The sequence below is a fragment of the Novosphingobium sp. 550D genome (assembly GCF_057401885.1).
Genome location: NZ_CM171613.1, coordinates 1,231,222 through 1,346,564 on the forward strand (window position 1 = coordinate 1,231,222; position 115,343 = coordinate 1,346,564).

Genomic DNA, 115,343 nt, shown 5'->3' on the forward strand with positions numbered 1-115,343 from the left:
TGTTCCAGAGTGGCGATAAGCCGGCGCGATTGAACGAAATTATTAACATAGGAATTATGGAGTGAATTTCGCGATCCGGAGATATGCGTAATTAACTTTTGAAAAATTTCCTAAATCGAAAGTCAAATCACCCGGTTATTTACCAGTTCCGTGGATTTGGCCGTTAATTTATTGAGCCCATAAATGACTTCATCAAGTCAAAGGATGAAGAAAATGGGTAGCATCGTTTCAACTTATAATGCCGCCGGTGTTCTGTTGAAGGCCAGCTCAACTCCCACTAACGGTGTCAGCATTGGTACTGGTGTTACTTATGTAGAGGGTACTTTGAAGGCTGACCTTTTTCGTAGCAAGGGCATCGGAACCTCTATGGTTGGCGGCGCCGGTGATGACAGCTATTATGTCTATACTACCAAGGACAAGCCGATCGAAACGGCGGGCGATGGTGTCGACACGGTTTACTCGACGGTGAACTGGAAACTGGCCGATCATTTCGAAAACCTGCGCCTTGATGGCACCAACACTTGGGGCGTGGGCAACGCTCTCGACAACATCATCGCCTCCAGCAGTGGCACGCACTGGCTGGACGGTGGTCTGGGCAATGACGTCCTGATCGGCGGGACCGGCGCTGACACCTTCTTTCACAAGGCGGGTGAAGGCATGGACAAGATTGTCGACTTTACCACCGGCGTCGATACGCTGCGCCTTTCGGGATCGGGTCTGACCTCGTTCGAAAGCATCAAGGCCAAGATGGTGCAAGTCGGCAGCGATGTGGTCATCAAGCTGGGCACCAATGACTCAGTCACCCTGACCAACCATCTGATCAGCGACTTTACCGCCAATGATATCACCGGCAGCCTGAACACCAGCAAGCTGAAGCTGACCTTTGCCGATGAATTCAACAGCCTGAACCTGTACAATGGCACTTCGGGCACCTGGACCACGACCTATGGTTACGGCGGCGCGATGGCCAAGAGCAACCGCACGCTGAACGACGAGGCCCAGGTCTATACCGATGCCAATTGGCGCGGCACCGACGGCAAGATGACGCCGATCAATCCGTTCTCGATCACCAATGGCATCCTGAACATCACCGAAACCAAGCTGACGGCGGAACAGTCGGCATCAAACTGGGGGCTGCAATATTCGTCGGGCCTGCTGACCACCAAGTCGACCTTCTCGCAGCTCTATGGCTATTTCGAAGTCAACACAAAGCTGCCCGCCGGGCAGGGCATGTGGCCCGCCTTCTGGCTGCTGCCCGCCGATGGCACCTGGCCGCCTGAACTGGACGTGATGGAGCAATTGGGCAAGGACCCCGAAACGGTTTACATGACCGCCCATACCAGCGCGAACGGCAAGTTTAACGAATCGCTTCAGTCGGTTGTCCATGTCAGCGATGTGACCCAGAACTATCACACCTATGGCGTGCTTTGGACCGCGACCGACCTTGTATGGTATCTGGACGGGGCCGTCGTGGCCAAGGTCGCCACACCTGCCGATATGCATTCGCCGATGTACATGCTGCTCAACCTGGCGGTTGGCGGCGGTTGGGGCGGGGGCATCGTGGGGACGCCCGACAAGGCCACGATGCAGATCGACTATGTCCACGCCTATAGCATCAGCGAAACGGCCACCACGGCCGAGGTTCAGGCCGCGCTGGCGACATCGGGGACGATTGAGCAAACGGGTTTGACCAATATCGCCCAGACTCTGGCCGGCGGTTCGCTGACCAATGAGATCAAGGGTGGTCTGGGCGCGGATATCATCAAATCCACCGCGGAATCGAGCTTTTTGACCGGCGGCGCGGGCAATGACACCTTCATGCTGTCGAAGAGCGCGCTGGACGACACCATGGGCGGCAGCGGTGTTCAGAAAGTCATCACCGACTTTGAAGGCGCCAATTGCTGGGTTGCCGGTGGCAATGACGTGCTGGTCCTCAATGGTTTTGGTGCCGGTTCGACCATCACGTGGATGGCCGATGATCCGTCGAATTCCTCGCTGGGATATTATGACATCCATGACGGTGTGACGGGCATCGATTATGTGATCGGCATCCTGTCGAAGAATGGACAGCACCTGGCCATGACTGCGGACATCAAGTTCTATTGATCACTGGTTATGTCGGGGGCTGGAGCCGTCTCTGCCGATAAGGCGGGGCGGCTTCAGTCGTTTTGGGCATAAAGCCTTTGGGGGCCTTTGCATCGAAATAGTCGAAAAGAGAGCGAGGCGCGGCGGCTCCGATCAAAGTGGCCGCAGTTTTGGTTAATTGGAATGATATCCGATGCAATTGTAACGGCCAAGTTATTGACCTGACCTAGGAATGATACCTAACCTATACGGGTCAATCAGGAGCCATGCTGTGCCCAATATTGCTTCATCTATTCGTCATTCTGTTTCTTCGTCGACCTTGGGCTGGGCTTGCGCGTTGCTGGCGATGACCTCGGCGCCCGCCTTGGCGCAATCGACGGATCTTGAATGGCGCTCCATCGTGACGCAGGGGCAATCGAGCGAGGTGCGGATGCAAACGCTGACCGTTCCCAGCACGGCGACGGTCATGGGGCGCTATCGTCCGGAATTCTTTCCGATTGGCGGGCGCATCGGCTCCTTCTTTCTCTATCCCCGCCTGACCACGTCGGTGGAGGCGAGCGACAACCTCTTCGCCAACAACAATTACAAGGCCAGCGACGTGACCACTCGCATGAATGGTCAGATGATGCTGACCTCCAATTGGGGGCGCCACGCTTTCGATATTCAGGCGTTTGCCGGACATAACCTGCACGCGCGTTATGGGCGGGAGGATACGACCACCTTTGGCGGGGTGATCGACGGGCGGCTGGATTTCGGGCGGGCCGGGGCGGTGACCGCGGTGATCAGCAGCGAGCGCGGCACGTTGGACCGCAGCGATTTTACCAGTCCCAGCAATGCGTTGAAACCGGTGATGTATGACCGCCACTTTGCCGAGGGCAAGGTGCAACAAAGCTTTGGCCGGTTTCAGGTCAGCGCTGCGGTCAAGGCAACGCGGCTGGAATATCAGGATACGATTGCCCGCGACGGTTCGCTGATCGATCAGCAATTCCGCAACGGCGACTTCCTCGCCTATCAGGGCAGCGTCAGCTATCGCCTGTCCGAAGGGGTCAGGGTCATCACCAATGGCGCCTATACGGTGGCGCGATACAGCCTGCCGGTGGCCCAGGCGTTGCAGACGAACAATCTGCTGCGCAATTCGCACAAGAAGCGGGTGGAGGCGGGGCTACGCTTTGACTTTACCGATTCTCTGGTCGGCATGGTCAAGGCCGGTTGGATGGGCGTCGATTATGCCGATACGCGCCTGCGATCCTTCAACGGTTTGGCCTTCAGCGCCGATGTGGTTTGGACCCCGCGCCGTTCCACCAGTGTCCGTATCAAGGCCGACCGCCGGATTGATGAAAACACCTCGGTCAATGCCGCAGGGCAACGGGTGACCGAGGGCAGCCTGTCGGTCGAACATGAATTGTCACCCCGCCTGTTGATCGCGGGGCGGGGGAGCTATGCCGACCTGACCCCACTGGGCAATGATCCCAAGAGCAAAGTTGCCGCGGGTGGTGGACAGGTTCGCTATCTGGTCAGCCGACGCCTCAATCTGACGCTGGACGCGATGCACCAAAGCCGGACGTCGCAAAACCCGCAGTGGCAGTTTGATGAAAACCGGGTGATGATACAGGCGGTGCTGACGCTCTGACCGGGCGCTGAAGCGGCGTGTAAAAAAGGGGGCGGATCAGGCTGACTGATCCGCCCCCTTTTTTGTAGGCCATTTATGGGTTTGGCTCGGTAACGCTGGATTTCAGCGCCTCTCGGGCGCCCTCATCGCGGACCGGGCGCGCGCGGCTGATGCCGGGGTTAAAGCTGCGGTCGACATGCGACAGGATCTGGGTCAGGACGGGGATATTGCCCTGCCTCGACACCTTGTCATAGTGAACCGCCGGATCATACAGCTTCACATTCGGGTTCAGGAAACGCGTTTCCAATAGGCCCATCGCCCCAAGCAGGTTGAGCTTGGCCGAAGCCTCTGTGGCCACGGCATTATAGTAGTTGTTGCGCATGGACTGGAACGTGCTGGCCAAAACCAGCACGTCGAAGGTGCTTCGATCGCCGGCCTTTTGTTGACGCACGGCCCCGACATAGGCGCTCTTGGCGCGCTCCATCGCATTCTGGAAATGGACAATGCCAAGGCGCGCGGCGGCCAATTGGTCCCATGCCGTCCCCACCGCCTCACGCGTGTCGCGCAGGGCCGAATCGATCAGGCGCCAATCCGATTCATTGTTTTCCTTGGCCTCGTTCAATCGGCCCATGCGCAGACCGGAATCGAACAAAGGTTGCGTCAGCGCCAGTTGCACCACGACCTGCGTGTTGCGCAACAGGTTGTTATAGGGCGAATTGCTGGAATAGCCGACGCTGCCCTGCGCATCGATGCGGGGGCGGAATTCGGCGCGGGCGGCCTGTTCCTGCGCATGGGAAATGCGTTCCTTGGCCCGTGCGGAGGAGATCAGCGCGCTGTTCTGTTCGGCAAAGGAATAGGCATCGGCCAGATTGGTGAAGGGCACATCGGGCAAGGTAATATCGGCCAGTTCGCCCGGAGGCGCGCCGACATATTGCAGAAATTGCTTTTGCGAGACGCCCAATTGCCCCTGCGCCCGCAGCATGACCGCCTCGGCGGTTTCGCGTTCGGATTCGGTTTGGTCCAGATCGGTTTTGGTCAGGTCCTTATATTTGAACCTTGCCCGGTTGCCTTGCAATTGCAGGTCCAGAATCGCCACATTTTCGCGCGCGATGGTCAACAAGGCCGTGTCGCGCCGAACCGCGATATAGGCGGCCACGACATTGCCCAACACCTGCATTTCGGTCAGGCGCAGCGCCTCGCGCTGATATTCGACGGCGGCGATGGCGGCCTGTTCATTGGCGGCATTGCGACCAAATGTCAGGAGCGGCTGGCTCAAAACGGCGGAGGCCGTATAGGCCCAGCCGCGTGCGCCGACCCAAAGGCCGGCCAGCAATTCCTCCTTTGTGCGGGTGAACGTGTCGGCCATCGTCACCGTCAAGGCAGGCCCATAGGCGGAACGCGCCACCGGCACCCCATAATCGGCCGAGCGGGTCTGCGCGCGGGCGGACAGCAGCAGGGGATTGTTTTTATAGGCCAAGGCAATGGCATCGCCCAGATTGGTGACGGGGGGAGACACGTTCATTTCGCGCGGGCTGCGCGGGCGGGTCTTTTGGACCGGATCGGCCAGAGGGCAGTCCATGTCCGCACGGCACACCATCGGTTCGCCCGCGGTTGATACCGGATCAACCTTGGGCAGGGCGGCCTCATCGCCTTCTTGCGTGGGGGTGATGACGGGGGCGATCTGGACCTTTCGGGCCATATCTTGCGCGCCCGCGCCATGCGGAATGACCGCAACCGCCGCGATGCCCAGCATCAGCGATGTCTTCACCAAAGAGAGTTTAGCAATACGCATGACAAGACATCACCCGATCAAAAAGAATTACGGAAAGTGCATGTATTCATAGCTCTTTCCGTAAAACTCGGGCGAAGGATCGCATCCAAGACGAACCTAAATTAAGGTGACGATTTTGTGCGGGCGACGGGCCTTTCAATGGCCAGCGTTTGTATTGCTCAAGACAATGGCTGACGGCGCTCCACTATCGCCGGGCCGGGTCAGCACAAATTGCCAGAAGCCCATCGACCAGCCGAAATGCATGACGGCCAGTGCCAGACCCGATAGAAGCACGCAACCCGACCGCTCCTTGACCGCCAGCACCACGCCATAGGCGGCACAGGCCGACAACCATAGTAGCATCGGCACGGCCAACAGGGCGAGCCATGGCTCCACCATCGACAGCATCAGTGCCAGTGTGCCGATCATCCCCGCAGGCGCCAAGGGCACGGGAATAGCCTGTCGCAGGCGCAGCGGGGTGCGATGACGTGCCACATTCTGCGCTCTGCCATAGCCATATCCGCGATATTGCCGCAGCAAGGCCCGCGGCGTCCGGCGCGGAAAATAGGTCAGCGCGCAGGCCGGTTCCAGCCAAATGCGCCCGCCCAGCGCCGACAGCCTCTTGTCGAGTTCGGCATCCTCATTGTGCGAAAAGGCTTCGTCATATCCGCCCGCCTGACAATAGAGCGAGAGGTCAAACAGGGCGTGATGCCCGTGTTCGATCCATTGTCCATGCCCCATGTGGCGATGGGCCGCGCCGCCCGTCCCCAGCCGGGAATTTTGCGCCGCCGCCACCGCGCTTTGAAAACACGCCTTGCCATCGGTCACCATCGGCACCACGACGGAACTGGCCCCGGTCGCCTGCGCTCTGGCGATCAGAGTGGCGGCGTAGTGATCGGGATAGAGGCAATGTGCGTCGATCCGAACAAGCCAGCGATGCGCCGCGCCAAACCGCTGTACCGCCAGATTCATACCCGCGCTTTGGATCCGGCGCGGGTTGTCCAGCAGGATCAGGTTGGAATGCTGCGCCGCCAATTGCCGGACGATGGCACGGCTTTGATCCGTGCTGCCCCCGTCGGCTACGACGATGGTGGCTGCTCCGCTCTGTTTCAGCAATTGATCGAGAAGGCCCGGCAGATGGGCTTCTTCATTCAGGCAGGGAATGACGATCAGCGCCTGGGCCAATGCATCTTCGGCACGTGGTAACTGCGCCGTTGCGCTGGAACTTTCCAGAGTCATAGCGTTCATGCGGCACCTGTGATGATATGGAAATCGTTGAGGTTTTCGGCATCGGATTGACACACCGCCTCTACGGGCAGGGTGTTGACGGCCTGATGCAACGCGGCATAATCCCGCGTGGAAAGACCGCCGAGAAAGGCGGATAATTCGGTGGCCGGTTCGTCGAACGTGACGCCCACCCCATGTTCGTTCAGCCACTGCCCGGTCGCCACATTGTTCTGTGCCAGCGGGATCGCGCCATGGGCCAGCCCTTCATAAAGGCGGTTGGGCAGCAGCCACGCGGAATTGAGCCCTTCCTCGAAATAGTCGATGGCCCAGATGAAATGGATGCGGCGATAGAGGTCGGGCAGATCAGCGGCGCTGTAACGACCCAAGAATTCCACATACGGATCATCGGCCAATCTATCGGCAAAATCGGTGCCGAATTCCGCCTCGGACGGGATACCCGCGATCACCACTTTGATCCGCCCCTGCGCCTCTGCGGCCAGTTGGCGCAGGATCGCCAGGCTGCGTTGACAGCGCAACATGCCGAACCACCCGATGACCCATGGCGGCCCAGCCGGGGGCGGTGGAGGCACGGCATGGGGAACGGCCTGCGGCGGCACCTTGTTTTCGGACAGCAGATGCGGCCCCGTCCATCCGCGACGCTGTTTGAAATATTCGGACATAAAGAGCGGCGCGCTGACCAGAATCAAGGCGGTACGTGACAGCGCCCATTGTTCGATCCGGTGCAGCAACCTTGTCTTCCACCCATGACCCAGCAGCAGCCGATGTATGTCGAGGCATTCATAGACAAGCCTTTGCCCCGGATAGAGAATCCGGCGCCCGATCACCAAGGTTTCCAGATTGCGCGCGACGATGACATCGGCCTGCTCTGCGCACTGCCTTAACCGGCCGGGCGATAGGCAATGGCGCAAGACCAGCCACGCGCGCTGCATCAACCGGCCATCCGCCGTGACGCCCAGATCGATGATCGCGGCCGAACCGATCGGCTCCTTTTGGGCATCGTGGCGACAAAAACCCGCCAGAGTTACCTTGGCCCCATGCGTTTCAAACATGGTCAGGCGGCGGCGCACCGCCGCGTCATCGCGGTTATGCACCAGATAGAGCACTTTAGGCCGTACCGTCGGACCGGGCGGCGGCAAATCGAGATCGACAGAGGCGATATAGGGCGGGGCCATTATTTCTTCCCCTTGCCACGCGATTTGTCATGCGATTGCGCCAGCCATCGCGCATAGCGACGGTTCAGCCAGACACGAGCGGGCGTTTCGACCGCAAAATAGCTGACCAGCGCCACCGCGATTGCACAGCCCAACGCGCCCAGGCGCAGCGTCAGATCCCCATCGCGCGCATAGACGTAAAACGGCTGTTGCCAGAGATAGAGCGAGTAAGAGAGCAGGCCGATGGCCCCCAGCCCGCGCCACGACAGGGCGCGCACCATCCATGCCGGGCCCTTGTCGATCCAGACCACCGCAAAGGCGATGGACGCCGTGCCCAACGTGCCGGTCCAGAAGGGCGGATGATGCAGATCACCCACAAAGCAGGCCGCCCCCAAAATCAGCGCCGCCGGAACCATCCATGCGCGAACCGCCCAGAAATCGGGATGCCATTGGCGACTGAGAAACAGGACCGCAGGCGCCAGAATGGAGGCCACATGCACGTCCGAACGCCAATAGGCCTGATACCAGTCCTGTCCCAGAACCGCGGTGCTGATCACGCCATTGACCATGGCGAGCAAGCACAATGTCAGGATCAGCGCCCATGCGAGCCGGGGGCGATGCGCGCTGATCGCCGCGATCAGGCCCAGCGTGATATAGGCATGCTCTTCGACGCACAGCGACCAGATGTGATCCACCGCCCCGGCGTGATAGCCAAGGGCAGCGGCATAATTGTAAACCAGCAGGATGGCCGCCGCCGCATATTTTGGCCCAATCGCCAGATCGCTGCGCATCAGCGCCAGTGTGGCGACCAGCACCATGACCAGCAGCGCGGGATAGATACGCGCGATCCGCCGGGGATAGAATTGCCGCAGGGGCATCTGCTGGATAAAAAGGATTTCCGCCATCAGCCGCCCGCTGAGCACGAAGAACAATTCCACGCCCAGTTTGCCCGCCTCGAAAGACGATATGTTCAGGAAGTGTCCGGCAAGCACGAGCAGGATCGAGGCGCCACGCCATCCATCCAGAAAGGGCAGGCGGGCATGCGACGTCTTGGCCGAGGCGACGCCGTCCGACGCGGTGTTGGCGTTGAGGCGGGAGGGATGCAGCCGTATGGCGCCATCCCTGTCCGGCAGATTGCCAATTGGAGTGGTGGATAGATGAGGTGAGGGGGTCAAACTGCGTTTCGCCTCGGGCGCTCCCTTTTGGCTGACGCACGAGTTTTGCCACAGTTGAGGGCAGGGTTCATGCCGCGATGCCGCCGAATTGATCGCATTTCATTCGCGTCAATTACCAATATGGCACTATCGCGGAGGCGTGAACCTATTCATTTCGCAAGAATGATTTTCGGATTATTGCGCAATATCCATTTTTCGCGGCCAATTTGTGCGATTCAGGAGGGTGAATATCGCCCCGGAAAAACCATTACGGTTTTATCCAGATCGGATTGAATGCAAATACGGATGCTCATTGATCGCGTTATGTCTGGCAAGGCGGCTCCCTTTTTTCGACATTCGGCATCTCGCTCTCGCCCGATTCGGACGGCATGGAAAAATTCCATGCAAATGGCACACAAGATGACGGTTAATCGCGGGTGAATTTCCCAATATTGTTAACATAGGTCGATGGTCGGGCGCTGGGCTTTCAATGCCTGTTTAATATCGTGCCGCGACTCAACACATGGCGTGATCGCTTTGATCGATCACCTTCTCCGAACCAAAGCCGCTTTGGACTGGTCGTCTTCGTTTCGGACCCAACTTTGGTTGTGCTTGGCCAAGAGTTACCGGAATACCCTTACGGTAAGGAGAAAGCTAATGGCCACCGCATCAGCTGAGATTAGGTATGAAAGTCCACCACAGGAGAAAAGCGAGATCCTGCCCGATCCGCGTCATCTTCTGGCGATTTTTCTAAGACGAATCGTTGTTTTTGTTTGTGTGGCATTGGTGGTGATGAGCGCCGTTTTGGCGGCTTTGTTCATGACCAAGCCGATCTATTCTTCAACGGCCAGCATTCTTATTGAACCGCGCAAGCTCGATCCTATTGGTGGGACGCCGGTGATGTCGGGCCTGCCCGCCGATACTTATGTGGTCGATACGCAAACTCGCCTGATCGGTGCGCCCGAAGTGGCGCTGGCCACCGTGCGAGAGTTGAAACTGGCCGATAATCCGGAATTTCGCCGGGCGGATACGTCCAATTCGACCGCGCTGCCCGCGGTGAAGGACAGCGGCGGACAGGCCGTGCCGATGACGGCGGGTGAACGCAATGCCGTGGCCAGCCTGTTGGGCCGCCTGCGGATTCAGCGGTCGGGTCTGACCTATGTCATCGATGTGACGGCCACGGCGCAATCGCCCGACATGGCCGCCGCCATCGCCAACAGTATTGCGCGGCAATATCTGGCGACCCAGCGCGCGACCAAGCAGAATGAAACCGAACAGGCCGGCACCTTTGTTTCGGCCCATGCCGATGAATTGCGCCGCACGGCTTTGGAAGACGATGCCAAGCTGCAGGCCTATATCAATTCGCACAACCTGATGAGCGCACAGGGCGCAACGGTTGCCGAACAGCAGGTTTCGACTCTTAACGAGCAGATCGCCACTGCACGCGCCAATTACGCCCAGACCGTGGCCCGTTACGAGGCCGCGCGGTCGCAATTGTCGAGCGGCGGCAGCGGCGGTGTGGGCGCGGTGGTCCAGTCCGAAACGATCCGTTCCATGCGCATCCAGGAATCGCAACAGAGCGCGCAACTGGCCGAATTGCAGGCGCGTTATGGCGACCTGCATCCTGATGTGATCAAGGCCAAGCGCAATCTGGCCGATGTGCGTCAGCAGATCGCGGCGGAAACGGCACGAATTCTGGCCTCGCTGCGCGCCGATGTGTCGGCGGCCAGCTCGAACCTTGCCTCGCTTCAGGCCAGCCTTGGCGGTGCGCGCAGCTCGCTGGTGGCCAATGGCTCGGCGCAGGTCGGCCTGTCCGATCTTCAGCGCAAGGCAGAGGCCAGCAAGACCGTCTATGCCAATTTCCTTCAGCGTTCGAAGGAAGTTGAGGGGCAGGTCAAGGTTCCGCTGCCCGATGCCAGCATTGCCGCCATCGCGCGCCCCGGTGAAAAGCCGCTTTGGCCCAATTATCCGCTGGCCCTGATGCTGGGCGGAATTGTGGCGGTCATGCTCGGTCTGGTGGCCGTGGCGGTGGCCGAATATCTGGATGACAGCATCAGCACGCGTCAGGATATTGTGAAGAACCTGCATGTTGAGTATGCGGGCGGTCTGCCCGACATCAACAAGCTGCCCAAGGTTCAGGCCCAATGCGCGCCGGAGGATTACGTCCTCGACTACCCGTTCTCGGTCTATACCGAGGCCGTGCGCAACATTGGCGCTTTCCTCAAATTGAACCGGCCCGGCGCGTCCAAGGTCATTACGCTGGCTTCTTCGTTGCCGCGTGAAGGCAAGACGACGCTGGCGATCAGTCTCGCTCGCGTGCTGGCCGAAGGGCATGCGCGGGTGCTGCTGATCGATGGCGACTTGCGCCGTTGTTCGGCCAGCCAGTTGCTGGTTCCGGGCGCGCGTCATGGTCTGATCAACGTGCTCGATGGCAAGGTTTCGCTGGCCGATGCACTGGTCAAGGATGAGCGGAGCAACCTTGTCGTCCTGCCCGCTCTGGTCAAGGAAATGTCGTCCGGCGCGTTTCAGGCCGAAGCCATCGGTGCGCTGATGACCCAGTTGCGCCAACAGTTTGACGTCATCATCATCGATACGGCGCCTGTTCTGGCGGTGGCCGATACGCGCCTGCTGGGCTGGCTTTCGGACTCGACCCTGATGGTCTGCCGCTGGCGCAAATCCAGCATCAAGGCCGCGAAGGTTTCGGTCGATATCCTTAACCAATCCGGCGCTCGCGTGGTGGGTACGGCGCTGTCTTTGGTCGATACCCGCAAATATGCCTCAATCGGCGTGGGCGAGGCCTATGGCTATCATCGTAGCCTTGCGACCTATCATTCGTAAATTGGGCGAGAATATGATCCCCGCGGAATGGAGGATGCCGTGAATAAGGCGCGAATGCCCCAATCCGGGCGGGAGATGCAGATCCAGGAAGCGCTGAAAATGTGCCGCGTGTTCTTTGTGAACGCGGGAATTTTCAGCGCCTTCCTGAACATTCTCTATCTCGCACCCACGATTTATATGCTTCAGGTCTATGACCGTGTGGTTCCGACGCGTGGTTTTGCCACGCTCGGGCTGCTCACCCTGTTGTTTGTCGCTTCGGCGGCGACCATTGCGGTGCTGGACCTGATCCGCACCCGCTTGTTCGTGATCGCCAGCCAGCGGCTGGACGTGCAACTGTCGGGCAAGATTTTCGACGCCCTGATGCGGGCGGGGGCCAACAGCGGGACGGTCACCAATTCCACGCTGATGCGTGAATTTGACCAATTGCGCGGGGCTTTGACCGGGCAAGGCATGCTGGCCCTGTTCGACCTGCCATGGGCGCCGATCTACATCATCGTTTGTACGATATTGCACCCCTATCTGGGCATTTTTGCCACCGTGGGCGGGCTGATCCTTGGCTTGCTCAGTTGGGTAAACGAAAAGATTACCAAGGCGGCCATTCAAAAGGTCCATGGTGCAAACCAGTCGGTTTTTCAGGCCATGGACAGCGCGCTGAACAATGCCGGTGTCATTGGCGCTTTGGGCATGCGCCCGTCCTTTGTCCGGATCCAGATTGGAGAGAGGCTTTCGACCAATCTGATCACGGCGCGGGCCGGGTTGCAGACGGCGGTTATCACATCCTTTGTGAAGGCGATCCGGTTGATGCTGCAATCGCTGGCGCTGGGGCTGGGCGCCTATCTGGTGATCAGCCAGCAGATGTCGCCCGGCGCGATCTTTGCGGCCTCGCTGCTGGTTTCGCGCGCTTTGTCGCCGATCGAAATGGTCACGGCCGCGTGGAAAAGTCTGGCGCAGGCGCGTTCGGCCTATGAGCAGATCGGAAACCTGTTCGAAGGCGTCGGGCCGGTGCCGCAACGCACGTGGCTGCCCGAGGTTCAGGGGCGGCTTCAGGTCGAAGCCTTGAGCGTGGCATCTCCTGCGCGCGATCGCCTCCTGCTTCAGGGGATCAGCTTTGGCCTGCTGCCGGGCGATATGTTGGGCGTGATCGGGCCGAGCGGGGCGGGCAAATCGACTTTGGCGCGCGCGCTGGTCGGGATTGCGCCTTTGGTGAATGGCGCGGTGCGCATTGATGGCGCCGCTCTGGCCGATTGGCCCGAACGCCAATTGACCAGCGCCATCGGCTATGTCCCACAGGAACCGACGCTGTTTCGCGGGACAATCAAAGAGAATATCGCCCGCTTTCAGGAAACCTTCCCCGGCGAAGGCGGCCTCGACGCCGAGGTCGTGCGTGTGGCGCAATTGAGCGGCGTGCATGAATTCATCCTGCGCCTGCCCAAGGGGTATGACACCGAACTCAGCTATAATGGCAGCGGCCTTTCGGTCGGACAGGCACAGCGCGTGGCTTTGGCGCGGGCGCTGTTTGGCGGGCCGCGCCTGCTGGTGCTGGACGAGCCCAATTCGGCGCTGGACGCCGATGGTGAGATGCATCTGATCCGAACTTTGGCCGAATTGCGCAAAAGGCGGGTGACTATCGTCGTTGTCGCCCATCGCGCGGGCATTCTGGCCGATGTGGACAAGTTGTTGGTCATTCGTGACGGCCGCGCGGAAATGTTCGGCCCACGCAAGGATGTGATGGAGCGCCTGTCGGGCGGTCAAGCGGTCATGGCGCCGCAACCATCGGAAAAAGCGGCGGAGGATTGATCTATGTCGGACAGTAATATCGTTGCGATGGAGGTCGTCAGCACCGAAAAGATGATGATCTCTAGCGGGATCAGAACGATCGAGGAGGATAGCAAGCGCGATATCTGGGGCGGATGGGCTGTTATCCTGCTGTTCTTTCTGGGCTTAGGCATCTTCTCCTTCATGGTTCCGTTGGACAGCGCCGCCACGGCGGAAGGGGCCGTGACGGTCTATGGCAACCGCCAGACGGTCCAGCACCGCGATGGCGGCGTGGTCAGCGCGCTCTATGTTCAGGAAGGGCAGCAGGTTAAAGCGGGCCAAATCCTGCTCGAACTCAACGGCGGCGAAGTGGTCGCCAATGAACGCGCTCTGGCCAGTCAGGTGATCGGGCTTCAGGCGGAAAAGGCGCGTTTGATGGCCGAATTGGTCGGTCAACGCGCCATGTATGAACCGGTCAGCTTTGCTCACCTTGATCCGCAAGACCGCAAGCTGGCCGATGATGCCATGCGGCTTCAGCGGGCCGTGCTGGACGCGCATTACACCGCCATCGGGCAACAGCGTCGGATCCTGCAAAAACAGGCCGCCCAGTTGCAGGAACGCCGCAGCGGCTTGACCAAGCAACTGACCTCCGCCGAAAAGCAGGCGTCGCTGTTTGATGATGAATTGGCGGGCGTGCGGGCTCTGGCCGAACAAGGCTATGCCAGTATGAACCGCGTGCGCGAACTGGAACGCGCGCGGGCGCAATTGTCGGGGCAAAATGCCAGCCTGTCGGCCGATCACGCCTCGGTGGGGGCGCAATTGGGCGAAACGCAAATGCGGTCGATGTCTTTGGGCACCGATAATGACCGCGTGGCCGCCGATGAAATGCGCAAGGTGGATGAAAATCTGGCCGATATCCTGCCCAAATGGAATGCGGCGCGCCATCTGGTCGAAGCCACAAAGATCCGGGCGACGGCATCGGGTTCGGTGGTGGGCCTTTCGGTCTTTACCGTGGGCGGCGTCATCGGCGCGGGCCAGAAATTGATGGAAATCGTGCCCAAGGAGGCCAATCTGGTCGTCACGGCCAAGGTCAATCCCAATGAGGCCAATGACCTGCGTGTCGGCGATGTGGCCGAATTGCGCTTTCCTTCCCTGCACGAACGTCGTTTGCCGATGATTGAGGGCAAGGTGACGCGGGTTTCGGCCGATATCCTGTCGGATGAAAAGTCGAACACATCCTATTACACGATCGAGGTGACGGTCGATCCTGCCGATATTGAAAAGATCAACCAGCTCAAGGGGCGGACCTCCGCTTTGAAGCCGGGCCTGCCCGCACAGGTGCTGGTCAAGGCGAAGAAGCGCACTTTGATGGAATATCTGCTGGAACCCTTCCGTCAGGCCCTGTGGCGCAGCGGGCATGAGCTGTAATCAGGCATAGAAAAAGCCCCCTTGGCGGTTCCACACCGCCAAGGGGGCTTTTTCATATGGACCTTATTCAACGACGTTCAGATAGCCCACCTTGATCAACCACGCCGCATGGCGCAGCAAAATCGGCGGCGGCACATCGGGGATCGCGGTCATCAGGGCGCCGATCTGAACCTTCTGACCATTCATGATGGCCCCGATCCGGGCGATCAGCTGGGCGGGAGGCAGCAAGTTTTCGACCAGCCGCGTGGCGTCCAGATTGACCCCAGCATCGGCTCCCGGCCCCACCCAAACATTGGGCGTCAGGTGGCGCGTGGCAAATCCCGCAAAGATGGTGAAAGGATCGCTGGCCGCCGGATCGGGCGATTGGTGGCGCATCAGGGCGGGCGGAGCCTTTGCCCTGATCTCGGCCAATTCGGCCCACAGGTCCTGATACGCCCGGATCACCACGGGCCAGTCATAGAGGGCTTTGACGCGCGCCTTGCCCGCGGCCCCCATCTTGACCCGCAACGCAGGATCGGCGGCCAGTGTCGAGAGAGCCTTTGCCGCCGCATCAATATCCGCGCTGGTGAACTGGCTGACCGATCCGATATAGGCGTCGTAATTGATCCACCCTTCGGCGTAAAATCGCGCAATGTCACCGGCATGTCCCGGCGGCGGTTGAGTGGTGGGAATCAAAAAACCGGTTTCTCCATCCACGACACTGTCGCGAAAACCGTCCCAGTCGGACACCACCACCGGCAGCCCCGCCGCCATGCCCTCGACTGGGGCCAGTCCAAAGCTTTCCTGAACATTGTCGGCCAATTGATAGAAGATGTCGGCGGCCGCCCACGCTTCCCTACGTAGGTTTGCCTTGCGCCCGTCGACAAAGGAAACGCGGACCGACGGGGCCAATCGTGCCGCCGCCTGGCGAAAGGCGGCCTGTTGGTGGTCATTGGCGAACCAACCGACAAACAACATCGCCATTTTTCCGCCATGGGGCACATGGGCCGCTGCGCGCTCCAACGCCATCAGCATCGGCGCCGGATTGGCTTTCGCATGCATGGACAGGCGGCCAACATAGACACAGGCCACGTCATGCCGGTCGATACCCAGCTTTTGCCGCGCCTTGTTCCGCAATCCGTCCAACCCGTCAAAGTCATTCGCGGCCACGGCCAGCGGGATCACCGGCAATTGCGGCAAATCCAGCGCACGCGCGCCATAGCGCTCCACCGCGAAGGCCTGCTGCTGCTCAATCAGGCGCAGGGTCACATCGCGGATCGCCCGCGACGGGCAAATCAGCGCGTCCCACGCATGGAACGGCGCCGATACCAATTCGGTCACCGCGCGCATCGCCCGGTCGCTGGACAAAGTATGGGTCAAGCCACAGATGCTGTAGCGCGCCGCGCCAAAATAGCGCCTGCGCCATGCATGTTCGGTCAGGCTGGGATGATAGCAGAACAGAGTCCCGGCTTGTTCCAGCCCCGAAACGTCACGGGTGTTCATACAATGGGCGCGGGCCGACGGGGCCAATTGCTTGACCACCTGTTCAAAGCTGGCTCCGTCGGCGGCGGAACGCACGAGGGCGCCGAAATCATCGCCACCGGAATGTTTCAAATAGGCCCGTAAAAATCCTTCGCCCGCCGCCTGTCGCCCCATGGGGGTTTGATTTTGCATGGAAAAGGCTTCGGGCACATAATCAATCGTGGCCAAAGCCCGCACACGATCCATCAGCGGTTCGGCAATGGTCACGCCGCCACCAGCGCGCCCGCTTGTTCATCCCACGCCAGGCGCGTTTCGACCGGCTTGATCAGAAAGCTTTCCGCATCCGCCGCCTTGGGCGTATCGACCAGCACCGCCTCCAGGCTGGGATAGGCCGATTGCGCCACGATCAGCGGTTCAAACGAAGGGCCGGCCACTTTGACATAGCGGTCGCCGCGCCGCTCCCACCCGGCCATGGAGACTTGATCATAGCTGCCCAGATCAGCCGCAGGAAAGCTGTCCGGCGTTTGAGCGTCAGGGGCAAAGGGCAGGACCAGCCGGGGGCTGAGGCTCTTTTCCCGCAAGGCAAGGCCGATGGCGTCCAGACGGGCGCGGCCTTCATCATCCAGCACCCGCGAAGTCAGCACCGCCGCACATGCGCCGGGCAAATCGGCGGTCGCGCGTTGCCGCCGCATCCGGTCCACCCGCGCCTGAATTGGCAAGGCAAGCAGGGCCGCCGCCCCCGGATTACGGGCCATTTCGGCCAATGCGACGCCCCATTGCCTCCCCTTGATCGCGCCGACCAGCGTGTCAAAGGCCAGCGCCCGATCCAGTGACGCATGTCGTTCCAGTCTGGCGGCCTCAACCTCGGTCTGTCCCGCGATGCGCTGTGAAAATTCGATATCGGCCTGCTTCAGCGCCTCAATCTGGGCGCGCTTCAACTTGGCCGAATTGGAGCTGGAATGCTTGCGATAGAAATACCACGGTTCGGGCAGAAGGTAGAATTCCAGCCCATGTTCGAGCAGACGCAGCAGGAAATCATAATCCTGCGCCAACCGTAGGGCGGGGTCATACCAGACGCCGCTATCCCGCCATTTTTCGGCGCGCACCATCGGTTTGACATAACCGAGCGAACCATACCGGCCATACATCGGATTGCCGCGCACAAAATCGGCCAACGAGACATGATGCCCGCCGCGCGCATGTTTGCCCCCCAGCAGGCCGTGGGGCGCACGTTTGCCATCATCGTAAAAGGTCAAAAGATCATCGGCGATAATATCCGCGCCTTGTTCATCGGCGGCCTCGATCAGCTTGGCAAGGCGGTGTGGATACATCAGATCATCGCTGTCCAAAACGGCCAGCCAGCGCCCATTGGCGTGACGCAGCGCCATGTTGCGCGCGACCGCCGACCCGGAATTGCGTTCCAGCCGATGCACTTGGACAAGGCCGGGGAATTCATCGGCCATGGCCTGTGCCACCGCCACGCTGCCGTCGGATGAGGCGTCATCGACAAACACAACCTCGACCGAAACGCCGCATTGTTGCAGGGCCGAGCGGATCGATTGCGCGATATAGGGTTCGCAATTGAAATTCGGCATGATGATCGAAACGTCGAATGTCGGCATGGCACCGCCTTTATAAATAAGCTGTGCAGCCCGCCGGTCACCTTGCGCATCATGGCGTCAAAGGTTCAGCGCCTGCGCCGTCAAATCTATCAGCCTTGTCCGGCCATTGCTCATCCAAATGGCTCTTTTCTGGTGGGATTATAAGTAAGAACCCGCGTATTTGGATCGACTTTGTCCGGGCGCGCGGTATGATTCTTTATGATTTATGAAAAAAGGCGCCGACGTGTGCGAACACGCCGGCGCCTTTTTTTGAGTGACTGCATTCAGCGAATGCGTTCACATCAAATCAATACCACTTAATATCGCCCGAAGCCGACGACAGGGCCTGACCATTGAGGGACACGATGCCGATCGTATAGTCATGGCCGGTCGCGGCGTCATGCAGGTTGTAGTAATAGAGCACAGCGTCCGGGCTGGTCGTCGGGGCGGTATAATGCGTCGACGTACCCGTCACGGTCAGGGTCGAACCAGCGCCAAAGCCGGTCAGCAGCAGCAGGTCATTGTTGCCCGAAACCCAGGTCGCAGCGCCCTGAAAATCGGTGATCAGCTTCTGGGTCGTCGCGCCCGAGAGCGAGGCGTCCAGATCGGCGGCCTTGATCAGGAACGTGTCATTGCCCGCACCGCCCGACATGCGGTCGATGCCCGAACCGCCCCAAAGCGTGTCATTGCCCGCGCCGCCGTCGAGACGGTCGTTACCGGCGCCGCCGTACAGCTTGTCATCGCCTGCACCGCCCAGAAGATAATCGTTGCCGGTGCCACCGATGAACGTGTCGCCATAGGCCGAGCCGTAGACGGTGTTGCCGCTGTTATCGAGGGTCTGGGTCACTGCGCTGGTTGAATAGGTATAGTTATAGGTAGCCATAAAATCGCCTCCACTGGCACTGGCGGACCGAATCTAATCATTCCCCTCCAGTTCGCTTTGCATTCTAGCCCAAAGAAGAAAGTGGTAAATACGAAAAAAATACTTTTCAAACCACTATGAACCAAAATTTATCAAGTGAATATGCCGTGGCAAACAATGGCTTGGAGTAATTTTGGTTGCAAGAAAAGAGGTATTTTGGATTAAGTTTATTAAATTAAGGGTTAATACTTAAATATTGGTCCGCGAATTTGCCTTCGTGGTGGGCCGATCTGGGGTGATGGAGAAATCTTCGCGACAATCGTTCGGCGCAATCTTGCGCATGAAACCGTTATGGGACCGCGTCGATTCGTTCCTGCGGCTTCGCTGGTGTGAAATGCCGATGGGTGCGACTTGCGCCTGATCTCCTCCAAAGGCGATCCATCTGTCCTTTCCCCTATGCGGCCTTGCGGATTAGCGTTTAGGAAGAAGGGGCGGCATTCTGGCTGATCGTCTTCGAATCTATCCCATTTTTTACTGGGTGATCCATGGACCAATTCAGTCAGCCTCTGTTCTCGCCCATTCCCATGGGCCCGGTTGCCCCGGTGCGCCCCATTCATGGCGCGCTGCGCATGACGGGGGAAACGTGGATTTCGCTGGCGACCTTTGCGCTGCTCCTGTTCCTGCCCCAATCGCATGGGGCCTCGCCCTATCTGCTCATCGGCCTTTACACTGTGATCACAATCCTCCGCCCGGCGGAATCGACGCGCCGGATGCAGGGGCGGTGGATTTTGTTCGCCCCGGGATTTTTTGCCTTGCTTTCGGTTGCGTGGTCGATTGAACCGATCACCACGCTTCGGCTCAGTCTGGAGCTTATCTTTACGATCTATATCGGCCTGTGGCTGGCGGGTTCTCCGCGCCCCGGTGACGTGCTGGCCGGGCTTGCGCTGGCGGGCATGGTCTATCTGCTTCTGGCGCTGGTTTTGGGGCAAACGGTGGCGGTGGGGCTGACGCCGGGCCAAACGGCTTTCTCCGGCTTCAATTCGGGCAAGAATCTGTTTGGTGATATTGCCGCCATCGGCATTCTGGCCATGGTCGGGCTGCATTTCGAAATCTGGATGAAGCGTCCGATTGTCACCTTCCTGCTCTTGCTTGCTCTGTTGGCGGAGGTGAACGCCATTATCCTCTCGCAATCGGCGGGGGCGATTGTGGCCGGTTTCGGTGGCTGCGTGGTGATGGTGCTGATGGTGGTCATGGGGCGTGTGGGGCCGGTTGTTCGCGCGTGGCTGCTGATCCTGCTGGCGCTTTCGGCTTTGCTGGCGTTGACCGCCTATCTGGTGGCGGGCGATGCGTTGATGCAGGCCTTGCTGGCTATGTTCAACAAGGATCCGACGCTGACCGGGCGCCAATATCTCTGGGCCAGATCGGAAGATATTATTGCCGGTCATTCGGTTCTGGGGCTGGGCTACAGCGCGTTCTGGGTGCCGGGCAATATCGATGCCGAAGGACTGTGGACCTGGGCGCGTATTCCGGCGCGGTCCGGTTTCAATTTTCACAACACGATCATCGAAAACCTGGTCGAGGTTGGCTATGTCGGCGTGGCCGTGCTGGGTGTCACGGCCTTGGTGGGGACGGCGGGCCTGTTGCTCCGGTCTATGCGCCATGGTGAAACGGCCGCGGCCTGTTGGCTGGCGATCCTTGCGTATGAATGCACGCGCATTCCGATTGAGGCTTTGGGGCCGCTGCCTTTCTATCATACCACGGTGCTGGTCTGGGTCGCATGGGGCATGGCATGGCCGCATGCGGGGCATCGTAAAGCGGAAATGGCGCGCTATGATTAGGCGTGGCCGTGTTGGGCTCTGGGCCGTGGCTTGTACGGCTTTGCTCTCATGGGCGGGCGGATGCGCCGGGGCAAAGGAAAGCCCGCCGACGCCCTTGGCGGAACCCGCGCCCTCGGCCAGCCTGCCTTTTGCCGTGCATTTGACCTTTCAGGATGAATTCGACGACTTCTCACTCTTTGACGAAAACAGCTTTGCCGGACGTTGGCGCACTCAATTCGGCTATGGCGGCCCATCGGCGGTCGAAAGCCGCAGCTTGGTCAGCAATGGAGAGCGGCAGGCCTATGTTGATCGCGCTTTTCGCGGCGTGGGCGCCGCAACGATCAACGTCGATCCGTTCCGTGTCGCCAATGGCGTTTTGACCATCACCGCGGAAAAAGCGACGCCTTCGACCAAGGCGGCGATCTGGGGGCTGGATTACACCTCCGGCATGATCGCCTCACGCTTCAGCTTTGCCCAGCGTTATGGCTATTTCGAAATGCGCGCTGCTTTGCCGGTGGGAAAGGGATTATGGCCGGCCTTCTGGCTGTTGCCGATAGACAAAAGCTGGCCGCCGGAAATTGACATTGTTGAGGCGATTGGCGGGGACCATCTCTATTTCACCCCCCATTGCCCCGGCCAGCGGAGTCAGCCTGCGGGCGACAGGAAACTGCCCAATCCCACGGCGTTTCATACATTTGGCCTGTTATGGACGGCACAACGCCTGCACTGGTATGTTGACGGGCAACTGGTGGCCGAGGCGCCGACCTGCCCGGCGATGCGGCGGCCGATGTACATTTTGGCCAACCTGGCCGTGGGGGGCAAATGGCCGGGCAATCCCGACGCCAGCACGGCTTTCCCGGCGCAGATGAAGCTGGATTATATCCGCGTCTGGCAATTGCCCGACGCCATGGCGCGCGATTGATCGCCGCAAATTTCGTAAGGATTTAGGGGGCACTTATGTCTGGGTCGGCCGGTTATGGCAAAATGCATACGGCGATTTCGGCGGTCAATGCCGGGCTGGCGGTGTTGGCGCCGTTGGGCATGTTTGTCTATTTCAGCCGCCATTTGCCCCCGACCATCATGGGGGTGATGGCCTTTTGCCTTGCCTGGGTTGAGGTGTTGAAGGCCCTGTGTCCCAATGGCTTGTACGAGGCCATGCTGGTCGACCGCGAGGCGGATCGCGCGCGCGACGCGGCGGCGGGCGGATTGCTGATGGCCTGCGCTTTGGGGGCCAGTGCCATTTATATGGGCGTGGTGTTGTTGTCCTTGCCGCGCATGGGCGGTGCGGGGCTGACACTGGCGGCGGTCTGTGTCGGGGCGAAACTGACCTTTGACACGCTGGCCCAGCATCCCACCGCTTTGCTCGCCCGGAGGCAGGCCTATGGCGCCATGGCCTCGCGCGGGTTGTTGAGCAATGTGGGCGGTATTGTGGTGGGGCTGGCCATGTCGGATCGGGTGGGGCCGGTCTGGGGCATGGTGGGCTATTATCTGGGCCAATCCATGCTCAACTGGCTGGCAGTGATTGTTGCGGGCGGCGGGGCGGTGGTATCGCTCCACTGGCGCAAGGCCGCGCCCCTGATGCCGGTGGCATGGATGTCCAGCCAGGTGCGGGCGATCGGTACGCTCAACAATTTCCTCGATCAGGTGTTGATCGGTGCGATCCTGACGCCCGCCACCCTTGCCATGTATAATCTGGGCAAGAGGGTGGATATGGCCCAGATTGCCGCCTCGCAGGCCTTTGTGTCCACGCTCTATCAACCCCGGTTTGCCGCGCATCAGGGCGATGGTCTGAGCCGCGATTTCCGAAAGGCGATGGCGATGATGACCTTTCTGTTCGGTGTGCCCAGCGCGGTGCTGGTGGTCCATGCCGATACGGTGGTGTCGCTGATTTTCGGCGCGCAATGGATGATGGCCGCGCCCGTGGTGCAAGCGATGGCGATTGGCGGATATTCACGTGTAATCGCCAATGTTCAGGGGGCCTATTTTTCCACCCATGGACAAAACCGGCTGCTGCGCAATCGCACGTTGATTTCGACGGCGATGACCATTGGCCTTGTGGCTTTGGCGCGCTGGATCGGCATGGCGGAGGTGGCTTGGGCGATCACGCTCAAGAATGTCGCGGTGTGCTTGTGGTCGGCGCGATTGACCCGGCATTTGATGCCGCTGCGCGATTTCGGCGCGGTCGTGATTGGCCTGCCTGCGGTGGGCGTGGTGGGCGCCTTGGCGGTGGTGTTGGCCGGCGGGGCGCAGGCCGCCGCCTATGGCTGGATGGGGACAGTTGCGCTTTGGGCCATGTCGGGCTGCGCGGCCCTGTTGGTGGCGGGGGTGGTTCATCAGATCATGGCGGGCGGCGACTGGCGGCGGATGCTGCGCCCTGCGGTTCGCGCTTGATCGCGGCGGCGTGCGGGAGGTGGAGGTCAGTAGGTGATTGACGCGGAAGCTTTTGCGCCATGTGAGGCGGCGCTGGTCGATGCAAATCGACGGATTTTGAGGTTTTCCGTCTTGAAGCTAACGCTCCGGAGACGGTGCCAAAGCTTCGGCTGCCTGAATGACAGCAATCGCCCCACAGGCGGACGCTATTGATAGCGATGAATCGCGTTAATCTTGGGATGCTGGGCGTCCAAGAACATATACGCTCGGCCCAGAAGCGCCTGTTTTCCGAAGTCATCGAACTTATTTGAACCAAGCGGCGTTATCAGAACCTCAGACTCTGTGAGGCCTGCCAAATGCATTTTCTCAATTTCTGACCAGTGAGCCGTGGCCACCTCCTTCAACACGACATTGACGGCGGGGTGGTTGTAGCGAACGAGGATGTTCCCATCATCCATAGGCGTAGGGTTCATATCCGGATGGGAGCCAAGTATTTGGGCGAGCGTCTTTAAAGCGAAGGCCGTTGCAGCCGCGTCAGCCAGTCCATCTTCGAGTATGACGCAAGTGCCATGTGCGAAGACTACAAAATCCCGTCTGCCATTTGTATAGTAGCTCACGCGCCCAACGACTTCGTCAAGCGGCTGTTCGAATGAAGGATGCCATGTTGGAACCGGGGGGAAGCGCGTGACTGCCTCGCTCGCCTTCGCTGCGCCAAAAACGATTGCGCTGATAAGGCTCGCGATGAACGACCGTCTTACCATATCCCCACCCTTTCAAACCATCCGAATGCACCGCGTACCTAACAGGCAGATGCGTTGAGAGCTACGTCCGCTCACCACCAATCCCGGCCATAGCCAGCGCTATGCGCCCCAAAAAACTTTGCCGACATCCCCCCGCCGCGAAGCGGCTTTCAAAACCAGTCCGTCGGCGTCGGGGCGCGTCATTGCTTTTCGGGCGCAACAGGGACAGTAAAGGGATTGCAAAGGGCACCCGCCCTTTGCCCGCCGGAGGCATCCCCCTTTAATCGGCCTAAGCCGGGGCGGAATATTCGCGATAGGGTGCAAATCCCAGCGCCGAGGCAAAGACCCCGACGTGCAGCGCGGCGCGCAACACATGGCCGGCGGCCTTGGGCGGGCGGGGCAGGTTGAGCGCGGCCAGCAGCAGGAAAATGCCGGCCTTGACCATGGCCATGGCTGAACCTTTGATCATCTGCCCATCCTGACGCAGGACGATGAAATGGACCTGTCCGCTGCGGAACCGCCGCTTGATCAACCAGCCCAGCGTCATGCGTGACAGCGGCGTGGGTTCCTCGACCACTGCGCCGGGGGCATAGGCCAGTTTCCCGCCGCGCATGTACATTTCGCGAAAGAAGATCGTGTCCTCCCCCCCGATTTGCCCCAGTTCTTCGCGGAAGCGTAGTCCATGGCGGCGAACAAAATCCATGTCGATCAGGACATTGCACGTATACCCCTTCCACGGCGGGTCCTGCGGGGCCATCTGGTTGGAGTGGAAATCTTCCCCCGCGATCCACGATGGCGCGCCGCTTTCGGGATAGATCGCGCGGGCGATCCCGAACACCGCTTGCTGCCCTTGGCGATGGGCCAGAAGGTTGGCGACCCAATCGTCCATCGCCACTTCATCATCATCCATAAAGGCCAGCCAGCGCGTCGTGCAGGCGTCCAGCCCGGCATTGCGCGCCGTGGAAATGTTGAAGCGCGGCGCGTGGATATATTCCAGATCCAGCCCGTTTGCCCGTCCCATCGCAACGATGTCGGGACGGCGGCGATCATGGTCGTCATTGTCGATCACCAGTATGCGCAACTGTGTCTGATCGGGCATGATCTGTCGGCCCAGAGAGCGCAGCGCATCCTCGATCTGGGGGCGGCGCAGGGTGCAGATCGCGACCGTCACCTGTTCAGGCGCGTCGGTCGAAGCGGTCATCATTGTGTCAGCAAGGTTGTTCACCCGTCTGGCCCCTTTTCAGAGATGAAATTACAATTGCACGCCGCGACGTTGCGCCATCGAGGGGAAATAGGCCTCGACCGCCCGCATACTGCCTTCGCGTGAGAAATGGCCGTAATCGACGAAGTAATAGGCGGAACCGGACTTGTACTGACAAAGGCGGCCATCACAAAAGGCGCCCATCGGGTCGATGAAACTCGCGCCCTTGGTCAGAGCGACCATCCTTGCGTTGAAATCGGCGTCCACCGACGTCATCCACCGGCTTTTGTCCCCCTGCGTCATTTGACCCGAAAGATAGTCGATCCGCTGAACGTCCATCGCAAATTCGGGCGATTGGCCGATGATGATCACCCGCACCCCGGCACGGCGCAGAGTCTCAATCGTATCGGGCAATTCGAGCAGGGTGTGCCGGGGCACATCGGTCCATTTCGCGGCCATTACGACGGTGTCAATATGCTGCTGACGGATCAGATCGGGGATACGCTGGTTCGATTTCCGACATCCCGTGCGCGCCAGCGAATTATAGCTGAGCAGCGGAGGGCATCCGGCAAACGTATATTGCAACACGTCCGAGTTGATCAGCGCGCCATGGCGCAAAATGCCCGGCGTATATTGCGCGGCAAATGAATCGCCCCACAACAGAATGCGCCCCTTTTCTCCGTGGATGCGGGTGCATTTGGCCGCATCCCAATCGATGGGCGTGGTGGGGTCCTGATGGAAACATTGCGCGCCGCCCCAATCCTCCAGACCGGCGACCTTTTGCTGATGCCAAAGGGGATAGCGTCCGGCAAAGCCATCGCCCATTACCGGAACCAGTCCAAAAGCCACCCCGGCCAGCCCGGTGGCCACGCCGCCCACGATCACATGGCGCATATAGCGCGGATCGATATGGCGGGTGGGCTGTTCAATAAAGCGCCATGACAGCAGGCCCAGCATCAGGCTGATGGCGGCCATGATCAGGCCCTCAACCGGGGTGGGTGCGCGCAACATGCGATATTGGAACAGCGCGGCGATGGGCCAATGGACCAGATAGACCGAATAGGAAATCCACCCGATCCACACGGCGGGACGCCATGACAGAGCGCGGCCCACCATGCTCAATTCCGAACGACCACGGGCATTCGTCCCGGCCGCAATGCAGAATGCCGTGCCAAGGCAGGGGAGCAGCGCATACCAGCCGGGGAACGGGTCATCCTCATGCAGGAACAACATGCCCGCGCCGATCAAACCCGCGCCGATAAAACCAAGCGCTTCTCGCTGTGTTCGGGACAATGACAAATCGGGATCGCGCGTGGCCAGCCAGACCCCGATCAGCAATTCCCAAGCGCGCGAGGGCAGACCGAAAAAGCCGAATGTCGGCGCCAGAAAGATCGCGGCAACGCTGGCGCACAGGCTGATCAACATGATGACCGCCAGCGCCCACAGGCTTTTGCGCGTGGACAGGCGCGTCAGGGCATAGATCAGGATCGGCGCGAAAATATAGAATTGCTCTTCGACCGAGAGCGACCAAGTGTGCAGCAAAGGTTTGGTTTGCGCCGCGCTGGCGAAATAGCCCGAAGTTTTCCAGAAATAGAAATTGGAGGCAAAGCCGCTGGCCGCCGCCGCCGATTTGCCAAAATCGATCAGATCATCGGGCAGCAGCAGGAAATAGCACGCAACACTGGTCAACAGCAGCGTGGCGGCAAAGGCCGGCGTGATGCGGCGAAAGCGTTTGAAATAGAAATTGCCGATGCTGAAACGCTCTTTGGCAATATCGTGATGGATGCTCTTGGTGATGACATAGCCCGAAATCACAAAGAACACATCGACGCCGGTATAACCGCCGGGGATGAAGCTGAACCCGAAATGGAACAGCAGCACCGACAGAATGGCGACGCAACGCAGGCCGTCAATGTCATCGCGCCTGGCCGAAACAATCATCCCATGCTCCTGTTACCTGCCGCCAAAGGGTTGGAATGCGCTGCGGGTTTGGGAGGGCTTTGACCGCCTGGCGATTGCCCGTCCGCCCCGGATCAGAAGAAGCGCTCACCCACCTTGACCGTGTCGCCCGGTTGCAGTTGCAAGGGCGTGTTGGCGTCGGCCTTGACCGGGTGATAGCTGTCCTCGCTATTGTGCCGGACCATGATTTTCTTCTGGCTGGCGCGATAGGTGAAGCCGCCCGCCGTCGCGATGGCCTGTTCCAGCGAGAGGTTGGGGCGATAGGGATATTCGCCCGGCTTGTTCACTTCGCCCAGGACATAGAAATTGCGGAAATCGACGATTTCGACCGCCACACGCGGATCATGCAGATAGCCCGCGGCCAGTCGGTCGTGGATCGTCGTCTGAATCTCGCTGCGTGTCCGGTTTCCCGCCACCACATCCCCAATCAGTGGAAAGGAGATCAGGCCCCCGCTGGTCACCGCATATTCGCCGGTCAGCGAGGTTTCGCCGTAAACGGTGATGCGCAACCGGTCCCCTGCGCCAAAGCGATAGTCGCTGGGCACGGAAGAGGCGGCATCGGCCACATTGGCGGCGTTGATGCGGGGGGCGGGGGCGGTTTGGGCCACACCCTGTGACATTCCCAAGGGAATGGACAGGATAAGAGCAAGACCCAAGCCAAGAAAATGCCTGCCGGCTTGTGTTGAGCGCATGGACCAATCACTCCTGACAAATAACCTGTCGTCAACGCGATCAGGTGAAAGTTTGCGGACATGCATCAGCAAGCCGCATGAGGTGATTGTGCGTAGCATGAAATAATATGTATCAGGCCGTAACTGTGTTCGTTTTGAAGCAAACACCGGGTTTGCCGGTTAAGGTTTCGGGCGGATTTCTGGTGCTGATCTGGAAATAGGTTTGTGGCCCATGCATGCCACCACGGCAAATGCCCGGCATGACGGGCCATGGAGCCGATCGTGCCGGGGGCGTGCCGAACCAGATTGGAGCGAATGGCTTGCTAGGGCTGAGACAGTTTGCGTCGACAGCCCAAGGCGCAAGAGGGAGAGGCCGCATGGGCTGCGGCCGAATCGAAGCGGTAATGTGTTAATTAAGAAGCAGGTTGGCGAGACCAAAAACCGCGCCCCAAGTCAGTGCCGTGCCAGCAGCCAGAAGGCCAAGGCGGACTGCGGGAGAATATTTGCCGTCAAAGCGAACCGTTTCCGAAACAACCTTCTGCGGCACGATGCGATACTTGCTGGTGCGGCGAGAATGCTTTTCGAACATCACTTTGATAACTCGATTGTCCTGCGGATTGTGGTCCACGTTATTCGCGGTTGCCAAAGAAAGTCCGATCACACTGTTCAGTTTCATTTGACACATCCTTCTGCTGTGCCCCCCCTTCTACACAACTAGGACTTATTCTTCGTTAGCATCACTGGTTTATCATAAATTCCATTGGAGTACGGGTTGTTCCATATTTGGGCATGAGCGTCTTGTTTGCGGGTTTGAGCGCGGCGGTCGTTCGCCACGTCCAATAAGGCGCCCATGAAAAAAGCCCCACCAGATCGCACCGAACGCCGGTCTGATGGGGCCTGTTAAAATGTTATATTTCGGGAGGGAAATGGGATCGGGCGGGAGCAGTCGATTGAATTGATAAGCTCAACCGCCCGATAATAGCCTCAAGAGAGCTTAATAAGAGCCGCTTTGGCGCAGCACGGCCGGGATCGTGCCAAAGATGATCTTGCTGTACAGTATCGGGCTGCGCGTGCGGACATACAGGACATCCATGGCCACGCGGCGGCGATAGGACGTGTCGTTGCGGCCCGAGATCTGCCACAGGCCGGTGATGCCGGGGCGCACCTTGCAATAGGCGGTAAAGCGGTGGCCGTAACGGATCACCTCACCCGCGACGATGGGGCGCGGTCCAACCCAGCTCATCGTGCCGAACAGGACGTTGAAAATCTGCGGCAATTCATCAAGGCTGGCCTTGCGCAGGAAGCCGCCGATTGGGGTGATGCGCGGATCGTTGCGCAATTTGTGGTCCCGTTCCCATTCCGCGCGCGCCGCCGGGCTGTCGCGCAACAGTTCCGCCAGCCTTTTGTCGGCGTCGCAGACCATGGTGCGGAATTTGAAGCAATAGAATTCCTTGCCATCGCGCCCGATTCGGCGGTGGCGGAAAACGGCCGGTCCCTTGCTGGTCAATTTGACCGCCAGGCCCACCAGCACCAGCAAGGGCGCAAAGACAATAAGCGCCGCCAGCGAGAGGACGATATCAAGGACACGAAACCAATCGAGACCTTTGGCATCATCCAGAGAATCGTCCCATTCCTGCTCCGCCGAACAGTCATTGCGGTCGAAGAGCAATTGGGTGTTGACCGGGCGATCTTCGACTTTGACAGCGTGTGCTCTGGTCGAAGCGATGGATTGCGCAGGCATTGCAACCATAGAATGACTCCCCTTGTGTGCAGTGCAGCGTAGTATTTGTGACGTGTTCAGTTAAACGGTGACGCATCCGAAATGGTACGAAATGCTGGATAGAAGCAGGCCAAGTGTTGATTGTGGTTTTATTGCCAGTTCTGCATTTTCAGCGTTCCGGATAAAAAATATTCAAAATTTTTATGAATTTGCTTGCCTGTACGGCTCGAAATTTCGCCAGATCGCGAAAATTTTCAGCGCGGCGTGAGGCGCGAACAACAGACGATTACAACCAAGGTTTGGCGCGGTTTTTCGCGCTTTGCCCTGATCTCGGGGCATGAATTTTTGTGCGGTTGCGAAATCAAGCGTTGGCCCGGATGCGGGCGCGCCATGGCGGTTGGCCACAGCGTGCGGCATGCTCATAAAACCACGATTGAACGCATGCTTTGCCGCCGAACGCGCCGCGACAAATTCGCCCCGATGTGGGGCGTAATTTGCCAAATTGCGGGGGAATGGGCGGCTGAACATCGGGCAAGTTTACGCAAACGCCATGGCGTGCGCACATATCGACGCTACGGATTTGGTCCTATCTTGTCGGAAACGGGGCGCTGACATAGGTTTGCGCGATGGATGAGGACAAGAATTTCACCCCATTTCGCGGCCGAATCCGGCGTGAGAGCAGTCACCTGCGACGCGATCTGGTTCGTCGTCACCGATTCTCGACGCGAATTTGGCACTGGATCAATGCGCTGGTCATTCTGGTGATGGGGATGAGCGGGCTGATGATCTTTAATGCCCACCCGCGACTTTATTGGGGCGCCTATGGAGCCAATGACGATCCGGCATGGTTGGAATTGGGCGCATGGACCGATGATGCGGGGGTGAATCATGGGGGAATCACCTTTTTGAACCATACGGTGGAAACAACCGGCGTGTTCGGCCTGTCGCGCGGGGCCGATGGGGCGGAGCTGGCGCTGGCCTTTCTGGGGTGGATGACGCTGCCCTCGACCTATGATCTGGCCATGGCGCGCGGCTGGCATCTGGCCTTTGGGCTGGTGCTGGCCTTTGGGTTGGCGGCCTATTTGCTCTGGTCGTTGATCAATGGGCATATCAGGCGGGATTTGCACATCACGATTTCGGAGTGGTCGCCTCGGGTGATTGGGCGCGATGTGGTCGATCATTTGCGCTTTCGCTTTCACGATGGCGCCTATGGTGTGTTGCAAAAGCTGGCCTATGCGGGCGTGTTGTTTGGCCTGTTGCCGTTGATGATCGCGTCGGGTTTGGCCCTGTCGCCGGGGATGGATGCGGCGGCGCCTTGGCTGGTCGATGTTTTGGGCGGGCGACAATCGGCGCGTTCGCTGCATTTTCTGGGGCTTTGCGGGATAGTGGCCTTTGTTGTTGTGCATGTCGCAATGGTGCTGGCCTCCGGGCCGATCAATCAGATGCGAGGGATGATCACCGGCTGGCGGCAGGAGAAGGCGTCATGATTTCCAGACGGAGCCTGATTGCCGGCGGGGGCTTGCTGTTATCCGGTTGTGACCGAATCGTACGTCAGCCTGCGATAGAAGGCTGGGTCGAAGGTGCGGCTGGACTGCACATGCCGGCACAGCGCCTGCTGCTGGGCCGTGACGCCTTGGCGCGTGAATTTCGTGAGGCGGATTTGTCGCCAACCTTCCGCTCCAACGGCAATACACAGGGTGACGCGGATTGGGCCGCCCATGCGGCGCAAGGGTTTGCGCGATGGTCGCTGCGGGTCGATGGGTTGGTCAAACGCCCGCTCGATCTGCCGCTGACCGCGATCAAAGCCATGACCCAGCGCCGCCAGATCACCCGCCATGATTGCGTCGAAGGATGGTCCGCCATCGGCCAATGGCAAGGCCCGCAACTGGGTCAGATTTTGGCCATGGCGGGGCTGATGCCGTCGGCGCGCTTTGTTGTGTTCCATTGCGCCGACAAAACCGACGAAGATCCCTATTACGAAAGCATCGACCTGATCGACGCGTTCCACCCGCAGACGATCCTGGCCTGGGCGATGAACGGGCGCGAATTGCCGCTGGAACATGGCGCCCCGGTCCGTCTGCGCGTCGAGCGGCAGTTGGGGTACAAACAGGCCAAATATGTGATGCGGATCGAGGTGCGCGATACACTGGCCGGGCTGTATGGCGGCAAGGGGGGGTATTGGGAGGATGTGGCGGGGTATCAGTGGTATGGGGGGATTTGAGTTTTTTGGATTTCTGGGGGGGGGCCTCCGGCGGGTTAAGGGCGGGGGCCCTTAACAATCCCGGTACTGTCTATGTTGCGCCATGGCTTTGGCCTTTTGTGTCGGACGCCATGTTGAAATGATAAAGCCTGCGGCGCATTGGTCCCAAAGGGTGCCGCGTCGCAGGCTTTAAAATTCATTAGTCAGGCCCAAATCTGCAAATCCAGCGCCACCCCATTAATGGGATTGCAAAGGGACGAGTCCCTTTGCCCGCCGGAGGCAAACTCACCCCACCAACCGCAATCCTTCACTGACCTCAGCCCCACCCTTGGGCTGATCCGGCCAGATGCCGCGTGTGTCATAGACGATCTTGCCCGCGCGCTCGGCCAGAGGGACCTGACGGAAGGCGTCGTGATCCACCAGCACCAAAAGGATGTCGCATTCCTCCAGCGCCTCGTCGAGGTCGATCTGGGTCGCGCCGGTGCCTTCGAATTCGCGGGGCAGGGCGGTGGCATAGGGTTCCACGATGCTCATCCGCTCGCGATATTTGCGGGCGAGGGTGGCGGCGACAAGGCGCGCCGGGCTTTCGCGGAAATCGTCGATATTCGCTTTGAACGCCAGACCCAGCGCCGCAACGCGGGCATTGGGATAGCGGGCGATCAACTCGTCCGCCTTGGCGATGACATGGTGGATCTTGCCGTCATTCACGCCGCGCGCGGTGCGGATCAGCGGGGTTTCGGTGGGGGCGCTGGCCACGATGAACCACGGATCGACCGCGATGCAATGGCCGCCAACGCCAGGGCCGGGCGACAGGATGTTGACGCGAGGGTGGCGATTGGCCAGCTTGATGACCTCCCACACGTCCAGACCCATGCGGTCGGCCACGATGGACAGTTCGTTGGCAAAGGCGATGTTGACGTCGCGATAGGCGTTTTCGACCAGCTTGGTCATTTCCGCGCTGCGCGCGTCCGTGGCGATGCACTGGCCGCGCACAAAGATCTTGTAGAAGCCGACCGCCTTGCGCGCACAACGCGGGGTAATGCCGCCAATCGAGCGGTCATTTTCGGTCAACTCGTGCAGGATGCGCCCCGGCAACACGCGTTCCGGGCAATAGGCGATCGACACATCGGGCGTATCGCGGGTCAGGCCGGGGATCTTCAGATCGGGCCGCGCCTCGGCAAACAGATCGCGGATCTGTTCGGTGGTGCCAACGGGCGATGTCGATTCCAGGATCACGATGTCGCCCTGCTTCAACACCGGCGCGATCGAGCGCGCCGCCGTCAGCACATAGGACACGTCCGGTTCGTGGTTCGGCCCAAAGGGCGTCGGCACGGCGATGACAAACACATCGGCCGGCGCCACCTCCAACGAGGCGGTCAGCAGCCCGCGACCGACGACCGCATGGACCAGACCGTCCAGATCGACTTCCTCAATATGGATTTCGCCGCGGTTGATCGTGTCCACGACCTTCTGGCTGACATCGATGCCGCGCACACGGCACCCCGAACGGGCGACAATGGCGGCGGTGGGAAGGCCGATATACCCCAACCCGACTACACAAACGTCAGGCTTCTTGTCCGATTTCATGCGCCCCATACCTCCTGCGCCAATGCTTCGACGATGCGGCGCGAGGACTGCCCGTCTCCAAAGGGATTGTGGGCGCGCGCCATGGCTTCGTAGGCCGCCTTATCGTCAAGAAGGCTGAAGATTTCGGAAACAATGCGCGAAGAATCGGTGCCGACCAGTTTCGCAGTACCTGCAACAACGCCTTCTGGCCGCTCGGTGGTTTCGCGCATGACCAATACAGGTTTGCCAAGAGCGGGCGCTTCTTCCTGCACCCCGCCCGAATCGGTCAACATGATTTCGGCCATGGACAGCAAACGCGCAAAATGCGGATAATCGAGCGGCTCGATCATCGCGACATTATCAAGGCCCACCAGCCGCTCATTCATCACCGCGCGCACATTGGGGTTCAAATGTACCGGGAAGATGATCGCCGTATCGGGCCGCTCGGCAATCTGGCGGATGGCGCTGGCGATGTTTTCCATGCCTTCGCCAAAGTTTTCGCGGCGGTGGCTGGTGACGCCGATGATGCGCTTGCCTTTGAAACGCTGCGCCAATTCATCCAGTCCGCTGGCCAATTCCGGCTGGGTTTCGATTCGCGCCAGCACCCAATGCAGCGCGTCGATCACCGTGTTGCCGGTGACATGGACCCGATCCGCGCTGACGTTTTCACGCAGCAGCGCCGCCTCGCTGGTCGTGGTCGGTGCAAAATGTAAAGAGGCGATGCCCCCGATAATCTTGCGATTCACCTCTTCGGGCCATGGGTGATAGATATTGCCCGAACGCAGGCCCGCTTCGACATGATCGACGGGCAATTTGCGGTAATAGGCCGCCAAGGCGCCCGCCATGGCCGTGGCCGTATCACCCTGAACAATGACGCGGGCGGGCTGTACCCGATCCATCACCGCGCCCAGTTCCGTCAGCAGCGCGGCGGTCAGCCCGTCCAGCGTCTGGTTCGGGCGCATCAGGTTAAGGTCGTAATCCGGCGTAATACCTGCAATGTCCAGCACCTGATCCAGCATCGCGCGATGTTGCGCCGAAACGCATACGATGGGTTCGAATCGCGGATCCTGTTTCAGCGCCTCGACCACGGTGAACAGTTTGATCGCTTCGGGCCTTGTACCGAATATGACAAGAATCTTGGCCGCTGAATTCTGTGCAGGCGAATCGGTCATGCAAATACTCTGCTGTAATGGCGGCGCAGGGCCCCGGATTGCTTGACTTGTTTTAGCTTCGCAGGTGTTAACTGTGTTATAAGAGCCTTGGGTTTAAGCCTCCTGGCGGCAAATTCCATGCCGAGCCGCCAGAGGGGGTTCGCTTTGACGTATATGTATTCCAAGGTTGCGGTGGGTGATGCCGCGCCAGTATCGCTTGGCGCTGTGGACGCAGCGCAGCGCGCAACCCGCGTGGTGGTGGTCGGGCTTGGCTATGTCGGCCTGCCTCTAGCCGTGGCATTGGCGGGTAAATTTGACACGATCGGGCTGGATATTGACCAGCGCCGCATCGATGAATTGAACACCGGCCATGACCGCACCGGCGAAATCGACCGCGACCGGTTAACGGCCAGCACGCTGGCCTTGGCCGCCGATCCGCATGTGTGTCCGCCGGCCGATTATTACATTGTGACCGTGCCCACTCCCATCGACGGCGCGAATCGCCCCGACCTGCGCATGGTCGAGGCGGCAAGCCGGACCGTGGGCGCGATGCTGCCCGCCGCGGTTGCCGAAGGGCGCGTGCCGGTGGTGGTGTTCGAAAGCACCGTCTATCCCGGCGTGACCGAGGATATTTGCGCCCCCATCCTTGAGGCGCATTCGGGCCTTTTGTGCGGCAAGGACTTCTTTCTGGGTTACAGCCCCGAACGCATCAATCCGGGCGACCGGGAACATACGATCGACAAGATCACCAAGGTCGTTTCGGGCCAGACCCCCGAAATCCTTGACCGCGTGGCGCACCTTTATGGTTCCGTCACCAGCGGCGGCACGTTCCGCGCGGCCAGCATCAAGGCCGCCGAAGCCGCCAAGGTGATCGAAAACGCCCAGCGCGACATCAACATCGCCTTTATGAACGAGATCGCCCAGATCTTTAACAAGCTCGACATCTCGATCTGGGATGTGCTGGCGGCGGCGCGGACGAAGTGGAACTTCCTGCCCTTTTCGCCGGGCCTTGTGGGCGGGCACTGTATCGGGGTCGATCCATACTATCTGTCGCATCGGGCCGAACAGCTTGGCCTCGATCCGCGCGTGATCCTGTCGGGGCGCGGCATCAATGACGGCATGGCCGGTTGGGTGGCCAAGGAATTGCACAAGGCGCGCGGCGGCAAGACCGGCAGCGTGCTGATGCTGGGCCTGACCTTCAAGGAAAACATCCCCGATCTGCGTAATTCGAAAGTGGCGGATCTGGTCTCGGCGCTGGGGCGTTTGGGCCATGGCGTGGCCGTCCACGACCCCCATGCCGATGGCGACGAGGCGATGCATGAATATGGCATTCCGCTGGTCCATGATGCGCTGGAACGAACCTATGACATGGTCGTTCTGGCCGTGCCGCATCGTGAATATTACGAAATGGGCGGGGATGCTTTGCGCGGGCTTTTGAACGCGGGCGGTACGCTGGCTGACCTCAAGGGTGAACTGGGGGATGCGGCGGATTGGACTTTGTGATTTTCCGCAGGGTTTGATGCCTCCGGCGGGCAAAGGGACTTGGTCCCTTTGCAATCCCATTAATGGGGTGGCGGGAGGTGGGCAGGTTGGCTCCTAATGCCATGATTTGAAAAGCCTGCGGCGCGGAGAGGTTCTACCTTCAAGCGCCGCAGGCTTTATATTTGTGACGGCGCGTAAATCGGCCTTGGCAGAGGCAGGGCACGACACAGACAATACCGGGATTGTTAAGGGCCCCCGCCCTTAACCCGCCGGAGGCACCTTAAAAGCCTCAAAACTTCAATGACACCAATCCCGCCGATGCCCGGTCCATTTTTCGGCCAGACCTTCACTGACCAACACATCGCCAAGGCTTTTTCCGCCCCGGGTGATGTCGCGTAATTTGCGGCCATATTTGTCGGTGTCGCGGCTGCCTTCTGTCACCACGGAGAAGGAGCCGGCATTGAGCAGGCCCATCAACCGGTCGCGCGCCTTGTCGCCCAGTTCTTCTTCATAGTCGCATTGCGGGTGGCTGATTTCGGGGGCGTTGATGTCCGCGATGCGGATCTTGTCGCCTTTGTACCAGATCGTGTCGCCATCCACGACACAGGTGACGCGGACCTTGCCCTTGCACAGGGCGAAATGGGCGGCTTCCCTGTCGCTGCTGTCGGGTTTCAGGTCGGATGCGGTGATGCCGGTGGGCGCGGGCGTGGTCCATTGCTTCCACCGCGTGCTGACCACGCTGACACCCATCAGGACGACGACGCTGATGAACACCGTGCCGATGCCCGCTTTGCGCTTTGGCCGCGCGCGCGTGGGCATGGACGCGGCCCATTCTTCATCCCATTTTTTCGACATGGGGCGTTACAGCGACAGGAACATGCCGGCCAATGCCGCGCTCATCAGATTGGACAGCGCGCCTGCGACCAGAGCTTTCAGCCCCAGCTTGGCGATCAGCGGCCGCTGGTTGGGGGCAAGGCTGCCGGTCACGGCCATCTGGATCGCGATGGACGAGAAATTGGCGAAGCCGCAAAGCGCAAAGGTGACGATGGCCACGGTCTTGGCCGACAATTCCTTGGCCTGACCCAGATCGATGAAGGAGACGAATTCGTTGAGCACGATCTTGGTCCCGAACATCCCGCCCGCACGCATGGCCTCGGCCCATGTGGGGGCGCCCAGCAGGCTGAAAATCGGCGCGAAGAGATAGCCCAGCACCTTTTGGAACGAGAGGTCGGGAATGCCGAACCAATGGCCGATGCCCGCCACCATGCCATTGGCCAGCGCCACCAGCGCCACAAAGGCCAGAACCATCGCGCCCACCGCCACGGCCAGCTTCACGCCGGTCTGTGCGCCTTCGCTGGCGGCCATGATGATGTTGGCGGGGCGTTCTTCGTCATGGGGCAGGGGCACGGGCTCGTCCACATGGACGCCGGGCTGATGCGTCACATCGGCGCGGTTGAGCGCTGCGGCGGCAAGGCCCGCAGGCGGCACCATGTTTTCCGGCAGATCGCCATCGACCGGCGGCGGGGTGCGCGGATCGGGCATCATGATCTTGGCCATGCAGATGCCGCCCGGCGCCGACATAAATGCGGCCGCCACCAGATAGTCGATGCGGATGCCCATGCTGGCATAAGCGGCCAGAATCGTGCCTGCCACGCCCGCCATGCCCACTGTCATCACGCAGAACAATTGCGCCGGCGATAATGCTGCCAGATAGGGCCGGATCACCAGAGGTGCTTCGGACTGGCCGACAAAGATGTTGCTGGCCGCGCAGAGCGATTCGATGCGGCTGATCCCGGTGATCTTTTCAAGGCCGCCCCCGATCCAGCGGATCACCAGCGGCATGATTCGCAGATAATAGAGGATCGAAATCAGCGAGGCGAAGAAGATGATCACCGGCAGCGCCGAAATGGCAAAGCTGGCCCCGCCGATTTCAGGCTTGGCCAGAGGGCCGAACAGGAAATCCACCCCCGAATGCGCATAGGCCAAGAGCGAGGAAACGCCGCCCGCCACGACCTGCAACGCGGCATTGCCCGCCGGAACATACAGCACCAGCGCCGCCAGACCCGCCTGAAGCCCGAAAGCGGCCAGAACCACTCTGGGCTGCACCGCGCGCCGGTTGGAAGAGAGCGCAAAAGCGATCCCCAGAATGAGCAGCATTCCCAGCAGGCTATGAATAATCGGCATGAAAGAGGCGTTTCCCGTTTTGGCGCTTGCCTCTCATCGGTAAAGCACGGTGCGCCGCGCCGCAAGCGCGCGATCCACAGCCCATATCAATGCGCGTCGATCCGCCCCAGCATGCGGAAAAAGAACGATGTGGACCAACCCAGCAGCAGCATCCCCAAAATGCTCTCAAACGCGCCGATCAGACGCCATTGGTTGGTGATGTGAATGTCGCTGTATCCCACCGTCGAATAGGAGATGGTCGAGAAATAGAGCGAAGGCTCCAGCCCCTGAACCGCGCCAACGGCCACATAAACAACGGCAAAGGCCCATATTTCAACGCCATGCAGCGCAATGATGGCCATGACAATCGACAGGGTGAACATCGCCCCGCGTGGCGATAAAGGGCGGATATGGCGCAGACGCTCGACATTCGCCTCGCTGCGCAAGGCGCGGGTCAGGCCGAACAGGCCAAACCCATGCACGATCACGCACAGCACGACCATGACTGAGGATACCGCAAATTGCGCGAACAGATTGTTGCCCATCACGGATGGTGACATGACGGTTTGCGTGCGCCTTGTCCATCGGATGCGTCAATGGGGCTTGGCCGATGCCACCGGAATGGCGATTTCGAACATCACCGGCCATTCCTTGCCCGTGACATAGAGATGTTTGCCAACCGCGTCCCATGCGATGCCATTGGCCACCTGATCCGGCCCAGTGGCGGCTGCTTCACGCGCAAGGGCGGCCAGTTCGATCCACCCCTTGATCCGGCCCGTGGCGGGATCGATCCGGGCGATCCGGCTGGTCATCCACACATTGGCCAGAATTTCGCCGTTCACCCACTCCAATTCGTTGAGCATATCCACGCCCATGCCATCGGCGGTGACCGTCAACAGGCGGTTGGTGCGGAAAGTGGCGGGGTCGATGAAACGCAATGTGTTGCTGCCATCGGACATGATGATTTCGCCGCCATCGGGGCGCGTGGTCATGCCCCAGCCTTCGCCCATATAGGTAAAGCGGCCCAGCGGTTTGAAACCGGAGCGCGAAAAGCGGAAACCCACACCATTGCGCCATGTCAGCATCAGGATCTGATCACGCCACGGCGCAATCCCTTCGCCAAACAGCGGGCGGGGCAGATCCGTCTGTTCCAGCACCCGTCCGGTGTTCAGATCGACCTTACGCAGGCTTGATCGCCCTTCCATCCCGGTGCTTTCGAACATCGCGCCGCCATGGATGAACAGCCCTTCGGTATAGGCTTTGCGGTCATGGGGCAGGCGGCGCAAAACCTGCGCCGCCGCCACCGGAACCTTGGTCGCGCGCTCTGTCTGGGCGTCGGCCACCGCGCAGGACGCCAGCCCCAGCGGGGCCAGCACGGCGAGTAAAAGCGACGCCCAGCGCATGGGCTTAGTCGCGCAGCAGGTCGTTGATGCCGGTCTTGGCGCGGGTCTGCGCGTCGACGGTCTTGACGATCACGGCGCAATAGAGGCTCGGCCCCGGCGTGCCATCGGGCAGCGGCTTGCCGGGCATCGAGCCGGGGACGACCACCGAATAGGGCGGCACGCGACCGATGTGGACTTCGCCCGTGGCGCGGTCGACGATCTTGGTGCTGGCGCCGATGAACACGCCCATCGAAAGCACAGCGCCTTCGCCGATGATGACGCCTTCGACGACTTCGCTGCGCGCACCAATGAAGGCGCCGTCTTCGATGATGACCGGGCCAGCCTGAAGCGGTTCAAGCACGCCGCCGATGCCCACGCCACCCGACAGGTGAACGCCCTTGCCGATTTGCGCGCAAGAACCGACGGTGGCCCATGTGTCGACCATCGAACCTTCGCCCACATAGGCGCCGATGTTGACGAAAGAGGGCATCAGCACAACATTCTTGCCGATGAACGAACCGGCGCGGGCAACGGCGCCGGGGACGACACGGAAACCGCCTTCGCGGAACTTGGCATCGTCATAGCCGTCGAACTTGCTGGCCACCTTGTCAAAGGCCGGGGCGCCCGCTGCGCCGCCGGGGACGACGGCATTGTCATTCAGACGGAACGACAGCAGCACGGCCTTCTTCAGCCACTGATTGACGACCCATTCGCCGTCGATCTTTTCCGCCACGCGCGCCGCGCCCGATTCCAGCAGGCCAAAGGCTTCTTCGACATGGGCGCGAACGTCGGCGCTGGCGGGGGTGACGGTGTCGCGGGCTTCCCATGCGGCCTCGATGGCGGCGGCAAGGTTGGTAAAGTCGGTCATGTGCAGGGCCTCTTTGCGAAGGGGACTGGCGAAAGCCATATTTACCCACAGCGCCTATCGCCTGATGCGCCATAGAACAAGTCAGAAGGCGGATCGTTACCCGGTGTTTACCGCAAGGGGTGCAATATATCAGTATGGCGCGGGGGGCGCGGTCGGGGGGCACAGATGAAAAGGCATGGGTTGCAAAACGGGTTGGCATTGATCCGCCGCCTGCCATTGACGGCGGTGGTGGGGGTGGGGCTGGCCGGACTGGCGGCCTGTGGTGGTGGAGGCGGCGGCTCGGTCAATTCCACCCCCAGCGGCACCACCAGCGCAAGCGCCCCGCCCACAGCATCGCCCACAGCATCGCCCACCGCGACGGCTACGGCCACACCCACCGCGACACCGGCCCCCATCATCACGCCCACCCCATCGGCCAGTTTCCAGACCGCAGAATACAACCGCTCGACCGGCCCGTCGCAACATGGCGCGATCACCGCATGGGCCGCCGGCGCCAGCGGACAGGGCGTGACCATCGGCATTGTCGATTCCGGCATCGACACCACAAACCCCGAATTTGCCGGACGCATCTCCAGCGCCTCAACCGATCTGGTGGGCAGCCGGGGGCTGGCCAATGCGGACAGCGATCATGGCACGATCGCGGCGCTGGTCGCGGCGGGCGCGCGCAATGGCGTGGGGGTGATGGGCATGGCCTTTAACGCCACCATTGCCGCCATGCGCGCCGATTCGGTGGGCAGTTGCGCCACCACCGACGGTTGCAGCTTTTCCGACAATGCGATTGCGCGCGGCATCACCTCGGCCTTGGCCGCCGGGGCAAAGGTCATCAATATTTCACTGGGCGGATCGACCCCCAACACCAATGTCACCAATGCCATCGCCAGCGCGGCCAGCGCCGGGGTGGTCATCGTCGTGTCGGCGGGCAATGATTCCAGCGCCCAGGTCGACGCCTTTGCCGCAGGGTTGCGCGCGGCGGGCAATGGTAATGTCATCATCGCCGGATCGGTCGGATCGACCAACACGATCTCCAGCTTTTCCAACCGCGCCGGGACCGAGGCGGAATGGTATCTGACCGCGCGGGGCGAGCAGGTGTGCTGCCTTTACGAAAATGGAGTGATCAAAACCACGGTGTCGGGCGGGGCCACCTATACAACCGTCTATAATGGCACCAGTTTTTCCGCGCCCCAGATCGCGGGGGCGGTGGCGCTTTTGCGGCAAGCCTTTCCCAATCTGACCGCGACACAGGCGGTCTCGATCCTGCTCTCCACCGCCACCGATCTGGGCAGCAGCGGTCAGGATACGACCTATGGGCGGGGCATGTTGAACATTGCCGCGGCGTTTAATGCGCAAGGGACGACGGCGCTGGCCGGAACGATGACGCAATTGGTTCTGGGCGATACCAATGCGGTGACATCGCCCGCCATGGGGGATGCGGCGCAGGGGGCCTCGCTCGCCTCGGTGGTGCTGGATGGTTACGGGCGGGCCTTTGGGGTCAATCTGGCCAATGGGCTGCGCGGGGCGTCGCTGGTGCCTAAACTGGCCCCGGCGCTGGTCAATCAGAACCGCAGTTTTTCGGTCGGCGGCGGCGCGGTGGCCATGGCCTTCAGCGTGGATGCGACGGGGCGGACGCTGGCCCTGCCATGGTCGGGGGCGCTGCGGCTCTCTCAGGAGGATGCGGCCGCCGCGCGCGTTCTGGCTGGGCGGGTGATTGCGCGGGTGGCGCCGGGCCTGTCGATGGGTTTTGCCATGTCGCAAGGCGCCGATGGATTGGTGGCCTCGTTGCAGGGGCAGGACCGCCCCGCGTTCATGGTGGCGGGCAATCCGCTGGAGGATACAGGATTCTTTCGCAGCGGGGAAACTTCGCTGGCGATCAGGAGGGGTTTGGGCCAATGGGGCCTGACCATGATGGGCCAGCAGGGCTATGCATGGACCGGCGCGCCATGGCAGATGGTTGGTGCGGCAAGGCGCGCGGACAATCGCGATCTGGTGCAGCGTTTCGGTTTCGCCCTTGACCGGCGGCGCGGAGACATGGAGGCCAGCCTCGGCGCCAGTTGGATGAGCGAGCAGCGCGGCATTCTGGGCGCGCGGTTCAATCCGGCGCTGGGCGCGCATGGGGCGGATACTGTGTTTGTCGATGCGGCGTTGGGCTGGCGGCCCTATCCCGATTTCCATTTCGGCGCGGCATGGCGGCAGGGGTTTACCCAGGTGCGCGGATCGGGCTTTATTGGTGCGGGTTCGGCGTTGGTGTCCAATGGCTGGGTGGTGGATGGTTCCATCGCCAATTTCTTTAAATATGGCGATGTTCTGGCCCTGCGCGTGTCGCAGCCCTTGCGTGTGGCCGGGGGCGGTATGAATTTCCAGCTGCCCGTGGCCTATGACTATGACGCGGGCGCGGTGTGGGGCGTGCGGCGATTGTCTCTGGCCCCGACCGGGCGCGAAGTGGATGCCGAACTGGCGTGGCAATTTCCGTTAAAAGGCGGATCGGCGGGGCTGAACCTGTTCTGGCGCCGTGATCCGGGGCATTATGCGGCGCTGCCCGATGATGGCGGGGTCAGTATGACGTGGAGGAAGGGGTTTTAGGGAGTGTGCCGCCGGCGGGTTAAGGGCGGGGGCCCTTAACAATCCCGATATGGGGTGGTGTGTGGTTGGATGGATGGTTTTTGGCGCATGGGGTTGAAAGCCTGCGGCGCTTTTACCCCAGAGGATGCCGCGCCGCAGGCTTTAAAAATTCCAACCAAAGATAACCCCGCCATCACGCGCCACCCCAATCATGGGATTGCCAAGGGACCGAGTCCCTTGGCCCGCCGGAGGCAAAATCCCTTAAACCTTAAAACGTCGTCGGATTCTCGATCACCGGATCCGACTTATGCACCAGAGCATAGGCCTCTGCCGCTTTGAGAACCCGCAGGAAATTCCCGCTGGCGATCTTTTTCAGGTCTTCCTTGGTGTACCCCTTGCGGGCCAGTTCGACAAAGAGCGCGGGATAGGCGGAGGTATCGGGCAACCCTTGCAGCCCCACCGAACCGCCGTCAAAGTCCGAGCCGAGCGCGATATGGTCGATGCCGATGCGCTGTTTGATATGGTCGATATGGGCCACCACATCGGCCAGCGTGGCGACGGGCTTGGGGTTGGCCTTTTCCCAATCGGCAAGGGCGGCGGCGGCCACGTCGGGCCGGTCGGGGTGCAGCGCCTTTTGCGTGGCCATCACGCCTGCGCGCTGCGCGTTCCAGGTGTATTGGCCGGGGCTGATATAGCCGGGGAAGAAGTTGACCGCGACCACGCCGCCGTTCAGCTTGACCTTGTCCAGCACGGCGTCGGACACGTTGCGCGGGTGGCCGGAAATGGCCTGCGCGTTGGAGTGGGAGAAGATCACCGGCGCGCCCGAAACGTCCAGCGCGTCCATCATCGTCTTCTGGCTGACATGCGACAGGTCGACCAGAATGCCCAACCGGTTCATCTCGCGCACGACATCCTTGCCAAAGTCGGTCAGGCCGTTGTGCTGGGGGGCGTCGGTGCCGCTGTCGGCCCATGCAATCGTCTTGAAATGCGTCAACGTCATGTAACGCACGCCGATTTCATGCAACGTGCGCAGCGCGGCCAGCGAACCGCCGATCGAATGGCCACCTTCCGCGCCCAGCAGGCTGGCGACCTTGCCGGCTTTCCATGCCTTTTCGACGCAGGCGGCATCGGTGCAGAACTGCATTTCAGCCGGGTTGGCGGCGATGACGCGCTTCATCACATCGACCTGTTCCAGCGTGGCCTGCACCGCCTGCTGGTCATTGAGATTGGCCGAGACATAGACCGACCAGAACACGGCCTGAAGATGCCCCTGCTTCATGCGGGTCAGGTCGGTCTGCATCGGCATGACCTTGCGCTTGCCATCGGTGCTCCAGCGTTCATCGCCCAATTCCTGGGTGGTGTCGTGGAAATCAAAGCCTTTGAGCACATTGTGCCGACGGTCGCGCAATTGTTCGGGCACGTCGATATGGCCGTCCCACACCGGCGCCTCCTTCAACGCGGCGGCCGCGATCTGTTCGGGCGTCTGGGCCGGGGCGGCCAGCAGGCTGGTGGTGGAGAGCAGGAGGGCAAGGGCGCCGGTAATCGCGTGTCGCATGAAAGCTCCGCATGAGAAATGTTTGGCGCGCACCAAAGGCCATCCCCCCGCGCGGCGCAAGAGGGGCAAAGCGCGTATCAACATCAGTGTAAGGGAGTTTTAGGCGACCGCCATGTTTTCCGGCCCTTCGCCGCGCCTTGCGGTGGCGTAATCGGCGAAAAGTGCTTCGAAATGGCCCTGCGTGGACACGATCTTCACCTCTGGCGGGGCCTTGGGCAGATTGCGCAGCAGCCGCAGCGTGGCGCGCGCGGCGGCCATGGCGCTGCCCGCGCTATAGGTGACGCCTGCCCCCCCGCGTGCATGGTCGGCCGCGCCGCCACGGTCGGGCACGATCACCGGAACGCCGCTGGCTCGCGCCTCGGCGGCGGCCATGCAGAAGGTTTCGGCCTCGCACCCATGGATCAGCGCGTCGGCGCTGGCCAGAATAGTGGCGAATTTGGCGCGATCCTTTTCGGGTTTCAGCAGCTTGATATGCGGATTGCCCGCGATCTGCTTCAAAATCCGCGTCTTTTGATTGCCCGCGCCCAACAGGACCAGGCCGATTGGCATAGACTGGCTGGCCGCAGCGACGGCATCCACGATCATCGGCCAGCGCTTTTCGGGGCTGAGCCGCCCGACGCCGATCAGCAATTTCGCGCTTTCCGGCAATCCGCACATCTCCAGCAAACGGCGGCGCAAGGTGGCGCTGCGCCGCTTGGGGCTGAACAATCCCGCCTCGATCCCCATCGGGTGCAGCACGGTATGGGCCACGCCCCCTGCGGCCAGACGGTCGCGCAATTCGCCGCTGGCGCAGACCACGCGCTCGAACTGATGGCCAAGTTCGCGCAGGTGCTTCCAGAAAGGCTCAAAGCTGCGGTCGATCGCCTCGCGGCTCATGATCGGTTCGAACCAGCGATAGGCATAGGCCGAGAGCGGATCGGCATGCATGACCAGCGAACGCGGCGCATCGCCGGGCCATCGCGCGACCATGCTGGCGCTGCGCCATGGCGAGGAGACTTCGAGGAAATCGGGGTTAAGGGCGGTGATCGCCGCGTGCAGCGCATCCTCATCCTTGAAATACCAATATTTGCGGTCGAGAGGAAAGCGCGGCGCCGGGATCGTCACGATCCGGGCCATAGGGCCGCGCTCGATCACCTCATGCCGGTCACCAGGGGCCAGGATGATGATCTCATGGCCCAGCTCGGGACCAATACGCATCTTTTGCTCGACATAGGTTTTTACCCCGCCGCCATGGGGCGTGTAAAACGCGCAAACATCAACGATCCGCAACTGGCCCCTCCTGTCCGTGACAGGTCCGTATTCCCGATGGGCGGCATGTGGCGTTTGTGGCGGCAAAGCGCAAGGCCTTGCCGTCAACAGGTTTACGCCGCCGACAGGTATTACTTGATCGGCGACATGCCCAGACCGTTGCGGTAATTCAACGTGATGCTGACATGCGTCGGGCCATTGCCGGCAACGGCCTTGGTCGCGGCGGCCTTGGGCTTGTGCCAGCCCAGACGCGGGTTGGACGCAAAGCCGATGCCATCGACCCACCAGCCGAATTTGCGGTTATTGTCCCGGTCGTGCAGCAGCATGATCGAGTAAGGCCCGGCCGAAGGCACGCGGATACAGATCTGGACATTGCCGCTGGCCGGAGTTTCTTCCTCGAACCGGCGGAACGCCTTGCCCTGATAGACAAGCACATTGTCATCCATCAGAAAGTCGGTGTCATTGTTGGGATAGACTTCCAGCTTCAGCTTGCCGGTGCGGTCCTTTAATCCGACCACATCGACAAGGAACGCCGGGCCGCTCTCGCCGGGGCGGCATTTGCCCTCGGCCTTGCCCAATTCGGGCGTAGAGGCCAGCGGCACCACCGGCTTGGCCGGCGCTTCGGCGGCAAGGATCAGGGGCAACAACAAGGCCATGCTTTATCCTTCTTTGCGCGAGGTGATAAGGTCGACGGTTGCAAACACCGTGCCGATGATGATGTGGGCAATCGGGTAAAGGACCGCCATCATCGCCAGCAGGTAAGAAATCTGATCATCATGTCCCATCAGGAAGATGGCAAGCCCCGAAAAAGCCGCGTCTTTATAAGGGACAAGCGGCAGGCGCGAAATCAGCATGCGCAATGTCGCCAGCACCAGCCAGATGCCATAGGCCACCTCCGGCAGCACCAGATGCCACATCAGCGCGGTCAGGCCGACATAGCCGATGATGCGCAGAAAATGGACGCCGGTGATGATCCACAATTCCCGCCGGGGCAGCGAGAACAGCTTTTGCCGGAACAGCAGAATGACAAAGGACGTCACCAAAACCACGCCCAGCGAGGTGAAGACCGTGGTGGTATCCTTGCCCATCACGCCCGACTGGATGATCTTCCAGGCTGCGCCCAACATGATCAACGTGGCGATATTGCCCGTCAAAGCCGACAGGATCGCCATATCCTTGATCGCGCCAAACGGGGCCGTCACCATGCCCAAACGCGCCCGCGCCCAGGCATAGAATTGCACCTCGCCCAGATAGGACATCAGCAATTCATTCGACACCTGTTTGCGCAAAAGCGCCGGGATGCCCGAGGCCGGAATGCGCCACAAACGGCGATAGATCACCCATTCCGACAGCGGCGGCATCATGTAATTGATCGCAAACACGATCCAGAACGGGGCCGACCGGGGCACCATCTCGATCAATCCCTTGGGGTTGAGATCGAGCAGGCGCACCGCCACCACGACCAGAATGGCCAGAGAGATCAGCGAGCTGGCAAAACCGGCAATGCGCGAAAGGCGCTGTTTGCCTGCTTCCTCCAGCGCGATGTCGCGAACCGGTGCTGGTTCGGATGCTTCGCCATGGGCAAAGCCTTGGGTCAACATCTCTGGTGCATCCTGCTTTGCCACGGAAGAATCCGTGCCTGTCGGGTTCGTTTCATTCATAGTGGCGCCGCCTTGGCAGGCTTTGCCCCATATTGCCAGTGGGCAACTTAGGGCATTGTCCTAGGCCATTGGGTTGTAACCGTGGCTGAACACGCGATGGGGCTGGCGTTCAGTTTTGCAGCAATTCGCCATAGCGGGCCGGACGGCGACGCGCGGCAAAGCTGGTATAGGTCTTTCGGATTGAAGAAATCAGTTCAGGAACAGTGGTATCGCCCGGATGGACGGCAATGCGCGCCACATCCAGCCCATGCAGCCCCACTCGCGCGAGGCTGGCAAAGAAGCGCGAGGAAAGCTGTCGCCCCTTGCTCCGGCTGGCCCATGTCACAACCGGGCCGCGGGCCAGCGTTTCGCCGGTCTGCGGCCGCCAAACGCGCATGTGATCCTCGGCCAGAGGGAAGCCCGATTCGGCCAGAGCGGCCATTGCGCCCGGCCCATAAAGCCATGCCGGGGCGATAAAGCCCGCCGTCTCGCGCCCGATAATATCCTCGATCAGCTTGCGCCCATCGCTCATCCGGCGCGTGGCTTCGGCCTGGCTCAGGCCCAAAAACTCGCCCTCACTGGCCGTCATATGCTTGGCCTTGAAGGCCGCGACGCCGCTGTGCTGGGCCAGATCCTTGTGGAACCAGCCATGGACGAACATTTCCACCCCCAGTTCCGACCACCGGCGCAATTTGGCCTGATAGGCGGTATTGGTGGCCAGCGGCGCCTCGCTCCAATGATCGGGCACGACCAGCATGGCAAAATTCAACCCATGGAGCAGGTCGGTCAGCAGATCGGCCAGTTGATCGACCTGCGCCTCGGCCCGCGGGCCAACATCGTGGATCGAGGCCAAAAGGATCTTTTCGCGGCTCATGGTTTCACCTTCTTCGGGATCGGGCCAAGCAGCGCCGGTTCGAAAATCAAAGCGCAGATCAACGTCCAGACCAGCGAGAGCATCAGGATCAGCCCCATGCTGGCCGTGCCGGGATGGGCGCTGAACCACAGGGCGCCAAAGGCCGAGCCGGTGGCCAGCGCGCTGCACAAAACCGCGCGGGCCAGCGAGGTTTGCAGCAAATCACCCACGCCCGAACGCCACGCCATGACGAAATAGATGTGAAACGCCACGCCCACCCCGAACAGCAACGGAAAGGCGATGATATTGGCGAAATTGAGCGGTTGCCCAATCGCCACGCATGTCCCCAGCGTCAGGAACCCCGACAGCACCACCGGGGCCAGCGTAAAGGCCACCTCACGCACCGAACGCAGCACCAGCCACAACAGCCCCGACACCAGCGCCAGCGCCAGCAGGCCCGCGACGATGAACGCATGGCTGACGGTCCTGGCCGCCTCCTGCGTGGCAATGGGCAGGCCGGTGGCGCGGGGCGCTTCGGCGCGGACGGCGGCGGAAAAGCGCTCGATGGTGGCATTGTCGGTGCCATTGCCAGAGGGCGTGACCTGAACCAGGGCGCGGCCATCAGCGGCGAGCCAGTCGCGGCGGATATCTTCGGGCAGATTTTCGCGCGTCACCTCGCTGGCGGTCAGCGAGGCGCGGATCTTGTCCAGCGTCAGGCCCAGCGGGGGCACCAGCATCGCGCTCACCGCCTCGCGCTGCGCCGGCGTGGCGGCGGCCAGAGCGGTAAAGCTGTTGGCCAATTGCGCTGCGGGCACGGCGGTTGCGCCGGGCCGGGCCGACAAGGCCTTGAGCGAAGCAGCCGCTTTCGTCAGCGCGGCCACCGTTGTCGCATCATCGCTGGCGGGCGGGAAATCGAAGGGGTTGATCGTCGCGTCCAGCAACAGCGAAGCGTCCGAAATCAGCGCCAGCTTCACCCCCTGCGCTTCGGGCACGAAACTGTCGATGGTGATGGCGCGGGCCACTTCCTTGCGGCGGGAAAGGCGGTTTTCCAGCTCATCTGCCGCCTCGACATTGGGGGTCAGGATGGTGATCGTGTTGGGCGTGCGGTCGGCATCCTTCATCAGGATCGACAATTCACGCATCGCCGGGCTGTTGGGGTTGCGCAGATGCAGCGGGTTAAAGTCGAACTTGACCCAGACCAGCGTGACGACCGAGAGCAGCATAGCCCCGACAAAGGCGATCAGAATATCGCGGCGGTGACGGTGCAGGAAAGCATCGAGCGGCGCGGCCCCGGACCAACCCACTTCCTTGGCGGGCACGGCGGGGCGCAGCAGGATGAGCAGCGCGGGCAGCAGCGTGATGTTGAGCGCAAAGGCTATGACCATGCCCATGCCCGCAATCACGCCCAATTCGGCAATGCCGATATAATCGGTCGGCAAAAACGCGCCCAGCGCCAGAAAAATCGCCGCCGCCGCAAGGCTCAAAGGCTCACCAATCGCGGCGGCCATGCGTTCGAGCGCCTCGATCGGGGCGGCGCCCGCGCGGCGTTCATGGTTGAAACGCACCGCCACCTGTATCCCGAAATCGACGCCAAGGCCGACAAAGAGCGGAATAAACGCCACCGAGATCAGATTGAGCCGCCCGACCGTCAACAGGCCCAGCGCCAGCGTGATGACCAGACCCGCGATGATCGTCACCATGATCGCCGCCACCGTCTTGGCCGAACGCGTGGCCAGCCACAGGCAGGCCAGCATCGCGGCCAACATGCCCAGCCCGATCAGCCCCATCCCTTCACGGATCGATGCGAATTCCTCATCGGCCAGCGGCACTTCGCCGGTGATCCCGACCCGCACGCCATGGGCGGCATCCAGCCCCAATTGGGCGGCCTGTGCATGGATGGCCTTTACCGCCGCATCGCCCGGTTCCAGATCGCCATAATCCATGCGCGGCATCACGATCAGCAAACGGCGCGTGGGCGGCGCGAGCGAACCCTTGTCGGTCGAAAACAGACGCTGCCACGAGAAATACTGCACCTTGCCCGCCAGTTTTGCGTCAATCGCGGCGGACAATTTGGCCAAAGGTTCGGCCAGGCGCGAGGCATCCTGCGTCCCGCGCGATGCGCCATCGGCCACCGTGTCGATGGTTGTGGCAATGCCATGCAGGCTGGGATCACCCGCAAGCCCGCCCAGCAGGGGCTGCGCATCGATCAGGCGCTGCGTGGTCTGCTGCACCTCGGGCAAATCGGCAAAGAGCAGGCCGGAGCGGTCAAAAAACGCGCCGCCATCGGGGCGCCGCACCGAAATCACCGGCCCTTTTGGCCCCAGTTTGCCCAGCGCATCGCTCAGCCGGATCGCCCCATCCTCGGCCAGTTCGGGCGTTTGCCCGTCAACCACGACCAGGATCGAATCCTTCAATTGCGGAAAGGCCGCTTCGATGGCCGCGCCGTCCTGACGCCATGGCGTTTTCGCGCTGATCAATTCGCCCGTGTCGGTGGTCATGGCAAAATGCCCCGCCACATAGAACAAAGCCCCCACCACAAAGGCCAAAGCCACGGCCAGCGTGGCCGCAGGGCGACGGGATGCCGCGCGAATGGCGCGCAGAATGGCGGGGGTCAGACGGGCGGTGATCATCGCGGGTTGCTCTGACCGAAAACTGGGGCGCAAACAAGGCACAACCTTGCCCAATGAGGCGCATGCGCCTATCGCGCGCGGCCATGAGATATATGGCATGACGCAGACCAAGACCCAGACCGGGACCAAATCCGGCCGCCGTTGGGGCGCCATGTTGCCCTCGGTATTGCTGCTTGCCGGATTGCTGGGCATGGTGGCGGCCAACAAGGGCCTGCGCCAGATGTTTGCGCAGGCGGTGCAGACCATCGACCCATGGGCGGTGGTGGCGGTTTTGCCGGTGCAATTCGTCGCGATCCTGCTGTGTACGGCGGCGCAACAGGCGTTGAAGGTCGGCATTCCGTTCCGCTCCAGCCTGATTGCGCGACTGGTGCGCGATGCGGCCCATACGCTGCTATTGTTTCCACCCGGCCTTGGCGATGTGGTGGGGGCGCGGGCCGTGGTGCTGCTGGGCGGGCGAGGGCGCGCGGCGGTGGCCTTGCGCGCGCTGGATATCATTGCCGAATGTATTGCCGAACTGCCCTATATGGCGCTGGCGGGCTATGTTCTGTGGAACTGGCGGCGCGAGGGCGGGGCGGTGCCCACGGCATCGGGTGGCGGGCATGATTGGTGGGGCCTGCTGGCCGTGCCGGTGCTGGCCTATGTCGGGTGGCGGTTGTGGCGCAAAAGCGCGCATCATCGGCGCTTTATCCAGACCCGCACCGGGCGCCGCCTGCGCGCCGAAATCCACCTGATGCGCCGCGAATTGGCACGGCAGCGTACCGGCATGCCGCTGGCCATCATCCTCCATTTCTTTGCGTGGAGCATGGCCGGGCTTCAGGTCTATATCGCCGCCCATATCTTTGGCATGAACCTCTCGCTCTATGCCGCCTTTGCCATCGAAAGCGCGGCGACGGCGGCGCGCATGATCCTGTTTTTCGTGCCGGGCGGCCTTGTCATGCAGGAGGCGGGCGCGGTTCTGGCCGGCGCGGCCATGGGCGTTGCCGCGCCCCAGGCTCTGGCGCTTAGCCTGATCCTGCGCTTGCGCGAACTGGCGTTTGGCAGCGCGTTGTTGATGTGGCCGGTGCTGGAATATCGGGCGCGGCGGCGGGGGGAGTAGCGCAGGTTTTGCCTCCGGCGGGCAAAGGGCGGGGGCCCTTTGCAATCCCGTTATGGGGTCGTGGGAGGTGGGCAGCCTTGTGCGTGGCCGGTCTAATCAAAGCCTGCGGCGCGGATAGGGCAGTGGTTGATGCGCCGCAGGCTTTAAATTTCGGTCCCTATGCGGAAGGGTTGCGCCCACCAACACAATATCGGGATTGCAAAGGGACAAGTCCCTTTGCCCGCCGGAGGCACCTTTTAATTCCCTAAGGCCGAACCCCACCCGCTGCCGGTTTCACCGCCGGATCCTCCAGCGCATCGTCGAATTCGGGCACATCGGGCGCCTGCCCCGGCGGAACTTTGAGCGCGGCGATCTGGCCGGCGCGGTTCTGCAGGTAGGTTGAACGCAGCGCGGCATAGAAATCGACCGATTGACCTTTGAGCGCTTTGAGATCGGGTTCGGCCCGCGCGCGCGCGTCGATGCCGCTGGTCACCAGCGCGACCATGCCGGGGGTGGACACCGAGATGGCCGCCGTCACAAAGGAGCGCGTCCGACGGTTGGGCGCGACCGACACTTGCGGACGCGATACATAATCCAGCAGCAACGGCTGGGTGAACGCATCCCCCCCAAGGCCGATTAGATCGCGGATCGAGGTGGGGCCAAGGATCGGCAGATAGAGATAGGCCCCCGGCCCCGCGCCCGCCACGCCCAGCGTATTGGAAAAGCCGTTGCTGTGCGCGGGCGTGTTGAAGGGTTTACGCTTGGCCACATCGACCAGCCCGCCAATGCCAATCGTTGAATTGATGGCAAAGCGTTTGGCGGTTTGCCATGCGCGCTTGGGCTTCAACTGGATCATGTCATTGACCAGAGTCGATGGCATGAAGATGTTGGCCAGCGCATTATGCACCCCATCGCGCACAGGTTCGGGCATGACGGCGCGATAGACCATCGCCACCGGGCGCAGGATAAAGCGGTCGATTGGCTGGGTGATGGCAAAGAACACGCGGTTCATGCCTTCGAGCGGATCGGGATTGTCGGGATTGGCGATCTTGTCGGGGCCTTCGTCGGCCTCTTCAAAATTCTTGCCGTCGCGGGTCGCGGATTGGGCCATGCCCATCACGATGATGGGGGCGTTTTCCTCCGCGCTCTCGCCCGCCATCGCGGCGACGTCTGCGGCGGCATTGTTGGCGTCGGGTTCGGCAGGGGCCGGTTCGGGCGCGCTGACCACGGCGGCGATCGGCGCTAGCGCCAGCGGAAGGATAAGAGGCAGCGCCATCAGGCGACCTGTGAGCCGGCAAAACTGGCGAAATGGCCGATTTCCACCCCGCTGTCCCGCAAAGCCGCGATCACGCCCGGATCGGTCAGCGCGGCCAGTTCGGCGCGATATTGATAGCCCGGCGCAGAACCGGGATAGGCATCCACCGTGGCGGGATGGGTGTAAAGCTCGGTCAAACCTTCGGGCAATGCCTGCAACGCCTGCGCCATGCGGTCGGCGGTAAAGGCCCCGGTCTGGATCAGCCCCGCGACATTGTCATTGGTGGCCAGCCCCGCCTTGCGCCAGCGCCGCCCCAGAAAGCGCGCCCAGCCTTCCATCAACCCGGTCCCGGCTTGGGCAGGCATACGGATCGAGCGCAAGCCATGTCGCCGCCCTTCGGCCAGAATGACCGAGGCGATCATCGGGTGAAGGTGGAAATGCTTGTGTGCATTGACATGGTCGAGTTTCAGGCCCGTCGTGGCAAAGGCGGCAAATTGCGCCGCCACTTCGGCCCGCATTTGGGCATGAGCGGCGGGGGACAGGGCAATGGCAAAGGCCGTGCGCACCATCGAATCGTGAAACCGCCCGTCCGGCCCCACCAGCGCGGGCACCTGTTCGGGCGGCAAAACCGGAACGCCGTCGGCCAGCACCACATGCAGGCCCACGCCAAGGTCCGGCAGGCGGCGCGCACGTTCCACCGCATCCTCCACCGCCTCGCCCGAAACCATCAGGCTGGCGGCGGTCAGGATGCCGGTCGTATGCGCGCGCTCGACCGCTTCATTCACCGCCTGCGCGGCGCCGAAATCATCGGCTGTCACCACGAGACGGCGAATGCTCATCGGCTTATGCGGCTTCCTTGCGCTGACGCAGGAACTGGAAGAATTCCACGCCTTCGCGCAGGCGGCGCTTCATCATGTCCCAATCGCGCACCATTTCATTGACGATGGCGCCGATCTTGCGCGGGCGGAAATAGAAGCGCTTGTAGAATTCCTCGACCTTGGCGTGGATCACGCTGGCGGGCAGGTGGGGATAGGACAATTGCGCGATCTGATGGCCGCCATCGTCGGTCATCGGCTTGCCACCGGCAAACCAGCCGTTTTCCACCGCCTGATTATACAGGAACGTGCCCGGATAGGGCGCGGCCAGCGACACCTGAATGGTGTGCGGGTTGATTTCCTGGGCATAGCGGATGGTTTCCTCAATCGTTTCCAGCGTTTCGCCGGGCAGGCCGAGGATGAAGGTGCCGTGGATGGCGATGCCAAGCTCGTGGCAATTCTTGGTGAACTCACGCGCCACTTCGACGCGCAGGCCCTTCTTGATGTTATGCAGGATCTGCTGATTGCCGCTTTCATAGCCCACCAGAAGCAGGCGGCAGCCATTGGCCTTCATGATTTCCAGCGTCTTGCGGGGCACGTTTGCCTTGGCGTTGCAGCTCCACGTCAGCGGGAAGCCCGGCTTGCCAAAGCCCAGTTCGCCCATGGCGATGGCCAGCTTTTCGACGCGGTCGATGTCATCGGTCAGCGTGTCATCGTCAAAGAAGATCTCCTTGGTTTCGGGGATTTCGTTGATGATGTACTGGATTTCCTCGATCACCTTGCCGACCGAGCGCGAGCGATAGCGGTGGCCCGAAATCGTCTGGGGCCACAGACAGAAGGTGCAGCGGCTCTTGCACCCGCGGCCCGTGTAGAAGGACACATAGGGTGCCTTGAGATAACCGATGAAGTAATTGTCGATCTTCAGGTCGCGCTTGTACATGGGCGAAACCATGGGCAGCGCGTCCATATCCTCGATGATGGCGCGGTTTTTATTGTTGATGATCGTGCCGTCCGGCCCGCGATAGGAAATGCCGTCGATCTCGGCAAAGGGGCGCCCCTCGGCCAGTTCGACGCAGGTGTAATCATATTCCTCACGCGCGACGAAATCGATCGCGGTGCTGGCCTCAAGGCTTTGCTGCGTCTCGATCATTACCTTGGCGCCGACAAAGCCGACGAGGCAATTGGGGTTGCGGGCCTTGATCAGTTCGGCCGTCTTGATGTCCTGCATAAAGCTGGGCGTCGAGGTGTGGAGGATGACCAGTTCGGCCGTGTCAAATTCGTGGGCGATGTCTTCCCAGCTCAGATCATGAGCGGGCGCGTCGATCAGTTTCGATCCCGGCACCATCGCGGCGGGCTGGGCCAGCCACGTCGGATACCAGAAGCTCTTGATCTCACGCTTGGCCTGATAGCGGGCGCCGGCGCCCCCGTCGAAACCGTGGAAGGAGGGGGCTTGGAGAAAAATGGTGCGCTTCATCGGTCTCTCTTGGTGTGGGCGGCGATCCGGCCCTTGGCGGTCATTGTAAGGCTTGCGCCGCGCCAATCAATCGCAGTTGCGAACAGGCTGGCGCAAAAAATGCAAAAGCTGATGAGGTCGGCGGCAGGGATAAGCCATAGCGGGGGGGCAATAGGCGCATATTTATGAACCTTTGCTGCAAGCGCAAGGCGGGCGAGGATCATGGCGAGCAAAAGCGCGCCGCCAATTCCCGGCATCAACAGCGCGGCCAGCATGGCCAAAGGCAGGCCATGGGTGACAATCGAGCCGTAATGGCCCACCCCGGCCAGATCGCGCACCGTCACGGCCCAGCGCAAATGTTGCCGCCACAGCGCGCCAAAGGAGCGCTCCACCCCGGCATGGACAAGGATCATCGGCGGAATATCGACTCGCAGCCCTTGCGCGCGAACGCCAGCGCCGATGGCATGATCATCGGCCAAAACATCGGCCAGAGCTTCAAACCCGCCCATCGCATTCAACGTTTCGCGGCGCAGGGCAATGGTGGACCCCATGCATGGCTGGGCCATGCCGGTGATCAGGCTGACGACCATATTGGGCAAGGTCTGGGCCGAAATCATTACCGCGCCGATTCGGCTCCACAATCCCTCATCGCCCCGCCCGACATAGAGGCAGGAAACCGCCCCCACGCCCGGCTGGTCCAAGGCATTGTTGATGCAGGACAGGTAATCGGGTTCGACCACCATATCGCTGTCCGACAGGACCAGCACATCATGTTCGGCCAAGGGCATCATCGCGATCAGAGAGCCGACCTTGCCATTGGCGGCAGGCGCTCGCGGTCCGGGGTAAAAGGCGATATTGTCATGCGCGGCGACCATGGCGCGGGCCACCGGCGCGGCGCCGTCATCGGGGGCATTGGTGCCCATGACGATCTGGACGGGGGCGTCATAATCCTGCCGCGTAAACCCGGCCAGATTTTCCGCCAGACGTGGTTCGGCGCCATGGAGGGGTTTGAGAATGGTGATCGGCCGGACAGGCGCGTCCGGCGCTGGCGCCCCGGCGAAAAAACGGCCCACGGCGGCCATGGCAAAGAGTTGATAGAGCAAGGCAACGCCCGCCAATCCCACCACGCCATATGACAACCAGATATATCCCATGGTGCGAGCCCTACACCGCTTTGCAGTCGCAGCAAAAGGGTTTAGGGGCATCGGCCATGAGCGGACCCATCACGATCGTTACCGGCGTGGCCGGTTTTCTGGGCAGCGCGGTGGCGCGGGTGCTGGCGGCGCAGGGGCGGGCGGTGCGCGGGGTGGTGCGCGGTTCCTCCTCGCGGGTGAATCTGCTCGATTTTCCCGGAGAGATTGTCGAGGCCGACCTGCGCGACGAGGGTGCGGTGCGCGAGGCGATGCGCGGCGGGGCCGAATTGTACCACGTCGCGGCCGACTATCGCCTGTGGGCGCGCGATCCCGGCGAAATCCTGCGCAACAATGAGGTGATGACCCGCGCGGTCATGCGCGCCGCTCTGGCCGAGGGGGTGGGGCGGGTGGTTTACACCTCGTCCGTGGCGACCTTGAAGCCGCTGGACAATGGCGTGGCCGATGAAACCCGCCCGGCCAGCGTGGCCGAGGCGGTGGGCATTTACAAACAATCCAAGGTCGTGGCCGAACGCTTGGTCGAGGATATGGTGGCGCGCGAGGGATTGCCCGCGATTATTGTCCAGCCATCGACCCCCATCGGCCCGCGCGATGTCAAACCGACGCCTACGGGCCGCATCCTTGTCGAATGCGCGCATGGGCGGATGCCCGCCTATGTCGAAACCGGCCTCAACCTTGTCCATGTCGAGGATGTGGCGCGCGGGCACTTGCTGGCGGCGGAGCGGGGGCAGATCGGGCGGCGCTATATTCTGGGCGGTCAGGATGTGACGCTGGGCGCGATGTTGGCGGAAATCTGCGCGGCTGTGGGGCGGAAACCACCGCGGGTGAAATTGCCGGTCGCGCCACTGTTCCCCTTGGCGGTGGGCGCGGAATTGTGGGGGCGGATGACGGGGGTGGAACCCTTTGTCACCGTGGACGCGCTGAAAATGGCGCGCCACCACATGTATTTTTCCAGCGCGCGGGCGCAGGCTGAACTCGGCTATACCGCCCGCCCGTGGCAGGAAGCGGTGCGCGATGCGCTGAACTGGTTTGCGCAGGAAGGGATGATCCCATGATCTGGCCCCCCATGATCTGGCTCTCCGCGCTGGTGCTGGCGATCTGGCTGGGGCTGGTGGCCACGGGCTTCTGGACCTGCCGAGAGGCGGATGACAACGCCCCCTTTGCCGCGCCCGACGTCTGGCCTGATGTGGTCGCCGTCGTCCCGGCCCGCAATGAGGCCGATGTGATCACCCGCTCCATCGGCAGCCTTCTGCGTCAGGATTATGCCGGATCGTTCCGGGTCGTGCTGGTGGATGACAATTCCGAGGATGGCACCGGCGATCTGGCCCGCGCCTTGGGTTCTGATCGGCTGACCGTGGTTCAGGGCGCGCCGCTGGGCGCGGGCTGGACCGGAAAGCTCTGGGCCGTGCATCAGGGCATCGCGCAGGCCGGGGCGCCGCATTATCTGTGGCTGACCGATGCCGATATCGAACATGCGCCCGATACGTTGACGCGATTGGTCGGCATTGCCCATGGTGGCAATCGGCGTCTGGTGTCCTTCATGGCGCTGCTGTCATGCCGGACATGGGCGGAAAAGTGGCTGGTGCCCGCCTTCATCTGGTTTTTCATGATGCTCTATCCGTTCAACTGGATCAATCGCCGGGGGCCGGTCGCGGGCGCGGCGGGCGGATGCGTTTTGGTCGAGCGCGACGCGTTGGAGGCCGCAGGCGGCATTGGCGCGATGCGCGGGGCGCTGATCGATGATTGCACCTTGGGCGCGCTGATTAAAAAGCAAGGCCCGATCTGGCTGGGCCTGACGCGGCGCAGCGTGTCGATCCGGCCCTACAGCAATTGGCGCGAGATCGGCATGATGATCGCGCGCAGCGCTTACGCGCAATTGCGCTATAATCCGCTGATGCTGGTGGGTACGGTGCTGGGGCTGGGGCTGATGTTTGGGGCGCCGGTGTGGCTGGCGTTGATGGCGCGTGGCTCGGTTCAGGTGATGGGCCTGATCGCGCTGGGGCTGATGCTGGGTTCCTATCAGCCGATTTTGGGCTTTTACGGGCGGGCGCCGATGCGCGCGCTGGCCCTGCCTTTGGTCGCGCTGTTCTATGTTTCATGCACAATCTATTCAGCTTGGGCCTATTACCGGGGCAAGGGCGGCATGTGGAAAGGCCGCGCACAGGCATTAGACGTTTCTGGGGGCATTTCGGGGGCATGACAGACACTTTCCTGACCACCGCCGATCTGCAAAGCGGCAAGGATCACACGGGCGAGAATTTCCCCGTGGCCAGTTTTCTGGTGCGCCCCGATTGCCGCGCGCCGGTGATGGCCTATTACCGTTTTGCCCGTGCGGCGGACGATATTGCCGATCACCCCACCGCGCCGCCTGCGGAAAAGCTGCGCCTGCTGGGCCTGATGCGTGCCGGCCTTGAAGGCGGCGAGGCGGGCGTGGGCGATCCTCTGGCGCAGGCGCTGGGCACGGTTTGCCGCGAACGGGGGATCAGTCTGGCCCATGCCCATGACCTGTTGACCGCGTTTGAACGCGACTGCACGATTGATCGCTATGAAGATTGGGCCGGGCTGATCGACTATTGCCGCTATTCGGCCATGCCGGTGGGGCGCTTCGTCCTTGATTGCCATGGCGAGGATCGCGCGCTGTGGCCGATGAATGACGCGCTTTGCGCCGCGTTGCAGGTGATCAACCACCTTCAGGATTGCGCCAAGGATTATCGAACGATCAACCGGGTCTATATCCCGCTCGATTCGCTGCGCGCCGCAGGGATCGGGGTGGAGGCCTTGGGCGAGCCGCGTTCCAATCCGGCCCTGCGCGACATCATCACCGACCTGACTCTGCGCACGCAAGGGCTTTTGCGCGCCAGCGCGCCCTTTGCCAAGGCGATCCGCGACTGGCGGCTGGCCACCGAAGTCGCCGTGATCCACCGCCTTGCCGAGGATTTGTGCGAAGTCTTGCTGGCTCGCGATCCTTTGAGCGAAAAGGTCCACCACACCAAGCTGCGCGCCTTGACCCTTGCGCTTCGTGCTGCATTGCGGCAGGCGGGGCGGCGGATCCTGCCGGGCTGAGATTATGAATACTATGACCCTATCGCCCGAAACCCTTCCCGATGGCCTTCGCGCCAAGGTGGCCGGCAGCAGCTTTTATGCCGGCATGCGCATCCTGCCGCGTGCCGAGCGTGAGGCGATGTTCGCCATTTATGGCTTTTGCCGGATTGTCGATGACATTGCCGATGATCAACAGGCCCCGCGCGACCAACGCGGCGCGATGCTGGCCGACTGGCGGCGCTGGATCGGCGCGCTCTATCGCGGCGGCGATACCGGACAGGCGGGCTTTCTGGCCCAGGCGATCCGCGATTTCGCGCTGGAGGAAGCCGACTTTCTGGCCGTGATCGAAGGGATGCAGATGGATGTTGATGGCGATATCCAATGGCCGACCTTTGCCAGGCTCGACCATTATTGCGATTGCGTGGCCAGCGCGGTCGGGCGCCTGTCGGTCAATATCTTTGGCATGAACCGGGACGAGGGCGTCCATCTGGCGCATCACCTTGGCCGGGCGCTGCAATTCACCAATATCTTGCGCGATCTGGACGAGGATGCGGAAATTGCCCGCGTCTATCTGCCGATCGAGGCGCTGACCCATGCGGGCATCCGCCCGACAACGCCCGAAGCCCTGATGCAGGACCCCGGCATGGACAGCGCCGCGCGCTGGCTGGCCGCGCGGGCCGAGGCGCATTTCATCGAGGCGGGCGCCTGTCTTGCCGCAAGGCCCAAGGGCCGCCTGATCGCCCCGCGCCTGATGGAGGAAGCCTATGCGCTGGTCCTGCGCAAAATGCTGGCCCAAGGCTGGCAGGCCCCGCGCCGCCGGATCAGCACGTCCAAGCCGCGCCTGATCTTCTCGCTGATCCGCCATCTGGTGACGGGTTGAGCATGGGATTTGTCCGGGCCGAAGTGGTGGGCGCGGGTATGGCCGGTCTGGCCGCCGCGGTGGAATTGACCGTGGCCGGCGTGCCCGTTGCGCTGTCCGAGGCGGGGCCAAGGGCAGGCGGGCGTTGCCGGTCCTATTTCGACCCGTCGCTGGGCCTGACCATCGATAATGGCAACCATCTGGTTCTGGCGGGTAATCCGGCGGTGGCGCGGTTCCGCAACCTGATCGGCGCGAGCGAGCCTCTGGCCGGGCCGGACCATGCCGATTTCGCCTTTGCCGATCTGAAAACCGGCGAACGCTGGACGCTGCGGATCAATGACGGGCCGGTGCCGTGGTGGGTTTTTGTGCCATCACGCCGGGTGCCGGGGTCGCGTCTGGCCGATTATCTGCCGCTGGGCCGCTTGCTCAAGGGGCGGGCGGATCAGACCATCGGCGATCTGGTAAAACCAGAAGGGCCGGTGTGGGAACGGATGCTGCATCCCGTCCTGCTGGCCGCGCTCAACACCGATCCAGCGGTGTCGAGCGCGGGGCTTTGCGCCAATGTTCTGGCCGAAACGCTGGCCAAGGGCGGGCGGGCCAGCGCGCCGCGTGTGGCCGTCCCCAATTTGGCCGCCGCCTTTATCGACCCGGCTGTGACGTGGTTGGGCGAAAAGGGCGTTGCGTTTCGGACCGGGCGGCGATTGCGCGGCATTCGCTTTGACGGTGATGTCGTGTCGGCGCTGGAATGGGCCGATGGGGAACAGGCGATGGCGCCCGATGAGGCGGTCGTTCTGGCCGTGCCCGCATGGGTGGCGGCCTCGCTGGTGCCGGATCTGGTGGTGCCGGATGATCACCGCTCGATCCTCAACGCCCATTTCGCCTGTACCCCGCCGGAGGGGGCACCCGAAATGCTGGGCCTGACGAATGCCACCAGCGAATGGATTTTTACCCATCCGGACCGGATTTCGGTGACGATTTCGGGCGCGGATCGCCTGATCGACGATGACCGCGAGGCGCTGGCCACAATGATCTGGGCCGAAGTGGCGCAGGCTTTGGGCATCACGCACCCCATGCCATCGTGGCAGATCGTCAAGGAAAAGCGCGCCACATTCGCCGCCACGCCGCAGCAGGACGCCAAGCGGCCCCCAACGCGCACCCGCTGGCGCAATCTGTTTCTGGCGGGCGACTGGGTGCAAAATGGTTTGCCCGCGACGATCGAGGGCGCAATCCGCTCTGGCGACAGCGCGGCGCGGCTGGTTCTGGGCCAGCCTGTGACATATGGAAAAGGACGATGAGCGAAGCTGCCCCTGAACGCGCCCTGTTGGACGCCACCATCGCGCGCGCCTCGCAATCGCTGTTGGGTGAACAGCGCGAGGATGGCCACTGGGTCTATGAACTGGAAGCCGACGCCACCATTCCGTCGGAATATATCCTCCTGCGCCACTTCCTTGGCGAACCTGTGGATGACGTGCTTGAGGCCAAGATTGGCCGCTATCTGCGGCGGATCCAATCGGACGCGCATGATGGCTGGCCGCTCTATCACGAAGGCGGGTTTGATGTTTCGGCCAGTGTGAAGGCCTATTATGCTCTGAAAATGATCGGCGACGATGTGGACGCGCCCCATATGGCCCGCGCCCGCGCCGCGATCCACAAGGCGGGCGGGGCCGAAGCCGCCAATGTCTTTACCCGTATCCAATTGGCGCTGTTTGGCGCGGGGTCATGGGATGTGGTGCCAACGATCCCGCCCGAACTGATCCTCGCGCCGCGCTGGTTCCCGGTCCATCTGCTGAAAATGTCCTATTGGGCGCGGACGGTGGTGGTGCCTTTGCTGGTGCTGTGCGCGTTGAAGCCAGTGGCGCGCAATCCCCGGCAGGTGTTCGTTGATGAACTCTTCACCGGCGTCGCGCGCAAGCTGACCAGCCAGGCCGACCATGTTCATCCCGTGTGGAAAAACGGATTCGAGGCACTGGATTGGGGGCTGAAGAAGTTTGAGGGCCATTGGCCCAAGTCGATGCGCGCCCGCGCCATCAAATTGTGCGAAGAATGGGTGATCGAGCGGCTGAACGGCGTCGATGGCCTTGGCGCGATCTATCCGGCCATGGCCAACAGCGTGATGATGTTCGACGTTCTGGGCTATGCCCCGGATCACCCGCATCGTGCCATCGCGCGGGAATCGGTCGAACGGCTGTTGGTGATCAAGGATGACGAAGCCTATTGCCAACCCTGCGTTTCGCCGGTGTGGGACACGGCGCTTGCCGCCCACGCCATGCTGGAGGTCGGCAGCGAGCAGAGCATTGCGGCGGCCAATCGCGCGCTCGACTGGTTGGGGCCGCGCCAGATCATGGACACCGTGGGCGATTGGGCCGAACAGCGCGACGTCCGCCCCGGCGGCTGGGCGTTTCAGTATAATAATGACCATTATCCCGATCTGGACGACACCGCGGTTGTGGTGATGGCGATGGACCGCGCATCGGGCTTTCGCGGCGACAAAGACAAGCAGGCCATCGCGCGCGGCGTCGAATGGACTGTGGGGCTGCAATCAAAGGATGGCGGGTTTGCCGCATTCGATGCGGACAATGACAAGCTTTATCTCAACAACCTGCCCTTTGCCGATCATGGCGCCTTGCTGGACCCGCCGACGGCCGATGTTTCGGCGCGGGTCGTCTCGATGCTGGCCCAGATGGGCGAGCCGATCGACAGCCCGCGCATGAAGGCCGCGCTGGGTTGGCTGGAAAAGGAACAGGAAAAGGAAGGCAGTTGGTTTGGCCGTTGGGGTGTCAACCATGTCTATGGAACATGGTCTGTGCTTTGCGCGTTGGGTCGGGTAGGGATTGGGCGCGACCATCCGATGGTGGCCCGCGCGGTGGCATGGCTGAAAACAGTGCAGAATGAGGATGGTGGCTGGGGGGAAAGCTGCGATTCCTATGCGCTGGACCGCAAAGGGCATGAAACATTCCAATCCAACGCCAGCCAGACCGCATGGGCGTGTCTGGGCCTGATGGCGGTGGGTGAGGCAAAGAGTGATGCGGTTGCGCGCGGGATCGCGTGGCTGGTCGAAAATCAGGCCGATGACGGTCTCTGGGGGCAGGAGCATTATACGGGCGGGGGCTTCCCGCGAGTCTTTTACCTGCGTTATCATGGCTATCCGCGCTATTTCCCGCTTTGGGCTCTGGCACGGTATCGCAACATGGCGCAGGCCAATGTGGAGCAAGCCCAGTGGGGAATGTGAACGGCAAGCCGGTGATCGCGGTGACAGGCACGTTGCGTGAAGCAGCGGTGCTGAACAAACATGACGTCGTGGTGATGGCCGGGGGCAATGATCCCGAACGTTTGCGCGAAGAATTGATGGTGCGCGCCCAGAGCGCCAGCGCCTTGATCAGTTATGGCATGGCAGGCGCCATCGACCACACGCTGAAATTGGGCACGATGGTGATCGGCAAGCGATTGACCGGCACGTTTCACGCCAAATGCGATGAACGCTGGGTCGAGGTGTTACGCCAGTTGTTGCCCGGCGCGCGCGTCGGCACGATCCACGCAGACGGCCATCTGTTGACCGATTCGCATGACAAGGCCGAGCGCGCATGGGCCAGCGCCGCCGTGGCCGCCGATATGGAAAGCCATATCGTTGCCGAAGTGGCGGCGCATATGAACCTGCCCTTTGTCGTGTTGCGGTGCATTTCCGATATTGCCGAGGTGGAATTGCCGCCTGCGGTCAATGTCATGATGGGGCCTGATGGCGATCTGGCGCTGGGCGCGGTGTTCAATTCGATCCGGCAAAATCCGGGGCAACTTGGCGCGTTGACCAAGACGCTTGTGGGTTTTTCCAAAGCCTATCGGGCGTTGATCAAGGGATCAAAACAGGCCGGGCCGCAATTGGGTTTTGACTTGCGATGATACGAAAAAGGCGGGGATTTTGGTCCCCGCCTTTTTCATTTTCAGGCCGCGCGAGTGGCGCGGGCATATCCTTCGGGATCGGCGATCTTGATCTTTTCCAATTCCGCCTCAACCTGCGTGGCGTGAACGTCCACGGCCTTGCGGGCGTTGGAAATGTCGATGTCGGGCGCCATTGGGCCATCGGTGCGGATGCCCTGCATGCCCACCTTGATGAATTCCCACGGACGCGTCAGCCCTTCCTTGGCCGCCGTGCCTTCAAAGCCGCAATGGACCATGCAGTTCGAGCATTTCTCGTACTTGCCGACGCCATATTGATCCCAATCGGTGCCTTCCATCAGCTCGGCAAAGGTGTCGACATAGCCTTCGCCCACCAGATAGCAGGGCTTTTGCCAGCCAAACACCGTGCGCAAAGGCATCGACCAGGGCGTGCATTCATACGAACGGTTGCCCGCAAGAAAGTCGAGGAACAGCGGCGAGTTGGTGAACTTCCACGATTTCCCACCATTGCCCTTGCGCAGCAGGTCGCGGAACAGGTTCTTGGTCTTTTCGCGGTTCAGGAAGTGTTCCTGATCGGCGGCGCGTTCATAGGCATAGCCGGGCGAAATCGTCACTTCGACATCGAGCGAAGCCATCAGGTCAAGGAACTTGGCCAGCTGATCCGGCTTGGCATCGTTGAACACGGTGCAATTGACCTGAACGCGGAAACCCTTCGACTTGGCCAGCTGGATCGCTTCGAGCGCGACGTCATAGGTGCCTTCCTGATCGACGGCCTTGTCGTGCATGGCCTTGTCGCCGTCCAGATGGATCGACCAGGTGAAATAGGACGAGGGCTTGTAATCGTTGATCTTCTTTTTCAACAACAGCGCGTTGGTGCAAAGGATCACGAATTTCTTGCGCGCGATATAGCCTTCGACAATCTTGGGCATATCCCGGTGCAGCAGCGGTTCGCCGCCCGCGATCGACACGGCGGGCGCGCCCGATTCCTCGATCGCGGCCATACATTCTTCCACCGACAGGCGGCGGTTAAGGATCGCGTCGGGATAATCGATCTTGCCACAGCCCGGACAGGCCAGATTGCAGCGCAGCAGCGGCTCGAGCATCAGCACGAGCGGATATTTGCCGCCCTTGATCTGGCTGGAAATGGCATGACCAGCAATGCGAAGGGCGGGGCCAAGGGGAAGGGACAAGGGGGCTTACTCCAAACAGGGCATTACGCGCGGGCGCGGGCGGCATCACCCGCCCGGCGCAGGGCCGCAGGCAGGCTGAACGACACGTTTTCGCGGGTGCCGTCAAGCTCTGAGACGGTTATTTTTCGCGTAAGGGCGATTGCGGCAATCACATCTTCGACCAGTTCCTCGGGCGCGCTGGCCCCGGCGGTGATGCCAAGGCGTTCCACCCCGTCCAGCCAGTCCATCGACACTTCGCTGCCATCGCCCACCAGCCATGCCGGTTTGCCCAGAGCCAGCGCCACATCGCGCAGCCGGTTCGAATTGCTGGAATTGGCCGCGCCGACAACGATCAGCGCATCGCATTCCTCGACCAGCGCGCGCACGGCATTCTGGCGGTTTTGCGTGGCGTAACAGATGTCGGATACGTCCGGCCCGGCCACATCGGAAAAACGTTCGTGCAGGGCGGCAATCACCCCGCGCGTATCGTCCACTGACAGGGTGGTCTGCGTCACATAGGCAATCGGCGCATCATCATCGAGCGGCAGGAACGCCACATCCTCTGGCGTTGCCACCAGATGGACCGGCGCGGGGATCTGGCCCAGCGTGCCGACGACTTCGGGATGGCCTTCATGGCCGATCAGAACCACATGGCGTCCGTCGCGGGCAAAGCGCCCGCCGTGCAAATGCACCTTGGTCACCAAGGGGCATGTCGCGTCATAAACCGGCAGGCTGCGGCTTTGCGCTTCCTGCTCGACGCTTTGCGGCACGCCATGGGCGGAAAACACGGTGACGGCGCCGGCGGGCACTTCATCGAGCTCTTCGACAAAAATAGCGCCCATGGCACGCAACCTGTTCACGACATGCGCGTTATGAACAATCTCATGGCGGACATAAACCGGCGCGCCATGCATTTCGAGAGCGCGTTCCACAATGCGAATCGCGCGGACAACCCCTGCGCAAAATCCGCGCGGCGATGCCAATTTGATGGAAAGAGGAGCTGCAAGCAGCAGAGCGGGGGAACTCTCAGTCGGCGTCAAACGGTTAACCCCTTTGTAACCTTGGATATCGCACCCTGTATCATAGGGTCATTGTAACCAATTCCGTTGACAGAGAAAAGCTTGCAGTAGCCTGAACCGGGGCTTCATTGCGCGCTCATCCCACTTGTTTTACGTATTGCTCATGCGCAAGGACGCGTCATGGCGCGCGGCACATGGGGCGTATATGGGAAAATGCCGATATATTCGGTCTGGAGTTGGCATGACGGTTGGATTGAACATGACGCGTAAATCGGGATTCGCATCGATCAAGGCGGCTTTGGCGCTGGGCGTTCTGGCGCCGGTTTCGATTTTGGCGGTACCGGGCGTGGCTTTCGCACAGGCCGGTGATCCGGCGGCACAGACGGTTGAGGCTCTCAACGCTGGCCTGATCGCGACGATGAAGGCTGGCGGCGGTCAGGCCGGGCGCGCCCGCGTGATCGGTCCGGTTGTTGACCGCGCGTTTGATATTCCCGCCATGGCGCGCCTGTCGGTCGGCCCGCCCTGGACAACCTTTTCGCCGCTGGAACAGGCCAATGTGATTGCGGCCTTTCGCGCGATGACGGTGGCTCAATATGCCGCCAATTTCGACGGCTATTCGGGCCAGAAGATCACCATGGTCGGCGGCGTGGAGACGCGCGGCACGGACAAGCTGGTGCGCACGCAATTGACCGGTGCGGGCACGAATGAATCGCTCAACTATCGCCTGCGGGAAAGCGGGGGCCAGTGGCGAGTGATCGACGTGTTCTATCGCAATGCGATCAGCCAGATCGCCACGCGCCGTTCCGATTTTGCCAGTGTGATTTCCAAGGGCGGCGCGGCCGCTCTGGTCGGTCACCTTAACCGATTGGCCGCCAATCCGAAGTAAGGGCGGCGGTATAGAGTGAATGGACCTCGGCATGCCCATCGGCGCGCCGGGGTTTTTCATTTCGGCCCCGACGGCCCCATGAAATAGCGCAGGGCAAAGTGGATCGTCTGGGGCTTTGCCTCATGCGTGATGACCGCGTCGCGCCATTTGGGCGGGCCGAACACGATCTTGGCATCGCGGGAAAAACCTACGCCCTCTTTGGGGATGCCGATGAAGTTCTGATCGACCTTCTTGTTGCCATTCTCGTCCTGAAACGCCTGTGCCGCCCATTCGCCGGGGGGCACATTGGCAAAGGTCACGCTGGTCGAACCCTTTTGCGACGGGGCCGAGCTTTCCAGCAGGCAGTCATCCTTCAGGAACGTCTTTTGCGGGCAGAGCGCAACATGCACCCGGCCCACATTGGACCGCACATTGTCCACGACCACCGTCAAAGGCGCGCCGTTGGCGGCAGGCTCCGCGGCCGCTGCCGCCAGCGTCAGAACTATCGCGGCAAGGCTCAAGCGCGAACCTCGCCCACGATGTCGGCGCCGATCACATCGGCATCGTTCCAGCGCAAAGCTTTCAGCACCGTTTCCACAATATGCGGCGCGTTGAGGCCCGCCGTATCGTATTGCTTGTCGGGCGCATCGTGGTCCTGGAACACATCGGGCAGACGCATCGTGCGGATTTTCAGCCCGCCATCGGTCAACCCTTCGTCGCTGGCCAACGTCAGCACATGCGAACCAAGGCCGCCGATGGCGCCCTCCTCGATGGTGACGACCACTTCATGCGTCTTGGCCAGACGGCGGATCAGTTCTTCGTCCAGCGGCTTGGCAAAGCGCAGGTCGGCAACGGTGGTGGGCAGGCCCTTGGCCTCCAGCACTTCAGCCGCCTTGACCGCCTCGGCCAGACGCGTGCCGAGGCTGAGGATGGCGATTTTGCCGGCTCCGCCCCGCACGATACGCCCCTTGCCGATCTCCAGCTTTTGCGGAACCGCAGGCATTTCCACGCCCACGCCATTGCCGCGCGGATAGCGGAAGGCAATCGGCCCGCTGTCATGTTGGGCCGCCGTATAGGTCATATGGACCAGTTCGGCCTCATCAGCCGCCGCCATCACCACGAAATTGGGCAGCGAGGCCAGATAAGTGATGTCAAACGTGCCCGCATGGGTCGCGCCATCGGCGCCGACAAGGCCCGCGCGGTCAATCGCGAAACGCACCGGCAAATTCTGAATCGCCACGTCATGCACGACCTGATCATAGGCGCGTTGCAGGAAGGTGGAGTAAATCGCACAGAACGGACGCATCCCCTGTGCGGCAAGACCTGCGGCAAAGGTCACGGCATGCTGTTCGGCAATGCCGACGTCAAAGCTGCGGTCCGGGTGCGCCTTGGCGAATTTGTCGACGCCGGTGCCCGACGGCATGGCGGCGGTGATCGCCACAATCTTGTCATCGGTATCGGCGATTTTGGCCAGCGTTTCGCCAAAGACGTTCTGATAGGCGGGGGCCTTGGCGGGGGCCTTGACCTGTTCGCCGGTGATGACGTTGAATTTCTGGACGCCGTGATATTTGTCCGCCGCCGCTTCGGCGGGGCCATAGCCCTTGCCCTTTTGCGTGACGACATGGATCAGGCACGGGCCGGCGGCGGCATCGCGGACATTTTCCAGAACCGGGATCAACTGTTCCAGATTGTGTCCGTCAATCGGGCCGACATAATAAAAGCCCAATTCCTCGAACAGCGTCCCGCCCATGACCATGCCGCGGGCGAATTCGTCGGTCTTGCTGGCCGCGCGCGAGAGCGGGGCGGGCAGGTGGCGCGAAACCTTCTTGGCAATTTCGCGCAGTTCAAGGAACGGACGCGAGGACACCAGACGCGCCAAATAGGCCGAAAGCCCGCCGACGGGCGGCGCGATCGACATATCATTGTCGTTCAGGATCACGACCAGACGGTTGCCTGCGGCCTGCGCGTTGTTCATCGCCTCATAGGCCATGCCCGCGCTCATCGAACCATCGCCGATGACGGCAATCGCCTTGCCGGGCTGATCGGACATCTTGTTGGCCATGGCAAAGCCGATGGCGGCCGAGATCGAGGTGCTGGAATGGGCCGCGCCAAAGGGGTCGTATTCGGATTCGCTGCGCTTGGTAAAGCCCGACAGGCCGCCCGGTTGGCGCAAAGTGCGGATGCGGTCGCGGCGACCGGTGACAATCTTGTGCGGATAGGCCTGATGGCCCACGTCCCAGATCACCTTGTCACGCGGCGTGTCGAACACGTAATGCAGCGCCACGGTCAATTCGACCACGCCCAGACCCGATCCCAGATGGCCACCGGTCTGGCCAACGGTATGGATCATTTCCTGGCGCACGTCATCGGCCAGTTGGCGCAATTCACCCATGGACAGGCCACGCATATCCGCGGGCACCTTCACTCGATCGAGGATCGGCGTCTTCAGTTCAGCTTCCATGCCCCAGCCTTACACAGGTTCAAGCGCCCTGTCGATTGACCGCATCGCATTTGCGGCGGGCGATTGTTGCAAGTGGGATATGGGAAACACAGGTACAGGAAAAAATGCGTCTGTCCCCTTGATGCACTTGTTTTTCCTGTTTTGGTCAAGGACATGGCGGATAAAGGTGCCTCATCCCTTCGGCCAGCTATGCAATGGGGGCATTGTGTCGTTAGGCATTGGGCAAAAGCACAAGAATATTCGTAAGGGGATCGAGGATGAAAATGCGCGCGCCGGCATCGCGAGCCATGTTGTTGGCCAAAGCCGCCCTGATACCGGCACTTTTGCTGCCATCGGTGGCGCAGGCTTCTGATGAAGAAGCCAATTCGCCTATTATCGTGACCGGAACCGGTTTGGGCGCCGCCCCTGCTGTGCCCGCCTATTCCTCGCGAGAGATCGACCGGGAAACGATCACATCCTCGGCGTCGGGGCGGATCGAGGATGTTTTGGCCAATGTGGCGGGTTTTCAACAGTTTCGTCGCAGCGACAGCCGTTATTCCAATCCTTCGGCACAGGGCGTGACGCTGCGCGCGCTGGGCGGCAATGCGGCGGCGCGGACCCAGGTTTTGCTGGACGGTGTGCCGATGGCCGATCCGATGTTCGGGTCGGTGCCGTGGAATGCGATCACGCCTGAACGTCTGGGTTCGATCCGGGTGACGCGGGGCGGCGGTTCGGGGGCTTTCGGTTCGGGCGCGGTGGCCGGGACCATCGAACTCAACAGCGCGGGCCGCGACGCGATGGGCCTGTTTTCGGGCGAGGCTTTGGCCAATGATCGCGGTGAAACGACTGTGTCGGGCGCGTTGGCCCCGAAACTGGGCGCGGGTTTTGCACAGGTTTATGGCCGGTGGGATCGCGGCGACGGTTTCTGGACTACGCCGGAGAGCCAGCGCGTGGGCGCCAGCGTCAAATCGCGTTACGACAGCTGGTCGGTCGGCGCGCGCGGCGTGGCGCCGATTGCCAATAATGTCGAGCTTCAGGCCCGCGTGATGGCCTTTGACGATCACCGCACCCTGCGCTTTGCCGGCGCGGTCAGCCATAGCAGCGGCGAGGATTTTTCGCTGCGTCTGGTGGGCCGGGGCAAGTGGCAGTTTGATGCGCTGGCCTATATTCAGGATCGTGGCTTTTCCAACGTGACCGTGTCGGCCACGACATTCCGCCCCAGTTTGGATCAACGCCGTACCCCGGCCACCGGCCTTGGCGCCAAGGTGGAAATCCGCCCGCCGATCGGGCCGGACCACCTGCTGCGCATCGGCAGCGATTGGCGCAGCGCCAAGGGTGATTTGAATGAAATCGCCTATAATGCGGCCACGGGGGCGGTCACGGCCTATCGCTGGGCGGGCGGGCGCAATGATGATCTGGGATTCTATGCCGAAGATGACTGGAAACTGGGGCCGCTGACGCTGACCGGCGGGGTGCGTGCGGACCGATGGAGCGTGAATGCGGGCTATTCCCGTCAGGCCAATGCGACCGGCACCATCACCATCAACAACGCCTATGCCCCGCGCAGCGATTGGGCGGTGACCGGGCGCGGCGGGGCTTTGCTCAAGGTCGCGCCGGGGCTGGAATTGCGCGGATCGGCCTATACCGGCCTGCGTCAGCCCACGATCAACGAACTCTATCGCAGCTTTACGCTGGTGGCTTCGGGCGTGTCGACCGTGACCAATGCCAATGCGGCGCTGGGCAATGAAATGATGGAAGGCTATGAGGCGGGCATTGATTTCACACCCGTTCCGGCGCTGAAACTTTCGGCCACGGCTTTCTATAACCGTGTGGCCCATGCCATCGCCAATGTCACCACGGCCCAGACTGCGACGACGATCACCCGCATGCGCCAGAATGTTGATGCGATCCGCGCACGGGGTCTTGAATTTGCCGCTGCCCTCGATCTGGGGCGGATCAGCCTGGATGGCAGCCTTGCCCTGACCGATGCGGTGGTGCGGGCCAGCGGGGCGCAGGCGGGCCTGAATGGTATGCGCCCCGCGCAAACCCCCAAGATCGCCGCCAGCGCGACCGTGACATGGAAACCGCGCGACGGGTGGCAGGGGGCCTTGGTCCTGCGCCATTTCGGGTCGCAATATGAGGATGACCTGCAAACCTATCTGATGCCATCGGCCACCACCATCGGCGCCTTTGTTCAGGCCCCCTTGGGCCACGGTGTCAGCTTTATCCTGCGCGGGGAAAATCTGGCCAATGTCACCGTCATCACCCGCAATCAGGCGGGCAGCATGGACATTGGCGCGCCGCGCACCGTCTGGGCGGGCCTGCGTTTCGGGCTGAAGTAATTGGGTTGAAGTAAGGCGGGATGGCGGGCATGGGAGGTTCCATGTCCGCCTTCACCCTTAATGGCCATCCGGTCGATCTGCGCATGGATGTTCAGACGCCCTTGCTCTGGGCCTTGCGTTGCGGGGCCAATCTGACGGGGGCGAAATATGGCTGCGGGACCGGCGAATGCGGGGCCTGTATGGTCATGGTCGATGGTCAGGCTTTGCCCTCATGCCAGATGACCTTGGCGCAGGCCGAGGGGCGCGCCATCACCACGATTGAGGGCCTCAGCCGCGACCGTTCCCATGCCGTGCAACAGGCGCTGGTGGCCGAAGGCGCGATCCAATGCGGTTTCTGTACGCCCGGTATCGTGATGGCGGGGGCGGCGCTTCTGGCCGCCAATGCCGACCCCAGCGCCGATGACATTGCCAAGGCGATGACCAACCTGTGCCGTTGCGGCATCTATCCCCGGCTGGTCCGCGCGATCCAGCGCGCCGGGCGGGTGATGCGGGGCATGGAAACCATCGCCGCGGTGCCTCCTCCGGGCGGCGCGCAACAAAGGAAGAACCCATGAAAGCCACGATCTGGCACAATCCGGCCTGCGGCACATCGCGCAAAACATTGGCGATCCTGATGGAAACGCCCGGCGTCGATGTCACCGTGGTTGAATATCTCAAAACCCCGCCCGGCGCCGCCAAGCTGGCCCAGCTCTATCGCGACGCGGGCATGACGCCGCAACAGGGCCTGCGCCTGCGCGGGACGGACGCGGTGGAACGAGGCTTGCCCGATGCCGAGGATGCCGCCGTTCTGGCCGCGATGGAGGCCGAACCCAAGCTGATCGAGCGGCCTTTGGTCGAAACCGACAAGGGTGTCCGCCTGTGCCGCCCACAGGATCTGGTCCATCAGATCCTTTGAACCGCATCCGTGAACGCGCCGTGACGGTGGATTACTGTCCCGTCCCGACGCAGTTTGCGGCAAATCTTGCGCAAGGCGGCTTGCCAAGCGCTTGCACTTTTGCAAACCATCCATCAGACGCGGATGTCTAGGGTAGGGATTTGACACGAGCATGACAACCGAAATGGCCGGACAGGCGCCGCTTGCCAAAGTGAAAAGCAGGCTGAAGCGAGCCTTGGGGCCGTGGGGAGTTTTCTTCGAAGGCTTTCTGAAAAATCCGGTGATGGTCGGCTCGATCGTGCCTTCCTCGCGATTTACCATCAATCGCGTTCTGTCCGCGGTCGATTGGGACAATACCAAGCTTTTCGTGGAATATGGTCCGGGCGTGGGCACGTTTTGCCAGCCTGTTCTGGATCGCCTGCGCCGTGACGGCACGTTGCTGGTGATCGACCTTAACCCCGATTTCATCGAATATTTGCAGCACACGATCACCGACAGCCGCTTTGTCGCGGTTCACGGTTCGGCCGCCGATGTCGAGGAAATCGTGCGCGCCCATGGCCATGAAAAGGCCGATTATGTGATTTCGGGCCTGCCCTTTTCGACTCTGCCGCCCGGCGTCGGTCCGGCGATTGCCAGCGCGACCTATCGTGTGCTGCGCAAGGGCGGGGCTTTCCTTGTTTATCAGTTCACCCCGCGCGCGGGCGATTTCATGGCCCAGTTCTTTAAGCGCATCGACAAGGGGCTGGAATGGATCAACGTCCCGCCCTGTTTCCTGTTCTGGGGCTGGAAGGACGAGGATTGATCCGGCGCTGATGCGGGCGCGAGGGGCGGGCCCCTCGCATCCTCACGATTATTCAAACGTCGCGCGAATATCCTCAACCGTAGGCCCGGCCAATTGGCGGTGGATCGCCGCCATCAGCGCCGCAATGTAAAGCGTGAATATCGCGGCCAGCAGCGATGAAACGATGGCCGAAACAATTCGGCTGGCATCCGGCCCGCCCGCCAATGCGCCAATCGAACCGCCGATGGAAACCGCCGCCAGGCTGATCACCAGCACGACCACGCCCACCAGAACGGCAAAACCGATCAGGCGCCAGAAATTGCCCCGCGTGATCGCCCATGACCGTTGCAGCGCCTTGATCGGATTATAGACCCGTTCGACCGCCACCACCGGCGCGACCAGCGACATGCGGACATAGGCGCCCAGCGCCAGCACCCCGACGATCACCATGCCCAGCGCGGCCACTGCGGGCTGATTCGCCAGCCCCAGCACGCCGACCAAACCGCCGCCCAGCACCACCACCGCCATCGCCAGCAGCAATTGCGCGCCAATATAGGGAAACACGCCCTTGGCCCCCAGCGAGAGCGCTTGGCCCACGGTGGGGCGGGTGCGGTCGGTGAACAGGGTCAATATGCCCAGAATGCCCGCCGCCTGAACCACCAGCATGGGGATCATGAAGGGCATGGCTTTGCTGTAGAATTCCTCGATTGCCTGCATCGATTGGGCGGGCGACATGCCCTGTGCGGCGGGCGGATCGGGCATCAACAGGGTAAAGGCCAGACGGGGCAGCAGAAAGAACACCCCCGCCATCGCCAGCAGAACATCCCGATTGGCCCGAATCGCCGCATGGGCCGTCCGCCAGGCCAGATTGCTGTCAAAACGCATGGGGTACTCCTCTTGCGCCGAATGCGGCGCATCTGCCCCCTTGATAAGCGGAGCGGATTGCCCCACGCAAGAATCATGGTCATGCAAGATGCAATCAAAGCCGAGATTTCGCTGGATAATGGCGTTGCCGTGCGCCGTGATTACGCCCAGGTGTCCTATCGCGATGCTCTGGAGTTTCAGACCGCGCGCAATAGCGCCATTTATGAAGGGCTTGCGCCGGACCTGATCTGGCTGCTCGAACATCCCCCTGTCTATACCGCGGGCACCAGCGCGCAACAGGCCGACATGCTGGACCCCCGGTTCGAAGTGGTCGAGGCGGGGCGCGGCGGCAAATATACCTATCACGGGCCGGGACAGCGGATCGGCTATGTCCTGATCGACCTGAAACAGCGGGCGCGTGATGTGCGCGGCTTTGTCCATGCGTTGGAAGGATGGGTGATCGACACATTGTCCGATTTCGGTGTAGAAAGCTGGCGCAGCGATGCGGGCGTGGGCATCTGGACCCGCGACATTGACGGGACCGAGGCCAAGATCGGCGCCATTGGCGTGCGCATTCGCCGCTGGGTGACGATGCATGGGTTTTCGGTCAATCTGAACCCGGATCTGTCGCATTTCACCGGCATCGTTCCTTGCGGCATTGCGGAAAAGGGCGTGACCTCGCTGGAACGTCTGGGCATTTCGGTGACGGCACAGCAATGGGATGACGCATTGCTGGCACGGGCCGGACAATTTCTGGCCAAGCTGGAGCAGGCATGCCCGGTTGAGGCCGCACCCACCAAGCCCGAAGGGGAACAGGCATGAAGCGCGCCGTTACGATCCTTGCCCTCACGCTGGCGCTTGGCGGATGTTGGGGCAAAAAGGCCAACAAGGCCGAGGATCAGCGCACCGCAACGGGCCAGATCCTGCCCGGATCGACCAGCGATGCGATGATTGCCTATGACGCGCTGACCTCGCGCGCGCCCTTGGCCCCGCGCGCCGCGCCGGTGCAGGCCAGCAGCGCCGCGCCCGAAACCCCCGCCGCAGACGATGCGAGCAGCGCCGAGGAATAAGCCCTACGCCGAATACCGGGGCGCATCGCGCCGCGTTCTGCGCTAGGCCATGGCTATGAACACGCAAACTTCATGGCAATGGCGGCACCTCCTCGCGCTGGTGGGTGGCAATCTCATTCTTGCACTGGGGCCGTGGAGCGTGCGTCTGGCCGATACCGGGCCGGTGTCGGCGGGCTTTTGGCGTCTGGCGCTGGCGGTGCCCGTGCTGGCCATTCTGGCGCCCGCGACGGGGCAAAGTCTGGTGCTCAACCGCAAGGCCTTGCTGGCCATGCTGGGGGCGGGGGCCTTTTTCGGGCTGGATCTGGCCAGTTGGCATCTGGGGATCGAGCGCACGAAAATGGCCAATGCCACGCTGTTCGGCAATTCGGGCAGTTTGATCCTGATGGTGTGGGGTGTGATCGCGATGAACCGGCGCCCGTTTCGCGGCGAATGGGTGGCGATGGGGGCGGCTCTGGCCGGGGCGGTTTTGTTGATGGGGCGCAGTCTGGAACTGGGGTCGCGCACCTTGGCGGGCGATTTGTTCAGCGTCGCGGCGGGGCTGTTCTACGTCGCCTATCTGCTGCTTTTGCAACATGCGCGGGCCAGTCTGGGCAATTGGTCGCTGCTGTTCTGGGCCTCTCTGGCGGGGCTGCCGGTGATCCTGCCCTGCGCTCTGGCCATGGATGAGCCTTTCTGGCCCGGCATGCATGGGGGCCATTGGTGGCCTCTGATTGTGCTGGCCATGGGCAGTCAGGTCGTGGGGCAGGGTTTGCTTGTCTATGCCCTGCGCCATTTCAGCCCGATCATGATCGGCATGGCGCTGCTGACCCAGCCCGCCGTCGCTGTTGCGGCGGGCTGGGCGGCATTTGGCGAGACGCTGACCATATGGGACGGAGTGGGTATCCTCTTGGTCAGCGCCGCGCTCGTGCTGGCCAGGCTGGGCCAAACCAGCCCAACCAGCGCCAGCGATCAGGCCGAATAGGGCGGAAAGCTGGTATAGCCTTCTGCGCTATTCCCGTACCATGCCGAAGGATCGCCTCCTTCGGTCCATGGGTGCCCATGGGCGATACGGTCGACCAGATCCGGATTGGTAATGAATGGCCGCCCAAAAGAGATGGCGTCCGCATCGCCCTTTTCAAGAGCCTGCGCGCCGCTTTCCAGCGTATAATCAGCATTATCGACGATGGGGCCGGAAAAGATCGTCTTCAAATGCGCGGCGCGGCGCGGACCGATGCCCGACCCGAATGTTCCATTGGGCAGCGGGTCACGCATTTCAAGAAAGCCGATCTTGAGATCGTCCAGCACCTTGGCCGCATGGTCGAACAGGGCATAGGTGTCGCTGTCCTCGACGCCCTGAATGCCGTCATTGGGCGAAAGACGGACCGAGACGCGCCCGGCGCCCCAGACGCGGATCAGCGCTTCTGTGACTTCTTTCAGCAGACGGGTGCGGTTTTCGATTGAGCCGCCGTAATCGTCAGTGCGCTGGTTCGTGCCATCGCGCAGGAACTGGTCGATCAGATAGCCATTGGCGGCGTGAAGCTGGACGCCATCGAAACCGGCTTCCTTGGCCAGGCGCGCGGCATTTTCATAATCGGCGATCAGACGGGGGATCTCATGCGTTTCCAGCGCGCGCGCCTGCACATAGGGCTGCTTGCCCTGATAGGTATGGGCCTCGCCCGGCGCGGTGGTGGCGCTGGCCGATACGGGTTGGATGCCGTGGAGCTGCGGGTGCGACACGCGACCCATGTGCCAGAGTTGCAGGACGATACGCCCGCCCGCATCATGGACGGCCTGCGTCACCTGTTTCCAGCTTTGCGCCTGTGCCTGATTCCAGATGCCGGGGGCATTGGGCCAACCGCGCCCTTCGGGGCTGATGGCGGTGGCTTCGGAAATGATCAGGCCCGCGCCGGCGCGCTGGGCGTAATATTCCGCGATCAGAGGATTGGCCAAACCTTCGCGGTCCGATCGGCCACGGGTCAGCGGGGCCATCAGGATGCGATTGGGGGCGGCGATGTCGCCAAGGGCGATGGGGGAAAGCAGGGGGTTTGTCATGCCGCTGATGTTGTGGCGCGGCATGACAATTTCCAGTGCAAGCAGTTCTTTTGCAGACCCAAGAATCATTTGCGGGGTTTGGCCGGAACCAACCCCCGCAATTTGATCAACGATTTGGCCGTTTACGCGGCCAGATCAAACGGCGCGATTTCGCCCGACAGGTACAGCTTCTTGGCCTTGGCGCGCGAAAGCTTGCCCGAGGACGTGCGCGGCAGGGTGCGCGGCGGCACCAGTTCGACAATTGCCGGATGACCCAGAATCGCGCGCACCTTTTCGGCCACGGCATTCTTCAGCTTCAGGCGTTCCGCCGGGTCGGACACGCGGCAATGGACCAGAACAGCGGCGGTTTCCTCGCCCGTGTCGGTTTCAAGGCTGAAAGCGGCAATGTCGCCCTGATGGAAACCGGGCAATTGTTCCACCGCCCATTCGATATCCTGGGGCCAGTGGTTCTTGCCGTTGATGATGATCATGTCCTTGGCACGGCCCACGATGAACAGATAGCCCTCGGCGTTCTGATAACCCATGTCGCCCGTGTCCAGCCAGCCATCGACAAGGCAGGCCGCCGTCGCTTCGGGATCGCGGAAATAGGAGTGCATGACCGACGGCCCCTTGCACCACACTTTGCCGATCTGATGATGGGGCAGAACGCGGCCCGAACCGTCACGGACCTCGATGGCCATGTCCAGCACCGGCTTGCCGCAATTGACGATGGCGCGATAACGGGCCGGGCGCGACAGATCGCGCGGCTGGCCCGACAGGCGTTCTTCCTCGACCAGTTCGACGCGGATGCCTTCGCCCGGCGGCATGATCGTCACCGAGAGCGTGGCTTCGGCAAGGCCATAGGAAGGCAGGAAGGCGCTGGCCTTGAACCCGGCGGGGGCAAAGGCGTTGACAAAGCTTTGCATCACATCGGGGCGGATCATGTCCGCGCCATTGCCCGCAAGGCGCCAGCGCGACAGGTCGAAACGCTGCGCCACATTGGTCTGGCTGGAAATGCGGCGGGCGCAGATGTCATAGCCAAATGTGGGCGAATAGCTGACCGAATTGCCCGGATTGCGCGAGATCATGTCCAGCCATGCCAGAGGGCGGCGGGCAAAATCTTCGGTTTTGAGGTAATCGGTCGAAACCTGATTGGCGATGACCGACAGGAAGCAGCCCACCAGACCCATGTCGTGATACCACGGCAGCCACGAAACGCAGCGGTCATTGAGGTGGGTGGAAAATTCCATGGCCACGCCATGACCGCGCAGATTGTTCAGCAGCGAAGCATGGGTGACCGCGACGCCGTGGGGAAAACGGGTCGAGCCAGAGGAATATTGCAGATAACAGATGTCATCGCCCGACGCCTGCGGCAATTCGACCGGCACCACAGCATCGGCGGCCAGAACGTCCCAGCTCAACCCCTCGCACGCACCGCCCTTGGCATTATGCGCCTGTGCGGCGGCAAGGCCCATATGGGCGATTTCGGGTGGATAGAAGAAATAGAACGGATCGCTGCTGGCCAATTGGACGGCCAATTGCTCGATATAATTGTCCTTGCCGCCAAAGCTGGTGGGCAGGGGCAGCGGCACCGGCCATGCGCCGGCATAGATGACGCCGCAGAACAATGCGGCAAATTCAGCCCCCGTTTCGGCCACCAGAGCGATGCGGTCGCCCTTTTTGACGCCGCGCGCGATCAGGCGCTGGGCCATGGCGATGGCGTCTTCGCGCAATTCGCGGAACGGATAGGGGCGGATCAGATTGCCGCGCGGATCATGAAAGTTCAGCCCACGGGTGCCCTGCGCCGCATAATCAAGCGCTTCGCCAAAAGTGCCGAAATCGGCAAGGCGGCGCGGCAGATCGCAAGTGTTGGGCGTGGGGATCGGGGCGGCAATGGTCGCTTCGATCACGGCGGCGTCGGTCATGGTCTTATCCGTCTAGGGCTACGCCCCGGTAAAAGGGCATCAGAAACTGGCCCGCAAGTCGGGTGACGCGGGGGGTCCCCTTTGGGGCCGGACTGTGGCACGAATATGGCCGATGGATGAGATGGAACGCCCCAATCGCCGCAAACCGGCCCCCAAACCGCTCGATTCGGCGCGGATGGAGGAGATGGCGCTGGCCTATGTCGCCAAATTCGCCACCAGCGCGGGGCGACTGGGGGATTACCTGAAACGCAAATTGCGCGAACGCGGATGGGCGGGCGAGGATCCGGCAGAGGCGCGAATCGAGGCGATCATCGCCCGTTTCGTCGATCTGGGCTATATTCAGGACGAAGCCTATGCCCGGATGAAGGCGGGCAGCCTGTTGCGCCGTGGCCTGGGCGGGCGACGCATTGCCGAAGCCTTGGGGCAGGCGGGAATTGATGAGGATATACGCGCAGAAGTCATGCCGGGCGAATTTGCCGCGCGTGAGGCCGCTTTGGCCTATGCCAGACGGCGCGGGCTGGGGCCTTTTGCCCGCCGCGCGCCCTCGGACGATCCGGCCGAGCGCCGCGCGCGGCGGGAAAAGGAAATCGCCGCGATGATGCGTGCGGGCCATGGCATGGGCGCGGCGCGGGCCATTCTGGAATCGGGCGATATGGACGGGGCGCAAAGCTGGGTCGATGAAGCGCGCCCGGATGATGGCGACGAAGTGTAGGCCCTGCGCAAAATCGCGGTGGCAAAGCGGATTTGGGTTGCGCCCTTTGCTCTTGCGTTGCCCTATTGCCTTGGGCTAGGCGCAAACCTGTCCTTCGCTTGGCGGATTCTGTCCGCGGGCAGACCTGAATAGGGAAACTTGCGCAATGCTCTTCACCTGGTGGAACGGCTCCACTTTCGGCACCTGGCTCAACACCAAGTTTGGCGGCGAACAGGTTGGCACCGATTTTCAGGGTAACAAATATTACCGCTCGAAGAAGGTTGTGCCCGCCGGCACCAACAGCCCCTTTGCGGGCATGGAACGCCGCTGGGTGATCTATAACGGCGCCAATGATTCCAGCCGCGTTCCGGCCGAATGGCATGGCTGGCTGCACCATTCCTATGACGCCGTGCCGCAGAGCCATCTGCCGCCCGCCCGCATCTGGGAAACGGAATATACGCCCAACGCCACCGGCACGGCCAAGGCCCACCAGCCGCACCCCGAACTGCGCGGTGCGGGCAAGGCGAAGGCGGCTGGCTATGAAGCCTGGACGCCTGAAGGCTGATTGAAATCATGCGCCGGACTTTGTTGGTTGCTGGCGCATGCATGGCGCTTTCGGCTTGTGGCGGATCGTCCGAGCCGGAGGCGCAGGCCACCGACGTGCCCAAGGCCGTTGCCGGCAACAGCGCGGCGCAGGCCGTCGAAAACCAGTTCGGCACCCCGGTCAAGGATCGCGTGGCGACGCTGGGCCTGCTCAACAAGCGGAACAATGAGCAGCAGGATATCGTCCTGAAAGTGGGCGAGGCCAAGCGCGTGGGCAATGTGGTGGTGAAACTCTCCACCTGTGAAAAGACCCAGCCTTGGGAACGCCCGCAGGAAACCGGCGCCTTTGTTCAGGTCTTTGTCGAACAGCGTGCACAGGTGTCCGAACCCTTGCGCTGGCAAAAGGTGTTTTCGGGCTGGCTATTCCGCAATTCGCCCGGTTTGAACGTGGTGCAACACCCGGTCTATGACGTCTGGGTCAAGGATTGCGCGATGAACTTCCCCGGCGAGGAAGAGAATCCGGCCGATTTCGCCGCGCCCAAGAGTGCGCCAAAGGCATCGGGCAGCGAAAGCGCGCCGCCTGCGGCCGAGCCGACGCCCGCTCCGGTCGAACCCGCCATTCCTGATTGAGGGCGCAGATCTCGGATTCCCGGTTCCTTGGGCCGCATCGCATCGCGCAGCAGCGCCAGATAACGCTTTTGCGGGATCTCCACCGCGCCCAGTGAGGCAAGGTGGCTGGTTATGAACTGGCAATCGAGCAATTCGGCCCCGCCAAGGCGCATCGCCGACACCAGCCATGCCAGCGCCACTTTGGATGCGTCGGGCACGCGGCTGAACATGCTTTCGCCGCAAAATACCCGTTCAAAGCCAACGCCGTAAAGTCCGCCCACCAGCGCGCCATCGATCCAGCACTCGATCGAATGTGCATGTCCCAGCCGGTGCAATTCGCGATAGGAGGCCGCGATTCGCGCGCTGATCCATGTTTCGCCGCCATCATCCGATTCGGCGCGGCGCGGCGCGGCGCATGCCTCCAGCACGTCGCCAAAGGCCGCGTTGCAGGTGACGGTAAACCGCCCCCGCCGCAATGTCCGCGCCAAAGAATGCGAGACGCGAAACCCGCCCAGCGGCAGAATCCCCCTTCGCTTGGGCTCTACCCAGAAAATTTCCGGGTCATCACGCGAATCCGCCATGGGAAACACCCCGCCGCGATAGGCAAGCAGCAGCAGGGCCGGATCAATAAGGTCAAGATTTTGCGTGGTCACATGAACAGTCTAGCATCCTGTTCATCTTGGCGGAAAGAGGGAGAAATTGCGCAATCCCCGGCGTTGGTCGGACACCATGGAAAAAATCGAACATCATCATGCATTGACCGCTTGCCAAAGGCGTCATGCTCCCCTAGAGGCGCTGCACCCTGCAGGAGTGTAGCTCAGTTGGTAGAGCATCGGTCTCCAAAACCGAGGGCCGTGGGTTCGAGTCCCCCCGCTCCTGCCAGGGTATTCATGGAATTTTAGCCGCATCGGCAAATCCATATCCCCCAATAATCGCCGCCGATTTTGTCGTCCCGTCCATCGGGGACTTGCCAATCGCCCCCGGTTGGCTAGGGGAATGGGCAAGGGTCGCTTTTGGGGCATCTTTTCAACATGGGTGTGATGGATTCATCACCGGCGGCGCGCGCGGGTGAGAAGCGGGTTTACTGGTTCTCGGTTCTGCTGGCGCTGGCTTCCTGCCTGCCGGTGCTGGTCGCCCATTATCCGCAAATGAGCGATTATCCGGCCCATCTGGCGCGTTATGCGGTCATGCTGGACGGCGGACGCAGCGCGGATCTTTCGCAATATTACTCGTTCCACTGGGCGTGGACAGGCAATCTGGGTGTGGACATCCTGATCCGCCCCTTCGCCGCGATCTTTGGTCTGGAACTGGGCGGGCGAATCATCACGGGGCTGATTCCGCCGCTGACCGCGCTGGGGCTGATCGCGGTGGATCGGCAATTGCACGGGCGCGTGACGATTGCCTCGCTGCTGGCCATGCCTTTTGCATGGTCGCCGATGATGCTGATCGGCCTGCTCAATTACGCACTGGGTCAGGCGCTGGCGCTGTGGGCCTTTGCGCTTTGGGTGATGCTGGATCGGCATCGGACGATCTGGTGGCTGCGTGCGGCTTTGTTTGTGCCGATCGGTCTGGTGGTCTGGCTGTGCCATTTGTCGGCGTGGGGCGTGCTGGGCGTTCTGCTGTTCGGCTATGAAGTGGGCGCGGCCAAGAGTTTCGGGCGCAGCCGGTGGTGGGCCTTTGTCCGCCCATGGCCGCTGCTGGCGCCTTTGGTGGTGATGGTGCTGGTGCCGGGGACGGCGGGCACGTTCTCCTATGGCCCGTTCTGGTGGATCTATAAGCAGGCGATCTGGCTCAAGGCCATGCGCGACACGGTCTATGCGCTGGATTATCTGTCGCTGGTGGTGGTCGGGCTGGCCTTTCTGCTGGCGGCGGCCATGCGCAGGTTGGACGCGCGGCTGGGCTGGGCGGCGGTCATGCTGCTGATCATGACGATTGCGGTGCCGCGCCATATTTCGGGCGGTGATTATGCCGATTACCGGCTGGTCACGACGGGGTTGATGGTGTGCTGTCTGGCGATTCGCTGGCCTTCTGCGCCGCGCTGGATCTATGTGCCGGTGGTGATGCTGTACCTGACGCGGCTGTTGATCACGACGCAGGATTGGCACGATGATTCGGCCCGGATGGAAAAGATCATGGCGGCGCTCGACCATGTGCCGCAAGGCGCCCGCGTGGCCAGCGCCGTGCTGGTGACGCGCGAGCAATGGCCGCTCAACCATTTCGAACATATCGGCGCCTATGCGGTGGTGCGCCGTCATGCGTTGGTGAACGCCAATTTCGCGGTGCCCCATGTCCATATGCTGCAATTGAAGCAGGGCGGGCGTGATTTCGACGATCCGTCACAGCGCCTGCTGCTGCATCACACGCAAAAGATCGATCTGGCCAATTTCGCTCCGGCGCAAAAGGCCGACTGGTTGTGGTATGTCGGCGACCGCGAACCCGACACCATGCCCGAAGGCGCGGTGGTCGTCTGGCGGGGCGAGGGCACTTTGCTGGCCAAGCTGAAACCGGCCCCCCTTGCAAAATAAGGCAACTGGGACTAGATCACCGCTATCTCCCGACATCGGAGCCTTGCAACGCCCCTCCCGGACCTGATCCGGGGCGGCGCGGCGGCAATGGTGAAAGAGGTTTCGGGCTTTGTTCGAGGATCGGTTCGATGGAAGAAAAGAAAGCCAAGGTCTCTCCCGGAGAGTTCTTCAACCAGGTCAAGGTTGAAGCGCGCAAGGTCGTGTGGCCCAGCCGCCAGGAAACCATTCAGACCGGCATCTTCGTCGGCATCCTGATGCTGATCCTTGCGATCTTCTTCCTCGGTGTCGATTCGCTGTTCGGCTACATCGTGCGCACGCTGCTGTCGCTCGCCTAAAAACGCATAGGAAGTGTAAGTATGGCCCGCTGGTATATCATCCACGCCTATTCCGGCTTTGAAAACAAGGTCAAGGAAGCCATTCAGGCCGAAGCCGAACGCCTTGGTCTGGCCCAATTGGTCGAGCAGATCGAAGTGCCCTCTGAACAGGTCACCGAAGTCAAGCGCGGCAAGAAGGTCTCGGTCGAACGCAAGACCATGCCCGGCTACGTTCTGGCCAAGCTGACCATGAATGATGACGTGTATCACCTCGTCAAGAACACCGCCAAGGTCACCGGCTTCCTTGGCCACAATGGCAAGCCGCAGGCGATTTCCGAACGCGATGCGGCCCGCTATTTCGGCCACCGCGAAATCGTCGCCACGACGGTCAAGAAGCACGTTTCGGTCGATTTCGAAATCGGCGATTCGGTCAAGGTGCTCGACGGCCCCTTCAACAGCTTTACTGGCATCGTCGAAGAACTGGATTTCGACAAGAACCGCGTCAAGGTTTCGGTGTCGATCTTCGGCCGCGCGACCCCGGTCGAGCTGGATTTCGAGCATGTCGAACTGGTGAAGTAAGTTTCGCCGGATTGATGATGCGAAAGAGGGGTGGGTTTTCCTGCCCCTTTTTTGTGTTTTCAGAAAAAGGGTAATGCGAGGGTCTAGACCCTCGCGCTCCCGTTACTGTCTGCGTTGTGTGTCGGGTTCGGCCAAGGGGTGTCGGACGCGGCGTTGAAATGATTAAGCCTGCGGCGCTTATGGCGTAACCTCGCCGCGCCGCAGGCTATAAAATCATCGTCCAAACCCGAGATGGCGAATTTCACGCCACCCCAGTAACGGGATTGCAAAGGAGAGTCTTTGTGGTCGCATCGCTGATGCCAAAAACCGGTTCCTACTTTTTGGCGCGATGCTTTGGTCCCTTTGTCCGCCGGAGGCAAAATCAACGCGCCCCCAAATCCCCCATACCAACCGTACCGGCCGCCATCCCCAGCATGCGATCAAGGCTTTCCTTGGCCTTCAGACGCAGCCCTTCCTCGATCTCGATCCGGGGCGAGAGGTCGCGCAGCGAGATGTAGAGCTTTTCCAGCGTGTTGAGCGCCATATAGGGGCAGATGTTGCAGTTGCAGTTGCCGTCTGCTCCCGGCGCACCGATGAAGGTCTTGTTCGGGATGGCCAGTTGCATCTGGTGGATGATGTGCGGCTCGGTTGCGACGATCAGCGTGCCGGCGGCCATGTCCTTGGCATAGTTCAGGATGCCGCTGGTCGAGCCCACGTAATCGGCGTGATCGACGATGGTGGGAGGGCATTCCGGGTGGGCCGCGATGGGCGCGCCGGGGTGCTGGGCTTTCAGTTTCAGCAATTCGGTTTCGCTGAAGGCCTCATGCACGATGCACACGCCGGGCCAGAGCAGCATCTCGCGGTCGAACTTGCGCGAGAGATAGCCGCCCAGATGGCGATCGGGGCCAAAGATGATCTTCTGGTCACGCGGGATCTGGGCCAGGATCTTTTCCGCGCTGGAACTGGTCACGATGATATCGGACAGCGCCTTCACCTCGGTCGAGCAGTTGATATAGGTGAGCGCGATGTGATCGGGGTGCGCCGCGCGGAAAGCCTTGAACTTTTCGGGCGGGCAGGCGTCCTCAAGGCTGCAACCGGCGTTGAGGTCGGGCAGCACCACGGTCTTTTCGGGCGAAAGGATCTTGGCCACTTCGGCCATGAATTTCACGCCGCAAAAGGCGATGACATCGGCGTCCGTTTCGGCCGCCTTGCGCGACAGTTCCAGCGAATCGCCCACAAAATCAGCCAGATCCTGCAATTCCGGCTTCTGGTAATAATGCGCAAGAATGACCGCATTCTTTTCCTTGCGAAGGCGGTCGATTTCGGCGCGCAGGTCAAGGCCGGCAAGGCTGGCGCTCAGGGCAGTCATCATCACATCCCCTTGGGGTTCATTGTCTCGCCGCCCAGATAGGGATCCTTGCACCGGACCCCAAGGAAAATCTGCAATGGGCGGCGGATTTAACCCGCCATGACCGATGAGGGCCGCGCTGTTCAGCCAGCCAGAATCCAGAGGTCCTCTGAGGCGCCCTGCGATACAAGGCTGCGCTTTTGCAGGTCGAGCAAATGGGCCAGCACCGACCGCCCCGCCGCGCGGTGCAGCCGAACGTCCAGTCCGGGGTACATTTGCGTCACCATGATTTCGATCGAACTGGTGCCTGATTCCAGATGTTTAAGGATCTGGCGTTCGCGCAATCGGCGGTGACCGATCATGCCGCGCACCATCTGCTTGGGCTTGTCGATTTGCGCGCCATGGGCGGGGTAATAGACCCGGTCCTCGCGCTCGTGCAGCTTTTCCAGACTGATCATATAATCGGTCATGTCGCCATCGGGCGGCGAAACGACGGTGGTGGACCAGCCCATCACATGATCGCCGGTAAACAGCGCCCCGCTTTCCAGCAGGGAAAAGCACAAGTGATTGCTGGTATGCCCCGGCGTCGCCACGGCCATCAAAGTTGCAGATGGCAGGCGCACGATATCGCCATCCGCCATAATCGTGTCGGGGCGATAGGACGTGTCAAAGGCCGCATCGGCGCGTGGCCCGTCATCCTCCATGGTCAGTGGGGCGCACCCCATGATGGGCGCGCCGGTGGCGGCGGACAAAGGTGCTGCTCCGGGCGAATGGTCGCGATGCGTATGCGTGCACATGATGGCCAGAACCGGCGCATCGCCAATCGCGTTCAGCAAGGCGTCCAAATGATCGGCATCATCCGGCCCCGGATCGATCACCGCCATCCCGCGTGCATCACCCACCAGATAGGTCTGCGTGCCGGTATAGGTAAACGGGCTGGGATTATTGGCCAAAAGGCGCACCACCAGCGGTTCGAGTCGCTCGGTTTCGCCGGTGGGCCATGGGCGCGGGGGCATATTCATGGCGCAGCCTATGCCGTTTTGCCGCCCCCCTGTCGAGAGTGGCGGCAAGAGGGAGGATCAGGCCACTGCGCTGGCCAGACGGGCGCGCAATTGGTCAAGGGCCCGCGGCGCGCCGGGCGCGGTTTCGCGCCAGCTGCGGTCGATGCGCAGCAGGCGTGCATAGAATTCCTCGGTCGCGGCGATCAACGTGCGGATCTTGGGCGAGAGCAGCGCCATCCGATCGGGATCAGCGGCGGGAAAATCGGGCGCCAGTCGGCCATAACGGCGCAATTGAAATTCGGACAGTTCGCCCATGAAATAGGCCCGATGGTTCAACAGCCACGCCACCGCGTGCATCATGCGCGTCGTGGTGCGCAACGCCTCGCAAGAGAGGGCGATCCGGGGCGCATCTTCCTGCGTTCCGGTTTCCTCGATGCGGCCCGACAGGTCAAAGGCGGCGCGCACCTCGTCCGACAGGACAAGGGCCTCGCAATAAAGCCCTTCGACGATTCGGGGGTTTATGTTGCTCGTGTGCTTCATGGTGATTTTGGTTAATCAAATGTTACACATGGCCGCAATGCATCTTGGGGGTGACGCCTATCCCGTTTTGGGACATTCCAGAATCGGCACAACAATCCGGCCTAAATTGTCGCAAAAGATAGCGATTACGCGATGATGTCCGGGATCAGATAATCCTCGATCAACGAAATCTGATCCTTGAGCTTGAGCTTGCGCTTCTTGAGTCGCGCCAGTTGCATCTGGTCGCCTGCGCCCGAAAGGGTGAGCGCATCGATGGCGGCGTCCAGATCGCGATGTTCGATCCGCAGCGCCTCAAGCTTTTTGCGCATTTCCTCTTCGGTCACCAAAACTCGCTCCCGCCAAGGGTATCTTGCCGCTTGGTGCCTTGCTCTAATCGCGCGCGGGCCACGGGGCAAGGGGCCGGATCAATCCGCGATGAAATGAGTATGCGGGTCGGGTCGTCGATGCTGAAAAACAATTTGCCGTGCTCATAAACGGCTTACCTAAAATTGTCACAATCGCCCCTTCGCAAGCGGGGAAAAGTGTGTTTCCTTTACGTCCTGATCACGGCGATGACAGCGATTCGTCCATGACCGCAGGAGGCATGGACAGCCTGGACCGACCAATGTTGCCGCGATCAGGCGGGCGTCTGCAGCGTCCGGTTAAAAAGGGGGTAGCCTGTGGTTCGTGCCACACGGTCTTTTCCTGCGGCCCGCGCACATGGGCCGGATTAAAAGGTCGCGATGGTTTTGAACCACTTTCAATGGCTTAACAGCCTATGGAGGAGAGTCCAAAATGGAAGCATCCCATATCAACGCCCTGCACAACAAGCACGCCGGTTTGGAACGCCGGATTGCCGAAGAACTGAAAAGTCCTCATCCCGACCCAGCCATGCTTCAGGCGCTTAAGCGCCACAAGCTGCGGATCCGCGACCAGATCGCGCATCATTGATGCAGCATTTCGGCGCAGCATCGATGGGCGGGAAGGCCCCGGCTGACGACTGAAACCCAACCAACCCAAACAACAATCGACCCGATCCGGTCCTTTGCGCCGGGTCGGGTCTTTGCGCTGTGGCGATGGACCTGATTTTGCACCAACCGGCGTAAAAATAAGGCGCGGCGCATTTGCAAAAACCTGCATTTGGTCTAACCCCAATACATGACCACTGCACCCCTTGGCCCGACTTCGAATTCCAGCGCGGTGGCGGCCGCGCGCACCATTCTGACGCGTCTGCACGAAGTGATGGCGTCACGCAGTCATGCACAGGCCAAATTGAACACCGTGGTCGAAGTGATCGGCGAAAGCCTGCACAGCGAGGTCTGCTCGATCTATCTGCTGCGCGAAGGGATGCTCGAACTTTTCGCGACGCGCGGCCTGGCGCAGGAAGCCGTCCACGTCACCCGCATGGCGATTGGCGAAGGTCTTGTCGGCACCATCGCCTCGCGCGCGGAAACGCTCAATCTGGCCGAGGCGACCGCGCACCCCGACTTTTCATACCGCCCCGAAACGGGCGAGGACAAGTTCCACTCCTTTGCCGGCGTTCCGATTGTGCGCCGCGAACGTTGTGTCGGCGTGGTCTGTGTCCAGCATGTCGATCCGCGCCGCTATGAAGAGGTCGAGATCGAGGCGTTACAAACCGTCGCCATGGTCCTGTCCGAACTGATCGCCAATGCTGATCTGGTGGACGAGGAAGAGGCCGCCGGCCTTGCCGCAGCCTTGACCGGGCCGGAGCAGATGCGCGGGCTTACTCTGGTCAAGGGGTTGGCCAGCGGGGTGGCCGTCTATCACCAGCCGCGCATCAACATCGAACATATCGTCGCCGAAGATACCGAGGCCGAGCGTCAGCGCGTTTACCTCGCCTTTGACAAGATGCGCGAACAGATCGACCGCATGGCGTCGCAGGCCGAGTTCGGCAGCGGGGGCGAGCATGATGAGGTGCTCGATACCTATAAGATGTTCGCCTATGACGAAGGCTGGAGCCGCCGCATCAACGAGGCGATCGATTCTGGCCTGACCGCCGAAGCCGCGATCGAGCGCGTGCAGCAGCGCACCCGTATGCGCATGCGCCAGATCGACGACCCGCTGCTGGCCGACCGGATGCACGATCTGGAGGATCTCTCCAACCGCTTGCTGCGCATCGTGTCGGGCCAATTGGGCACGGCGGCCAGCATGGGCCTGCGTCAGGACGCCATCCTGATTGCGCGCAACCTTGGCCCTGCCGAACTGCTCGAATATGACAAGCGCCGTCTCAAGGGCGTGGTGCTGGAGGAAGGCTCGTTGACCGCGCATGTGGTGATCGTGGCGCGGGCGATGGGCATTCCGGTGCTGGGCCGGGTCAAATCTTTGCGTGGTAAAGTGCGCGAAGGCGACCAGATCCTGCTCGACGCGGATCAGGCGCTGGCCTTTGCGCGGCCCACCCGCGACATGGCGATCGCCTTTGACGAACGCTATGCCAAGAATCGCGAAAAGCAGGCCAAATATGCCGCGCTGCGCGATGTCGTGCCGATCACGCTGGATGGCGAACGCATCGCGGTCAACATCAATGCGGGCCTGCGCGAGGATATGCCCAACCTGCAACTGACGGGCGCGGATGGCGTGGGCCTTTACCGCACCGAGTTTCAGTTCCTGGTTTCCGCGACCCTGCCCAACCGCGAGCGCCAGACGCGGCTCTATCGCGAAGTGCTGGAATCGGCGGCGGGCAAGCCGGTGGTGTTCCGCACGGTTGATATCGGCGGGGACAAGAGCCTGCCCTATCTGCGTCATGACGAGGATGGGGAGGAAGAGAACCCGGCAATGGGCTGGCGCGCGCTGCGCCTCGCGCTCGAACGCGACAGCCTGCTCAAGGTTCAGGCCCGCGCCTTGCTCGAGGCTTCGGCGGGGCGCGTGCTACAGGTCATGTTCCCGATGATTTCCGAACCATGGGAATTTGACGCCGCCAAGGCCGTGTTCGAGGGACAGCTCGCCCATTTGCGCAAGCTGGGCAAGACGCTGCCCGAAGCGGTCAAATATGGCGCGATGCTTGAAGTGCCTGCGCTGGCCGAGGTGCTGGATATTTTGCTGCCCAAACTGTCGTTCCTGTCGATCGGCACGAATGACCTGACGCAGTTCCTCTTTGCCGCCGACCGTTCGAACCCCAAACTGGCCGAGCGATATGACTGGCTCAGCCCTGCGATCCTGCGCTTCCTTCGCCGCATCGTGGCCCAGGGGCACGCGCACAACGTGCCCATGACCGTTTGCGGCGAAATGGGCGGGCGGCAACTGGAGGCGCTGGCTTTGCTGGGCGTGGGTATCCGCCGTTTGTCGATCACGCCTGCGGGCGTGGCGCCGATCAAGGATATGGTGCGCCGGGTCAATTTGTCAGAGATTCAAACCGCCATGGCAGGCTGGCTGGCCCAGCCGCCCGCCAACCTGCGTGAGGAAATGACCGCTTGGGCGGCCCAGCGAGGGCTGATCGGCGATTGATGGAATCGGGCGTCGGCTTGGCAAGACTGCGTAATCGGGCGCAATATGCCTGTTAACCGACGCACAAGGCCGCCAAGCCTGTTGACTTTCCAAAGCTTCCAGCGTTCTGTCCGGCGCGGGACGCATAGGATATCACGATTGTCATGAGTGCAGACGAGTCAGATTTCACCACCCCAACCAGCAGCTTGCCCATGACGGCGGGACAGCGGTTGGCGGCCGCCCGTAACGCGGCCGGGCTGAGCCTGGCGGAACTGTCTGCGCGGACCAAAATCAGCGAACGCCATCTGGGCGCGCTGGAGTCGGGTGATTTCGCGGCCCTGCCGGGGCGCACCTATGTTTTCGGCTTTACCCGCACCTTTGCCAAGAGCGTCGGGCTGGACCCGGCGGAATTGGCCGCCGCGATGGGGCGCGATTATTCGCGCGCGGCGCCCGAACCTGATCTGTCGGCCTCGGTGGCCTTTGCGCCGGGCGATCCGGCGCGCGTGCCGTCGTCGCGCTTTGCGTGGATGGCGGGTTTTGTGCTGCTGGTGGCGGCGGTCGCTGGCTTCATCTGGTGGCAGAACAATTCGACGCCCACCGACAACCTGCCCTCGCTGATCCCCGATGAAGTGCCCAGCGCCGTGCCGAGCGAGGCCGCCTCGGCCGCCGCCAGCGCCGCGCCCAGCGAAGCCGCATCCGCCGCGCCCACCGGCCCGGTCGTCCTGACCGCGCAGATGGACAAGCTGTGGATCAAGGTGTCCGACGCCAATGGCAAGCAGTTGATCCAGAAGCAGCTGGCCATGGGGGAAACCTACACCCTGCCCGAAGATGCCGCCCAGCCGCGCGTGTGGACCGGCCGCCCGGACAAGCTGGCCATCACCATCGGCGGTCAGGAAGTGCCTCCGATCAGCAAGGTGCCCGAAATCGTCAAGAATGTGCCGATTTCCGCCGCCGCCCTGCTGGCCCGCGGCAAGGTGGAGGCGAGTGCAACGCCCGCCGCAACCCCGGCGGCCAGCCCGATTCCCGGCGCGACCGCCACGCCTGTCGCCGCAACGCCGCGCCCGGTTCGCCGCTATCCCCGCCCGCGCCCCTCTGCCAATGCCGAGGCCGCGCCCGTGGCCGCAACCACGCCATCCACCGTTACGCCCTGACCCCCTCTCGACATCAGGGGGCTGCTTGCGGCACTGTGCGAACGGGGCATGGAACAACCGATGATCTAGGCCGCCTGTGATCGGGCGCGCCATGGGAGTTGAAGAAAGATGATGTACAAGCAGCGGATCAGGCTGGCCGGCGTTGCGCTGGCGGCGTTGCTCTGGACCGGCAGCGCCATTCCGGCGCAGGCGCAGGAAGGCACCGTGGGCGAAATCCGCATCCGCAAGCTGGAGGCCGAAGTACGGGCGCTTCAGCGGCAGGTGTTCCCCGGCGGCGATACCAAGCTGTTTGGACAGCAGGCCGCCAACACGCCGGTAAACCCGGCCCCCGGCCCCGCCGAAGCGACCGGCCCGGTGGCCCCGGCGGCCAATACGGCGCTGACCGACATTCTGGCCCGGCTTTCGGCGGTGGAGGCGCAGAACGCCCGCCTGACCGCGCAGGTCGAGGAATTGTCGAACCATGTGCGTCAATTGGACGCCGCCCGCGCGGCCGCCAATGCGCCGGTGGAACAGGCCCCGGCCACCAATGCGCCCGAACCGGCGCCGCCTGTGGCCTCTGAACCCGCGCCCGCGCCGCGCCCGGCGGCAACACGCCCGGCGCCGACCCCGGCACCTGCCGCCGCTCCGGCCAGCCGGGTTGCGGCGGTCAAGGCGATTGCCAAGCCTTCAACGGGTGACGCGGGCGAGGATGAATATTCCTATGGCTATAAGCTGTGGGAAGCCAAATTCTATCCCGAGGCGCAGCAGCAGCTGAAGCTCTATCTGGACCAGTATCCCAAGCACAAGCGCGTGAGCTATGCGCGCAACCTGCTGGGCCGCGCCTATCTGGACGATGGCAAGCCGCGTGAAGCAGCGCCCTGGTTCCTTCAGAACTATCAGGCCGACAAGAAGGGCGCCCGTGCGTCTGACAGCCTGCTCTATCTGTCGGCTGCGATGATTGAGCTGAAGGATATCAACCGCGCCTGTATCGCTCTGGGCGAATTTGCCGATGGTTATCCCGCCGATGCGGGGGGGCGTTTGAAATCGGCCTATGACGGCATTCGTGCCAAGGTAAAGTGCAACTGATCGCGGATCGTTTCGCAAAAGATCTGGCGCAAGTCTGGCCCGAGGGCACGCGTGACCCCCACTTGAAACTGGGGATCGCGGTGTCCGGCGGGCCGGACTCGCTGGGGCTTTTGCTCTTGGCGGCGGCGGCACGGCCCGGTGGGGTTTTGGCCGCGACGGTCGACCATGGTTTGCGCGTGGAAAGCGCGGGTGAGGCGGCGCAGGTGGCCGCGATCTGTCGCGATCTGAACGTGCCGCATCAAACGCTTTCCGTCACGGTTGAACCCGGCAATGTCCAGTCCGAGGCCCGCGCCGCCCGCTATGCCGCTCTGTCCGGCTGGATGGAGCGGGAGGGGATTGCCGCGCTGGCCACGGCGCATCATGCCGACGATCAGGCCGAAACGCTGGTGATGCGCCTTAACCGGGCCAGCGGTGTGGCGGGCCTTGCCGGGGTGCGTGAACGCGGCTGGGTGCCGGGGGGCGAACATTTGCTGATCCGGCCTGTTCTGGGCTGGCGGCGGGCCGATCTGGCGGCTGTGGTGGCGCAGGCGGGGCGGAGCGCGGCCGATGATCCGTCGAACCGCAACACTGCCTTTGACCGTGTTCGCGTGCGTCAGGCCTTGGCGGGGGCGGATTGGATCGACGTTGGCGCGTGGGCGCGCAGTGCGGAAAATCTGGCCGATGCGGATGCTGCGCTCGATTGGGCGGCGGATCGTGAATATGGCGCGCGGGTGGCGCGCGAAGGGCTGGGCGTCAACTATCGCCCCGCCGCCCCGCGCGCGATTGCCATGCGCGTCATCGCCCGGATTGTCGAAGAGATCGACGGCAGCCCTCCACGCGGGACCACGGTGGCACGGGCGTTTGAAAGCCTTCTGGCGCGGCAACCGGTGTCGATCGGCGATGTCATTGTCCGCCCCGGACCCGGCGTGTGGAGCTTTATGAAAGCCCCCAAACGCCGCGCTTAATCAACAAGCGAGTCCCCAAGCCCGACCTGTTTGCCCCGCGTGATATAGACCTTGTCGCCGATATGGACCTCGCCAAACACCTTTTTCGCGAATTCCAGCGGGACGCCGATACAGCCATGGCTGGCAAAACCGTTGCGGACATTGGTGGCGTGGATCGTGATGCCGTCATTGGTCAGACGCATCATATAAGGCATGGGCGCGTCATACAGGTTCGAGACGTGGTTCCTGTCCTTCTGGCTGATCGGAAACACGCCGGTGGGTGTCGGCTTTTCCTGCGTGCCCAAAAGGACGGCGGTGGCGCCGATTTCAAACCCGTTGCGGAATACCGACAGCACCCGCGCCTCCAGATCGACGGTGATGACCAAGGCGCCGGGGGGCACGCCATCCTCGTCCCAGATCCATTGGCCATATTTGATCGGCCCGGAAATGGGCAGGATGCGCCGGATGACAAAGCGGCGGTCGGTGGGTGATGGGGTTGATGCGGGCATGACGCCGCCGCCCTTGCCGGGGCTGCGCATGCCGATGGTGGTGGCGGGCGTGTCAAAGCTGACCCCGCTGGCCGAGGCATAGGGATCGGGCAGGCCGGGCAATTGATGCGCCAGATGGGGCCGCGCCGCGATGACGACATCACGGGGCAAATGGGCGGTGCCGCGGCGTTCATCCGCCTCGATCAGCGCCAATCCGGCCAGAACGGCCAGACCCAGCCCCCCCACCACGATCAGCGCACGCGGCGCCCCATAGGGATCGCGCATAGGTTCAGGATGGGCGCCGACAGGCATGGGGACAGACTCACGAGCAAGGTTAAACGCTATGGTTAAAAATGCGTTACCTTGGCCGTGAATGCTAGGGGGGTGAGTGCCCCTGTGTCAGGATGGGACAGGCAGCAAACCCGCCCCATCCTGTTCAGAGATCAGCCGTGGGCGCCAAATTCATTGGCAATCGCCGTGCCGATGCGCAGGGCAAGGCCATAGGCGCGCTCGATCGGTTCGATATAGTCGCGGCGGATGACGCCATAACCATGGGCGGCGTCATCGGGGTAATCGGCCGGTTCATCCACCCGGAAATCGTCCAGGCTGGGGAAGCTGGTCGGGAAGGCGCGGCGCAGTTGCGCCAGAGCATCGTCGATGCGCAGCGTGAACACCATTTCCAGCACGTCTTCACGCGCAATGTCATTGGCGCGGCTGAATTGCGGCACCATCACCACGCGCAGGAACATATGCTGGAACAGCGCCAGACGCAGCGCCTGAAGCACGCCAATCATCCGGCGGGTATGTTCGCGGTCGGGCAAAGGCGCCTCGTCCGGGATCAGCGCCAGAAGGCGGTGTAATTTCAGCGCATCAACCCGCAGGCGCGTCGACAGGCGGCGGAACACGCCCGCCCGGTCATCGCCCGTCAGATATTCGGCCAGCGCAAGGCAGCCCTCGGAAATATGATCCTCATGCCCGCGATAGGGGCGGCTGGCCCAATAGGCGCTGTTGAACAGTTCGCCAAAGGCGGTCAGCGTCTTGATGCTGGCCAAAGCATTGGCGGCGCGGACAAGCCGCACGATCTGACGCCCGCGTGCCGAGGAGCGCAGCAGGTTGGCCAGTTCCTCGTAATTGCCCTCGGCCGCGCTGCCCGCCCCGGCGATGATGTTCACCGGATAGCCCAGCTGTTGCAGTACCGCATTATGCGGGATTGCGCGGATTTGGCGCAGCGACATGGTGCGGTCGGAGGAAACGTCGCTCTGGCGGCGGCTCTTGCGGCTGCCGGTGTCGTTGAGCAGGCCAAGCCCGAAAGCGGTCAGCGCACGGCTGTAGGTGCTGCTCGACAGGTGCTGCTGCTGGACCCGGCGGATCGCGCGATAGAAGTCGAGGGACAGGTCCGTGCGGCGATAGAACGGGTCGGTCGGCGCATAGGGATCGGTTTCGGCAGGGGCCAGTTCGATAAAGCGCGTGAGCGTGGCCAGCGCCAGTTCCTCGCTGCCGAAAAAGAGATAGCCGTCGCCGCCCTGAAAGCTGACTTCGGGTTCAAGCCGGATGCCCGCCCGCACGAAACGGCGGCGTGCCCATGGCGACAAAGGCCATGCCAGACGGTCCGCCATGCTGGCGGGATGAGCGCCGCGGCCCATGCTTTCGCCGTGTGTGTTAAAGATCAGCGCGGAAACATCCGACAACTGGTTGGCGGTCATCGCCTCGGCCAGGCGCCCCTGAAGGCGTTCGATGGCGAGAGCCGCAGGGATTTGCCCCACAAAGCGCCCGGCATCGGAAAAGCCGGTCTGGATCGACACACGGCCACGTCCGCGCGCATAGGCCCGGTACGCCGGTTCGGCCAGCAGCGCATCAAGGAAGCGCCCACCATGCTCCAGCGCGGTTTCGGTCTCGAACAAAGGCGAGACATCCACCTTGTCCTCAATCCCGAACAGCTTGGCGAAATAGAGCGCGGCCAGCATCGTGGTGGGCTGTTCGCATTCGGCCACCAGCATGCGGATCGGCGTGTCCGCGTCCACATGGTGCAGGATCTGCGCCATGGTCAGGAACAGGCGGATCGCGGTGCTGTTTTCAATTGCCAGCGCGGCAAAATTGGTGCGCAAAACCTTGGCCGTGGCCAGCAGCTCGCGCATCTTGACCAAGGCGGCCTGGCTGGCCAGATCGAGGCGGCCATCAGGATCGATGCGGCGGCGGATGGCGTTTTGCAACTGGCTGGAATTCACGCGGAAATGCACCCAGCCCATGCCCAGCCCATCGGCCTGCATTGCGGCCACGGTGGTCAGCAGCACTTCGGCCACATCATCATCGGCGGTGGCGGCCATTGCCTCCAACTCGGCAATGATGCCCGACAGGCTGGTCATCTTGGCCGGATGATCGGCGGTCAGCGTGTTGGCGGCCTCGGACAGGGTCGCCGGGTCTTTCATGTCGCGCCCGAACAACGCGGCCATTTCCTCGGCCCGCTCGGCCCCGGCCAGCAGGCGCGTGGCGATGTCGGGCGCGGCCTCGGCCAGATCGGCGGCATAGGCCGACAGGCGCTGCGCCTTTTCCATCAGGCGATAGCGGATGCAGGTGTTCCAGCCGATGTCGGTCCGCCCGTCCATGTCGTAACCGACCCACGAGGCAAAGCGGATCGGCATCGGGCGCAACGCCCGCCATTGCTGGGGCCAACGGGCGCGGGCGGTGTTGAACAGCGTCTGGGTGATCTTCGCCCTTGCGCTATGCCCGCGCGCAATGGCGGCCAGCGCAGCGTCATGTTCGGTGTCCAGCGTGATCGTGTCGCGCGTGGCATTGGCGGCGCAGGTGGCCGGGCCGAAATCGCCCGCGCTGGCCGCCTGGGCGACGGTGCCGGTCTGGGCCTTGTTCAACAGGAAAGTGGGGTGGGCGGTAAAGACGATATGCGCCGCCGGACGGCCCCAGCGCGTGGCGAAACTGGCAAAATCGCCGGTTTCGGCGTGACCTTTGACGCGGGCGATATTGGCTTCCGGTTCGACCGGTTCGATCAAGCGGTGCAGGCGGCGCGCGCGGGCCTGAAGCCCTTCGCATTCCAGTTCGGCCACCATCGCCTCAACCTTGTCCAGGCTGAGTTCGCCATTTTCAATCTGGCGCGACAGTTCAAGCGAGAGCTGAAACACCGGATTGAACAGCGGCGTTTCTTCGGTGGTGGCGTGCAGATCCTGCAAACGTTGCGAAAGGGCGGCAATCTCGCTCATCTTTACTCGACACTCCCTGTAAGGCGTCTGTCCCGGCCTTTGCCGCCACTCCCTTTTATGGTTTGCCCATGACTATGCCATGATTGGCGGGCAGGGGAAGGGGGCTGCAAAAAGGCGCAGACGAATTTGGTTTGATTATGGGCAATGGGGAAATGTCTGCCCGCGCCGATGGCTTGCGCGGGCAGGGTATCATATTCAGGCTTTAAGCGCCGCAGCCGCGCTGGCCGCCGCCGTAATCGCGGCGGCATCGGCGCCCTTGGACACCATCCAGCTGCCGCCTACGCACAGCACTTGCGGCAGGGCCAGATAGTTGGGCGCCGTGGCCAGCGTAATGCCGCCGGTGGGGCAGAAACGCGCCGAACCGAACGGACCGGCAATGGCCTTCAGAGCGCTGACGCCGCCGCTGGCTTCGGCGGGGAAGAACTTGAAGCGGTTGAGGCCCAGATCCATGCCCAGCATGATGTCGGCAGCGTTGGCCGTGCCGGGAAGGAAGGGGATGCCCGCGGCAACCGCGGCTTCGCCCAGACGCGGGGTCAGGCCCGGCGAAACGATGAATTCGGACCCTGCGTCAATGGCCGCGGCCAGATCATCGGGGTTCAACACCGTGCCCGCGCCGACAATCGCGCCGGGAACCTGCTTCATCGCGCGGATCGCGTCCAGAGCGCAGGGCGTGCGCAGCGTGACTTCCAGAACCTTGAGGCCACCGGCCACCAACGCTTCGGCAAGCGGCACCGCATCGTCCAGATTGTCGATCACCAGCACCGGGATGACCGGCGCGGTGCGCATGATGGCATCGATCTTGGCGGAGGCGGGGGTAGGGGCATCGCTCATCATGCATGTTCCTTTTGAAAGGCGGCGGCCGCGCCAAGCAGGCCCGGCTGGGGATGGGTAATCAGCTTGACCGGCAGGCTGGCCATCAGGCTTTCAAAGCGGCCCTTGGCGCGGAATCTTTCGGCAAAGCCGGAGGAGAGGATCGTGTCCTTGATGCGCAGGCCAAGTCCGCCCGCGATCACGACCGAGGAACCGCCCTGCGCCAGCGCCAAATCGCCCGCCGCCGAACCCAGCGACAGACAGAAACGGTCAATCGCGGCCGCCATCAGCGTGTCTTCGCCTGCGGCGCCCTTGGTCCAGATGGTGCGGTCGTCGGTATGCACGATGGGCCGCTGTTCCAGCGCGGCCAGCGTTTCGTAAATATCGACAATCGCCGGGCCCGACACCACACGCTCCACCGAAACGCGGCGGTGACGCTGGCGCAGGCGGGCCAGAATGGCGTCCTCCACCGCGTCAAGCGGCGGAAAGTCGAGATGGCCGCCTTCGGTTGCCTGAACGTGATAGAAGCCGTTGCCGTCGCGCCAGACATGCGCCACGCCAAGCCCGGTGCCCGGACCCACAATGGTGATCGTCCCGCTGGCAGGCAGGGGGACGTCAGGGCCGGTCAGATGCTGGAAATGCTCTTCGTCTGCACGCGCCACTGCATGACCCACTGCGCCAAAGTCATTGACGATGGTGACCTTGTCCACGCCCAGCCGTTCGGGCAACTGGTCCGGGCGGATAACCCACGGGTTGTTGGTGAAACGGATCAGTTCACCGCCCACCGGCCCCGCCACCGCCAGAGCCACCGCACGCGGCAGAACGCGGCCCGAAATCTGGGCGAAATGTTCCCATGCCGTTTCGAAACTGGCATGTTCGATGGTTTTCAGCGTGGCCGGTTCGCCCAGTGTGATCGCGCCATCATCGCCGATCGTGGCGATGGTAAAGCGCGCGTGGGTGCCACCAATATCTACCGAAACTAATTCCATAATCCCCTCCGTCGCCAAGCCTTTAGCGTTAAAGGCCGGCGAGCGCCAGCATGGCCGATCCACCCTTTTCGGCACCATCGGCTCCGGCGCGGAACATCGCGAACAATTCGCGGCCCACACCCATGGCCGCAGGCGGCGCGGCGGCAGGCGTGCGGCCCGAAAGGTCCGCCTTGATTTCCAGCGTGCCGCTTTCCGCGCAGACGCGAATGACATCGCCATTCTGCACATAGGCCAGCGGGCCCGACTGACCCGACGCATCGGCCAGAGCTTCGGGTGTGACGTGGATGGCGGCGGGCACCTTGCCGCTCGCGCCCGACATGCGGCCGTCGGTGACCAGCGCCACCTTGAAGCCCTTGTCCTGAAGCACGCCGAGCGGCGGGGTCAGCTTGTGCAATTCGGGCATGCCATTGGCGCGCGGCCCCTGGAAACGCACGACGACAACACAGTCGCGCTCCAGTTCGCCCGCCTTAAACGCGGCCTGCACTTCTTCCTGGCTGTTGAACACCAGCGCGGGGGCCTCGATGGTCCAGCGTTCCTTTTCCACCGACGAGGACTTGAACGTCGCACGGCCCAGATTGCCCTGAACCAGACGCATCCCGCCATCGGGCTGGAAAGGCTCCGCCACGGTGGACAGCATCGCCGGATCATGGCTGACGGTGGGCGCGGGGCGGAAGGCCAGCGCATCGCCGTCCAGATAAGGCTCGGTGGCGTAGGCGGCGAAACCGCCCTCGGCCACGGTCAGGATGTCGCCATGGCACAGGCCAGCGCCCAGCAATTCGCCAATGACATAGCCCATGCCGCCCGCGGCGTGGAAATGGTTCACATCGCCCGATCCGTTGGGATAGACGCGCGCGATCAGCGGAACGACGCTGGAGAGTTCATCCAGATCCGCCCAGTCGATCAGCACGCCCGCCGCCCGCGCCATCGCGGGCAGGTGGATGGCGTGATTGGTGCTGCCCCCGGTGGCCAGCAGGCCGATGCAGGCGTTCAGGATCGCCTTTTCATCGACCACTTCGCCCATCGGGCGCGGATCGGCGCCCTTGCGGCTGATTTGCGTCAGGCGATGGACGGCGGCGCGGGTCAACTGGCTGCGCAGCGGGGTGTTGGGCGGCACAAAGCTGGAGCCGGGCAATTGCAGGCCCATCATTTCCATCATCATCTGATTGGAATTGGCCGTGCCATAAAAGGTGCAGGTGCCCGGCGAGTGGTAGGACCCCATCTCGCTCTTCAGCAATTCCTCACGGCCAACCTTGCCCTCGGCGTAAAGCTGGCGGGTCTTCTGCTTGTCCTTGTTGGCGATGCCGCTGGGCATCGGGCCGGATGGGATAAAGATCGAGGGCAGATGGCCAAAGCGCAGCGCGCCGATCACCAGACCCGGCACGATCTTGTCACAGATGCCCAGAAGAGCGGTGCTGTCAAACACCGCATGCGAAAGCGAAACGGCGGTCGAAAGCGCAATCGTGTCGCGGGAAAAGAGCGACAGCTCCATCCCGTCCATGCCCTGCGTCACGCCGTCGCACATGGCCGGAACGCCGCCCGCGACCTGCGCGGTGGCGCCCACTTCGCGGGCATAGATCTTCATCGCATCGGGGAAACGCGCATAGGGCTGATGCGCGGAAAGCATGTCATTATAGGCCGTGACGATGCCGATGTTCTGGGCACGGGTGAAGGCCAGCGTCTTCTGGTCCTCGACCGCGCCGGCATAGGCATGGGCAAGGTTGGAACAGCCATAGGCCGAACGGTCCCCATGGCGGTCGGTTTCGCGCGCCATCAGGTCGAGATAGGCGCTGCGGGTCGCCTTGGATCGCTCGATTACGCGCTGCGTCACGCGGGCGATAGTGGGGTGCAGTTCAGCCATCAGCTTTATCCTATCGATTATTCGTGCCAGGCCACGCCATCCTTGGCGGCAAGAGCGATGGCCGCCGTCGGCCCCCAGCTGCCTGCGCCATAGGGATTGGGCGTGATGCCATTGTCGGTCCACACCTTGCGGACGCCGTCGATCCATGCCCATTGCGCCTCCACCTCGTCACGGCGGACGAAGAGCGTCTGGTCGCCCTCGATCAGGTCGAGCAGCAGGCGTTCATAGGCAATGCGCTTGGTCGGCCCGGCAAAGGCGTCTTCCATGCGGATGTCGAGCGGCACCTCGCGCAGGCGCACGCCGCCGCGATCCAGACCCGGCACCTTGGCATTCATGGTGAAGGTGATGTTTTCCTCCGGCTGAATGCCGATGATCAGCCGGTTGGGCTGGGTGATCGCGCCGCGCTGGGCAAACATCGAATGGGGCACGGGGCGGAACTGGACGACGATTTCGGTCGTGCGCTTGGGCAAACGCTTGCCGGTGCGCAGATAGAAAGGCACGCCTTTCCAGCGCCAGTTGTCGATATGCGCCTTGATCGCAACAAAGGTTTCGGTGGCCGAAGGCTTTTCCAGTTCGTCGGCATAACCAGGCACCGATGCGCCATTGATCGCGCCCGCGCGGTACTGGCCGGTCACGGTATCGCCCGCTGCCACGCTGCGCAGGCTGCGCAGAACCTTGGTCTTTTCACCGCGAATGGCGGCCGGATCGAAACGGCTGGGCGGCTCCATCGCGACAAGGGCGAGGAGTTGCAGCATATGGTTCTGCACCATATCGCGCAGCGCGCCCGCGCCGTCGTAAAAGCCCACGCGCCCTTCGAGGCCCACGGTTTCGGCCACGGTGATCTGGACATGCTCGATATAGTGCGAATTCCAGATCGGCTCGAACAGAATATTGGCAAAGCGCAGCGCCAAAAGGTTCTGGACCGTTTCCTTGCCCAGATAGTGGTCGATGCGGAAAATGCGGTCTTCGGGAAAGGCCGAGGCCACCGCGTCATTGATATGACGGCTGGTGTCCAGATCCGTGCCCAGCGGCTTTTCAAGGCCGATGCGGCTGGTGGCGTCGGCCAGACCGCTGGCCTGAAGCCCCGCGATGGTGGGTTCAAAAAGGCCCGGCGCGGTCGAGAGGAAGATCGCCAGACCATCCTGACGCGGCCCGACCTTGGCGGCCAGATCGGCAAATTGCGCGGTCTGGTTGGCGTCCAGCGACTGATAGGTCAGGCGCTGAAGAAAGCTGGGGATCGCGTCCTTGCGGTATTCCGGCAGGAACTTGTTCAGCGCATCGGCGGCGAAATTGCGAAAACCATCGTCATCCAGGTCCGAACGGGCCGTGCCGATGATGTTGAGCTTTTCCGGAACCAGAGCATCGGCATGCAGCGCGCACAGCGACGGCAGCAACATACGCTGCGAAAGATCGCCGGTGGCGCCAAACAGCAGCAGCTTGTCGGCGGTAAAGCTCATCGATGGAGTCCCCTCGGGTGTCACGTCTGTCACGGCCTTCTCCTTGGGTTGGAGCATTCCGCGCCATGGTTCTTCAGGCTCCCTTATGGGTGGCCCGTTTGCCCGGGTGATCTAGCGCGATGATGGGGTTTGCGCCAGTTCGCCGCCCGGAAATGGCGCGGAATTCCTAGGGTTTGAATACGAATTTGCGCTATGAATAGGTTTTCGCCCCCGCCCATGCAAGGGCGAGGCGCGCGCCATCCCCGGCTCTCACCCTTTGCGGCGGACGGGAATCGGGATGTTGCAGATATCGGCGCTGCCGGGGGCATAGATGATGAAATCATCATGTCGGTTGACGCGCGCGTTCACATATTCGCGGAATGATGCGCTGGCGGTGGAGAGATATTCAAAGCGCGGCTGTTGGGCGGGCGGCAATTCATTGCCCAGCCGGATCGACAGGATCGGCGTGTTTTTGGTCTTGTCATTATACATGCCATTGCCCGGCGCGCGGGGGAGCGAGGAGAGATGCTCGATCCCCTCGATCACTCGGCCCACCACGGCGATGTTGCGGTCAAGCTGGCGCGGGGGCGTGCCGATCACGGCATAGAGTTCGGCGCCCATGCCGGTGTCGGGCGAATTGTTGCGGCCAACACCCACCGAGCCATAGCAATGGGTCGGCCAGACGTGATTATCGTCAAAGCCAAAGGGAAAGCCCATGTCGATCCCGGTGCGCGGCGCATAGGCATCACGCCCCGGATTGATGAATTCGGGCGCCGCAAAGGCGCGTTTAAGATATTCGGATTCGGGGACCTTTGCCAAACCCGGCGGCAGGGGTTTGGCCTGCGGCGTATCCTCATCGGGATCGCCAAATTGCGCCACCCAATTGTCCTGTACCCGATAGACCGCGCCATTGTCCCACCAATGGGCGGCGGCCAACTTGCGCATATTGCCGATCCACCCCTGCGAGAAAGGCGGCGGCAGAAGCTGGATGATAACCCGTCGCGCCTTGCCCGCCGCATCGGGCGAGAGTGTCATGACCAGCACATCGCCCGGATCAATCGCGGTCCAGTCGCTGGCCGGGGCGGCCTTGATGATATCGGCGCTTGGCCGGGTATGGGGACGCGTTTTCGGGCGAACGGCGTTGTCTGGCGCGGCGATTGCGCCAGTTATCCCCAGCGAAAGGCCAAGGGAAAAGAATGTCAGGGCGGATAAAACAAGCTTTTTGCGCATCAATGCAATCTGCCTGCGCGCCCTCTCTTGCGCAAGCCGCGTTTCGTCGCTAGGGGCCTGCCTTCCAGAGCAATGCGGAGCGGTGGCCGAGTGGTCGAAGGCGCTCGCCTGGAAAGTGAGTATACGCCAAAAGCGTATCGAGGGTTCGAATCCCTCCCGCTCCGCCAGATCTCGAATGTCCACGGATTATCACGAACCACGCCGAAGGTTGGAAAGGCCACCGAAGGCTCGGCTTTAGGCGGATTTTGCGTTCGCCGGAGGTCGCGCTGTTTCGGGGCGGCTGCGGCCGAAATGGTGGTCGCGCGCGAAACAAACTCACAGACATGCAGGTGGCGTCGCTCATCAAGTTCGGTGACTATTCGATGGCGGGAGAATTTCCATCGGGACGCTTGAGAGCGTTTCTTGTTAGGTTTCAAAAACATACCCATCTGCATAAGGGCGGCCTGTTCTGCGGCGCCATGGCCTTGGCCCATCGCGATGCCGTCGGGCCTCAACCAGCCCGCCACCCCACTGCCATGCACAGAAGTGTTTTGAAGGTTTTCGCCCAATTCTATACGAGCACCCGATTTGCTGCTTCAACCGACTCGCGCTCGGCCTCCGCGCCCCGAAGCTCGTATAAAGGCAGAACGTCAGGATTTTGAATCACAATGAATTATCGTCATTCCTTCCATGCCGGTAACAGCGCCGATGTCGTAAAACACAGCCTGCTGATCGCTCTCGTGCGGGCGTTGCAGCAAAAACAAAGCGCGCTGACCCTGATCGACACCCATGCCGGTTGCGGTCTGTATGACCTTTACGGCAATGGCGCCCAGCGTACCGGCGAAGCCGCGCAGGGCGTGGTGCGGGCCTTGGCCGACACGGACCCTTTGCTCGACGACTATCGCGCCGCCGTACAGGCCGTGAATGCCGGTGTGAATGCGGAGGATGGGCCGCAACTCTATCCCGGCTCGCCCACGTTTCTGGCGCAGCTTTTGCGCCCACAGGACCTCTTGATCCTGAACGAAAAACATCCCGAAGATGTCCACACGTTGCGCGTTGCGATGCATGCCACGCCCGCCGCCGTGCATCAGCGTGACGCCTATGAACTGTGGCTGGCGATGGTGCCGACGCGAACGCCGCGCGGCGTGGTGGTGGTGGATCCGCCCTATGAGCAGACGGACGAACGCGCACGTATTACCGCGACCCTTGCCGCGGCCCATCGCAAATGGGCGCATGGCGTGACGGTAATCTGGTATCCGTTGAAAGAGCGGCCCACCCATGCCCAGTGGAAGCACCAGTTGCGCAAACTGGGCATCCCGAAATTTCTGAACGTGGAACATTGGCTCTACGACAGCGACCAGCCCGGTATCTATAATGGTGCGGGCCTGTTTATCGTCAATCCGCCCTATGCCTTCACGCAGGCGTTGCCGCCTTTGCTTGAGGCCCTGCGCGCCACGTTGGCGCCCGAAGGGCATCGGGGCCAAATCACAGCCGATTGGTTGAACCCATGACCCGTTCAACGCCGATGGATTGACGCACGCAAAAAGGGCCGGATTTCTCCGGCCCTTTCCGTTGCGGGGAAGGAAGGTGGGCTTAGTTGCCCGAGCCCGGCCCGTAAGTGATTTCCACGCGACGGTTCTGCAATTCGCGGACGCCGTCGGCGGTGGGGACACGCTGGTTGGTTTCACCCAGACCCTGCGTGGTGATCGAACCGCTGCCGATACCGTGGCTGGTCAGATAGGCCTTGACCGAGTCTGCACGGCGGACCGACAGAGCCTGGTTATACTTGGGCGAACCCGAGCTGTCGGTATAACCAGCCACCATCACCGGCACCGAGGCGCAATTGCCATAGGCCTGAATGGCGCTGTCGAGGATACCGGCCGCTTCGCTCGTGACGTCCGACTTATCAAAGTCGAAGAACACGATGTAGGGACCCTTGTTGCAAACCGGGGCGGGCGGCGGGGGCGGCGGCGGGGGCGGCGGGGGAGCAGCTTCGACAACCGGCGGCGGGGGCGGCGGCGGGGCGGGTTCGGCAACCGGTTCCGCCGCGCGGCCAAAGTTATAGGTCAGCGTGGCCAAAACCGAGTGGCTGCGCAGCGAGGCTTCGCGGAAACCGCCGGTCGATACCGCGAACTTGTCGGCACCATCGGGGCGGAAGTAGCGATAACGAACGCCAAAATCGACGTTCTTGCTGAGCGGCATGGTCAAACCGGCCAATGCCTGCCAGGCAAAACCACGCGAGTGATCGGCGATATAGGGAGCGTTGACGCCGGGCAGACCTTCGGACAGATAAACGTCAGCATAGCCAACGCCGCCACCAGCGTACATCTTGGCGCCGCCCCAGTGGCCTACGCTGAACAGGGCGTTGCCCATCACGGCCAGCGTCGAGGTATGGCCGGCAAGCGTGCCGCCGTCGCGGGTATAGTAGCCGACCGGGCCATACGCGCGGGTTTCACGGACCGAACTGGCCATTTTCGATTCGGTGTAGAAGCCTTCCGCTTCCAAACGGAAATTGCCGAAATCATAGCCCAGAGCGCCGCCCGCTTCCCAGCCGGCCTTGAAACGGTTGCTGCCTTCAAAGCCGGTCGGACCGTTCTTGTCGGAACGCTCCTGCTTTACAGCGCCGCCTTCGATCATCACATAGGGGCCGGATGCCGCATAGGCAGAGGACGCCATTGCAGAGGTGGCCAGCGCGGCCATCAAAATAAGCTTTCTCATGGTTTTCCTTCCTTCTCAAACCGCGGGCCTTGTCGTTGGCGAGCCGTGCCTGCGTTCTGACCATGAAAGTCATGAGAGCGGGGAAGGTTGCATGAAATTTACGCGAAAACACTTCTTTTTGCGATTGCAGCATTTTTGGGCATCGCGGACCCGGCGCTTTGTGCCAAATGGAACCTGTGCGGGCGGCATTTGTTGTTTCATTATAGAATCAACCAAGGAGACCTTCCATGAGCATCCTTTTGTGGCTCGTGATCGGCGCGCTGGTCGGTGCGGTGGCCGGCATGATCATGGGCGAAAGTCTGGGCCTTTTCGGCAACATAGTGATCGGCGTTGTGGGCGCCTTTTTGGGCGGCCTGCTGTTTTCGCATGGGGATATCAACAACAGCCCGCTGACGATCGGCACGTTTTCGGTGTCGCTGGTCGGGGCGATTGTCCTGTTGGGTATCGTCAATTTGTTCCGACGCGGCTCTTTGCGCTGACGCGGCGCGGGTCGGAACATTCAACCTAAAAAAGGGTGCGTCCGTATCGCGGCGCACCCTTTTTTATTACAGCGGCCAGAAATAGGCGATGCTGAGCGTGCCCGCGACAATGACGATGGCCGACAAAGGCAGGCCCAGACGCCAGTAATCGCCAAAGCGATAGCCCCCCGGCCCCATTACCAGCGTATTGCATTGATGGCCCACCGGCGTCAGGAAATCCGAACCCGCGCCCGTCGCCACCGCCATCAGAAACGCATCGGGATTAAGATGCAGCCCCCGCGCCACCCCGACCGCGACCGGACCCAGCAACAGAACCGTGGGCGCATTGTGCAAAAAGGGTGAACAGATCATTGCCGCGCACATCATCAGCCCCAGCGCCAAAACGGGCGCCACATTGTCCAGCAATCCGGTCATCATATGGGCGATGATTTCCGATCCGCCGCTGCTGTGCACCGCCTCGCTGATCGGGGTCAGTGCGCCCAGCAAAACCAGCACTTCAGGCTCCAGCGCGCCATAAGCCTCACGCGGGGAGAGCGCCCCCACCACCATCATCATTACCGCCGCGCCGAAAAAGGCACCCGCCACCGGGGCAATGCCCATCACGACCAAGGCCATCGCCCCGGCCAGCACCATGACCGGCAGGAACCTTTGCCGCCGGTCGCCCAGTTTCACACTGCGTTCGAACAAGGGCAGCAGATCGAGATCGGTCAGGATTGCGGGCAAGGCCCTTTCGCCGCCGCGCAGCACCAGCACATCGCCCGCGCGCAAGGTGGTGTCGCGCAGCCTTTCGGTGATCCGTTCCTGGCTGCGGCCAATGCCCATCAATTGCACGCCAAAGCGGTCCTGAAGGCCCGCCTCCTGCGCGCTTTGCCCGACCAGCAGAGAGTGGTCCTGCACCACGGCCTCGATGCTGCGGGTTTCCTCGGAAGGTTCCTGTTTTATTGGTCTATGATCATCGCGGACATGGACCAGATGGACCCGCGCGAACAGACGGTCGAGCGCTTCGTCATTGCCTTCAAGGATAAGACTGGAATCGGCCTGTAACGGCGCGTCGGGCAGGGCGGGGCGCGGTGCCCCATCCGGCCCGATCAGGCGACGCAACGTTACGCCATCATCCTGCAACCGCATGGATGCGATGGTGATCCCGGCCTGTTCCAATTCGGCGGTGACGCGCGCCTCGGTCGAATAGGTGGTTTGGGCCGAAGCCGTCTCCAGACTGGCCGCGCCCTGACGGCTGATGGGCAGAAGTCGCCAAGCGATGCTGACCGTCAACAGGCCCAGACCCGTCAGGATCAACCCCACAGGCGCAAAATCGAACAGGGCAAAGGGCCTGCCCAATTCCTGCTCGCGGATCTGGCTGACGATGATGTTGGTGGATGTGCCCACCAATGTCACCAACCCGCCCAGCAGCGAGAGGAACGCCATGGGCATCAACAGGCTGGAGGGCGACGTTCCCGTCTTGCGGCCAATGCGCAGCGCCACGGGCATCAGGATCGCCAAGGCCCCGACATTCTTGGTCAACATCGAAAGGATGGCCGTCGTGCCCGCCAGCACCGGCACCTGCACGCTGGCCGTGCGCAGTTTTTCCAGCCATGATCCAATCGCCCATTCGATCACGCCCGACCGGGCAATCGCCGCGCTGACCACCAGCGCGGAGCCGACGATGATCACCACATCGCTGGTAAAACCGGAAAAGGCGTGTTTGACCGGGACATCGCCCGTCGCCATCGCAATGACCAGCACGACCAGCGCAACCAGATCATAGCGAAACCGCCCCCAGATAAACATCGCGATGGCGCCGAACAAAAGCGCAAAGGACAGGCCCTGTGCATAGGTCATGGGCGAGAAACAATGCGATCATGCAGCGTGTATGCTGCTAGGGGCGACAGGACTTGCTTATATCTCACCATGAGGCAACGCGCAAAGGCGGTGATTGGATCCCGGCGCGGGCCAATGAATTAGGATGCGGAAGAAACCCTTGATGCTCCGCGGCATTGCAACAGGTGACAGGAGCGGGCCGTCGTGGCCCGGATTATCCGCAAAATGGCAGGATTCATCATGGCACCCTTTGCATGTCCGAATTGTCGGCGCCTTGTGCATTTCGAGGCGCGGATCTGTCCCGAATGCCGGGCCACGCTGGGTTATGATCCCGGTGAAAATGCCTTTCTCTTTCTGGCCGATGACGCGACGCGCTGGCGCAATGGTGCGGGCGATGCCGTTGACGCGGTGGTCTGCGCCAACAACACCGATCATGCCATCTGCAACTGGCTGGTGCGGGTGGATGAGGCGCAGGCGCTATGCCGGGCCTGTCGCCATAATGAGGTGATCCCCGATCTTAACGTCCAAGGCGTCGCCCAGCGCTGGGCCAGGATCGAGGCGGCCAAGCGGCGGATGATCCATTCGCTGTTGCTGCTGGGCCTGCCGGTGGAAACCCCGGCCGAGGCGCCCGATGGCGAGCAGGGCTTCGTCTTTCACTTTCTGTATGATCCGGCGGCCGAAAATGGCGCCGATGCACAGGTGATGACTGGCCACGATGGCGGCACCATCACGCTCAATCTGGTCGAGGCCGATGATGCGATGCGCCAGCGTATCCGCGAGAATATGGGCGAGCCCTATCGCACACTGCTGGGCCATTTCCGGCATGAGATCGGGCACCATTACTGGAACCGCCTGGTCGAACATGACCCGCAAAGGCTGGAGGAGTTTCGCGCGCTGTTCGGCGACGAGCGGGCCGATTATGAGCAGGCGCTGGCCGCGCATTACAGTGCCGATCCTGCGCAGGTGTGGAGCGATGATTTCATCAGCTTTTACGCCACATCCCATCCGTGGGAGGATTTTGCCGAAACTTTTGCCCATTATCTGCACATCGTCGATGTTCTGGCCTCGGGGGCGGGCATTGGGTTAAGCGTGGAGAGCGATCTGGATGTGCGGCTGGATTTCGACCCCTATCGCGCCGGGGCCGGGCAATTGGCCGGTGCCATGGCGCCACTGTCCTTTGCAATGAACACGATCAACCGCGCGATGGGGCAACCCGATTGCTATCCCTTTCATTTGACCGATCGGATCGTGGCCAAGCTGGATTTCATCCAACGCCTTACGCCGGGATAAAGGAACGGGGCATAAACGAAAAGGGCGGCGCCCGGTGGGTGCCGCCCTTTTGGGTCGCGCAAAGCGTGTATTAACGCAGCGAACCGCGACGCGCCAGATTGACGATGGCCAGCAGGATTACCGAGCCGACCAGCGAAACAAGGATGGTGTTGATCGAAATCACGCCATCATTGATCGTGCCGCCCGTAAACAGGATGCCGCCGATAAAGGCACCCACGATACCGACCAGAATGTCGCCCAAAAGGCCCTGCGAACCATCACGGCGCATGATCAGGCTGGCCAGCCAACCCACGAAAGCACCGGCGATAAGCCAAAGAATAATGCCCATGTCACTCTCCTGTTATGGGGCCGCGATCATGTGGTGGCGGCCATGTTCATTACGATGGAGCGCTGTTTCAGCGCCGGTGGTTTACGTTGCCGACGAGCGACCTGTAATCAGATGGAAAACGAAAGACGCAATCGCGAAGAGCAAAAGCAGATGGATCAATCCGCCCGCGACATGAAAGACGGCAAAGCCGCCAACCCATGCGACGACCAGAAGGATGGCAAGAAAAAGAAGCATGGCTTTCCTCCTTTGTTTTTATGTCGAGGTAGTCGCCACAAGGCGGTTACATTACAGAAATGGTTGCCGGGCAAAGAGGTTCCATCGCGATATTGATCGGTGATGAATGTATGAAGGGCACAAGAAAAAGCCCCACTGGCGCCTTGGCCAATGGGGCTTTTTGACTTGGATTTGCGCGATTTAACCCTTGCGGCGGGTTTCCAGAATGGCGCGTTCCAACGCCACCGGGTCCAGCGGCTTGGTCACCACCGGGGCGCCATAGGCGTCCGCCTGAGTCCATGGCACTTCGCCATATCCGGTGGTAAAGACATAGGGTATGGCGCGTTGGCTCAGCGCTTCGGCCACTTTCTGGCTGGTTTCATTGCCCAGATTGATGTCCAGCACGGCAAAGCTGTAATCATGCGCGGCAATCAGATCGAGCGCGGCGGCCACATTGCCCGCCATATCGATTTCCTGCGCGCCCAGATCCTGAAGCTGATATTCCGCCTCCATCCCGATCAGGACATTGTCCTCGACCAACAGCACGCGGCCATCGAGCAGCACGTCATCACCAAAGGCTTTGGGCGCATCCTTGGCGGCCTCGTCCAGAACCGGCTTCACCACATGGACGGTTTCATTATTGAACACGATGCAATTGCCCGGAATGACCAGCTTGGCCTCCATAAACCCATCGCCGAAATCGAGGTATGATTTGCCGCTCAATTCATGCGGGATGGTGCGTTCCACAATCGCCACGGCAAAGGGGTCGCGCCACGGCTGGGACGAAGCCTCGCCTTCTTCGCGCCATGACAGCGCCAGATCGTTATGGGCATCGCGCGACAGGCTGATTTTCACAATGCCATCGGGGCTGCGTAGCGCCTTGCTGTTGCTGATCAATTCATGCAGCACGATGACCATCGTGGTGAAGGCAGAAGGCCGGATCTGTGCGCAGGAGCCTTCGATAATGACTTGGGCCGAAGGGTGGCAATCGGCCCCCTCGATCAATTCATGGATCAGCGGCACCAAGGGATAGGGCGCCCAACTGCTGGCATTGACCAGATCATGGGCGCGCGACAAAACCTTGATGCGCGAGGACAGCGAACGGCGGAACTCCTGCTGATCCATCGCTTCATCACGCGCCTGATTGACCAGCGCGGCAATCAGGTTGAGCGAATTTCGCACGCGGTGGTTCAATTCGGCAATCAGATCCTGCTGGGTCCGGGTCAGGGCCGCCCGTTCATTGGCCGCCGAATCCACCAGTTGCAGGATCACCTCCAGCAAGGATACGCGTAGCCCTTCGGCCATTGAACGGTCTTCAAGGCTCCAAGGGCGGCTTTGGGCGCGGCGCTCTTCTTTCCAGATGGCAAAGCTCTTGCGAGGGGTCAGTCGGTCACCCAGCGGCCCGACCGCCTTGGGCGCGTCGGGATCGCCGGCCCATTGCACCACCCGCGAAAATTCACGCCGGAACAGCACGATATAGTCACGCGGCACACGCGAAACCGGTACGGCCAGCAGGCCCGAACAGCGCTCGCTATAGGATGCGGCCTGGGGGAATGTGCCCGCCATATGTTGGGTGTACCAACAGGCGCCATTGCCCGCCGTGTTCAGGAAGCGGGCGATTTCGACGAAATCCTCGTAATCGGGCGTCAGGCCCTGTGTGCGGAATTCACCCCCGACATAGGCCACCACGCCGTCACAGGGGATCGCTTCACGAATGACCGCGGCAAAGGCGTCGAAATTGTCGAGGAAGCGGGTCCCGCTGGCCACTTGCCCGATCAAACTGTCATGCAAACGCACCGACGTGTCGCGCAGGCTGAGCGCGCGCCGCGTCTCCATATCGCTGAGCGTGCTGGAGAAAAATTCGCCAAACAGTTCCGCCGCCGTCCGCGTCGAATAGGGCAGCGCACGGGGCGAATAATGGTGGCAGGCAAACAGGCCCCATAATTTGCCATCGCGCAGGATCGACACCGACATGGACGCGCCCACGCCCATGTTGCGCAAATATTCCAGATGGATGGGCGAAACCGATCGAATGCCGCTCTGGCTCAGGTCCAGCGCTTCGCCATGCAGATTGATTTGCGGATAGATCGCCGCCGGCACCGCATCGACATCGGCAATGATGCGCAGCAAATTCTGGGTATAGAGCCGCCGGGCCTGTTGCGGAATGTCCGAGGCCGGGAAATGCAGGCCCAGAAAGCTGTCGATTCCATCGGCACGCGCTTCGGCCACCACTTCGCCCGCGCCGGTTTCGTCAAAGCGATAGACCATCACCCGGTCATAGCCGGTCAGCGCCCGCAATTGCCGCGCCGCCGTTTCACACAGGCCCTCGACCGAGACGGATGTGCGGGCCGCATGGAACATCGGGCGGACCATGGACAGGTAATCGCGGCCCTGATCACGCGGGCTGGGTTCAAATTCCAGCACCAGCGCACGGCCAGAGCGATAGATCGCCAGATCGAACAAACCACCCGATCGCAGCAATTCGACCTCAAAGATCCGCTCAACCTTGCTGGCGTCCAATTCCATCATGCGTGCGCGCAACATGTCCATCGCCGCGACGGTCAGGAAATCGCGGGCATGGCGCCCGATGGCCGATTGTTCGGCCATGCCCAGCAAATCCGCGCAATTCATCGATGCGCGCTGCAACATCCAATCGCTGGAAAATGCCAGAAGATGGCCAAAGCTCTGCACGCTGCCGATGATGTGGATCGGTTCAACGTCGCAACTGGTCAGGTCGACGCCTTGATCGGGGTAACGTCCGGTCATGGGGTGACGCTTCCTTGTTGTACTTCATAAAGGGATTGGCGAAGGCCCGCTTCAAACGCGGCAAAGGCGTTTTGCGCGCCGGTCAGGACGGTATCTCGCGCCGCCTGATCATCGGATTGCGCCCCCAGCCAGTCGAGCAGCGCCGCCCACGCCTGCTTTTCCGAGCCGTCGTCCATATAGGCGCTGTGTTGAAAATCGCCCCCGCGCCAATATCCGCGCTGGCGCAGAACGCTCATGCCAAGGCGGGACCCGAGGATGACATAACACGCGCCGGGGCCATCGGTGGGGCGGGTTTCGACGGCAAGGCTGGATTGGGGAGCATGGACGCCCATGGCGCGCAGATCCGCCTGCGCCATGGCCAGATAATCCGGCATGTCCACCATCAAGTCGCCCAACGCAAATTGACGCGCCGTGCCCAGCACAGCGCGTAATCCGTAAACATGGCTGATCAGGAAAGCTTCAAGACCATGGCGGCTCGTAAGGTCAAGCCCAGACATTCCATGATCCAACCTGTCATGCAGCGCGCCGGTTTCCTGACGCAACCATAAGCGCAAGTCACCGCCCCGCATGATTCCCAACCGATCTTTCTCTCGCCATTATCTTTCCTTGTGGCCAACAGTTTGGTTGATCTTATTTTTTGATCTGCTTGGCAATCTGGGCCATCAAATCCATGAAATCGGGCGGCACGGGTTCTTCTGCGGCGGCGTGGTAATAGGCGCGGATGTCCTCGCTCCACGCAGGCTTTCCCGCCTGTGGGAGTTCAGATTGCGGCCCACTCCCATTGACGCTGGAAAGAGGGGGACTGGAGGGAGGAACTTCTTTCACGGGTTTGTCCCAATCCATTCATCGAGGCATCTGTTCAGGTTGAAGTCAGCAACCTGCTGCATATTTGTGTAATGGTCGGTTCGCGGCGAGGTTCCATGCACCAAAGGGCAATTATGTCCTGCCGCGACCATCAAAACCTATTTCCTGTTACTTTTCAACATGTGACCCAAAGAACAGCGCCTGGCTGATGGCGGTGCGTACCGTTTCGTCGCGGAACGGTTTGCCGATCAGAAAGGCCGGTTCGGGGCGTTCGCCCGTCAACAGCAATTCGGGAAAAGCGGTGATGAAGATCACCGGCACGTCGCTCAACCGCAGGATTTCATCCACCGCATCGGCGCCCGAACTGCCATCGGCCAATTGCATGTCGCTCAGCACAAGGCCGGGGCGTTTGTCGGCAAAGATGGCGCGGGCCTCGGTGGCGGTGGTGGCGTTGCCGATCACGCGGTGGCCCGCCTCGGTGACGATATCTTCCAGATGGCTGGCGATCATCGTCTCATCCTCGATGATCAGCACATCGGCCGGACGGTCCAGCGCCAGATCGGCAATGGCCTGCTTGACCAGTTGCCCTGCTTCTTCTTCGC

General features: G+C 61.9%; 100 protein-coding genes, 2 tRNA genes and 1 pseudogene (1 of these 103 running past the window's edge). 46 read left to right on the forward strand and 57 right to left on the reverse strand.

Going from position 1 to position 115,343, the window contains the following annotated elements; genetic code table 11:
* The first annotated feature begins 366 nt into the window (after positions 1-366).
* Together AC2S2E_RS05905 and AC2S2E_RS05910 are read left to right on the forward strand one after the other, a co-directional pair.
* Entirely contained in the window at positions 367-2,106 is a 1,740-nt protein-coding gene (locus AC2S2E_RS05905; RefSeq protein ID WP_486524086.1) for a glycoside hydrolase family 16 protein, read from the forward strand.
* Between the two features lie 325 nt (positions 2,107-2,431).
* Positions 2,432-3,715: an outer membrane beta-barrel protein gene (locus AC2S2E_RS05910; protein ID WP_486524088.1), complete on the forward strand. Its 1,284-nt coding sequence runs from the start codon at positions 2,432-2,434 to the stop codon at positions 3,713-3,715.
* Between the two features lie 73 nt (positions 3,716-3,788).
* Here the strand turns inward: AC2S2E_RS05910 and AC2S2E_RS05915 are convergent, their stop codons facing one another.
* The 4 genes from AC2S2E_RS05915 to AC2S2E_RS05930 form a co-directional block, all read right to left on the reverse strand.
* Positions 3,789-5,486, reverse strand: coding sequence for a TolC family protein (locus AC2S2E_RS05915; RefSeq protein ID WP_486524089.1), 1,698 nt, complete (start codon positions 5,484-5,486; stop codon positions 3,789-3,791).
* A gap of 135 nt (positions 5,487-5,621) precedes the next feature.
* The gene (locus AC2S2E_RS05920; protein WP_486524090.1) at positions 5,622-6,713 is read right to left on the reverse strand and encodes a glycosyltransferase family 2 protein; all 1,092 of its coding nucleotides are present in this window, start codon (positions 6,711-6,713) and stop codon (positions 5,622-5,624) included.
* Complete coding sequence (locus AC2S2E_RS05925; RefSeq protein WP_486524091.1) at positions 6,710-7,885, reverse strand: glycosyltransferase family protein; 1,176 nt, start codon at positions 7,883-7,885, stop codon at positions 6,710-6,712. The genes AC2S2E_RS05920 and AC2S2E_RS05925 overlap by 4 nt, the downstream gene beginning before the upstream one ends.
* Positions 7,885-9,039, reverse strand: a complete 1,155-nt coding sequence (locus tag AC2S2E_RS05930; protein WP_486524092.1) for an acyltransferase family protein — start codon at positions 9,037-9,039, stop codon at positions 7,885-7,887. The genes AC2S2E_RS05925 and AC2S2E_RS05930 overlap by 1 nt, the downstream gene beginning before the upstream one ends.
* Positions 9,040-9,810: 771 nt before the next feature.
* Here AC2S2E_RS05930 and AC2S2E_RS05935 point away from each other — a divergent pair.
* Genes AC2S2E_RS05935 through AC2S2E_RS05945 form a run of 3 tightly spaced genes read left to right on the forward strand, consistent with a single transcriptional unit; the run spans position 9,811 to position 15,039 of the window.
* The gene (locus AC2S2E_RS05935; protein WP_486524093.1) at positions 9,811-11,856 is read left to right on the forward strand and encodes a GumC family protein; all 2,046 of its coding nucleotides are present in this window, start codon (positions 9,811-9,813) and stop codon (positions 11,854-11,856) included.
* A gap of 39 nt (positions 11,857-11,895) precedes the next feature.
* Positions 11,896-13,653, forward strand: coding sequence for a type I secretion system permease/ATPase (locus tag AC2S2E_RS05940; RefSeq protein ID WP_476100956.1), 1,758 nt, complete (start codon positions 11,896-11,898; stop codon positions 13,651-13,653).
* 3 nt (positions 13,654-13,656) lie between these two features.
* Positions 13,657-15,039 carry an HlyD family type I secretion periplasmic adaptor subunit gene (locus tag AC2S2E_RS05945; protein ID WP_486524094.1) on the forward strand — a complete coding sequence of 461 codons (1,383 nt, stop codon included), beginning with the start codon at positions 13,657-13,659 and terminating at the stop codon, positions 15,037-15,039.
* A gap of 63 nt (positions 15,040-15,102) precedes the next feature.
* On the opposite strand, the gene AC2S2E_RS05950 is transcribed toward AC2S2E_RS05945, so the two are convergent.
* From AC2S2E_RS05950 to AC2S2E_RS05960, 3 genes are all read right to left on the reverse strand, one after another.
* On the reverse strand, positions 15,103-16,767 hold the full coding sequence (locus AC2S2E_RS05950; RefSeq protein ID WP_486524096.1) for a glycosyltransferase family 4 protein: 1,665 nt from the start codon (positions 16,765-16,767) through the stop codon (positions 15,103-15,105).
* Positions 16,764-18,122 (reverse strand): glycosyltransferase family 2 protein, encoded by a 1,359-nt coding sequence (locus AC2S2E_RS05955; protein ID WP_486524097.1) that lies wholly within the window; start codon positions 18,120-18,122, stop codon positions 16,764-16,766. Before AC2S2E_RS05955 ends, AC2S2E_RS05950 begins: the two co-directional genes overlap by 4 nt.
* A 286-nt stretch (positions 18,123-18,408) precedes the next feature.
* Positions 18,409-18,984, reverse strand: a complete 576-nt coding sequence (locus AC2S2E_RS05960; RefSeq protein ID WP_476100964.1) for a calcium-binding protein — start codon at positions 18,982-18,984, stop codon at positions 18,409-18,411.
* A gap of 563 nt (positions 18,985-19,547) precedes the next feature.
* Here AC2S2E_RS05960 and AC2S2E_RS05965 point away from each other — a divergent pair.
* Genes AC2S2E_RS05965 through AC2S2E_RS05975 form a run of 3 tightly spaced genes read left to right on the forward strand, consistent with a single transcriptional unit; the run spans position 19,548 to position 23,171 of the window.
* The gene (locus AC2S2E_RS05965) at positions 19,548-20,801 is read left to right on the forward strand and encodes an O-antigen ligase family protein (protein WP_486524098.1); all 1,254 of its coding nucleotides are present in this window, start codon (positions 19,548-19,550) and stop codon (positions 20,799-20,801) included.
* Between the two features lie 25 nt (positions 20,802-20,826).
* Positions 20,827-21,702: a glycoside hydrolase family 16 protein gene (locus AC2S2E_RS05970; RefSeq protein ID WP_486524099.1), complete on the forward strand. Its 876-nt coding sequence runs from the start codon at positions 20,827-20,829 to the stop codon at positions 21,700-21,702.
* A 35-nt stretch (positions 21,703-21,737) separates the two neighbouring features.
* The gene (locus tag AC2S2E_RS05975) at positions 21,738-23,171 is read left to right on the forward strand and encodes an oligosaccharide flippase family protein (protein ID WP_486524100.1); all 1,434 of its coding nucleotides are present in this window, start codon (positions 21,738-21,740) and stop codon (positions 23,169-23,171) included.
* A gap of 185 nt (positions 23,172-23,356) precedes the next feature.
* Here AC2S2E_RS05975 and AC2S2E_RS05980 read toward each other — a convergent pair whose 3' ends face one another.
* From AC2S2E_RS05980 to AC2S2E_RS06010, 7 genes are all read right to left on the reverse strand, one after another.
* On the reverse strand, positions 23,357-23,767 hold the full coding sequence (locus AC2S2E_RS05980) for a hypothetical protein (protein WP_486524101.1): 411 nt from the start codon (positions 23,765-23,767) through the stop codon (positions 23,357-23,359).
* A gap of 412 nt (positions 23,768-24,179) precedes the next feature.
* The gene (locus AC2S2E_RS05985; protein WP_486524102.1) at positions 24,180-25,115 is read right to left on the reverse strand and encodes a glycosyltransferase family 2 protein; all 936 of its coding nucleotides are present in this window, start codon (positions 25,113-25,115) and stop codon (positions 24,180-24,182) included.
* 27 nt (positions 25,116-25,142) lie between these two features.
* Positions 25,143-27,032 (reverse strand): acyltransferase family protein, encoded by a 1,890-nt coding sequence (locus AC2S2E_RS05990; RefSeq protein WP_486524103.1) that lies wholly within the window; start codon positions 27,030-27,032, stop codon positions 25,143-25,145.
* A gap of 92 nt (positions 27,033-27,124) precedes the next feature.
* Positions 27,125-27,670: a polysaccharide biosynthesis/export family protein gene (locus AC2S2E_RS05995; protein ID WP_476100976.1), complete on the reverse strand. Its 546-nt coding sequence runs from the start codon at positions 27,668-27,670 to the stop codon at positions 27,125-27,127.
* 460 nt (positions 27,671-28,130) lie between these two features.
* Positions 28,131-28,397 (reverse strand): hypothetical protein, encoded by a 267-nt coding sequence (locus AC2S2E_RS06000; protein WP_476100978.1) that lies wholly within the window; start codon positions 28,395-28,397, stop codon positions 28,131-28,133.
* Positions 28,398-28,715: 318 nt separating this feature from the next.
* The gene (locus AC2S2E_RS06005) at positions 28,716-29,471 is read right to left on the reverse strand and encodes a sugar transferase (protein WP_486524104.1); all 756 of its coding nucleotides are present in this window, start codon (positions 29,469-29,471) and stop codon (positions 28,716-28,718) included.
* Positions 29,472-29,642: 171 nt separating this feature from the next.
* Positions 29,643-29,969, reverse strand: coding sequence for a hypothetical protein (locus AC2S2E_RS06010; protein WP_486524106.1), 327 nt, complete (start codon positions 29,967-29,969; stop codon positions 29,643-29,645).
* 98 nt (positions 29,970-30,067) lie between these two features.
* Between AC2S2E_RS06010 and AC2S2E_RS06015 the strand changes: the two genes are divergently transcribed.
* Positions 30,068-30,928, forward strand: coding sequence for a cytochrome b/b6 domain-containing protein (locus AC2S2E_RS06015; RefSeq protein WP_486524107.1), 861 nt, complete (start codon positions 30,068-30,070; stop codon positions 30,926-30,928).
* Positions 30,925-31,662, forward strand: a complete 738-nt coding sequence (locus AC2S2E_RS06020) for a molybdopterin-dependent oxidoreductase (RefSeq protein ID WP_476100986.1) — start codon at positions 30,925-30,927, stop codon at positions 31,660-31,662. The genes AC2S2E_RS06015 and AC2S2E_RS06020 overlap by 4 nt, the downstream gene beginning before the upstream one ends.
* Positions 31,663-31,926: 264 nt before the next feature.
* On the opposite strand, the gene wecC is transcribed toward AC2S2E_RS06020, so the two are convergent.
* Together wecC and wecB are read right to left on the reverse strand one after the other, a co-directional pair.
* Entirely contained in the window at positions 31,927-33,228 is a 1,302-nt protein-coding gene (wecC, locus tag AC2S2E_RS06025; protein ID WP_476100988.1) for a UDP-N-acetyl-D-mannosamine dehydrogenase, read from the reverse strand.
* Positions 33,225-34,379, reverse strand: coding sequence for a non-hydrolyzing UDP-N-acetylglucosamine 2-epimerase (gene wecB, locus AC2S2E_RS06030; protein WP_476100990.1), 1,155 nt, complete (start codon positions 34,377-34,379; stop codon positions 33,225-33,227). Before wecB ends, wecC begins: the two co-directional genes overlap by 4 nt.
* A gap of 153 nt (positions 34,380-34,532) precedes the next feature.
* On the opposite strand from wecB, the gene AC2S2E_RS06035 reads away from it, so the two are divergent.
* Complete coding sequence (locus AC2S2E_RS06035) at positions 34,533-35,861, forward strand: nucleotide sugar dehydrogenase (protein ID WP_486524109.1); 1,329 nt, start codon at positions 34,533-34,535, stop codon at positions 35,859-35,861.
* 276 nt (positions 35,862-36,137) lie between these two features.
* Here the strand turns inward: AC2S2E_RS06035 and AC2S2E_RS06040 are convergent, their stop codons facing one another.
* The 5 genes from AC2S2E_RS06040 to dapD all read right to left on the reverse strand — a co-directional run bounded on the left by AC2S2E_RS06040 (position 36,138) and on the right by dapD (position 40,253).
* The gene (locus AC2S2E_RS06040; RefSeq protein ID WP_486524110.1) at positions 36,138-36,695 is read right to left on the reverse strand and encodes a thermonuclease family protein; all 558 of its coding nucleotides are present in this window, start codon (positions 36,693-36,695) and stop codon (positions 36,138-36,140) included.
* 6 nt (positions 36,696-36,701) lie between these two features.
* Positions 36,702-38,024 carry a NupC/NupG family nucleoside CNT transporter gene (locus AC2S2E_RS06045; protein WP_476100996.1) on the reverse strand — a complete coding sequence of 441 codons (1,323 nt, stop codon included), beginning with the start codon at positions 38,022-38,024 and terminating at the stop codon, positions 36,702-36,704.
* 86 nt (positions 38,025-38,110) lie between these two features.
* Positions 38,111-38,563: an ion channel gene (locus tag AC2S2E_RS06050; RefSeq protein ID WP_476100998.1), complete on the reverse strand. Its 453-nt coding sequence runs from the start codon at positions 38,561-38,563 to the stop codon at positions 38,111-38,113.
* Between the two features lie 33 nt (positions 38,564-38,596).
* Positions 38,597-39,379 (reverse strand): glutaminyl-peptide cyclotransferase, encoded by a 783-nt coding sequence (locus tag AC2S2E_RS06055; RefSeq protein ID WP_486524111.1) that lies wholly within the window; start codon positions 39,377-39,379, stop codon positions 38,597-38,599.
* A gap of 31 nt (positions 39,380-39,410) precedes the next feature.
* Positions 39,411-40,253: a 2,3,4,5-tetrahydropyridine-2,6-dicarboxylate N-succinyltransferase gene (gene dapD / locus AC2S2E_RS06060; protein ID WP_476101002.1), complete on the reverse strand. Its 843-nt coding sequence runs from the start codon at positions 40,251-40,253 to the stop codon at positions 39,411-39,413.
* 165 nt (positions 40,254-40,418) lie between these two features.
* Here dapD and AC2S2E_RS06065 point away from each other — a divergent pair, with 165 nt between their 5' ends.
* The gene (locus AC2S2E_RS06065; protein WP_486524112.1) at positions 40,419-42,830 is read left to right on the forward strand and encodes a S8 family peptidase; all 2,412 of its coding nucleotides are present in this window, start codon (positions 40,419-40,421) and stop codon (positions 42,828-42,830) included.
* Between the two features lie 247 nt (positions 42,831-43,077).
* Here the strand turns inward: AC2S2E_RS06065 and AC2S2E_RS06070 are convergent, their stop codons facing one another.
* From AC2S2E_RS06070 to AC2S2E_RS06095, 6 genes are all read right to left on the reverse strand, one after another.
* Positions 43,078-44,364, reverse strand: a complete 1,287-nt coding sequence (locus AC2S2E_RS06070) for a dipeptidase (RefSeq protein ID WP_486524113.1) — start codon at positions 44,362-44,364, stop codon at positions 43,078-43,080.
* A 99-nt stretch (positions 44,365-44,463) separates the two neighbouring features.
* Positions 44,464-45,633: a glycosyltransferase gene (locus AC2S2E_RS06075; protein WP_486524114.1), complete on the reverse strand. Its 1,170-nt coding sequence runs from the start codon at positions 45,631-45,633 to the stop codon at positions 44,464-44,466.
* Between the two features lie 110 nt (positions 45,634-45,743).
* Positions 45,744-46,268 carry a DUF2141 domain-containing protein gene (locus AC2S2E_RS06080; protein ID WP_476101011.1) on the reverse strand — a complete coding sequence of 175 codons (525 nt, stop codon included), beginning with the start codon at positions 46,266-46,268 and terminating at the stop codon, positions 45,744-45,746.
* A 3-nt stretch (positions 46,269-46,271) separates the two neighbouring features.
* On the reverse strand, positions 46,272-47,273 hold the full coding sequence (locus AC2S2E_RS06085; RefSeq protein WP_476101013.1) for a hypothetical protein: 1,002 nt from the start codon (positions 47,271-47,273) through the stop codon (positions 46,272-46,274).
* A gap of 109 nt (positions 47,274-47,382) precedes the next feature.
* Positions 47,383-48,126 (reverse strand): DUF2334 domain-containing protein, encoded by a 744-nt coding sequence (locus AC2S2E_RS06090; RefSeq protein ID WP_486524115.1) that lies wholly within the window; start codon positions 48,124-48,126, stop codon positions 47,383-47,385.
* Positions 48,123-50,735 carry an MMPL family transporter gene (locus AC2S2E_RS06095; protein ID WP_486524116.1) on the reverse strand — a complete coding sequence of 871 codons (2,613 nt, stop codon included), beginning with the start codon at positions 50,733-50,735 and terminating at the stop codon, positions 48,123-48,125. Before AC2S2E_RS06095 ends, AC2S2E_RS06090 begins: the two co-directional genes overlap by 4 nt.
* Positions 50,736-50,832: 97 nt before the next feature.
* Here AC2S2E_RS06095 and AC2S2E_RS06100 point away from each other — a divergent pair, with 97 nt between their 5' ends.
* Positions 50,833-51,831, forward strand: coding sequence for a lysylphosphatidylglycerol synthase domain-containing protein (locus AC2S2E_RS06100; RefSeq protein ID WP_476101019.1), 999 nt, complete (start codon positions 50,833-50,835; stop codon positions 51,829-51,831).
* 244 nt (positions 51,832-52,075) lie between these two features.
* Here AC2S2E_RS06100 and AC2S2E_RS06105 read toward each other — a convergent pair whose 3' ends face one another.
* The 4 genes from AC2S2E_RS06105 to hpnI are packed head-to-tail and all read right to left on the reverse strand — an operon-like array spanning position 52,076 to position 56,487.
* Positions 52,076-53,086: an MlaA family lipoprotein gene (locus AC2S2E_RS06105; protein ID WP_486524117.1), complete on the reverse strand. Its 1,011-nt coding sequence runs from the start codon at positions 53,084-53,086 to the stop codon at positions 52,076-52,078.
* Complete coding sequence (gene hpnK / locus AC2S2E_RS06110) at positions 53,086-53,904, reverse strand: hopanoid biosynthesis-associated protein HpnK (protein ID WP_486524118.1); 819 nt, start codon at positions 53,902-53,904, stop codon at positions 53,086-53,088. Before hpnK ends, AC2S2E_RS06105 begins: the two co-directional genes overlap by 1 nt.
* Before the next feature lie 4 nt (positions 53,905-53,908).
* Complete coding sequence (hpnJ, locus tag AC2S2E_RS06115) at positions 53,909-55,354, reverse strand: hopanoid biosynthesis associated radical SAM protein HpnJ (RefSeq protein WP_476101025.1); 1,446 nt, start codon at positions 55,352-55,354, stop codon at positions 53,909-53,911.
* A complete protein-coding gene (hpnI, locus tag AC2S2E_RS06120; protein WP_486524119.1) occupies positions 55,351-56,487 on the reverse strand; it encodes a bacteriohopanetetrol glucosamine biosynthesis glycosyltransferase HpnI in 1,137 nt (378 codons plus the stop codon). Before hpnI ends, hpnJ begins: the two co-directional genes overlap by 4 nt.
* A gap of 56 nt (positions 56,488-56,543) precedes the next feature.
* On the opposite strand from hpnI, the gene hpnA reads away from it, so the two are divergent.
* The 7 genes from hpnA to AC2S2E_RS06155 are packed head-to-tail and all read left to right on the forward strand — an operon-like array spanning position 56,544 to position 64,279.
* Positions 56,544-57,539, forward strand: coding sequence for a hopanoid-associated sugar epimerase (gene hpnA / locus AC2S2E_RS06125; RefSeq protein WP_486524120.1), 996 nt, complete (start codon positions 56,544-56,546; stop codon positions 57,537-57,539).
* Positions 57,536-58,684, forward strand: a complete 1,149-nt coding sequence (locus AC2S2E_RS06130) for a glycosyltransferase (protein WP_486524122.1) — start codon at positions 57,536-57,538, stop codon at positions 58,682-58,684. The genes hpnA and AC2S2E_RS06130 overlap by 4 nt, the downstream gene beginning before the upstream one ends.
* Positions 58,681-59,547, forward strand: a complete 867-nt coding sequence (hpnC, locus tag AC2S2E_RS06135) for a squalene synthase HpnC (RefSeq protein ID WP_486524123.1) — start codon at positions 58,681-58,683, stop codon at positions 59,545-59,547. The genes AC2S2E_RS06130 and hpnC overlap by 4 nt, the downstream gene beginning before the upstream one ends.
* Before the next feature lie 4 nt (positions 59,548-59,551).
* Entirely contained in the window at positions 59,552-60,406 is an 855-nt protein-coding gene (gene hpnD / locus AC2S2E_RS06140; RefSeq protein WP_486524124.1) for a presqualene diphosphate synthase HpnD, read from the forward strand.
* A gap of 2 nt (positions 60,407-60,408) precedes the next feature.
* A complete protein-coding gene (gene hpnE, locus AC2S2E_RS06145; protein ID WP_486524125.1) occupies positions 60,409-61,680 on the forward strand; it encodes a hydroxysqualene dehydroxylase HpnE in 1,272 nt (423 codons plus the stop codon).
* Entirely contained in the window at positions 61,677-63,614 is a 1,938-nt protein-coding gene (gene shc, locus AC2S2E_RS06150; RefSeq protein WP_486524126.1) for a squalene--hopene cyclase, read from the forward strand. Before hpnE ends, shc begins: the two co-directional genes overlap by 4 nt.
* Complete coding sequence (locus AC2S2E_RS06155; protein WP_476101040.1) at positions 63,602-64,279, forward strand: phosphorylase family protein; 678 nt, start codon at positions 63,602-63,604, stop codon at positions 64,277-64,279. Before shc ends, AC2S2E_RS06155 begins: the two co-directional genes overlap by 13 nt.
* A 41-nt stretch (positions 64,280-64,320) precedes the next feature.
* On the opposite strand, the gene hpnH is transcribed toward AC2S2E_RS06155, so the two are convergent.
* A complete protein-coding gene (gene hpnH, locus AC2S2E_RS06160) occupies positions 64,321-65,466 on the reverse strand; it encodes an adenosyl-hopene transferase HpnH (protein ID WP_476101042.1) in 1,146 nt (381 codons plus the stop codon).
* Between the two features lie 23 nt (positions 65,467-65,489).
* Positions 65,490-66,455: a 4-hydroxy-3-methylbut-2-enyl diphosphate reductase gene (gene ispH / locus AC2S2E_RS06165; RefSeq protein WP_476101751.1), complete on the reverse strand. Its 966-nt coding sequence runs from the start codon at positions 66,453-66,455 to the stop codon at positions 65,490-65,492.
* A gap of 250 nt (positions 66,456-66,705) precedes the next feature.
* On the opposite strand from ispH, the gene AC2S2E_RS06170 reads away from it, so the two are divergent.
* Positions 66,706-67,350: an ABC transporter substrate-binding protein gene (locus tag AC2S2E_RS06170; protein WP_486524127.1), complete on the forward strand. Its 645-nt coding sequence runs from the start codon at positions 66,706-66,708 to the stop codon at positions 67,348-67,350.
* A 56-nt stretch (positions 67,351-67,406) separates the two neighbouring features.
* Here AC2S2E_RS06170 and AC2S2E_RS06175 read toward each other — a convergent pair whose 3' ends face one another.
* Positions 67,407-67,850: a DUF2141 domain-containing protein gene (locus AC2S2E_RS06175; RefSeq protein WP_476101046.1), complete on the reverse strand. Its 444-nt coding sequence runs from the start codon at positions 67,848-67,850 to the stop codon at positions 67,407-67,409.
* Positions 67,847-69,790: a 1-deoxy-D-xylulose-5-phosphate synthase gene (gene dxs / locus AC2S2E_RS06180; protein ID WP_476101048.1), complete on the reverse strand. Its 1,944-nt coding sequence runs from the start codon at positions 69,788-69,790 to the stop codon at positions 67,847-67,849. The genes AC2S2E_RS06175 and dxs overlap by 4 nt, the downstream gene beginning before the upstream one ends.
* Here dxs and AC2S2E_RS06185 point away from each other — a divergent pair.
* The 5 genes from AC2S2E_RS06185 (at position 69,789) to AC2S2E_RS06205 (ending at position 73,787) form a co-directional block, all read left to right on the forward strand.
* Positions 69,789-70,142 (forward strand): hypothetical protein, encoded by a 354-nt coding sequence (locus AC2S2E_RS06185; RefSeq protein WP_486524129.1) that lies wholly within the window; start codon positions 69,789-69,791, stop codon positions 70,140-70,142. The two genes, dxs and AC2S2E_RS06185, sit on opposite strands and share 2 nt — an antisense overlap.
* Positions 70,078-72,111: a TonB-dependent receptor plug domain-containing protein gene (locus tag AC2S2E_RS06190; protein ID WP_486524130.1), complete on the forward strand. Its 2,034-nt coding sequence runs from the start codon at positions 70,078-70,080 to the stop codon at positions 72,109-72,111. Before AC2S2E_RS06185 ends, AC2S2E_RS06190 begins: the two co-directional genes overlap by 65 nt.
* Before the next feature lie 41 nt (positions 72,112-72,152).
* A complete protein-coding gene (locus AC2S2E_RS06195; RefSeq protein WP_486524131.1) occupies positions 72,153-72,665 on the forward strand; it encodes a (2Fe-2S)-binding protein in 513 nt (170 codons plus the stop codon).
* Positions 72,662-73,006 carry an arsenate reductase family protein gene (locus AC2S2E_RS06200; protein ID WP_476101053.1) on the forward strand — a complete coding sequence of 115 codons (345 nt, stop codon included), beginning with the start codon at positions 72,662-72,664 and terminating at the stop codon, positions 73,004-73,006. Before AC2S2E_RS06195 ends, AC2S2E_RS06200 begins: the two co-directional genes overlap by 4 nt.
* Positions 73,007-73,157: 151 nt before the next feature.
* Positions 73,158-73,787: a class I SAM-dependent methyltransferase gene (locus AC2S2E_RS06205; protein ID WP_486524132.1), complete on the forward strand. Its 630-nt coding sequence runs from the start codon at positions 73,158-73,160 to the stop codon at positions 73,785-73,787.
* Positions 73,788-73,835: 48 nt separating this feature from the next.
* Here the strand turns inward: AC2S2E_RS06205 and AC2S2E_RS06210 are convergent, their stop codons facing one another.
* Positions 73,836-74,651, reverse strand: coding sequence for a DUF7847 domain-containing protein (locus tag AC2S2E_RS06210; RefSeq protein WP_486524133.1), 816 nt, complete (start codon positions 74,649-74,651; stop codon positions 73,836-73,838).
* 75 nt (positions 74,652-74,726) lie between these two features.
* On the opposite strand from AC2S2E_RS06210, the gene lipB reads away from it, so the two are divergent.
* From lipB to AC2S2E_RS06225, 3 genes are read left to right on the forward strand one after another with little or no spacing between them, the layout of a single operon-like run.
* Positions 74,727-75,452, forward strand: a complete 726-nt coding sequence (gene lipB / locus AC2S2E_RS06215) for a lipoyl(octanoyl) transferase LipB (RefSeq protein ID WP_476101060.1) — start codon at positions 74,727-74,729, stop codon at positions 75,450-75,452.
* Positions 75,449-75,700, forward strand: coding sequence for a hypothetical protein (locus tag AC2S2E_RS06220; RefSeq protein ID WP_476101062.1), 252 nt, complete (start codon positions 75,449-75,451; stop codon positions 75,698-75,700). Before lipB ends, AC2S2E_RS06220 begins: the two co-directional genes overlap by 4 nt.
* 55 nt (positions 75,701-75,755) lie before the next feature.
* On the forward strand, positions 75,756-76,661 hold the full coding sequence (locus AC2S2E_RS06225; RefSeq protein WP_486524134.1) for a DMT family transporter: 906 nt from the start codon (positions 75,756-75,758) through the stop codon (positions 76,659-76,661).
* Here AC2S2E_RS06225 and AC2S2E_RS06230 read toward each other — a convergent pair.
* Both AC2S2E_RS06230 and AC2S2E_RS06235 read right to left on the reverse strand, forming a co-directional pair.
* Positions 76,649-77,731 (reverse strand): alkene reductase, encoded by a 1,083-nt coding sequence (locus AC2S2E_RS06230; RefSeq protein ID WP_486524136.1) that lies wholly within the window; start codon positions 77,729-77,731, stop codon positions 76,649-76,651. The genes AC2S2E_RS06225 and AC2S2E_RS06230 overlap by 13 nt on opposite strands.
* Positions 77,732-77,853: 122 nt before the next feature.
* Complete coding sequence (locus AC2S2E_RS06235) at positions 77,854-79,635, reverse strand: fatty acyl-AMP ligase (RefSeq protein ID WP_486524137.1); 1,782 nt, start codon at positions 79,633-79,635, stop codon at positions 77,854-77,856.
* 121 nt (positions 79,636-79,756) lie between these two features.
* Here AC2S2E_RS06235 and AC2S2E_RS06240 point away from each other — a divergent pair, with 121 nt between their 5' ends.
* The 3 genes and pseudogenes from AC2S2E_RS06240 to AC2S2E_RS06250 all read left to right on the forward strand — a co-directional run.
* Positions 79,757-80,347, forward strand: a complete 591-nt coding sequence (locus tag AC2S2E_RS06240; RefSeq protein ID WP_486524138.1) for a RecX family transcriptional regulator — start codon at positions 79,757-79,759, stop codon at positions 80,345-80,347.
* A gap of 145 nt (positions 80,348-80,492) precedes the next feature.
* Positions 80,493-80,891: an NADH:ubiquinone oxidoreductase subunit NDUFA12 gene (locus tag AC2S2E_RS06245; RefSeq protein ID WP_476101073.1), complete on the forward strand. Its 399-nt coding sequence runs from the start codon at positions 80,493-80,495 to the stop codon at positions 80,889-80,891.
* A gap of 41 nt (positions 80,892-80,932) precedes the next feature.
* Positions 80,933-81,298, forward strand: a pseudogene (locus AC2S2E_RS06250) (DUF2155 domain-containing protein); the annotation flags it as partial.
* A 35-nt stretch (positions 81,299-81,333) separates the two neighbouring features.
* Here the strand turns inward: AC2S2E_RS06250 and aat are convergent.
* Complete coding sequence (aat, locus tag AC2S2E_RS06255) at positions 81,334-82,059, reverse strand: leucyl/phenylalanyl-tRNA--protein transferase (protein ID WP_476101755.1); 726 nt, start codon at positions 82,057-82,059, stop codon at positions 81,334-81,336.
* Positions 82,060-82,284: 225 nt separating this feature from the next.
* On the opposite strand from aat, the gene AC2S2E_RS06260 reads away from it, so the two are divergent.
* From AC2S2E_RS06260 to nusG, 4 genes are all read left to right on the forward strand, one after another.
* A tRNA-Trp gene (locus AC2S2E_RS06260) sits at positions 82,285-82,360 on the forward strand.
* Positions 82,361-82,518: 158 nt separating this feature from the next.
* Complete coding sequence (locus tag AC2S2E_RS06265; RefSeq protein WP_486524140.1) at positions 82,519-84,003, forward strand: hypothetical protein; 1,485 nt, start codon at positions 82,519-82,521, stop codon at positions 84,001-84,003.
* Positions 84,004-84,131: 128 nt separating this feature from the next.
* Positions 84,132-84,338: a preprotein translocase subunit SecE gene (gene secE / locus AC2S2E_RS06270; RefSeq protein WP_476101078.1), complete on the forward strand. Its 207-nt coding sequence runs from the start codon at positions 84,132-84,134 to the stop codon at positions 84,336-84,338.
* Between the two features lie 21 nt (positions 84,339-84,359).
* Complete coding sequence (gene nusG, locus AC2S2E_RS06275; RefSeq protein WP_476101081.1) at positions 84,360-84,896, forward strand: transcription termination/antitermination protein NusG; 537 nt, start codon at positions 84,360-84,362, stop codon at positions 84,894-84,896.
* Positions 84,897-85,257: 361 nt separating this feature from the next.
* Here nusG and nadA read toward each other — a convergent pair whose 3' ends face one another.
* From nadA to AC2S2E_RS06295, 4 genes are all read right to left on the reverse strand, one after another.
* Positions 85,258-86,244: a quinolinate synthase NadA gene (gene nadA, locus AC2S2E_RS06280; RefSeq protein WP_486524560.1), complete on the reverse strand. Its 987-nt coding sequence runs from the start codon at positions 86,242-86,244 to the stop codon at positions 85,258-85,260.
* A 122-nt stretch (positions 86,245-86,366) separates the two neighbouring features.
* Positions 86,367-87,245: an MBL fold metallo-hydrolase gene (locus AC2S2E_RS06285; RefSeq protein ID WP_486524141.1), complete on the reverse strand. Its 879-nt coding sequence runs from the start codon at positions 87,243-87,245 to the stop codon at positions 86,367-86,369.
* A 57-nt stretch (positions 87,246-87,302) separates the two neighbouring features.
* Positions 87,303-87,764 (reverse strand): DUF1465 family protein, encoded by a 462-nt coding sequence (locus AC2S2E_RS06290; RefSeq protein WP_476101086.1) that lies wholly within the window; start codon positions 87,762-87,764, stop codon positions 87,303-87,305.
* A gap of 125 nt (positions 87,765-87,889) precedes the next feature.
* Entirely contained in the window at positions 87,890-88,087 is a 198-nt protein-coding gene (locus tag AC2S2E_RS06295) for a YdcH family protein (protein ID WP_476101089.1), read from the reverse strand.
* A gap of 451 nt (positions 88,088-88,538) precedes the next feature.
* Here AC2S2E_RS06295 and AC2S2E_RS06300 point away from each other — a divergent pair, with 451 nt between their 5' ends.
* From AC2S2E_RS06300 to tilS, 5 genes are all read left to right on the forward strand, one after another.
* Positions 88,539-88,694 carry a YdcH family protein gene (locus AC2S2E_RS06300; protein ID WP_168605653.1) on the forward strand — a complete coding sequence of 52 codons (156 nt, stop codon included), beginning with the start codon at positions 88,539-88,541 and terminating at the stop codon, positions 88,692-88,694.
* A gap of 207 nt (positions 88,695-88,901) precedes the next feature.
* The gene (gene ptsP / locus AC2S2E_RS06305; protein WP_476101091.1) at positions 88,902-91,205 is read left to right on the forward strand and encodes a phosphoenolpyruvate--protein phosphotransferase; all 2,304 of its coding nucleotides are present in this window, start codon (positions 88,902-88,904) and stop codon (positions 91,203-91,205) included.
* Between the two features lie 143 nt (positions 91,206-91,348).
* Positions 91,349-92,335 (forward strand): helix-turn-helix domain-containing protein, encoded by a 987-nt coding sequence (locus tag AC2S2E_RS06310; protein ID WP_486524142.1) that lies wholly within the window; start codon positions 91,349-91,351, stop codon positions 92,333-92,335.
* Between the two features lie 108 nt (positions 92,336-92,443).
* Positions 92,444-93,400 carry a tetratricopeptide repeat protein gene (locus AC2S2E_RS06315; RefSeq protein WP_486524144.1) on the forward strand — a complete coding sequence of 319 codons (957 nt, stop codon included), beginning with the start codon at positions 92,444-92,446 and terminating at the stop codon, positions 93,398-93,400.
* A complete protein-coding gene (gene tilS / locus AC2S2E_RS06320) occupies positions 93,391-94,344 on the forward strand; it encodes a tRNA lysidine(34) synthetase TilS (RefSeq protein WP_486524145.1) in 954 nt (317 codons plus the stop codon). Before AC2S2E_RS06315 ends, tilS begins: the two co-directional genes overlap by 10 nt.
* On the opposite strand, the gene AC2S2E_RS06325 is transcribed toward tilS, so the two are convergent.
* The 7 genes from AC2S2E_RS06325 to AC2S2E_RS06355 form a co-directional block, all read right to left on the reverse strand.
* Entirely contained in the window at positions 94,341-95,123 is a 783-nt protein-coding gene (locus tag AC2S2E_RS06325; protein ID WP_486524146.1) for a L,D-transpeptidase family protein, read from the reverse strand. The genes tilS and AC2S2E_RS06325 overlap by 4 nt on opposite strands.
* Before the next feature lie 131 nt (positions 95,124-95,254).
* On the reverse strand, positions 95,255-98,023 hold the full coding sequence (locus AC2S2E_RS06330) for a phosphoenolpyruvate carboxylase (RefSeq protein WP_486524147.1): 2,769 nt from the start codon (positions 98,021-98,023) through the stop codon (positions 95,255-95,257).
* 195 nt (positions 98,024-98,218) lie between these two features.
* Entirely contained in the window at positions 98,219-98,857 is a 639-nt protein-coding gene (locus AC2S2E_RS06335; protein ID WP_486524148.1) for a bifunctional 4-hydroxy-2-oxoglutarate aldolase/2-dehydro-3-deoxy-phosphogluconate aldolase, read from the reverse strand.
* The gene (locus tag AC2S2E_RS06340) at positions 98,854-99,822 is read right to left on the reverse strand and encodes a glucokinase (RefSeq protein ID WP_486524149.1); all 969 of its coding nucleotides are present in this window, start codon (positions 99,820-99,822) and stop codon (positions 98,854-98,856) included. The genes AC2S2E_RS06335 and AC2S2E_RS06340 overlap by 4 nt, the downstream gene beginning before the upstream one ends.
* A gap of 28 nt (positions 99,823-99,850) precedes the next feature.
* Positions 99,851-101,680 (reverse strand): phosphogluconate dehydratase, encoded by a 1,830-nt coding sequence (gene edd, locus AC2S2E_RS06345; RefSeq protein ID WP_486524150.1) that lies wholly within the window; start codon positions 101,678-101,680, stop codon positions 99,851-99,853.
* Between the two features lie 17 nt (positions 101,681-101,697).
* Positions 101,698-103,137 carry a glucose-6-phosphate dehydrogenase gene (gene zwf, locus AC2S2E_RS06350; RefSeq protein ID WP_486524561.1) on the reverse strand — a complete coding sequence of 480 codons (1,440 nt, stop codon included), beginning with the start codon at positions 103,135-103,137 and terminating at the stop codon, positions 101,698-101,700.
* Between the two features lie 249 nt (positions 103,138-103,386).
* Positions 103,387-104,346, reverse strand: coding sequence for a peptidylprolyl isomerase (locus tag AC2S2E_RS06355; protein WP_486524151.1), 960 nt, complete (start codon positions 104,344-104,346; stop codon positions 103,387-103,389).
* 76 nt (positions 104,347-104,422) lie between these two features.
* On the opposite strand from AC2S2E_RS06355, the gene AC2S2E_RS06360 reads away from it, so the two are divergent.
* Together AC2S2E_RS06360 and AC2S2E_RS06365 are read left to right on the forward strand one after the other, a co-directional pair.
* A tRNA-Ser gene (locus AC2S2E_RS06360) sits at positions 104,423-104,513 on the forward strand.
* Between the two features lie 480 nt (positions 104,514-104,993).
* Positions 104,994-105,836 (forward strand): 23S rRNA (adenine(2030)-N(6))-methyltransferase RlmJ, encoded by an 843-nt coding sequence (locus AC2S2E_RS06365; protein WP_486524152.1) that lies wholly within the window; start codon positions 104,994-104,996, stop codon positions 105,834-105,836.
* Positions 105,837-105,918: 82 nt separating this feature from the next.
* Here the strand turns inward: AC2S2E_RS06365 and AC2S2E_RS06370 are convergent, their stop codons facing one another.
* Entirely contained in the window at positions 105,919-107,043 is a 1,125-nt protein-coding gene (locus AC2S2E_RS06370) for an OmpA family protein (RefSeq protein ID WP_476101115.1), read from the reverse strand.
* A 227-nt stretch (positions 107,044-107,270) separates the two neighbouring features.
* Between AC2S2E_RS06370 and AC2S2E_RS06375 the strand changes: the two genes are divergently transcribed.
* The gene (locus tag AC2S2E_RS06375) at positions 107,271-107,522 is read left to right on the forward strand and encodes a GlsB/YeaQ/YmgE family stress response membrane protein (RefSeq protein ID WP_476101117.1); all 252 of its coding nucleotides are present in this window, start codon (positions 107,271-107,273) and stop codon (positions 107,520-107,522) included.
* A 66-nt stretch (positions 107,523-107,588) separates the two neighbouring features.
* Here AC2S2E_RS06375 and AC2S2E_RS06380 read toward each other — a convergent pair whose 3' ends face one another.
* Positions 107,589-109,361: an SLC13 family permease gene (locus AC2S2E_RS06380; protein ID WP_486524153.1), complete on the reverse strand. Its 1,773-nt coding sequence runs from the start codon at positions 109,359-109,361 to the stop codon at positions 107,589-107,591.
* 219 nt (positions 109,362-109,580) lie between these two features.
* Between AC2S2E_RS06380 and AC2S2E_RS06385 the strand changes: the two genes are divergently transcribed.
* Positions 109,581-110,630, forward strand: a complete 1,050-nt coding sequence (locus AC2S2E_RS06385) for a zinc-binding metallopeptidase family protein (protein WP_486524154.1) — start codon at positions 109,581-109,583, stop codon at positions 110,628-110,630.
* A 70-nt stretch (positions 110,631-110,700) separates the two neighbouring features.
* Here AC2S2E_RS06385 and AC2S2E_RS06390 read toward each other — a convergent pair whose 3' ends face one another.
* Complete coding sequence (locus AC2S2E_RS06390) at positions 110,701-110,958, reverse strand: GlsB/YeaQ/YmgE family stress response membrane protein (protein ID WP_476101124.1); 258 nt, start codon at positions 110,956-110,958, stop codon at positions 110,701-110,703.
* 42 nt (positions 110,959-111,000) lie between these two features.
* Here AC2S2E_RS06390 and AC2S2E_RS06395 point away from each other — a divergent pair, with 42 nt between their 5' ends.
* A complete protein-coding gene (locus AC2S2E_RS06395; RefSeq protein ID WP_486524155.1) occupies positions 111,001-111,288 on the forward strand; it encodes a hypothetical protein in 288 nt (95 codons plus the stop codon).
* A gap of 84 nt (positions 111,289-111,372) precedes the next feature.
* On the opposite strand, the gene AC2S2E_RS06400 is transcribed toward AC2S2E_RS06395, so the two are convergent.
* The 4 genes from AC2S2E_RS06400 to AC2S2E_RS06415 form a co-directional block, all read right to left on the reverse strand.
* Entirely contained in the window at positions 111,373-113,937 is a 2,565-nt protein-coding gene (locus AC2S2E_RS06400; protein ID WP_486524156.1) for a GAF domain-containing protein, read from the reverse strand.
* Positions 113,934-114,434 carry a heme oxygenase-like domain-containing protein gene (locus AC2S2E_RS06405; protein ID WP_486524157.1) on the reverse strand — a complete coding sequence of 167 codons (501 nt, stop codon included), beginning with the start codon at positions 114,432-114,434 and terminating at the stop codon, positions 113,934-113,936. The genes AC2S2E_RS06400 and AC2S2E_RS06405 overlap by 4 nt, the downstream gene beginning before the upstream one ends.
* 133 nt (positions 114,435-114,567) lie before the next feature.
* Positions 114,568-114,780: a NepR family anti-sigma factor gene (locus tag AC2S2E_RS06410; protein WP_476101132.1), complete on the reverse strand. Its 213-nt coding sequence runs from the start codon at positions 114,778-114,780 to the stop codon at positions 114,568-114,570.
* Between the two features lie 129 nt (positions 114,781-114,909).
* A protein-coding gene (locus AC2S2E_RS06415) for a response regulator (RefSeq protein ID WP_476101134.1) crosses the window boundary here: on the reverse strand, positions 114,910-115,343 show its 3' portion. Its footprint extends 379 nt past the window's final position; the window shows 434 of its 813 coding nt (coding positions 380-813); its start codon lies beyond the right edge, outside the window — the gene reads right to left on this strand; its stop codon occupies positions 114,910-114,912.

Bases quoted from the DNA above. Each gene is read 5' to 3' on its own strand.
- AC2S2E_RS05905 (WP_486524086.1), top strand. From the start codon at position 367: ATGGTTGGCGGCGCCGGTGATGACAGCTATTATGTCTATACTACCAAG.
- AC2S2E_RS05910 (WP_486524088.1), top strand. From the start codon at position 2,432: ATGACCTCGGCGCCCGCCTTGGCGCAATCGACGGATCTTGAATGGCGC.
- AC2S2E_RS05915 (WP_486524089.1), bottom strand. From the start codon at position 5,486: ATGCGTATTGCTAAACTCTCTTTGGTGAAGACATCGCTGATGCTGGGC.
- AC2S2E_RS05920 (WP_486524090.1), bottom strand. From the start codon at position 6,713: ATGAACGCTATGACTCTGGAAAGTTCCAGCGCAACGGCGCAGTTACCA.
- AC2S2E_RS05925 (WP_486524091.1), bottom strand. From the start codon at position 7,885: ATGGCCCCGCCCTATATCGCCTCTGTCGATCTCGATTTGCCGCCGCCC.
- AC2S2E_RS05935 (WP_486524093.1), top strand. From the start codon at position 9,811: ATGAGCGCCGTTTTGGCGGCTTTGTTCATGACCAAGCCGATCTATTCT.
- AC2S2E_RS05945 (WP_486524094.1), top strand. From the start codon at position 13,657: ATGTCGGACAGTAATATCGTTGCGATGGAGGTCGTCAGCACCGAAAAG.
- AC2S2E_RS05955 (WP_486524097.1), bottom strand. From the start codon at position 18,122: ATGCCGACATTCGACGTTTCGATCATCATGCCGAATTTCAATTGCGAA.
- AC2S2E_RS05960 (WP_476100964.1), bottom strand. From the start codon at position 18,984: ATGGCTACCTATAACTATACCTATTCAACCAGCGCAGTGACCCAGACC.
- AC2S2E_RS05965 (WP_486524098.1), top strand. From the start codon at position 19,548: ATGGGCCCGGTTGCCCCGGTGCGCCCCATTCATGGCGCGCTGCGCATG.
- AC2S2E_RS05975 (WP_486524100.1), top strand. From the start codon at position 21,738: ATGTCTGGGTCGGCCGGTTATGGCAAAATGCATACGGCGATTTCGGCG.
- AC2S2E_RS05990 (WP_486524103.1), bottom strand. From the start codon at position 27,032: ATGATTGTTTCGGCCAGGCGCGATGACATTGACGGCCTGCGTTGCGTC.
- AC2S2E_RS05995 (WP_476100976.1), bottom strand. From the start codon at position 27,670: ATGTCACAGGGTGTGGCCCAAACCGCCCCCGCCCCCCGCATCAACGCC.
- AC2S2E_RS06000 (WP_476100978.1), bottom strand. From the start codon at position 28,397: ATGAAACTGAACAGTGTGATCGGACTTTCTTTGGCAACCGCGAATAAC.
- AC2S2E_RS06005 (WP_486524104.1), bottom strand. From the start codon at position 29,471: ATGGTTGCAATGCCTGCGCAATCCATCGCTTCGACCAGAGCACACGCT.
- AC2S2E_RS06010 (WP_486524106.1), bottom strand. From the start codon at position 29,969: ATGTTCAGCCGCCCATTCCCCCGCAATTTGGCAAATTACGCCCCACAT.
- AC2S2E_RS06015 (WP_486524107.1), top strand. From the start codon at position 30,068: ATGGATGAGGACAAGAATTTCACCCCATTTCGCGGCCGAATCCGGCGT.
- AC2S2E_RS06020 (WP_476100986.1), top strand. From the start codon at position 30,925: ATGATTTCCAGACGGAGCCTGATTGCCGGCGGGGGCTTGCTGTTATCC.
- wecC (WP_476100988.1), bottom strand. From the start codon at position 33,228: ATGAAATCGGACAAGAAGCCTGACGTTTGTGTAGTCGGGTTGGGGTAT.
- wecB (WP_476100990.1), bottom strand. From the start codon at position 34,379: ATGACCGATTCGCCTGCACAGAATTCAGCGGCCAAGATTCTTGTCATA.
- AC2S2E_RS06035 (WP_486524109.1), top strand. From the start codon at position 34,533: ATGTATTCCAAGGTTGCGGTGGGTGATGCCGCGCCAGTATCGCTTGGC.
- AC2S2E_RS06040 (WP_486524110.1), bottom strand. From the start codon at position 36,695: ATGTCGAAAAAATGGGATGAAGAATGGGCCGCGTCCATGCCCACGCGC.
- AC2S2E_RS06045 (WP_476100996.1), bottom strand. From the start codon at position 38,024: ATGCCGATTATTCATAGCCTGCTGGGAATGCTGCTCATTCTGGGGATC.
- AC2S2E_RS06050 (WP_476100998.1), bottom strand. From the start codon at position 38,563: ATGTCACCATCCGTGATGGGCAACAATCTGTTCGCGCAATTTGCGGTA.
- dapD (WP_476101002.1), bottom strand. From the start codon at position 40,253: ATGACCGACTTTACCAACCTTGCCGCCGCCATCGAGGCCGCATGGGAA.
- AC2S2E_RS06065 (WP_486524112.1), top strand. From the start codon at position 40,419: ATGAAAAGGCATGGGTTGCAAAACGGGTTGGCATTGATCCGCCGCCTG.
- AC2S2E_RS06070 (WP_486524113.1), bottom strand. From the start codon at position 44,364: ATGCGACACGCGATTACCGGCGCCCTTGCCCTCCTGCTCTCCACCACC.
- AC2S2E_RS06080 (WP_476101011.1), bottom strand. From the start codon at position 46,268: ATGGCCTTGTTGTTGCCCCTGATCCTTGCCGCCGAAGCGCCGGCCAAG.
- AC2S2E_RS06085 (WP_476101013.1), bottom strand. From the start codon at position 47,273: ATGAATGAAACGAACCCGACAGGCACGGATTCTTCCGTGGCAAAGCAG.
- AC2S2E_RS06090 (WP_486524115.1), bottom strand. From the start codon at position 48,126: ATGAGCCGCGAAAAGATCCTTTTGGCCTCGATCCACGATGTTGGCCCG.
- AC2S2E_RS06095 (WP_486524116.1), bottom strand. From the start codon at position 50,735: ATGATCACCGCCCGTCTGACCCCCGCCATTCTGCGCGCCATTCGCGCG.
- AC2S2E_RS06100 (WP_476101019.1), top strand. From the start codon at position 50,833: ATGACGCAGACCAAGACCCAGACCGGGACCAAATCCGGCCGCCGTTGG.
- AC2S2E_RS06105 (WP_486524117.1), bottom strand. From the start codon at position 53,086: ATGGCGCTGCCTCTTATCCTTCCGCTGGCGCTAGCGCCGATCGCCGCC.
- hpnK (WP_486524118.1), bottom strand. From the start codon at position 53,904: ATGAGCATTCGCCGTCTCGTGGTGACAGCCGATGATTTCGGCGCCGCG.
- hpnJ (WP_476101025.1), bottom strand. From the start codon at position 55,354: ATGAAGCGCACCATTTTTCTCCAAGCCCCCTCCTTCCACGGTTTCGAC.
- hpnI (WP_486524119.1), bottom strand. From the start codon at position 56,487: ATGGGATATATCTGGTTGTCATATGGCGTGGTGGGATTGGCGGGCGTT.
- hpnA (WP_486524120.1), top strand. From the start codon at position 56,544: ATGAGCGGACCCATCACGATCGTTACCGGCGTGGCCGGTTTTCTGGGC.
- AC2S2E_RS06130 (WP_486524122.1), top strand. From the start codon at position 57,536: ATGATCTGGCCCCCCATGATCTGGCTCTCCGCGCTGGTGCTGGCGATC.
- hpnC (WP_486524123.1), top strand. From the start codon at position 58,681: ATGACAGACACTTTCCTGACCACCGCCGATCTGCAAAGCGGCAAGGAT.
- hpnD (WP_486524124.1), top strand. From the start codon at position 59,552: ATGAATACTATGACCCTATCGCCCGAAACCCTTCCCGATGGCCTTCGC.
- hpnE (WP_486524125.1), top strand. From the start codon at position 60,409: ATGGGATTTGTCCGGGCCGAAGTGGTGGGCGCGGGTATGGCCGGTCTG.
- shc (WP_486524126.1), top strand. From the start codon at position 61,677: ATGAGCGAAGCTGCCCCTGAACGCGCCCTGTTGGACGCCACCATCGCG.
- AC2S2E_RS06170 (WP_486524127.1), top strand. From the start codon at position 66,706: ATGACGGTTGGATTGAACATGACGCGTAAATCGGGATTCGCATCGATC.
- AC2S2E_RS06185 (WP_486524129.1), top strand. From the start codon at position 69,789: ATGCCCCAGCCTTACACAGGTTCAAGCGCCCTGTCGATTGACCGCATC.
- dxs (WP_476101048.1), bottom strand. From the start codon at position 69,790: ATGGAAGCTGAACTGAAGACGCCGATCCTCGATCGAGTGAAGGTGCCC.
- AC2S2E_RS06190 (WP_486524130.1), top strand. From the start codon at position 70,078: ATGTTGTTGGCCAAAGCCGCCCTGATACCGGCACTTTTGCTGCCATCG.
- AC2S2E_RS06195 (WP_486524131.1), top strand. From the start codon at position 72,153: ATGTCCGCCTTCACCCTTAATGGCCATCCGGTCGATCTGCGCATGGAT.
- AC2S2E_RS06200 (WP_476101053.1), top strand. From the start codon at position 72,662: ATGAAAGCCACGATCTGGCACAATCCGGCCTGCGGCACATCGCGCAAA.
- AC2S2E_RS06205 (WP_486524132.1), top strand. From the start codon at position 73,158: ATGACAACCGAAATGGCCGGACAGGCGCCGCTTGCCAAAGTGAAAAGC.
- AC2S2E_RS06210 (WP_486524133.1), bottom strand. From the start codon at position 74,651: ATGCGTTTTGACAGCAATCTGGCCTGGCGGACGGCCCATGCGGCGATT.
- lipB (WP_476101060.1), top strand. From the start codon at position 74,727: ATGGTCATGCAAGATGCAATCAAAGCCGAGATTTCGCTGGATAATGGC.
- AC2S2E_RS06220 (WP_476101062.1), top strand. From the start codon at position 75,449: ATGAAGCGCGCCGTTACGATCCTTGCCCTCACGCTGGCGCTTGGCGGA.
- AC2S2E_RS06225 (WP_486524134.1), top strand. From the start codon at position 75,756: ATGAACACGCAAACTTCATGGCAATGGCGGCACCTCCTCGCGCTGGTG.
- AC2S2E_RS06230 (WP_486524136.1), bottom strand. From the start codon at position 77,731: ATGACAAACCCCCTGCTTTCCCCCATCGCCCTTGGCGACATCGCCGCC.
- AC2S2E_RS06235 (WP_486524137.1), bottom strand. From the start codon at position 79,635: ATGACCGACGCCGCCGTGATCGAAGCGACCATTGCCGCCCCGATCCCC.
- AC2S2E_RS06240 (WP_486524138.1), top strand. From the start codon at position 79,757: ATGGAACGCCCCAATCGCCGCAAACCGGCCCCCAAACCGCTCGATTCG.
- AC2S2E_RS06245 (WP_476101073.1), top strand. From the start codon at position 80,493: ATGCTCTTCACCTGGTGGAACGGCTCCACTTTCGGCACCTGGCTCAAC.
- aat (WP_476101755.1), bottom strand. From the start codon at position 82,059: ATGGCGGATTCGCGTGATGACCCGGAAATTTTCTGGGTAGAGCCCAAG.
- AC2S2E_RS06265 (WP_486524140.1), top strand. From the start codon at position 82,519: ATGGATTCATCACCGGCGGCGCGCGCGGGTGAGAAGCGGGTTTACTGG.
- secE (WP_476101078.1), top strand. From the start codon at position 84,132: ATGGAAGAAAAGAAAGCCAAGGTCTCTCCCGGAGAGTTCTTCAACCAG.
- nusG (WP_476101081.1), top strand. From the start codon at position 84,360: ATGGCCCGCTGGTATATCATCCACGCCTATTCCGGCTTTGAAAACAAG.
- nadA (WP_486524560.1), bottom strand. From the start codon at position 86,244: ATGACTGCCCTGAGCGCCAGCCTTGCCGGCCTTGACCTGCGCGCCGAA.
- AC2S2E_RS06285 (WP_486524141.1), bottom strand. From the start codon at position 87,245: ATGAATATGCCCCCGCGCCCATGGCCCACCGGCGAAACCGAGCGACTC.
- AC2S2E_RS06290 (WP_476101086.1), bottom strand. From the start codon at position 87,764: ATGAAGCACACGAGCAACATAAACCCCCGAATCGTCGAAGGGCTTTAT.
- AC2S2E_RS06300 (WP_168605653.1), top strand. From the start codon at position 88,539: ATGGAAGCATCCCATATCAACGCCCTGCACAACAAGCACGCCGGTTTG.
- ptsP (WP_476101091.1), top strand. From the start codon at position 88,902: ATGACCACTGCACCCCTTGGCCCGACTTCGAATTCCAGCGCGGTGGCG.
- AC2S2E_RS06310 (WP_486524142.1), top strand. From the start codon at position 91,349: ATGAGTGCAGACGAGTCAGATTTCACCACCCCAACCAGCAGCTTGCCC.
- AC2S2E_RS06315 (WP_486524144.1), top strand. From the start codon at position 92,444: ATGATGTACAAGCAGCGGATCAGGCTGGCCGGCGTTGCGCTGGCGGCG.
- AC2S2E_RS06325 (WP_486524146.1), bottom strand. From the start codon at position 95,123: ATGCCTGTCGGCGCCCATCCTGAACCTATGCGCGATCCCTATGGGGCG.
- AC2S2E_RS06330 (WP_486524147.1), bottom strand. From the start codon at position 98,023: ATGAGCGAGATTGCCGCCCTTTCGCAACGTTTGCAGGATCTGCACGCC.
- AC2S2E_RS06335 (WP_486524148.1), bottom strand. From the start codon at position 98,857: ATGATGAGCGATGCCCCTACCCCCGCCTCCGCCAAGATCGATGCCATC.
- AC2S2E_RS06340 (WP_486524149.1), bottom strand. From the start codon at position 99,822: ATGGAATTAGTTTCGGTAGATATTGGTGGCACCCACGCGCGCTTTACC.
- edd (WP_486524150.1), bottom strand. From the start codon at position 101,680: ATGGCTGAACTGCACCCCACTATCGCCCGCGTGACGCAGCGCGTAATC.
- zwf (WP_486524561.1), bottom strand. From the start codon at position 103,137: ATGAGCTTTACCGCCGACAAGCTGCTGCTGTTTGGCGCCACCGGCGAT.
- AC2S2E_RS06355 (WP_486524151.1), bottom strand. From the start codon at position 104,346: ATGCGCAAAAAGCTTGTTTTATCCGCCCTGACATTCTTTTCCCTTGGC.
- AC2S2E_RS06365 (WP_486524152.1), top strand. From the start codon at position 104,994: ATGAATTATCGTCATTCCTTCCATGCCGGTAACAGCGCCGATGTCGTA.
- AC2S2E_RS06370 (WP_476101115.1), bottom strand. From the start codon at position 107,043: ATGAGAAAGCTTATTTTGATGGCCGCGCTGGCCACCTCTGCAATGGCG.
- AC2S2E_RS06375 (WP_476101117.1), top strand. From the start codon at position 107,271: ATGAGCATCCTTTTGTGGCTCGTGATCGGCGCGCTGGTCGGTGCGGTG.
- AC2S2E_RS06380 (WP_486524153.1), bottom strand. From the start codon at position 109,361: ATGACCTATGCACAGGGCCTGTCCTTTGCGCTTTTGTTCGGCGCCATC.
- AC2S2E_RS06385 (WP_486524154.1), top strand. From the start codon at position 109,581: ATGGCACCCTTTGCATGTCCGAATTGTCGGCGCCTTGTGCATTTCGAG.
- AC2S2E_RS06390 (WP_476101124.1), bottom strand. From the start codon at position 110,958: ATGGGCATTATTCTTTGGCTTATCGCCGGTGCTTTCGTGGGTTGGCTG.
- AC2S2E_RS06395 (WP_486524155.1), top strand. From the start codon at position 111,001: ATGTTCATTACGATGGAGCGCTGTTTCAGCGCCGGTGGTTTACGTTGC.
- AC2S2E_RS06400 (WP_486524156.1), bottom strand. From the start codon at position 113,937: ATGACCGGACGTTACCCCGATCAAGGCGTCGACCTGACCAGTTGCGAC.
- AC2S2E_RS06405 (WP_486524157.1), bottom strand. From the start codon at position 114,434: ATGTCTGGGCTTGACCTTACGAGCCGCCATGGTCTTGAAGCTTTCCTG.
- AC2S2E_RS06410 (WP_476101132.1), bottom strand. From the start codon at position 114,780: ATGGATTGGGACAAACCCGTGAAAGAAGTTCCTCCCTCCAGTCCCCCT.